Source organism: Streptomyces sp. NPDC001339 (genome assembly GCF_042895955.1).
GTDB lineage: Bacteria > Actinomycetota > Actinomycetes > Streptomycetales > Streptomycetaceae > Streptomyces.
On the sequence record NZ_JBIAWT010000005.1, the window covers coordinates 342017 to 454538 of the forward strand.

The following is a 112522-nucleotide window of genomic DNA, read 5'->3' on the forward strand; positions in this document are numbered from 1 at the left end:
ATGACCGTGACCTCGGTTCCGGCGCCGGCCAGGGCGGCCGCGGCGGCGAGCCCGCCGATGCCGCCGCCCGCGACGACGGCGCTGCGCTGAGGGGACATCTGTGTGCTCCTTGCGGATAGGGGGAGTTGAGGAGTGGAGACCAGGGGCCAGGGATCAGGGATCAGCGCGGGTGATCCGTGCGAGTGATCCGTACGGTGACCGGCGCGGTGCCGCGGTCAGCGGGCCTCGGTGGCGGACAGGCGGCGCCCGTCGTAGGCGCCGAAGGTCTGCGTCGCGGCGTCCCAGACGACGTGTCCGGCGCGCAGCGTGCGCGCGACACGGCCGGTCATGGTCCAGCCCTCGTACGCGGACCAGCCGCACTTGGCCCGTACGTCGTGGGCGGAGAGCATCCAGGTGGCGTCGGGGTCGAAGAGGACCAGGTCTGCGTCGGCGCCCGGCTCCAGGCGTCCCTTGCCCGGCAGGCCGAACAGGTCGGCGGGGCCGCTGCCCAGGTACCGGACGAGGCGGGCGGCGGCCGTGTCCGGGTCCTCCTCGGGCCGGCGGCGCCGCATACCGGTCCACACCGCGACCGCCAGCTCCTGCACGCCGGGCAGGCCGGGCGGGGACGCCTGGACCGTGCGGGTCTTCTCCTCGACGGTGTGCGGGGCGTGGTCGGAGCCGATCGTGGCCGGATGGCCCGCGTACACCGCCTCCCACAGCCGGTCCTGGTCCGCCTGCTGCCGGATGGAGGGCGACAGGCGGGTGCGGGCGCCGAGCCGCCGGGTGTCCTCGTCGGTGAACGACAGGTGGTGGCCGGTGACTTCGAAGGTGACCGGCAGCCCGGCGGCCTGTGCCGCGCACACCAGGTCGGCCTCCTCCGCGCTGGACAGGTGGAGGATATGGGCCCTGGTGCCGTACCGGCGTACCAGCTCGATGACCTTGGCCACCGCGGCGATGCCGCCGCTGCGGGGCCTGCGGGCCTCGTACTCGCGATAGGCGCCGGGTTCGCCCCACCACGCGTCGAGGAGGGAGAACAGCTCGCCGTCCTCGGCGTGCAGGACCAGCTGCACCCCGCCCTCCGCGGCGGCCGCGAACGCCCGCGCCAGCACGGCCGGGTCGCGCACGACGGTGGGCGCGGTGTGGTGCCCGGCCATGAAGAGCTTGGCGCTGGTGGCGACCGAGCGGTCCAGGGAGGCCAGCCGCTCCGGGTTCTGCGGGTCCACACCGATGTGGAAGGCGTGGTCGGCCAGCGAGTGACCCTTGACCAGGTCCGCCTTCTCGGCCATGGCCTGCTCGGTCAGCGTCGGCGGCACGGTGTTGGGCATGTCCATCACCGTGGTGAAACCGCCGGCCACCGCGGCCCGGCTGCCGTGCTCCCAGTCCTCCTTGTGCGTCAGGCCGGGGGTGCGGAAGTGGACGTGGGAGTCGATGAGGCCCGGCAGGACGTAGTGGTCGCCGGCGTCCACGCGGCGCACGGACGGGGCCGCGGTGTCCTCGTCGGTGACGGCGGTGATCCGCCCGCCGGAGACCAGGACGTGGCCCGCGCGGACCCCCTGCGGGGTCACCAGCTTTCGCCCGGACACCACCAACTCCGGCTCGGGCACGGGGGAGTTCAGCTCTGCCATGTCAGGGCCACCAGCTCTCGGGCGAGGTCGTTCGTCGGTCCCATCAGTGCCACCGCGCGGGCGTCGGCCAGCAGCAGGTTCAGCCGCGAGTGCGTCACATAGCCGGCCGAGCCGAGCATGCGGGCCACGCCGAGGCAGATCTCCTCGGCCGCCGTGGACGCGTACAGCTTGCTGTGCAGGGTGGTCATGCCGGGGTCGGACGAGGTGCGGGCGCCGGCCCGCTCGACGACGGCGCGCGCCGACTCCAGGCGGGTCGCCAGGTCCACCAGGCGGTGGCGGACGGTCGGACGGTCGGTCAGGCCGCGCCGCTCGGCGTGGTCGACGGCGAGGTCGAAGGCGGCCTGGGCGGCGCCGACGGCCACCGCGCCCAGCGTGGCGCCCGAGTCGCGGACGCCGGCGATGATCTCCGGCGCCAGGCCCTCGGGGCCCAGCCGGCTCCCGTCGGGCACCACGCACCGCTCCATCGACACGAAGCCGGTGGCCGAGCCGCGCATCCCGGCCAGGTCCAGACTCAGGTCCGGCACCAGGCCCGGGGTGTCGGCGGTGACCAGGAAGAAGGTCTGCCCGGCCGCCCCGTACGCGCGGCGCTCCGCCTCGTCGGGCTGCTCGGTCTGGACGAGGACGAGGTAGAGGTCGGCTATGGAGGCGCCGGTGGTGAAGGACTTGGCGCCGTTCAGCTCCCAGCCGCCGTCCGCGCGGCGGGTGCCGGTGCTGCTGAGGTTCTGCTTCGCCGCGCCCGCGCCGGTCTCGCTCCACGCCGAAGCGGCCAGGTAGGTGCCGTCGGCCAGCAGCGGCAGCAGTTCCGACTTCTGCTGTTCGGTGCCCCACTCGGCGATACGGCTGCTCACCGCGAAGTGCTGGAAGGCGATGATGGCCACCGACGGGTTGACGGTCGCCAGCTCCTCGACGACGCGGTTGACCTCGCGGGCATCGCCGCCCGCGCCGCCGTACCCGGCCGGGACGGCCGTGGCCGTCAGGCCGGACTTGCGGAAGTCGGTGAGGACCTCGTGGTCGGGCTCACCGGTCAGCGCGGTCCGCTCCGCCGACTCGCGCAGCTTCGCCCGCAGTTCCGGGGTGAGCTGAGGCCTCACGCGGAGGTCGCTGATAGTGCCAGGCATTGGGCAATCTCCTCGAATTGCAGATGGGCGAGCGGTTCGAGCACGAAGGAGCCCTGGTGGGTGACGTGTTTGCGCCCGACCCCGACCCAGGCCAGCGAGGGCTGCCCGCCGATCTCGTGTGTGGCGGCGGTGACCGCCGTCCGGCCGCCGGGGGTGGTGATGCCCAGCGGCCCGTCGGTGTGGCCCGCCTCCTCGGCGACGCGCCAGGGAACGGTGCCGGGGATACGGGTCGCGGCTCCCAGACAGACCGCCCCCGTCAGGGCGATCGTCGGGTGCCAGCCGGGCACCGAGATCGCCCGGGCCGCGATGCGGCCGGACGCCTCCGGGAGGATCGCCGCGATCTTGGGGAAGACCCCGTCGGGGGACCAGCCGAGCCGGCCGGTCGCGGCCTCACGGAGCCGCGCCAGCTGCGCGAACAGCTCGTCCCCGGCGGCGAACAGCTCGGTGTGGTCCCGGATCCCCAGGTCCCGGGCGTCGACGAAGGTGTAGGCGTTGCCGGTGGAGACCAGCGAGACGGTACGGGAGACGCCGTCCGCCGCCAGCTCGGTGCACGGCTCCCCGGTCAGCAGGAGCTCCGGCAGCGGTACGCCGACGGGCTGGACGAAGTAGACGGTGAACCGCACCTCGTCGAGGCCGGTCTCCTCCACCTCGCACACCACGCTGTCGCCGTTGTTCAGGACGTTGACCCGCACCCGGCCGCCCGCCGTCGGCGTCGGCAGCATCCCGGCCCGCGCGGCCGAGACGACGGCGGACAGGATCGAGTGCCCGCACGAGCCGCGGAAGTCGAAGCGGTCGGGGCCCTCGGGCAGGGCCTGGACGAACCGGTAGTCGAGGTCGAACAGCGGGTGGGCGGACGGCCGCACCAGCGCGATCTTCAGGACGTGGGAGCCGCCGGCCGCGGACAGGTAGCGCCGCGTCTCGGTCAGTTCCCGGCGCAGTGTCTCCTCGTCCGCCGACAGCCGGCGCGCGTCGAGCACGACCGTCGGGCACGGGCTCCCCGTCGCGTACGCGAGGTGTCCGATCACGCGGCCACCGCCGCGGGTCGGGGCCGGCGCGCCGGCGTGCGGAACAGCTCCCGCCACACCTCGTGCACCAGCAGCGCCCACAGGGTCAGCGACGTGGTGTCGTCGGGCTCGCCGGCCTGTGCGGCGAAGAGCGCGGCGACCGCGGCCGGGTCGAGCTGGCCGCCGTCCTTCAGCCGCGGTGCGGCGAGCATGTCCCGGGCGTACTCCCACAGGCGGGTGCCGGGTGCCAGCATGGCCGTGATGGGCAGGGTGAAGGGCTGCTTGGGGCGGCTGAGCACCGCGTCGGGCACGAGTCCGGCGGCGGCCGCGTACAGCGTCCGCTTCACCTGCCCGCCCTGGATGCGCAGCGCGTCGGGCAGGGCCCGGCCCGGGCCGATGACGCCGCGCTGGCAGAACGGCAGGCGGGTCTCGACGGAACTGGCCATGCTCAGGTGGTCCACCCGGCGCAGGTGGTAGGCGGGCAGCCGGTGGCCGAGCTCGAACGCGCTGATCCGCTCCAGGACCGTGCCCTCGCCCCCGCGCAGCCGCTCCAGGGCGTCGGCGGGGATCGGCGGTACGTCCTCGATGAACGCGCGGTAGGCGTCGGTGTAGAGGGAACGCCGGCGGCGCGCGGGGAGGACACCGAGCGCGTCCAGGTACTCCCCGTACCACGGCCGGCCGGCCTCCGCGGCCTCGGCGGCCGCGCGCATCCGTCCGTATCCGCCGAAGACCTCGTCGGCGGCGTCGCCGGTCAGCGCGACCTTGAAGCCCGCGTCGCGGACGGCGGCGAAGAGCGCGTAGGTGCTCAGGGTGATGGGGTCGGCGTTCGGCTGGCCCAGGTGCCAGACGACGTCCTCCAGCAGGTCGGGGAAGCCGGCCGGGTCGATCTCGACCTGGTGGTGCGTGGTGCCCGCGCGCTCGGCCGCCTCGCGGGCGAAGTGCCGCTCGTCGAAGGGCCAGTCACCGCGGTAGGCGATGTTGAAGGAGTCCACCGGACCGCGCTCGGCGGCCAGGGAGGTCACCAGGCTGGAGTCCAGACCGCCGGAGGTGATCACGGCGACCGGCACATCGGCGACGAGCAGTCGGCCGACCTCCTCGCGCAGCCGCTCGCGCACCAGGGCGCCGGCCTCCTCGGCGCTGGTGAAGCCGTGGTCCTCGGGCTGCTGGGGGCGTTGCACGGTGCGCGGGGTCTCGCCGAGCTCGCACGTCAGGGTGGTGGACGGCGGCAGGACCCGGACGCCGTCGAAGAGCGTCTGCTCGCCGAAGGGCGTCTTGGTGGCCAGGTAGGCGTCCAGCCCGGCGTCCCAGATGCCGTCGGACACACCGCCGAAGCCGAGCAGGGCCGGCAGCTCGGAGGAGAAGTGCAGCGAACGGGCCGCCGCGTCCCAGCGGTAGTACAGCGGCTTCATCCCGATGTGGTCGGTGGCCAGCAGCAGCCGGGGCCGCTCGCCGCGCAGGTCCGCCACGGCGACGGTGTACATACCGTCGAGGTGGTCGACGAAGTCCGCGCCGTACTCGGCGTACAGGGCCGGGATGATGCCGCCGTCACAGCGGTCCGGGAAGGCATGGCCCAGCCCCCGCAGACGGGTGCGGAGTGCGTCGTGGTTGTAGATCTCGCCGTTGAAGACGACCCTGATGCGGCCGCCGTCGAGGTCGTACGGCTGCTGCCCGCCGTCCAGGTCGACGATGGCGAGGCGGTTGTTGCCGATGCCCCAGCCGGCACCCCGGGCCGAACCGCTGGCATCCGGGCCTCCGTGCCGCTGGAGCGCGGAGGCGGTCCGCAGGTCGTGAGGGGAGGCTGTCGCGTTGAAGTAGCCGAAGATACGGCACATATGAGCTATCCGTTCCGGTGACAAACGTGGGCTTCACTCGGCCGACAGCGACAGATAGCGCTCGCCGGTGTCGGGGAAGACGGTGACGATCGTCGAGCCCGCCCAGCGCTCCCGCTGGGCCACGAGGCGCGAGGCGTACGCGGCGGCGCCCGAGGAGACGCCGGCCAGCAGGCCGGTGGCGCGGTTGACCTCGTGGGTGGTGTCGGCGGCGGCCTCGTCCGGGACGGCGACGGCCTCGTCGATCAGGTCCAGGTCCATGATCTCGGAGACGTAGCCGGCGCCGATGCCGGGAATGCCGTGCGGGCCCGGCTCCCCGCCGTTGAGGATCGCGGCACGGGCCGGCTCGACCGCCACCACGTGCACGTCCCGGCGCTCCTTGAGGTAGCGGGCCACGCCGGTGAGCGTGCCGCCGGTGCCCACACCGCACACCAGCACGTCGACCTGCCCGCCGGTGGCCTCCCAGATCTCCGGCCCGGTCGTCTCGTAGTGGGCGCGGGAGTTGGCCGGGTTCTCGTCCTGGTGGGCGAGCCAGGAGCCGGGGGTGCTGCGCTGGAGCTCCTCGGCGAAGCGCCAGGCGGCCGGCAGCCCGTCCTGATGCGGGACGAGGACGACCTCGGCGCCGAACTCCCGCAGGATCTGGCGGCGTTCGGTGGTGGCGTTGTCCGGCATCACGATGATGCAGCGGTGGCCGCGCCGGGCGCTGAGCGCGGCCAGGGAGATGCCGGTGCTGCCGGAGGAGCACTCGATGACCGTGCCGCCCCGTGCGGGCAGCGCCCCGGAGGCCTCCGCCTGGCGCATCATGTACAGCGCCGGGCGGTCCTTGACGTTCAGCAGCGGGTTGAACATCTCCAGCTTGGCCAGCAGCCGGACGGAGTCCGGGACGTGCGGCAGCCGGACCTCCATGAGCGGAGTGTTGCCGACCAGCTCTTCCATCGACCGGACGATCCGGCCGGCGGTGGGGGTGCCGGGGGCGGCGGGGGCAGTCGCAGTATTCAAAGCTCCCACTTTCGTCGAATTCTCTCAGGCGGAGCCGGTCCCGCCCCGTTCTCTCAGGCGGAGACGGCTCCGCCCCGCGCGGCGTCGAGGTGGTCGGCAGCGATCTGCTGGAGGTGGGTGATGTCGCTGGAGACCGTGGCGAAGGTGAAGTTCTCGCCCAGGCGCCGGGCCGCGGCGTCACCGGACAGGCAGTGGATGCCGCAGGCGATGCCCGCGCGCTCGGCCGCCCGGGTCACCCGCCGCAGCGCGTCCTCCAGGTCCTCCGCCACGTCCGGGTCGCCGAAGTAACGGGCCCCCAGGGCCACGGACAGGTCGGCGGGGCCGACATAGACCGCGTCCAGTTCCGGCGTGGCGCAGATCGCCTCCAGGTTCTCCAGCGCCGCGGCCGTCTCGATCATCACGATGCAGGCGACGGCCTCGTCGACCTCGTCCGGCACCGACCCCAGCCGCACCTCGCCGCGGACCGGGCCGCCCAGGCTGCGGGTGCCCTTGGGGTGGTGGCGGCAGGCGCGGGCGGCGACGGCGGCCTCCTCGGCGGTGCCGACCATCGGGACGACCACCCCGCGGGCCCCGGTGTCCAGGGCCATGCCGATGGCGATCGGGTCGACGGAGGGGACGCGCAGGACGCCCGCGGAGCGCTGCCGGGAGTCCACCGCCATCAGCGCCGACTGCCAGCCCGCCTGGTGCAGGATGCCGTGCTGGCCGTCGATGCCGATGTAGTCGTAGCCCAGGCCCGCGATGCGCTCGGTGCCCGTGGGGTTGTCGCAGGCGATCCAGTAGCCGACCATCCGCTCGCGGCGGCGCAGCCGCCCGGCGAACGCGGCGGGGTCCTGGTGCGGTTGGCCCGTTCCGGGTGCGGTGGCGGTCATTCGCCCTCCTCGATGACGTAGCTGGACTTGCCGTCCAGGCCGACCGGCACATCGCCGGTGATGGAGACGCGGTGCAGGACCCGCTTGTGGTGGTCGTAGTCGTCTACGCCGTAGTGCTGGGTGCTGCGGTTGTCGAAGATCAGGACGTCGCCGGGGCGCCAGGTCCAGCGGGCGGTGTTCTCCGGGCGGCGCACATACGCCTGCAGGACGTCGATGAGGGGCCGGGACTCGCGCAGCTCCATGCCGACCAGGCGCTGGGCGAAGCCGCCCAGGAAGAGGCTGGGTTCACCGGATTCGGGGTGGACCCGCACGACGGGGTGCGCGGTCTCGAACCGCTTGGCCAGGAACGCCTTGCGCACCTGCTCGCCGCGCTCGGTGCCCAGGCGGGGCTGCTCGGCGTGGTTGGTGTGCACCGCCCACAGCTTGTCGGCGATCTCCCGCAGTTCGGCCGGGAGGTCCTTGTAGCCGGCGGCGCCGTTGGCGACCAGCGTGTCACCGCCGTACGGGGGCAGGGTGACGCTGCGCAGAGTGGTGCCCAGGGACGGGGCCTGGGTGAAGCTGATGTCGCAGTGCCAGTGGTTGGCGCGCTGGTCCTCGCCGTCGATCGGGATGACCTGCGGGGTGCCGTCGACCGTGCGCATCATCGGGTGGGTCTGCGTCAGCGGCCCGAAGCGGCCGGCGAAGGCCAGCTGGTCCGCGTCGCTGATGTCCTGGTCCCGGAAGAAGAGCACCTTGTACTGGAGAAAGGCCTCGTGGATCTGGGACCACACCGAGTCCGACAGCTCGCTGCTCAGGTCGACGCCGAGCACCTCCGCGCCGATCCTGCCGCCGACCTTGCGTATATCGCAGTTGGACACCGTGCATTCCTTTCATGGCGCACCGCAGCCAAGGCATCGGCGGCCATTCGGAGTTGGGGGGTCGTCTCACCCGCTGGAGGGTTTCGGGAAGGGATCTGTTGTGCGCCGCGGACGCGGACTCCGGGATACGCGTGAATCCGGATCGGGATCGCGATCGGGATACGCGTGAATGCGGGGTACGCGAGCACTGCCTCGCTGGAGTGCGGACCGGCAGGCCGCTCGGCGGAATGGAAGCCAAGCACGGGCGGTTCAGGAGTGGCAAGGAGATCCGGCCACGGCTGCGGCGACTTCACGAACTTGCCATTCCCGTCGGGGTACTTCGTCGAGTCCCCGAAGTCGCTGGCATCCTGGGGCCTGTTGTTGTCCGGGAATCCCCCGGCGTGATTGGCTCCGCGAGTCTGTGCGGAGCCGCTATTCGAAGGGTTGAAGAAATGGCCACGATTGCCCTGCTCTCCGGCAGCCTGCGCGCGGAGTCGTCGAACTCCGCGGTGGTCGCCACGCTGCGGAAGCTCATCGAGGAGGGGGCCGGCGGCCATGAGGCCACCGTCGTGCCGCTGCGCGACTTCCCGCCGTTCGACGAGGACGTGGAGCACGCGGGCCTGCCCGCGGCCCTGGAGGCGGCCCGCGCCCGGGTGTCCGGTGCCGACGCCCTGATCGTCTGCTCCCCCGCCTACAACGGCTACCCCTCGGGCGTGCTGAAGAACGCGCTGGACTGGCTCTCCCGCCCCGGTGGCGACAGCCCGCTGACCGGCCTGCCGACGGCGGTTCTGAGCGCCTCCCCGGGCCAGGCCGGCGGCGCGAACGTACAGCCGCATGTGCGTCAGATACTGGCCAACAGCGGTGCCGCCGCGGTGGAGTGCGACGAGGTCGCCGTGGGCAACGCGATCAGCCTCCGCACGCCCGACGGCCTCATCGAGGACCCCGCCGTCCTGAGCAGGCTGGCGAAGCTGGTCGACACCGTGCTCGCGGCGGTGGCGGCGCGCTGACGCCGGCCCGCTGAACTGCCGCCGCCGCGCCGTCACCGCGCAGACAAGAGGAGTTCCGGTGAGCCCCACCCGTTCGCGGGGTGCGTATCCCACGTTCCGCTACCTTGCGGCGATGTCGGCCGAGGCGGTCGGCGGCGGCATGTACGTCCCGGTGTCCCTGCTCTACTTCCACCGCGTCGCGGGGCTGCCCCTGGGGCAGGTGGGCGCCGGGCTGACCGTCGCGGCGCTGGTGGGGCTGGCCGCCAGCCCGCTCTTCGGGGCGCTCGTCGACCGGGTGGGCGCCCGCACCGTGGTGGCCGTGGGCTTCACCGCCCGCGCCGCGGCGTTCCTCAGTTACCCGTTCGTGCACCAGTGGTGGCAGCTGCTCCTCGGCGCCGTCCTGGCCGCGCTCGGCGACCGCTCGTTCCAGGCCTCCGTCCAGGCGCTGATCTCCGAACTCGCCGAAGGCGCGGAGCGCCAGCGGATGATCGCCACCCAATCGAGCCTGCGCAACGCCGGGTTCGGAGTGGGCGGACTGCTCGCCAGCCTGGCCATGGGGCTGGCGGCGGACTGGGCCTACCACGCCGTCGTCCTCGGCAGCGCCGCCGGACTCGCCCTGGCCGCGGTCCTGGTGGCGACCCTGCGGATGCCCGGCCCCGGGCACCGCGAGCGGTCCGGGCGCGGACGGGCGGCACGGGAGCGTGCGGTCCGGACGAAGGGGGCGGACCGCACGAGCGGGCCGGATCGTACGAGCGGGACGGGCCGGACGGCCGAGGCGCGGCCCGGGGGCTACCGGGCGGTCCTGCGCGACCGCCCCTACCTGGGGCTGACGCTGGCCACCGTCCCCCTGGCGTTCTGCTACTCCTCGCTGAGCGTCGTCCTGCCCGTCTACACCACCCAGGTCCTGGACGTGTCCGCCGCCCTGCCCGGGCTGCTGTTCACGGTGAACACGGTCCTGGTCGCGGTGGCCCAGCTCCCGGTCAACACCCGGATCACCAAGCACCGCCGCACCCGTGTATCGGCCCTGGGCGGAGTCGTCTTCGCCGCGGCCTTCCTCGGGTTCGCGCTGCTGTCGGCGGTGGACGCCGGTGTGCTGCTGGTCTCCGGGCTGCTGCTGACGACGGTTCTGTACACCGGAGGCGAGCTGCTGCACAGCCCCTCCTCCGGTGCCCTGTCCACCGACGCGGCCCCCGACGGCCTGCGCGGCCGCTACCTGGCGGTCTACTACATGTCCTGGTCGGTCGCGAAGGCGGCCGCCCCGGCGCTCTTCACCGCGCTGCTGGCGCTGTCCCCGACCGCCACCTGGCTGCTGCTGGCCGGCGGTGTGCTCCTCGGGAGCCTGGCCCTCGTACGACTGGAGCCGCACCTGCCCCCGCACGCCCTGCGCCCCGCGCCCGCCGACGGCGGCGAGGACGCCGGGCGGGAGCCGGGCACGGACGGCGGCCACGACGCGGGCGACGGGGACCCCACGCATGCCACGGCCACCCGAAGCAGGAGGAGTTGAAGCCATGCCCACCGTCCCCGGACTGCTGCGCACCATGCGCGAGGACCTCGATGTGGTCATCGAGCGGGACCCGTCCATCCGCACCCGCCGCGAGGGCGTCCTGCACCCCGCGCTGCCCGCCCTGTGGGCCCACCGCGTCGCCCACCGCCTGCACCGCCGCGGTCACCGCATGGGCGCGCGGGTCCTCGCCTACGTGGCCCGCCGCCACACCGGCGTGGAGATCCACCCGGGCGCCCGGATCGGCCGCCGGGTCTTCATCGACCACGGCTCGTCGGTCGTCATCGGCGAGACGGCGGTGGTCGGCGACGATGTGACCATCTTCCACCAGGTCACGCTCGGCGCCGTCGGCTGGTGGAACGACAACCACCGCGCCCCGGGCGAGCGGCGGCACCCCGCCGTCGGCAACGGCGTCGTCCTGGGGGCCAACGCGACGGTGCTGGGGCCGGTGACCATCGGCGACGGCGCACTGGTCGGCTCGATGGCCACGGTGACCAGGGACATCCCGCCCGGCGGCCGGGTCTACGCGCCCGCGTCCGTGGTCAAGAGCGTGAACGGCTCCCTCGGGCCGGCCAACGACCCCGTACGGCTGCTGGCCTCGGCCGGCTCGTGGTGATCCCGCCCCGCCGAGCCGCCCCGCGGAGGAGCCTCGCGCCCTCCATCCCACCCGTGCGTCACGCAGGACGCGGACATCTGACAGGAGTTCACTCATGGCTGCTCGTACCGGCGAGTGCCGGATCGCGGACGGTATAGAGGACCTGATCGGCAATACGCCGCTCGTGCGGCTGCACTTGGAGGGCGCCCACCCCAGCGTGCAGGTGCTGGCCAAGCTGGAGACGGCCAACCCCTTCTCCAGCAGCAAGGACCGCTCGGCCCGGCACATGCTGCGGGGCGCGGAGGCACGCGGTGAACTCGCCCCCGGCGGCACGGTCGTGGAGTCCACCTCCGGCAACACCGGTATCGCGCTCGCCGCCCTCGCGGCCGCCCGCGGCTACCGCTGCGTCGTCGTCCTGCCCGACAGCGCGACGCCCGAGCGGATCGGGCTGCTGCGCGCGCTGGGCGCCGAGGTCGTGCAGACGCCCCACGAGGACGGCTTCCAGGGCGCCATCGACCGGGCCGAGGAGATCAACTCCCGTACGCCCGGCTCGTGGTACGCCCGCCAGCATGAGAACGATGACAACGTGCTGGCCCACTACGAGACGACGGGCCCGGAGATCTGGGCCGACACGGCCGGGACGGTGGACGTCCTGGTCGCCGGCGTCGGCACCGGCGGCACCCTCACCGGCGCCGCCCGCTACCTCAAGGAGCACCGCCCCGCTCTGGAGGTGGTGGCCGTCGAACCGGAGTCCTCGCCCGTTCTCTCCCGGGGCTACGGCGGCCTGCACCGCATCCCCGGCCTGAACGGCGGGTTCGTGGCCCCCACCACCGACCGCACACTGATCGATCACGTCTTCACCTGTAGCGACGAGGACGCCGTGGAGGCCGCCAAGTCCCTGGCCGCCCGGCAGGGACTGTTCGTCGGGGTCTCCTCGGGCGCCGCGGTCCACGGTGCCGCCCGGCTGGCCCGCATGCCCCAGTACGCGGGGCGGACGATCGTGACCGTCCTGCCGGATACCGGCGAGCGCTACGTCAGCCTCTGGAACGAGGACATCGCCCCGTGACCGCGCTGATCCTGCACCGTGGCTCCTTCCGCGCCAACCCCTACGAGCGCTGGCTGGAGGACTACGGTTCCGACTTCGTCGTCCTGGCCTCCGCGGAGCAACTGGCCGTCCACGGCGAGGAGCTGCCCGCCGCGCCGCCCTTCATCCACGCCGAGTCGCTGTCCTCCTACGACACCAGCCCGCGCGTGGAGGAGCGGGCCGCCGAGCTGGTCCGGGAGTTCGGGGTGCGCGACATCGTCGCCTGCCAGGAGAACGACCTGGAGCGGGCGGCACGGCTGCGACAGCGCTTCGGTCTGCCGGGGCCGGTCCCCGAGGAGGTGCTGGCCTACCGCGACAAGTGGGAGATGAAACGGGCCGCCGTCCGCGCCGGCCTCCCCGTCGCCGCGCACACGCTGCTGCACACCCCGGAAGACCTCACGGACTTCACCGCGGCCCACGGGCTGCCGGTGGTGGTCAAGCCCCGGCGCGGGGCCGGTTCGATCGACCTGGCCGTCCTGCGGACGGAGGCCGAGCTCACCGGCTGGCTCGACCGGGGGCCCGGGCTCACCGGGCCGGACGGGGAGGCGCTCTGGCTCGCCGAGGCGTACGTCGAGGGCGCCATGTGCCACCTCGACGGCGTGGTGCTGGACGGGCGGATCGTCACGATGTGGCCCTCGCGGTACACCTACGTCCTGGCCGACTACCGGGACCGCTCCGGGCGTATGGACATCGCGCTCGACGCCGCGGACCCGCTGCGGCACCGCCTCACCGACTTCGGTGAGCGGCTGCTGAAGGCGTTCGGCGGGCCCGAGCACTTCGCCTTCCACATCGAGGTCTTCCTCACCCCGGACGGTGAGCTGGTGCTGTGCGAGGCCGCCTGCCGCGCGGGCGGCGCGGGCGTGCGGGATGTGCACCGCGCCATGTTCGGCTTCGACCCGGCCGCGCCGCCGGTCCGCCGTCAGCTCGGGCTGCCCGTCGCGTACGAACCCGGGCAGGAGCCCTCCCGTATCGGCGGACAACTGCTGTTCATGCGGCGCCCGGGTACCGTGCGGCGGCTGCCCGACCCCGCCGGGATGCCGGAGGGCGTGGTCAAGCACCAGTTCTTCGCCCGGCCCGGGGACCGGGTGGAGGAGGCCTGGCACTCCGGTGACTTCCTGGCCGCCTTCGTCGTCGCCGGTGCCGACCGCGCGCAGTGCGAGGCCCGCATCCGCGCGCTGGAGGGGTGGTTCCTGCGGGGCCTCGACATCGTCTGATCCGGCTGGGACCCGGGGAGGGCCGCCCTGGCCCCGGGTCGGGCCGCCCTGGTCCCGGGGCCCGGTCCTCAGGCCGGTTCCGGCCTGGCCATCCCGGAGTGCGCGTACGGCTCCCGGCCCCGGCCACGGGCTCTGGCGGCCAGCAGGCTGTAGCCGTACGCGGCCGAGACCAGCGTCATGTGGTGGTGCCAGCCGGGGTAGGAGCGCCCCTCGAAGTCGCGGAGGCCGAACTCCTCCTGCAGCGTGCGCACGGTGGCCGAGGCGCGGTGATGCAGGCCGGTCAGGGCCAGCAGCGCCTGGGCACGCTCGTGCACCATGTTCGTCACCCACACCGGCTCCTCCGGGCAGCCGGCCGGCACCCGTTCCAGGAATGCCCGGTAGGTGCGCGGGGGCGCGGCGGTCGCCTGCGCGCCCTTCGCATCCGGCAGCCGGACCGGCGCGGAGTGCAGCGGCGGCTGGCGTGGCCGCCCCGCGGCACCGGCCGCCGTACCGCCGCTCTCCCCCAGGCCCAGCAGCCGCTTGACCGGGAGTGGCGCTCCGGCCCGGATCCCCGCCGCGGGCCCGGGCCCCTGAGCGTGCAGGGGGCCGCCCGGGAGGACCGGCAGCGTGGGCGGGACGGCGACGGCGAAGTCGGCCCCGCAACGGCTGAGCCCGTGGAGCAGCGAGCTCACTTCCGGACAGCCGGTCAGGTCCGCGACCACCGGCAGGGGGTTGGCGGTCACCTTGCGGTGGACGGTGCGGACGAGGTCGAGCACCTGGGCGGACAGCGGGAAGTGGCCGATGTTGCACTCCGGTATACGGGCCCGCGCCCGCAGGACGTGGTCGTCGGCCCAGTCGTCCGGTAGCAGCAGCCGCCAGCCCAGCGGCGTCGGTCCGGCGTCGGTGTCCATGAAGATGCCCACCCCGATCTGGCAGTTGAGCGTCCGGCCCGAGGCCGGGTCGAAGCGGCGGTGTACCCCCACGGAGCGGTCCCCCCGCTTGGGTAACACGGCCAGGCCGACCGTCCATGCCCGGGGCGTGGCGCGCCGCAGCACCCACTGCGTCAGGTTCCGCCGGGCCGGGCGCCAGTCCCAGGGGCTGACGTTGATCAACTGGTACAGGGACTGGCAGGCGGTGGGGGAGGAGGACACCGAGGCGGCCAGGCGGCGGACGGTCTTCTTGCCCGGGGTGGACAACAGGCCGTTCACATAGGCGTGGGCCCAACGCCGTTGGTCGGCACGCGGGAGGTAGCCCAGGATCTCCTCCGTGAAGGAGGCGAGAGAGCCGGGGGCACTCTGTGAGAACAGTGAAGACGCTCTATGCGAAACCATCGCGGTTACCCCCTGGGGCCTTTCGGCGCTGCACGCGGCAGGCGAATCCGGCCGCGATCTTGATCATCAGCCTAGAAACATTCCCCGTTGGCGCTGTGCCAGTGTGACGTTTTCAACACGTATTCCCTACGTGGATATCGAGTGCCGATGCTGGGAAACTCGGCTTGAAATCAACGGGCTTGAACCCTGCGATACGACACGGCGTCGCACATGATTATCAAGAGCGCGGAGGTCGAGGCCGTGGTCCTGATTCTTTAAGGCATAGCCCCGACTTCCCATCGGTGGAACGCATTTCTGGTTTTCCGCCACCGGTGCGTGAAAAAGTACGGCGGTTTTCGGACATGACTCGGCCCGCCTTGCTTGCCGGCGAGCAAGGCGGGCCGAGTCAAGTCGTCGGGCTGCTACCCCTCGGCACGGGGCGTGGGGACGAGGACGCCTTCGTCATGGCTTGATCGCTTCGTGTCCGTGGGAGCCGCGGAACCCGTGGGGCCCATAGGGCCTGTGGGTTCCTCGGGTGCCTTGTGAGGAGGTGTGGGGGCCGGCCGACGGCGCCAGTTGAGGACGATCGTGGCCAGGATGCCGGCGAGGAGGCCCCAGAAGGTGGAGCCGATGCCGAAGAGCGTCATTCCCGAGGCGGTGGCCAGGAAGGTGATGACGGAGGCCTCACGGGTGCGCTCGTCCGACAGTGCCGAGCTGAGCGAGCTGCCGATCGTGCCGAGCAGGCCGAGGCCGGCGATGCCCATGACGAGGGCGGTGGGCAGAGTGCTGAGCAACCAGCCCACGACGCCGCCGAAGAGGCCGACCACCAGGTAGAACAGGCCTGCCCAGACACCGGCCAGATAGCGCTTGCGGGGGTCGCGGTGGGCTTCCTCGCCGGTGCAGATCGCGGCCGTGATGGCGGCCAGGTTGAGCCCGAAGCAGCCGAACGGGGCGAGGAGGGCGTTGACGATGCCGGTCCAGGTGAGGAGGGGCGAAATGGGGGTGCGGTAACCGGCGTTGCGCAGGACGGCCACACCGGGGAGGTTCTGCGAGGCCATGGTGACGACGTACAGCGGCAGACCCACGCCCACGAGGACCTGCCAGGAGAACTCGGGGCGTACGAATACGGGTTCGGCGAGGGCCAGGTTCAGGCCGCTGGTGGTGAAGGAGCCCTGGGCCGCGGTGATGGCCACGCCGACGGCCAGGGCGCCGATGACGGCGTACCGGGGGAGCCACCGTTTGGTGAGGAGGTAGACCGCGAACATGGGCAGCACCACGACCAGGCTCTCCTGCATCTTGGTGAACAGCCCCGTGCCGAACTGGACGAGCACCCCGGCCAGCAGCGCCGATGCCAGGGACACCGGGATCCGGTCCATGATGCGTGCGAACCAGCCGGTGACGCCGCTGAGGACGACCAGGACCGCCGAGAAGAGGAAGGCGCCGACAGCCTGTGCCATCGGCACTCCGCTGAGTCCGGTTGCCAGCAGGGCGGCGCCGGGTGTGGACCACGCCGTGATGACCGGTGCCTTGTAACGCAGCGAGAGGCCCAGGCAGGTGACTCCCATACCGATGCCCAGGGCCATCATCCACGAGGTGAGCTGAGCGTGGGTGGCGCCCGCGGCCTGTGCCGCGGCGGCGACGATGGCCACGGAGCTGGTGACGCCGATGAGGACGGCGAGGAATCCCGCGGTGACGGCGGTGGCGGGTGCGGCCGAGCGTATGCGCTGAGTCACGGTCAAGAGATGTCCTTCAGGAGGTGTCCTTGTTCCCCACCGAGTTCCCCACGGAAACCAGCGGGAGTTCGGGTGGCTGGTGCGTCTCCCGCTCACCGCCCCGCCGGGGTGCCGCGGAGACGCCGGCGAGGACGACCAGCAGCCCGGTGAGCGCCAGACTGGCGATGTCGACGCTGCCGCCCCAGAGGGTCTCGGAGAGGTAGGTCGTGACTCCTCCCTCCGGATGGATCCGGAGGGCTTCTCCTGTCGGTGGCTCAGGCCACGTCGGGAAGGACCAGCCCGGCCCTGATAGCAACGTTGAGTGCACCCGCCTGATCAGCGTTGGCGGTGTGCCCGCACTGGGTGCACTCGAACTTCTCTTGGGTGGTGCGGTTCTCCGCGCTCGTGTGCCCGCATGCGGGGCAAGTGCGGGAGGTGTTGCGGGGGTCCACCGGGATCACGACACGAGCGGCGCTTTCAGCCTTCTGCGCGAGGATGCCCAGGAACACCCCCCAACCCGCATCGTGGATACTCTTGTTCAGTCCGGCCTTAGCTGCGGCACCGTTCGGAAGAAACGCGCCCGCGTTCTCGGGATCAGGCTTCGGCTTCGGGGCGCGGACCATGTTCGCGATGCTCAGGCGCTCGTGTGCGATCACGTCGTAGGTGCGGACCATCGCAAGCGCGGTCCGGTGCGCGTGGTCGGTGCGCTGGCGCCGTACCTTGCGGTGCAGCTTTGCGACCTTCTCCACCGCCCGGCGGTGCTTTGCCGAGCGGTTCTCCCGCTTCCGGCGCGGAAACGCCTTGAGCGCCCGTTGCGCCTTCGCGAGAGCTTCGGCGTTACGCCTGCCGTGCTGAGGGTTGGCTATGTGCTCGCCCTCAGACGTGGTGAGGAAGTGGGCTATGCCCATGTCGATGCCGGTCACGGCTCCGGTTGCGGGGAGCGGTTCGGCGGGCACCTCGTCACACGCGAGGATCACGTACCACTGCCGTCCTTCGCGCTTGACGGAAACAGTCTTGACCCGTCCCTTCACCGGTCGGTGCCTGTGCACGCGGACATGCCCGACACCTTGCAGACGGACTCGGGTCACCGGGTCGTGCGGGGTGGAGTCCCACCGGCAGCCGTTCCCGTCCTTGGGGAAGTCCACCGTGTCGAACCAGTTGACACCCCGGAAGCGGGGATACCCCGGCTTCTCCCCAGCCTTCACCCGCCGGAAGAACGCGGCGAACGCCTTGTCCAACCGGCGCAGCGTTGCCTGCTGGGAGCTGAATGACCAGCGTCCTTGACGCTCGGGGTCGAACGCCCGGACGTCCTTGAGCTGTGCGGACTGCTGCCCGTACCGGACCGTGGTCTTGGAGACGTGCCGGTAGGCATCGCGACGTTCCTGCAAGGCCCCGTTGTACAGCGAGCAGTGATCCCGCAGCATCTCGCCCAGCGCCTGGGCCTGACGGACGGTGGGGCGGAGGAGGAACTTATACGCGCGGTGCACGCTCGGCCTCCTCCTTCTGCTTCTTCGCCCAAGGGCGTTCCCACTGGGTATTGACGTACTTCTCGATCGTGTCCGCGCTGACCGCGCCGATGGAGGCGACGAAGAACGAGGACGACCACAGCGTGGGCATCCGCGACTTCAAGTGCGGGAACTCCTCGCGCAGCACGCGGGAGGTGAAGCCCTTGAGCTGGTGCGCCACATATGACGCGGAGGAGCTCGGCTCGTGCTTGACGAACAGGTGCACCTGATCGGGCATCACCTCAAGGGCGGTGATCTCCCAGCCCTTCTCGGCGGCCTTCTGCTCGATCAGCTCACGCAGTCGGACCGCGACCGGACCACCGAGGACCGGGCGGCGGTACTTCGGGCACCACACCACGTGCAATCCCAAGTCGTACACACCGCCGCAGTACCGGCGAACCTTTCTGGTCACGGCCATACAATCACTATACACACGGCACGCATCTAGCTGCGGTCAACAGTGCAGAGTGGTATGACAGTTGAGGTGAGAGCAGCGTCGAGAAGCGATTCCACACCCCGATACACCGGGGCGGCCCCTCGCTAGCTATCCGATGGAGGCGATGTTGCGTACCCGGGTGAGGTGGAGAAACGTGCTCACCGCGGCGGGACCGCCGCCGATGACGGCCACCTTCCTGCTCACCGCGTACCTCCTGCGGTCGAAGCGGTCAGGTCTTTCTTCTCGTCCCTCTTCTCGGGTGCGTTCTTCTCGGGTGCGTCCGGTTCCGTGACGTCGGCGGGGAGTTGCCGTGACGGGTGACAGCCGAGCAGACGGAGCAGGGGGCTGGTCATCACCGTGGTGACCAGGGCCACCAGGGTCAGTACGCCCCGCATGCCGTCGTCGATGAGGCCGGCCTGGTAACCGATCTGGATCACGACCAGCTCCGTCAGGCCCCGGGCGTTCAGCAGCACGCCCAGGATCAGCGCGGGGCGCCGGTCCATGCCCGTCAGCCAGGCGCACAGGCCCGGCCCGGCGATCTTGCCGACGGTGGCGACCAGCAGCAGGCCGGCGCACACCGCCGCCGTGGTGGCGTCCCAACGCAGCTTGGTCAGGTCGGTGGCCAGGCCGAAACCGAAGAAGAAGAACGGCAGCAGCACGGTCTTCGCGATGCCGGTCACGCGGTCGGCGATGGCGGCGCCCTGGCCGCGGACCGGCCAGGCGAGTCCGAACAGCAGGGCCCCGATCAGCTGGTGGATGCCGAGGGCCGCGGTGAGCGTCGAGGAGGCGGCGACCCCGGCGACCAGCAGGACGGTGACGCCGAGGGCGCCCCGCCCGTCCTCCGCGTCCGGAAGCCACTTGGCGAGCCCGCGCCGCAGCGGCCACAGGAAGAACACCGCGGTCAGCGCGGCCCCCAGGCCGTTCACCAGCAGGCCGTTCGCCCCTTGCCCCTGGGCGCAGGTGACGATGGCCGCGACCACCAGCCAGCTCCCGCCGTCCCCGATCGCGGCCACGATCAGGGAGAGCTGGCCCGGCTGGGTACGCGTCAGGCCCAGGTCGGTGAGGATCCGGGCGAGTACGGGGAAGGCCGTGATGCTCATCGCGCAGCCCACGAAGAGGACGAAGGCCAGCTCGTTCCCCGCGGTGCCGGTGAACGCACCGGCCATCGGCAGGGCCACCGCGGTGCCCAGCCCGAAGGGGACGAGCACGGACGCCAGACTCACGAGGACGGTGCGGCTCATGGTGCCCCGCAGCCGCATCCCGGCCAGCTCCTGCCCGACGCCGAACATGAAGAGCGCCAGCCCGAGTTGGGACAGGCCGTCCATCAGGCGTACCGACGGACCGGGGAACAGCCACGCGGTGGCCTCGGGGGCCAGGCTGCCGAGCAGGGAGGGACCCAGGGCGAGACCGGCACAGATCTCCCCTATCACCCGGGGCTGGCCCAGGCGCTGGGCGCATGCCCCGCCCACCATCGCCGCGGCGAGGACGACGGCGGCGGCCAGGAAGAAGTGGCCGGTGGCGTCCAGCCGGTGCCCCGTCCCGGAACCGGGGGCGCCGGCCGGACCGGTTCCCCACACCCACAGGACGGCGCAGCAGATCACGATGGCTGGCAGGATCACCGTCACCCCGGCGGCGGTCCACACGCGTCGGCGGGACACCGGCCGGGCGGAGTCCGCGGTACCGGCCGGCCGTTCGACGGTCAGCTCGTGTGTCATTTCGGTCCGCCCCCGGTCAGTTTCTGTGCCATATCAGTGGGTTTTGCATCAGTGGGCTTCGAAGATCATGTCGCGCAGCAGCTCACTCGCGCCCGCGGCGATGGTGCCCGCCATCGCGTCGCGGTAGAGGCGTGCGGCGGCCGCGTCGTCCAGGTACCCCCTGGCGCCGTGGTACTGGACGCAGGCCTGGGCCGCCGTCACGGCGAGCTCCGTCGCCCTGAGCTTCAGCACCGAGGCGGTACGCGTGTCGAGCCGGCCGCGGCTGTGGAGCCAGGCGGCGTGGTAGGCGTAGGTCCGCAGCAGTTCGAAGTCGCTGTTCAGCTCGGCGACCCTGTGCCGGACCGCCTGGTGGGCGGCGAGCGGTACGTCCTTGATCTGGTGCTCGCGCACGAAGCGGTTCAGCAGGTCCAGGCAGTATCCGACGCCGCCGACGGCGAGCAGGCCGGCGACCAGCCGCTCGAAGTCCAGGCCCTTCATCAGGTGCATCAGGGCGAAGTCGCGGCGGCCGACGAGCCGGTCGGCCGGCACCAGGACGCCGTCGAAGTCGACGCGGCAGACATCGGCGCTGCGCCAGCCCGTCATCGGCTGCGGGGTGTGCGTGACCCCCGGTGCGTCGGCGTCGATGGCCAGCAGGCTGACCCCGCTCAGACCGCGGTCGCCCGTGGTCTCGCGGGTCTTGACCAGGGTGATGTAGAAGCCGGCCCGGGAGCCGTTGGCCACGTAGCACTTCTGGCCGCTGACGCGGTAGCCGTCCTCGCCGAGCACCTCGGCCCGGGTGCTCAGGTGCCGCAGGTCGGTGCCGGCGCCGTCCTCGCTGATGGCGAGCGCGGCGATCCGGTCGCCCTGGGCGACCGCCGGCAGCAGCGTGGTCCGCTGCTGCTCGGTGCCGAACATCCGCAGGTAGGACGTGGCCATATAGGCGTGGACGCCGACGGCGGCCCGCACGCCCGCGTACCCGGTGCGCCCCAGCTCCTCCAGGAGGATCGCGCTGTCCAGGAAGCCGGGCCCGTCGTGGGCGAGCCCGAGCAGTCCGTGCGCACCGAGGGCGCGCCAGCCGTCGTCGCCGATGTGTCCCTGCCGCTCCCAGGAGTCGGCGTGCGGACGTACCGCTTCGGCCAGCTGCTCCTGCACCCGGGTCCGGAAGTCGTCGTGTTCACCGGTGAGATGGGGCAGGGGCGTGCGGCCCCCCGTCGTCGTGCTCATTTGACGGCTACCACCTGGTGCTCGGGGAGAATCGCGGTGATCTTGCCGGGGATCTTGAAGACCGCGTGCGGGGTGCCGGCCGCCGCCCAGGTCTCGTCGAAGTCCAGCAGGTCCTGGTCGACGAGGAGGGTCAGCTCCTCCTTGTGCCCCAGGGGCGGGACACCGCCGATGGAGTACCCCGTGACCCGCTTGACGAAGTCGGCGTCGGCCTTGCCGACCGTGCTGCCGAGCTGCTGGGCGACGGCCTTCTCGTCCACGCGGTTGGTGCCGCTGGCGAGGACCATCACCGGGGCGCCGGTCGCGGTGTCCCGGAAGACCAGCGACTTGACGATCTGCCCCTTCTCGCAGCCCAGCGCACGCGCCGCGTCGTCGGCGGTGCGGGTGGAGTCCGGCAGTTCGACGACGGTCAGGTCGAGGCCGCGTTCCCGCAGCGTCTCCTGGAACTGCCGGGCACGCTTGCTGATGGTCATGGCGTGGTTCCTTCCGTTTCCGTGTGCGCGGTGTCAGAGGGTGGCGAGCAGGGCCTGGCGGTTCACCTTGCCGGTGCCCGAGAGCGGAAGGCTCTCGCGCAGGTGGATGCCGGAAGGGACCATGTAGGCGGGAAGGCTGCGGCTCAGGTGCTGCCGGACCGATTCCGGTGTGCAGTGCTCGGTGGCGGGCACCACGAAGGCCAGCAGCTCCTTGCCGCCGGCCGGATGCGGGGCGACGGTGACATGGCTCTGCTTGACGTCCGGGTGGAGGCCGATGTGGTAGGCGACCTCGCCCAGTTCGATGCGGAAACCGTTGATCTTGACCTGGTCGTCCAGCCGGCCCTGGAAGACGAGGTTCCCGTCCGCCGAGAGATAGGCGCGGTCGCCGGTCCGGTAGAGCCGCTCCTGGACACCGTCGATCTCGTGCTCGACGAACTGGGCCGCCGTGACCTCCGGCATCCCCAGGTAACCCGGGGAGAGTCCGGGGCCGGCCAGCAGGACCTCCCCGGTCTCGCCGGGGCCGCAGAGCCGGCCGTCGTGCACGACGTAGGCGCGGGTGTTCTGGATCGGCCGTCCGATGGGCAGGCTCGACTCCTCCGGCCCGAGGGCGCGCACCGGGTAGTAGGTGGCGAACGTGGTGCACTCGGTCGGCCCGTAGACGCTCACCAGCCGGTCCGGGCCGTACGCGGCGAGGGCCTTGCCGATGTGCGAGAGCGAGTGCGCCTCGCCGCCGGTGAGGATGGTCCGTACGTTCTCCAGCATCTCCGGAGCCTCGTCCACGATCGTGTTGAACAGCGCCGTGGTCAGGAAGACGGTGCTGACCCCATGGGTGTCCACCACGCGCTTGAACTCCGAGAAGCGCACGAACGCGGAGGGGTACAGCACACATGTGCCGCCGGTCAGCAGCGCGCCCCAGATCTCGAAGGTCGCCGCGTCGAAGGAGACCGGCGCGAGCTGGAGGAGCGTCGTGTCCTCGCCCAGCCGTGCGTAACGGGCCCCGAACACCAGGCGGGCGATACCGCGGTGGTGGATCGGCACGCCCTTGGGGCGGCCCGTGGAGCCCGAGGTGAAGTTGATGTACGCGAGGTCGTCGGGCGAGGGGCGGACATCGGGGTCGCCGGGGTCGCCGGTCAGTGCCTCCGTCTCCACCGCCGTCACCCGGCAGTGGGGGAGGCGCTCGGCGAGAGCGCCGCCCGGCCCGGTCAGCACCCGCGCGCACCCGGCGCTCTCCAGCAGGCCGAGCACCCGCTCATCGGGCCAGGACGCGTCGAACGGCAGGTACGCGGCACCGCACTTGACCACCGCGAGCAGGGCGACGACCAGCTCCACCGACCGGCCCAGGCAGACCCCGACCGTCTCTCCCGGGCGCAGGCCGTCCTGGCGCAGCCGGTCGGCGAGGCAGTTCGCCAGGCGGTTCAGCTCGGCGTAACTGACCTGCGTGTCACGGTGGATGAGCGCGGTGGCCTGGGCGCGCCGGGCGGCGCAGCTCTCGAAGAGCTCCTTGACGCTCTGGTCGTCCGGGAACGGCGCCGTGGTGCCGTTGAGTTCCCGGTGCGCTGCGAGCGCCGCTTCGTCGTACGTCAGCATGGTCGGGCGGCCCCCTGCAAGCGTGCGTTGATGATGTCCAGCACCTGCGGGCGGTGCGTCTCCAGGAAGAAATGTCCGCCGGGAATTTCCAGCAGTTCGCCTTCCTGCCGGGTGAACTGCTTCCAGCCGATCATGCTGGCGTAATCGTCGATCGGATCGGTACGCCCGTACATGGCGGTGACGGGGATATCCAGAGGGTTCTCGTGGCGGTCGTGCCAGAGCTCCGCGAGCCGGATCTCGGCGTGGATGCTCGGCAGGAAGAACCGCATCATGACCTTGTTGTCCAGGATTTCCGCGGGAGTTCCGCCCATCTCGCGCAGGGCTTCGACGAATCCGCTCTCGGACATCTCATGCATATAGGGCCGGCGTTGCGGGTGATCCGGGCTCCGGGAACTGGAGAGGAAGAGCCGGCGGGTCATACCGGGGAATTTCTCGGCGGTCAGCTTGGCCAGTTCATACGATAGGCGCGCTCCGAAGCTGTGGCCGAAGAAGGCGTGGGGACCGGCGAGGTGGTCCGCCAGTGCGTCCAGAGTGTCCTGGCACAGGACGTCCCAGTCCTGGTACGGGGTTTCCTTGATGCGGTTTCCCCGGCCGGGCAGCCTGACGGCGAGAAGCTGTACATCGTCACTTAAGCCATCCGACCACGCCCTGAAGAGATCGGGGCTGCCTCCAGCGTAGGGAAAACAGATCAGACTGATACTCGGCCGCTTGACGGCCTGCTTGATGGTGATGACCCACTTGTCGTCGTCAGGCTGCATCGCGTGGACCTAGCCCTGGGCCGGGGTGCCGGCCGAACCCACGTTGGTGAGAATCGACTTCGCGATGTCGCTGATGCGGCTCCGGGCGAACAGGTCGTCCGGCGGGAGCGCGTCCTCGCCGTACTTCTCCTCGGCCTGGGAGATGATCCGCATCGCGGACAGGGAGTTGCCGCCGGCCTCGAAGAAGTCCGCGTCCGTGTTCTCGGCGCGCAGACCGATCTCCTGGCACACGGCGAGCACCCAGCGCTCGACGTCTTCCTGCGTCTCCATCGTGCTCACTGAATTCAGCCCTTCTGGCGGACCGGGAAACGGAACCCGTTCACGGTGCTGTCGACGAAACGGTTGTGGCTGTACGCGTTCTTGCCGGAGGTCAGCACGTTGCCGAACTTGTCCAGGCTGGCCTTGCCGCCGAACTCCTCGAGACCCTCGGAGTACGGGTAGACCTGGACCTGGGTGGGCAGGTAGCGGCCGGCGAAGCCGAGGCGCATCTGGTCGGTGAGGCCGCTGTGCGGGTGCGAGGCGTGCATCAGCGTCGACCAGAAGATGATGAACTGGCCCTGCCGCATGACCTGCGAGACCGCCTTGGACTCGTCGGGCGACCAGTTGGGGTCCTTCTGCAGCTGGCGGTAGTCGTAACCGAAGAAACCGCGCTTGACGCCGTCCTTCTCCACGCTGTTGATGGCGCCCTCGTTGTACTCCATGACCTTCGACTCGTCGTAGTTCATGGAGGTGTGGGTGCCGGGGATGAACTGCAGGCAGCCGTTCTCGATGCTCGCCTCGGTGAACGCGGTCCACACGGTGATGGTGCCGCCGAACTCCGCGTCCTCGGGCCACAGGATCTGCGGGTACTTCGAGCCGGCGACATTGGAGAAGTTGTCGGCCTGGTGCCAGTCGGTGCCCTCGTCGCCCGGGTACTTCGGGAAGAACTCGGAACGCCAGCACATGGTGTCCGGGCCCAGGATGCTGGAAACCCGGTCCACGATCTCCGGGCGGGTGATGTGCTCCGCCAGGAAGTCGACGTCCAGATGCCGGTCGTAGTTGGCCAGGTTGGTGTTGCCGGACACCGCCTTGTCCTGGCTGTAGATGGCCTTCTTGGTGTTCAGCAGCTTGGGACGGAGAGCCTGGAGGTTGGCCTCCATCTCGTCCTTCTCGTACAGATCGAACGGGCCGATGAAGCCGTCCTGGTGGAACTGCTTGAGCTCTACTTCACTGAGGGAGAAATCGGTACGCTGTGTCATTGCTCATCTCTCATAATCTGCGGCCGCCGACGGGCTGCAGGGCATTCATTGATGGCGGTAACTGCGGTACTGCGACTGGCGGCGAGAAGTGCATTTCCCGTTTCCGCGGCTTCAGTTCACCAGGCGAAGATGATCTCCGTCAATAGCCTTGGCGACCGAATGGCAAATTCGTGGCGCGGAGTTGGCGTGTGCCGGGTTGCGCGTAAAAGCCCCGCAAATGAGCGGTGTCAGTGTGCGGTCGGCAGGCCGGTGAGCAGCCTGCCCAGGCGGTTGAGTCCCTCATCGAGAACCTCGGCCGGACGGGCGTAACTGATCCTCAGACCCGCCTCGGAGCCGAAGACCTCGGCGGGCATGACCAGGACGCGCTCCTCGTCCAGCAGCCGCTCCGCGATCTCCTGAGAGGCGGCCGCCGTACGGAGGTTGAACCAGGCGAAGGGCGTGCCGGCCGGGTGCACGAGGCGCACCTGCGCGGCGTGCTCGTCCGCGAACCGGGTCAGCCGGCCGATGCCGCCGTCGACGAACTCGCGGTACCGCCGCACATGCCGGTCACGGTCGTTGAGTACGTCCGCCGCGACGCGTTCCCAGACCCAGGAGTTCGAGACGGTGGTGTACCGCTTGTAGTTGACCATCGCCGCGATGATGTCCGGCGTGCCGATGGCCCATCCGATACGCAGCGCCGGCAGCCCGTACACCTTGGAAAGCCCCGAAACGGACAGTGCCTTGGGGTAGCGGTGGACGATGGACTCGGCGAAGTCCAGCAGGTACTCCTCGTCGTTGACCACGGTCAGGTCGTGCGCGCGGGCGACATCGAGGAGGACCTTCCAGTCCTGTTCGGTGAAGCGGTAACCGGAAGGGTTACCCGGGCTGTTCAGCACCAGCAGCTTCGTCCGCGGAGTGATCAGCCGCGCCAGGGCCTCGGCGTCGAAGGGCTCGCCCGGCGTCAGCGGGAGGACGGACACCTCGCACCCGATGTGCGCGGGCACCTCCCACGACTGCTGCCACCCCGGGCTGGTGGTCACCACATGGTCACCGGCGGACAGCAGGCTGCGGTAGAGCAGGTAGAGGGCTTCCTGCGCGCCATGGGTGATCACCATGCCGTCCTCATCGGACCCGGGCCGCTGGTACAGACGGGCCACGGCCTCCCGGAGCTCCGGCTGACCCTGGTCGATGCTGTAGTCCAGCTCCCATTCGGGGTCGAGCGTGAGGTCGCCCAGGCGCTGGAACTGCACACCGCTCTCGGCGAGGTCGATGTCGTAGCGGCCGCGCGCTTCGGCGAAGAGCCACTGCTGGATGGTGTACGTGGCGATCAAGTCAGTACTCCTGTCAGGAAGTTGAAGGGGGAAGGCGGCAGGGCGGGGAGCGCCGCCGGGGGAGATCCGTCTCCGTGGTGACGTGACCGGACCTCCCGCCGGCGTGTCCGGGGTCAGCCGCGCACCGGCGCGTCCGGGGACGGCGTGTCCGTCGCCTCCGCCGGGGCCTCGGCGCCATCGGCGCCCCCGGCCCCCTCGGCCGCACGCTGCCGTTTGCCGAGGACGGAGTGGCGGATGCCGTAGGCGAAATAGATCACCACGCCGATGACCATCCAGACCAGGAAGCGCAGCCAGGTCAGCACGCTCAGGTTGAACATCAGCCACAGGCAGGCCAGCGAGGCGAGGACGGGGATCAGCGGCACCAGCGGGGTGCGGAAGCCGCGGGGCAGGTTCGGCCGGGTTCTGCGCAGCACGATGACCCCGATGGACACCAGGACGAACGCCGACAGGGTGCCGATGTTCACCATCTCCTCCAGCTTGTCGGCGGGGGAGAGGCCGGCGACCGCGGCCACCACGACGCCCACCAGGACGGTGGCCCGGACGGGCGTGCCCCTGGAGCTGGTCACCGCGAGCTGCCGCGGGATGAGCCCGTCGCGGGACATCGCGAAGAGCACCCGGGTCTGGCCCATCAGCGTCACGATGCTGACGGTCGTCAGGCCGACGAGCGCGCCGATCGAGATGACCGTGGCCGCCCAGTCGACGCCGAGGTCGGCGAACGCGGTGGCCATGGTGGCCTTGGTGCCGTCGGGCTTGGACTTCAGCGCCGTGTACGGACGCATACCCGTGACCACGAGGGAGACCGCGATGTAGAGCACGGTGACGATCGCGAGCGCACCCAGGATCCCCCGGGGCATGTCCCGCTTGGGGTTGCGGGTCTCCTCGGCGGCGGTGGCGACCATGTCGAAGCCGATGAACGCGAAGCACAGCAGGGAACCGGCAGCCAGCACGCCGAAGACTCCGTAGGTGCTGGTCTGGCCGCCGAACACCAGGGAGAAGAGCGACTGGTTGTGTCCGCTGTTCCCGGCGTCGGGGGCGGCGGACGGCGGAATGAAGGGGGAGTAGTTGGCCGGGTCGATATAGGAGATGCCGACCACGATGACCAGCAGCACCACCGCGATCTTGATGGCGGTGATGACCTGGTTGACCCGGGAGGAGAGCTTCGTGCCGAGCGCCAGCATGGTGGTCAGTACGGCGACGAGCAGGACCGCCGGCCAGTCGACCGCCACGCCGCCGATGCTGACGGTCGTGGGCAGGTGGGAGCCGGTGACGAGTTCGACGGACTGCGCGAGATACGTCGACCAGCCCTTGGAGACCACCGCGGCCGCCAGCGCGAACTCCAGGATGAGGTCCCAGCCCAGGATCCACGCGATGGATTCCCCGAAGGCGACATAGGAGAACGTGTAGGCGCTGCCCGCGACCGGAACGGTCGAAGCGAACTCCGCGTAGCACAGGGCGGCCAGCCCGCAGGCCGCGGCGGCGAGCAGATAGGACACCGACACCGCGGGGCCGGCCATGTTGCCGGCGGTACTGGCGGCGAGCGTGAACACGCCGGTCCCGATGACGACCGCGACCCCGAAGACCGTCAGGTCCCAGGCCGTGAGGACTTTGCGTAGCTTGGTCCGCGGTTCGTCAGTATCGGCGATCGACTGCTCGACTGACTTGGTGCGGAAGATGTTGTTGCGCGCCATTGAATTCCATCGGGTGTGGGAGGACTTGCGGAGTTCAGCCGAGAGTCCGGTTGAGGACGAGGAAGATGCCGGTGCCGACGACGATGGCCAGCAGGGGATTCCTCCGCCAGTGGTAGACCGCCGAGGTCGCGGCGATACCCGCGAGAGTCGGCAGCCCGTAAGGGGAGTGGGAGAAGTCCGTGGAGCTTACGGTGTAGAAGACGAGGATGAGCATGACGCCGCCGGGCATGGCCACACCGAAGTAGCGCATGATGTCGGAGTCGGCGACCCGCCGCAGAGCAACGAACAGCAGGCCGCGCAGCGCGAACGTCACACCCGTGATCACCAGAATGGCGCTCAGAATGTAGAGGCCGCCCGTCATGTGCTCAACTCCTCGGGAGCCCTCTTCCGTTGGAGGAGGTACCAGCCGAGCAGCATCGCGACATAGACGGTGAGTGCGACCGCCAGGAAGCTCTTCTCGCCGACGGTGAGCGCGACGAACCCCGCCGCCAGCCCCATCATGGTGGGAGCGGAATCCTTGCGCTTGTAGAAGCAGTCCTGCGCCAGCACCACGAACAGCGCCGTCAGTACGAACGACAGCCCGTCGATGGACGCCGGCAGCCCGAAGGACAGCAGCGCGCCGATGAGACTGCCACCCACCCAGTAGAGATGGCTGAGGAGCTGGATGAACGTCAGGCGGTTCGCGGTCATCTCCTCCCGGGGAATCGTGGCCAGGAGCGAATAGGTCTCGTCGGTCAGGGCGAAGGCGCCGTAGACCCGGCGCCGCCACCCCTTCAGCAGCTGCATGGGAAAGGACAGGGCGTAGAAGACGTGCCGGAAGTTCACCGCCAGCGTCATCACCGCGACCTGGAGCAGCGGAGTTCCCGCCGTAATCATTCCTACGGCGAGGAACTCCATCGACCCGGCGAAGATGAGCGCCGCCGACAAGGGCGCCCAATACCAGTCGAGCCCGCTGTTGACGAGGAGAATTCCGAACGCGGCGCCGAGCGGGGTGTACCCCATCGCCACGGGGACGGTGTCACGCAGTGCCTGCCGGAAGTCGTCGCGCGGTGCCGTCTCGCTCCCTGCCGGGTGGCTCCCGTCCGGTTCGCCCCCGTCCGGCTCGGCTGCGGCGGCCCGGGCGGCGACCTCAGTCATCGACCTTGACGGTTACCACGATCACATCGCGACGCGCCTGGCCCGGGAGCTTCGGGGTGAACGGCGAGACGTAGTGTTTCACCGCCTTGTCGTCCAGGATCAGGGTCTCGCCGGCGTTCATGGCACGGTCGAAAACGATGATCTCCTCACTCGTGGCATCAGCGATCATGGACGTACCGCCATTGACGTTGTCCTGCGCGATCGCGGTGACCGCCACATAGTCGAAACCGTCGTGGTGGAAACCCTCGGGCGCCGGATATCCGGTGTGCGCGTCATCGGCGATGACCCGCATCTGGTGGACACCGATGGTCAGTTCCTCACCGCTGAACATCGTGCGCGTGGCCGGGTCCGCCATCAGCTGTGCGACGAACTCCCGGGCCTCATGCCCCAGCGGCGCGAACCTGCGCTGCATACCACCGGCGTAGTTGTTGATGTCCGAGCTCTGGAAGAAGTCGCCTTCCTCGATCCATAGGATCTCTTCACCCTTGACGCGTCCTTCACCGAAGGACCGGTAGCGGAATACGAAGTCGCCCTTGAGATACGGGTCCGCGCTCAGTCGCTCAAAGCTGTCCAGCAGCGGCTTGGAGATCTTGTCGATGCTGTTGGTGACCGTGTAATACATCAGGTTCCTCCGTGCGCCATCTTGCGTGACAAGGACGGCGGTTGAAGATGAAATCGAAAAGTTGATGCGGAAGAGGTGCGGAGAGGATTGCCCGGTGGAGCGCCGACATCGCCGATCCGTCCAGGAGAGCCCTCACGAGCCAGGGGAGCCCCACACGAGGAAGACGACGCGACCGCGGGTGAGGGGGCGGATTACCGCAACAGGCGATATCGCCCCCAAATGGCGAGCCGAGCCGGCCCTTGGTGGGGGTGTGAAGACCACTGCCGGCTCCGCTGGGAGCCGATGCACGTAAACCACGACACCGTTGTTCGTGAGGTTTACGACGGCCTGCCGATGTCAGGCGAACAGTCGCCCGGGCCGTGCCCCTCGGCCCTCGCGGCAACTGGGAGCTGACACTAACCCCTGAGGGCAAGATCGACAAGTGCCCGTCACGCAGAGTGCGAGGTCAAAGGCGGGTGGCAGGTGGACATCGGGGGTTCTTGCCGCATCGAGACACGGATCACATGAGGAGACTCTTGATCTTGACTTTTCCATTCCGTTTGACTTCCGGGCGGTGGACCCGACTGGCCGGGCGTGTGCCCCGGCGGTCAGCGCATCGTTCATTTGGGGGAACATGATGAGCAGCAACGCAGGCTTATCCAGCGTCCGTTATCCGATCAGGTCTCCGATCAGACATGAATTCCCGTGCGTCGGCGCGGACCCTCCGTGAGGTACACCGACCGCGGCCGCATGCCCCTCAAGCGCCGCATCTGTGCCTGTCGAGGACCGGCCGATGGACTCGGCAACGCGCTCCGCGCGCCACGGAAGTTCCCTCAACACCCTCGCAGCTCCTGCAAGTTCCCGTCTTCCTGGACGTATTGCCCTCACGTCCAGCCCCCGTTCTCTTGACACCCAACTCCGCTTTCCTGACGTACAACTCCGTGTTTTTGACGGAGATTTCATCTGCCCGTAACGCGTAACGCGTAACGCCCTGTCATGCGTAACGCCCCGTAACGCGTAGCGCGCCGTCACACATGACGAGGTGTCACGCTCCGGCGGATGCCGCGGCACAGGCTCTCGCGAGCCTGCGCAGTCCTTCGCCGATCTCCTCCGGCGCGTGCGTGATGAACGACAGCCTGAGCGTGCTCGGGTCCGGCGCCCCCGCGTAGAAGGGCGTGCCCGGGACGTAGGCGACGTCGTGCTCGACCACGGTCTTGAGCAGCTCGGTGGCATCCTGCCCTTCCGGCAGCCGGGCCCAGACGAACATCCCGCCATCCGGGCGGTTCCAGCTGCTGCCCGCCGGTAAGGCGTCCGGCAGGCCGTTCAGCAGAGTGTCCCGGCGCTCCCGGTAGGCGGCCCGCAGGCGCGCCAGATGGGCGTCGAGGTCCGCGTCACGGAAGTAACGGGCCGCGGCGGCCTGGTCGATGGTGGAGGTGTGCAGATCGGCCGATTGCTTGGCGATCACGCAGGCGCGCAGCAGCTCGGCGGGCGCCCGGAGGAATCCGAGGCGCAGACCAGGGGCCATGATCTTGGAGAAGGAGCCGAGCAGGAGGGTGCGGTCGGCCGCGGCCGGCAGCGAGGAGATCCACGGTTCGTGCGCGCCTTCGTAGCGCAGATCGCCGTACGGGTCGTCCTCGGCGATCCAGAAGCCGTGCCGTTCGGCGATCTCCGCCACGGCCCGGCGGCGCTCGGTCGACAGGGTCCGGCCGGTCGGGTTCTGGAACGTCGGTACGAGGTAGAGCAGCTTGGGGCGTTCCCGTACCACGATCTCTTCGAGGGCGGCGGGGGACAGTCCGCCGTCATCGGTCGGCACGGGTACCACGCGGGCGCCCGCGAAGGCGAAGCACTGGAGAGCGGCCAAGTAGCCGGGGTCCTCGACCAGTACGGTGTCGCCGGGGTCCAGCAGCGTCGAGACGACGAGGGTGAGCGCCTGCTGGGAACCCGTGGTCACGAGCAGGCCGTCGGGGCCGGTCGGCAGACCGCGCGCGCTGAGCCGGGCCGCCACCGCCTCCCGTAACTCGGGGTCTCCCTCGGTGGTCGAGTACTGGAGTGCGCGCCCGTGCGCTTCGGCTAACACGCGCTCGTACGCGGCCGTTATCCCGGGCACGTCGAAGAGCTCGGGAGCGGGCAGTCCGCCGGCGAACGAGACAACCTCGGGACGTGCGGTAAGTGCCAGGATCTCGCGCATGGCTGACGGCTCGACAGCTCTGGTACGGGCCGCGGTCGGAGGGAGCGCTGCACGGGTCATGATCGAAAGATTAGAGGGATTCGAATCGTTGTCCAGAGGGTGATCACTATGTGAACACCCCTGGAATCAGCCGGGGATGTGCCAGCTGACGGTGCCGTCCGTGGTGACCAGGAAGGCGAGCAGGAGCAGGTCGGCGACGCCCAGGGCGAGGCCCAGGAGGGCGCGGCCGCGGCGGGTGGTGCCCCGGGCCAGGGCCAGGCCGCCGAGGGCCAGGGCGCAGGGCCCGAGGACGAGGTTGAGGACCAGGGTGCCGACCAGGCCGAGGACGAAGGAGGCCACGGCCATACCGTCGGCGTGGGCGCGGGCGGATGTGGCGGACTCGGCGGATTCGGCCGGTTCGGCCGCGGCGGTCGGTCGGGCTTCGCTGAGCGCGGTCATCGGGAGGTCACCTCGGCCCGGTGGTGGCGTGCGCGGAGTTCGCGGAGGGAGAAGACGAGCAGCCAGCCGGAGATGGCGGCCGCCGCGACGAGGGTGGCGGAGAGGGGGAGGTGTGCCGCGGCGCCCAGCACGATCCCCAGGAGGACGAGGGCTGCGACGAGGAACAGCATGATCTGCCTTTCCCGTTCGGAAGGAGTCTCGCGAAGTTGAGAGGCGAGAGGCGAGAGGCGCTGTGCAGGGATTCGGGGATGCGGAGAATCGAGGATGCAGGGATTCGAGGATGCAGGGATTCGGAGTTTCGGAGGACAGTTGTTCACTCAGTGATGCCAGCATACGGCGTGCCGCGGCTGGAGGTATTCGGAGAACAGTTGTTTACTGGATGATATGAGTCACACCGTTGGGGTCCGGCAGGCCCAGAAGCAGAAGACCCGCCAGGCGCTGCTCGACGCGGCACTCGGCCTGCTGGCGGATCAGAGCCTGAGCAGCCTGGGACTGCGGGAGGTGACGCGGGTGGTGGGTATCGCCCCGACCGCGTTCTACCGGCACTTCCGGGACATGGGCGAGCTGGGCGTCGCGCTCGTCGAGGAGGCGCTGGGCAGCCTGCACGCGATGGTGCGGGCGATCCTCGCCGAGCAGGAGCTGGCCGAGGAGCGGATCGACCGTACGGTCGCGGTCGTGGAGCGGCATGTCCGGCAACACCCCCTGCACATCCGGTTCATGGCCCGCGAGCGGCACGGCGGCGTACGGGCCGTACGGCAGGCCATCGCCGGGGAACTGGACCGGTTCGCGGAGGAGGTGGCGGAGGCCCTCACGTCCCAGCCGGAGTCGGAGGGCTGGCGCGCCGACGAGGTGCAGATGCTGGCGGAGCTGTATGTGGACCGGCTGGTGACCACGGCGGCGGCACTGCTGGACGCCGAGGAGGACGGGGAGCGGGGCGCGGCCCGTCAGGTGGTGCGGACGGCGCGCCGGCAGCTGCGGCTGATCACCATCGGGCAACGGCACTGGCTGGCGGAGGGGCGGGGGTGACCGGCCCCACCCCTTTCAGGGGTGCCAGGTTCAGGCGCATCAGGTGCGGGCCGGGGTCACCCGTATCCGGTAGGTGCCGTCCTGGTTCTCGGTGAGGACCGTGACCGCTGCGCCGCTGGGGTCGGTGTAGGTCTGGCCCGGGCGGAACGTGGCGTCGGTCAGTTCCGAGTGGACGTACTCGTCGCCCGGGTAGCAGCCGCCGCTGTGCGGGGCGGCGTCCACGATGCGGAGCGGGCCGTGGCCGGACCGGACATCGGCGGCGACGCGATAGAGCAGGATGCCGGGTCGGCAGACGGCGGGATCGAGCAGGCCGCGGGTGCGGGCCTCGGCCACCAGGGCGGTGTGCGGTGAGGCCGGAATGACGACGATCTTGGTGCCGCCGGGGCTGGAGACCGGGGTGAGCGTGTGTTCGCCGGGTGTCCCGTGGCGCGGGGCGCAGTGCACCTGGTCGGCGGAGAGCCAGCCGAGCTTCCACTTGTGCCAGCCGAGGAAATCGTTACTGGGACCCCAGTCCTCGTCCATCGGGTCCCAGTGGCCGACGAGGGGCGGGGTGCGGCGGGCGTCGGTGTAGTAGAGGTCGGGCAGGCCGAAACTGTGCGCGTTCTCGTGGTTGAGGACGCGGAAGGCGCTGAGCCCCGCTTGCCGGCTCCATATGAACGACGCATTCCGGAACGGCACCCCGTCGGCGGTCCACAGCCCCATGTCGCCCCCGCTGAAGGTGACCGAGAGGACCGTACTCGTGGCGGGCGGGCCCGCGTTCGGCGTGGCGATGATGTTGATGACGTCGTAGTCGCGGAAGTCGACGATCGGGTCGACGGTGCGGACGACGTCCCGGGACAGCGCGGGGTAGCCGCTCTCCGAGGCCGGGTCGAAGTCGGCGCCGCGCGTGATGCCGTACGCCGCGAGCGGCTGCGGCATGCGGATCCACCGGAACAGCGGTATCGGCCGGTAGCTCAGCCTGCCGTACGAGCTGGTGCGGAAGAAGTCCGTGACGGCCGGGAAGAACTCGGCGAAGCGGGCGCTGGGCGGCATGGTGGCGCGGGCGTCCGGGAAGTCGACGAAGAGCGTCAGCGCCCGTACGAGGCCGGAGGAGCGGGCGAAGCCGTCCGGGGTCCCGGCGGATTCGCCGACGTCATCGGCGACCCCGCGCAGGGCGCAGGGGCCGCTGGGACGGACGCCGGGCGCCGTGGGTATGGCCACGGCGCTGGGGGGTGAGCCCAGGGCTATCGCCGCGGTCGCGGTGGCCGCGGCTGCGGCCAGCACGGCGGAAACCTTGTGCTTCATACCGCTCACCTTGGGGCGCCGGATGGCCGCTCGCGCGCGGGGTTGCATCCACTGGAGTCATGGGGCCACCTGGGACTCGCCTTCTCGGGGGTGTGGCGCAGGTCACGGGCAGTGCGGGAAATAACCGGGGAGGTGTTCCCCGTTTCACCACACGTCCGGCGGAAACGGGGAGCATCTCCCCGGATCACCGATCACTCCGGACTCGTGTATCCACTGACGGCAGGAGGGGAGGGCTATGACCACCGTCGCCGCCTGCGCGCAGGTCGGTAAGGCCGATGACGGGGGCAGGCCGCCCCGCCTGAGGGCCGACGCCCTGCGCAACCGGGAGCGGATCATCGCGGCCGCCCGGGAGACGATGGTCGAGTCCGGCGCCGACGTCCCGCTCGATGAAATCGCTCGACGCGCAGGGGTCGGCAATGCGACGCTTTATCGTCACTTCGCGGATCGCCTGGAGCTGATCCACCACGTCACGCTCTCCGTCATGTCCCGTACCGCAGACCGCGCGGAGCGCGCCCTTGCCGAGGAGTCCGATGCCTTCCAAGCGCTGAGGCGCTTCGCCCACGACGCGGTGGCGGAGCGGATCGGGGCGCTGTGCCCCCTGCTCTCCGACGGCGTCGACCGCGACCACCCGGATCTGGTCGCGGCACGTGAGCGCCTGGAGGGGGCCGTGGAGGCCCTCATGGGCGCCGCGCGCGACAGCGGCCGGCTGCGTACCGACATCGACGTCGGAGACCTGATGGTCGCGATCACCCAGCTCACCCGGCCGCTCCCCGGCTGGGGGGCCGCCCAGGCCGAGCCCGGGGGCGCGTGTCCGGGGTTCGACATGTTCGTGCACCGGCATCTGCAACTGTTCCTGGACGGTCTGCAGACGCCCGCCCGTTCCGAACTGCCCGGTTCCGCCGCGACCTTGGCGGACCTGAGGCGCCGCGCGCGACCGGCGGCCCGTACCCGTCACTGATCCGCACCGTCACTGATCCGCACCCGTCACTGATCCGTACCCGTCACCGAGCGCGGCGCCGCTCCCGCACCTGCTCGTCCGTCCTGATCAGCGCATCCGTCCATCCGCCCATCCGCCCATCCGTCCAGCTGTCCCGAACCACTCGTCCCGTTCTTCGCTCACTTCGCACCACTAGGTGGATCCCCCCATGCCAGAAACGGCCACACACGTCGATCCCCGGCGCTGGAAAGCGCTGATATTCATCGCGCTCGCCCAGCTGATGGTCGTCCTCGACGCGACCATCGTGAACATCGCGCTGCCCTCCGCCCAGGCGGATCTCGGTATCACCGACGCCAACCGGCAGTGGGTGATCACCGCCTACGCGCTGGCCTTCGGAGGTCTGCTGCTCTTCGGCGGCCGGGTCGCCGACCTGTGGGGGCGGAAGCGCACCTTCATCGTCGGACTCGCCGGATTCGCGGTCGCCTCCGCGCTCGGCGGGATCGCGGCCAACGAGGGCATGCTGCTGGGCGCCCGTGCGCTGCAGGGTGTCTTCGGCGCGCTGCTGGCGCCGTCCGCGCTGTCCCTGCTGGCGGTGACGTTCACCGAGGCCAAGGAGCGCGCCAAGGCGTTCGGCATCTTCGGTGCGATCGCCGGCGGTGGCAGCGCGGTGGGCCTGACCCTCGGCGGCCTGCTGACCGAGTACCTGGACTGGCGCTGGACCTTCTTCGTCAACATCCCGTTCGCCGTGGTCGCCGCGACCGGCGCCCTGCTGGTCATCCGCGAGCCCGCGGGGAGCCGTAACCGCTCCCGGCTGGACGTCCCCGGCGTCGTCCTGGCCACGCTCGGCCTGGTGTCGCTGGTGTACGGGTTCACCCGCGCCGAGTCCGACGGCTGGCTGGCCGGTCCGACGCTCGGGCTGTTCGTCGCGGCCGCCGTGCTGCTGCTGGCGTTCGTGCTGGTCGAGTCCAAGGTGAAGGCCCCGCTGCTGCCGCTGCGGGTGGTCGCCGAGCGCAACCGGGCCGGTGTCTACGCCTCGCTGGGTCTGGCCGTGATCGGCATGTTCGGTCTCTTCCTCTTCCTGACGTACTACCTGCAGATCGTGAAGGGCTACACGCCGGTCGAGACCGGCCTGGCGTTCCTCCCGATGGTCGCCGCCATGATCACCGGCTCTACGCAGATCGGCGCCCGGCTGATGACCCGGATCCGGCCGCGGCTGCTGATGGCTCCCGGCTTCGTGATCGCCGCTCTCGGCATGCTGGTGCTGACGCAGATCGACCTGGACACGTCCTACCCCGCACTGATCCTGCCCGGGTTCCTGCTGATGGGCCTCGGTATGGGTACGGCGTTCATGCCGGCCATGTCGCTCGCCACGCACGGCGTCCAGCCGCGCGACGCCGGTGTCGCCTCCGCGATGGTCAACACGTCACAGCAGGTGGGCGGCGCGATCGGTACCGCGCTGCTGAACACCATCGCGGCCAGCGCCACCACGGCGTACGCCACCTCGCACGCGGCCGGCGCGCGCTCGGCGGACCTGCTCAAGCTCCAGTCGATGGTGCACGGCTACACCGCCGCCATCTGGTGGGCGGTCGGCATCCTGCTGCTGGCCGGCGCGATCGCCTTCACCCTCGTCAACACCGGACGCCCGGGCGGCGGTTCGCCGGCGGCCTCGTCGGGGGACGGCGCGGGCACGGCCGAGGGGGCGTCCGAGGGCGACGACGAGGTCCACGTCCCGGTAATGGCGCACTGACCGTCCCGGTGATGGCGCACTGATCTCCAGCCCCCCTGCTCCCCCTCCCGCAGGCGCCGGCCTCTCCCGGTTCCGCTGAGCTGTCAGCGGAGCCAGGGGAGGTCGGCGCCGTGCGGTTGCAGTCCTTCGGTCATCACGCGGCAGATCTCGGCCAGTTGGCCGATCTGCTCAGGGGAGAGGCGATCGAAGATCGCGGCCCGGACGGCGGCGACGTGTCCGGGCGCGGCTTTCTCCAGTACCCGCATCCCCTCGTCCGTGAGGTGGGCGTTCTGCCCCCGCTTGTCGGACGAGCAGCTCTCGCGGCGCACCCAGCCGTTCTTCTCCAGGCGGGCGATCGCGTGCGAGAGCCGGGAGCGGGTGATCTTGGCGTTCTGGGCCAGCTCGGTCATCCGCATCCGGCGTCGTGGCGCGCGGGACAGCTGGACGAGCAGCCCGTAATAGACGTGCGGCATCCCGGCGTCGCGCTGCAGCTGACGGTCGAGGTGATCCTCCAGGAGCGTGGTGGCGTGCAGGTAGCACTGCCAGGCGTATTGCTCCTCGTCGGTGAGCCAGCGCGGCTCGGCTGCGGTTTTGTTGCTCATACCATCCACTCTCTCACCGCTCAGAGAGCTCTTTAACTTTTAAAGACATCGGACAGGGCCGAAACTCGACGTTTACCAGTGTGACGCCGCGCGGTGCCGATGTCGCCGATGCCGAGCCCTTGATATGGGGCCAGACCCTCAGCCGTCTCCCTCGATCAGCTGGACGGCATGGAGGGCCGCCGAGAGGGCACGGGTGCGGGTCTCGCCGTCGCCGGACGACGCCACGTCCAGCGCGGTGTCCGCGAACTTGATCGCATGCTCGTCGCCGTGGGCGACCGCCCGCTCGAAGACCTCCTCAGGGGTGACCGACGAGGCGTTCGGAGCAGGACGACGCGGCATGCCGGCCGCGAAAACGGCGGTGACCGCGGAGGTCGCGGCCCAGGCCGCCGCGAAGGAGCTCGCCCATAGCTCCCGGGGGAGCGCGGGCAGTGTGCGCAGGACCGCGTTCGGTGCGGTGGCGGCGTGCACCAGCATGACGGCGTTCCCGTGGCCGTAGTCGGCGTAGTTGAGGGTGGCGGCCCGTACGAGTGCGGTCAGCCCCTCTCGTGCGGCTTCGGGATCCGCGGGGACGTGCAGCGCCTCCGTGGCACTCAACCAGCCGGGAGTACCCGGAAGTTGCTCGTAACCCTCCAGCGCCGAAACCCGCTGGCGGGCGACGCGGGGGATCGCGGCCAGCGCTTCGGCCGGGGTGGCCTGGCCGACGGGGTGCACGGGGAGGGGCAGGGCCAGGTGACGGGCGGCCCAGTAACCGAGCGCCTGCGCCAACTCCGCGACCCTCGGCCCCTCTTCCTCGCCCCTTTCCCCTTCTTCGTCCAGGATGCCGCGTACCGCATGCCCCAGCCGGATGACGGTGTGGGTGGCGGCGCCGGCGATGCCGGGCAGCAGGCGCGGCCACCATGCGGCCAGGACCTCACGCCAGGGGCGCTCGCCGATCAGCTGGGTGAAGTACGCGGTCCAGTCGGCGACCCGGCCGGGATCCCCCAGCGCCTCCCTCCAGTTGTCGTCCGTGATCCGCGCGCGGGCCCTCGGTGCGTCCTCGAGCTTGTTCTCGTACGAGTCGAGCCAGCGGTGGACGGTACGGGCCTGTCCGTTACGGACCATGGCTTCGACCGCCATCGGCCCGTGATTGGCCAGAAAGCCCTGGAATTCGGGTCCGGAGGCGTGCAGGCGCTGTAAGGCCTCGTCGAGTGTTCCGTGCGTCGTATCCATGCCTCCCGAGGCTAGGTCGCCCTATATCGGCGCGGAACGGGCTTCCGTCCTACGACTGTGGTCCTCCTTCCCACGTTTTTGTCTGCGGCGCCGTACCTTCCGTTTCGCCGTTGCGCCTGCGGCGGGCGTGGGTGTGTCGGGTGCGGGTCCGCTCCTCCGGACTTCGTCCTGCGGAGCGGCCCCTCCCGTGAGTGGGAGGAAAAACGGTGAGTGGGGGTGTACGCGAGTGGTCCACTGCGGGCACGCAAGGGATCACGTACACCCCCACCGGTCTTCTTCCACCCACCCACGGGAGGGGGCGCACCGCAGAACGAAGTTCGGAGGGGCGCACCCGTGACGTACAGCCCCGCGCAGCGGTAACGGCCCGCCGCCAGGCGCCACGGCGCGAAAGCCGAAAGAACAGCCGGCTGCCAGGCCAAACGGCGAGCAACAAGCACGGCGGGAAAGCCAACAACGTGGGAGGTCAGCCAAGCGCAGCGGACCGGTGCGTGCCGTGAGGCTCGCGGATCCGATGTGTACGGAAGACATAGAGGGCGGTGACGAACATGACCGCGCCGAGGGCGAAGCCGAAGCCGGAGGACTTGAGGATGGTCTCCCCGCCGAGGCTGTAGTTCCAGCCCACTGCCGCGCCGAAGAGCGCGCCGTAGGCGATCGCACGGGTCTCCGTGAGCATGGTCTTCTGGAAGTGCGCCACGACGAGCCCCAGGGCGCCGGTGACCACGGCCGCGGCCACCCCGTGGAGGAGGGCGGGGCCGCCCTTCATGCCGGCGGCGTGGGCGCGGAAGATCGTGAAGCAGCCGAAGGCGAGCGCCGCGATGATCGGCAGGGACACGGTCGGCGGGACGCGTCCGGCCATGGCGGCAAGGCGGGAGGTCTGCTCCGGGGGCCGGTCGCCGGTGTCCGGCGTCGCGCCGTGTTCGGTCTCGACGGTGCCGTGTGAGCCGGCGGCCCTGGCGCCGTGCCGGCGGGCGTGCTGGTCCATGGCGGGCTCCTCTCGCTTGCCCTCCCCTCCCCATCCAGGCGACACCCGGGGACCGGGCACGTCAACTGGATCAGCCCAGGTGCTTCTTGCCGGCGGTGTGCGGGGCGCAGCGCGTCTCCGGGGCGCAGCGCATTTCCGGGGCCGAGGGGCGCATCGTCGGCCCGGGGCCCCCGATGCGCAACCAGAAGGCGGTGGGGACCGTCTTCTGGGTGGGAGAGCAACCACGGGCGACGCTGTTCGGCGGTGAAGGGCTCCGTGTCGAAGGTGATGCAGGTCTCGCGGATGTAGTGATTGTAGAGATCCGTAAGGGCCGGCAGGTCCGCTTCGACGCCCGCTCTGACCTGCACTTCCCCGTGCTCGACCGGCATGCGACCCCCTCCGCGAGGCGCAGGGTACTGCATGATCAGAAAAATAACGGAGCCGTGTGGGAATTCTGTCCGGATTCCAGCCGTTGTTTCCATCGGACGGGCCACTCGGCAAGCATCGCAGTGGATGCGGTGGAGGTGCGGTGGACGCACCGGCATCGCAGTCGGTGTGCAGCCGCAGACACACGGCCACCGATGCCGCAACCGGCCCGCCCACCGTCCCGCGACCGACTCATCGCAAAGGGAGCACACGCATGGCAACCCGTGCCGTCGCCCGTCGCCAGGAAAGCACCAGCGATTCTGGCGGGGCCCACAGTGTTCGCGCCGTAGGCGGGGAGATCGCCGACCGCGACCTGGTCGGCATGTACCTCGACGAGATCGCGCGTACGCCCCTGCTCGACGCCGCCAAGGAGGTCGAGCTGTCCCAGACCATCGAGGCGGGCGTCTACGCCCAGCAGATCCTGGACGGCGAGGTCGCCGACGGCAACGCCGCAGGTGCCGGCCGTGAGGAGCTCGAGGCGCTGGCCGCGGAGAGCGCCAAGGCCAAGGACGTCTTCATCCGCTCCAACCTCCGGCTGGTCGTCGCCGTCGCCCGGCGCTATCCGCGCGCCGGTCTGCCCCTGCTGGACCTGATCCAGGAGGGCAACGCCGGTCTGGTGCGTGCCGTGGAGAAGTTCGACTACACCAAGGGCTTCAAGTTCTCCACGTACGCGACGTGGTGGATCCGCCAGGCCATCACCCGCTCCATCGCCGACCAGTCGCGCACGATCCGGCTGCCCGTGCACCTCGTCGAGGAACTGGGCCGGATCCGTCGGGTGCAGCGTGAGTTCAACCGCGAGAACGGCCGCGACCCGGAGCCGGAGGAGGTCGCGAGCGAGCTGGGCTCCACGCCCGCCCGCGTCACCGACGTCCTGGACTGGGCGCGCGACCCGGTGAGCCTCAACATGTCCGTGGACGACGACGGCGACACCCAGTTCGGCGACCTGCTGGAGGACACCTCCGCGGCCTCGCCCGAGCAGTCCGTGCTCACGCTGCTGCGCAGCGAGGAGCTGGAGGACCTGATCGACCGCCTCGACCACCGCACCGCCTCGATCATCAAGGCCCGCTACGGCATCGAGGACGGCCGTGAGCGCACGCTGACCGAGGTCGGCAAGCAGCACGGCCTGACCCGTGAGCGGATCCGGCAGATCGAGAAGCACGCGCTGCTGGAGCTGAAGCGGATGGCGCGCGACACGGGGTTCGACGAGGCCGCCTGAGCCCGTACCCGGCAGGACGAGCCCCGGTGCCGCTTCACTGCCGGCGTCGGGGCTCCGGTGTTCTGTCCGAAGGGTGCTCTGTCCGAAGAGCAAGTAGCGCGCTGCCGCGAGAGCGGATGCGAAAGCGCGAGAGCGGATGCGTAAAGGGCGGTGGCCGGCCCCTCCCGGGAGGGGCCGGCCACCGCCCTGTTGTGTTGCCGTGCCGTCGTGCGGATCAGGCCGCGCTGCCGGCCTTCCAGTCCGCCCACGACAGGTTCCAGCCGTTGAGGCCGTTGTCCGGCTGAACGGTCTTGTCGTGCGAGTTCTTGACTATGACGACGTCGCCGACCAGCGACTCGTCGAAGAACCACTTGCCCGGGGTGTCGCCACCGCCGCCCTTGTTGTCGCGCAGGCCGACACAGCCGTGGCTGGTACCGGCGTTGCCGAAGATCGACGGGTCGCCCCAGTAGTTGCCGTGGATGAAGGTGCCCGAGTTCGACAGCCGCATGGCGTGCGGGACGTCCTTGATGTCGTACTCACCGCCGAAGCCGACCGTCGAGCCGTCCATACGGGTCTGCGTGAACTTCTCCGAGATCACCATCTGGCCGTTGTAGGTCGGGTGCTCGGAGCTGCCGCCGGAGATCGGGATGGACTTGTACGTCTTGCCGTCCCGCTCGACCGTCATCATCTGGGTCTTCATATCGACCGTGGAGACCTGCGAGCGGCCGATGGTGAAGGACACCGTCTTGGACTGCACGCCGGTGACGCCGTCGGCGCCCTTCACCCCGTCCAGGTCGATCTTCATGGTGACCTTGGAGTCGGCCTTCCAGTAGTCCTTCGGCCGGAAGTCCAGGCGCTGGGAGCCGAACCAGTGGCCGACGACCTCCTGACCGCTGCTGGAGGTCACCGTGATGTGGGCCTGGACGTCCTTCTTGTTGGTGATGGCCTTGTCGAAGTTGAAGGACACCGGCATGCCGACGCCGACCTTGGCGCCGCTGTCGGGGGTGTACGTCCCGATGAAGCTGTTGGCCGAGGAGACCGTTGTGAAGGTGACGTTCTCGGTGGCCGCACGTCCCTTGGCGTCCTTGGCGTTCGCCACGATCTTGTACTTGGTGCCGCGCTCCAGCTGGGCGCCGGGCTTCCAGGACGTGCCGTCGGCCGATATGGCGCCTTCCACGGCGGTGCCGGTGTCGGCGACGGTGAGCTTGACATCGGTCAACTTGCCTCCGGTGACTTTCACACCGGTGTCATTGATGCTGGCGTCGGCGGCGCCGTTCTTGGCGGAGACCGTGATCTTGGCGTCCGAGGCGTCCTTCTTGGCCGCGGCGTCCGCACCGGCCTGGCCGTTCTTGCCGTCGTCGGCGCCACCGGCCGACGCGTCGCCACCGCAGGCGGACAGCGCCAGCGCACCCGCCGCGAACAGGGCGGTCACGGTCAGCGTCCGGCGTGCCCGGCGGGCGCGGTGCGGCGCACCCGGAGTCTGCTGCCCGGCCGCCTGGAGGAGCTGGTGTGGGGTGCGGGACCGGGCGGCCACGGAGTTGTCCGGCGTTGTCACGAGCTGCTCCATACGGGGGTGTTGTGTGGTTCGTTGTCTGATTCCGTGCTGGTAAACAGCGCGTGCGGGCAGGTTTGGTTGCGACCGGGGTTGCGTTGTGACGAACGTCACATTCGCGGCGGGAGAGGGTGGTTGGTCGGTCCCGACAGCCAGGTTCCCAGCAGGGCGCCGCCCTCGTCCAGGCGGGGTGGCGGCGAGGGCGGGCGCACCGGTGCTCCGGCGCGGTCGCGATGGCGCGGTGCGGCGCGGCGAGGGTGCCGGTTGTGGGGCCGGGGTGGGGAATTCGCCTGCGGCTGCGGCACAGCCGTGCGGTGTTCGGAGGTGTTCACATCGGAAATGAGGGGAAATGTCATAGGAGATGCGTCACTTCAGGACTTTAGGCCCAGAATCGTCTGTTGCCGGGCCTGAGGTGTGGTGTCTACTGGCTTCAGCCCAGCGCCTCATCCCTCCGGGAGGACCGCATGCTCCCCTCTGTATCGATTCTGCAGCAGATCGGCCTCGGCGTACTTCTCACGGTGGCCGTTGTCTGGGCCGTCGTACTCATCAGACTGCTGCGGTACGGGCGATACGAGACGACCATGCGGCAGGACTGGCGGGAGATGCGGGCCCGCTACGGGGAGCGGGGGCGCGGCCAGGAGGAACTGCCCGCGGTGCCGGAGCTGCTCGGCACGGTGCCACGGCAGACCGGCCCGGCAGGGCCGCCGGCGGAGTGCGTACAGCTGACCGCTGAGGAGCGGGAGGCGTTCGAGGGCCTGGTACGGCAACTGACCAGCCGTAGCTGACCACTGCACCACCGCACACCACCGCACCACCGCACCACTGCACCACCGCAGCACTGCACCGGCGCACCACGACGCGACTGCCGCGCCCCGCACCCCGGCCGCCGCAGAGCGCTCAGCGCATCGGGCCCAGCTTCAGCAGCGCCAGTGCGGCCAGCATCTGTACCGACACCGTCGCCGCGGACTTCCAGGTCGACAGGTGGTGCTGACCCCGTATGAGCAGCACCGCGAGGACGTAACCGAATCCCCAGGTCGTCCAGGTCGCCGCCTGTACGAAGGTGGCGTCCGCCGGCAGCCAGGCGGCGATCGCCAGCCGCGGCAGGTCCGTTACCCAGAAGAGCACGATGAACAGGCTCGCGGTCGGCGCGAAGCGGCCGTTGCCACCGAGCGTGCGGGCTATCGCATGGGTGACCGTACCCAGCGCGAGGCTGGCGGCGAGCACCCCCGCCTCGGCCAGGCCGACGAGTTGCAGCGCCGCGTCATGGTCGACCGCCCACTGGGTGTGGAAGGCATCCGCCGAGACCACGCCGACGCCGCCGCTGATCAAGGACAGCAGCACCGCCGCGCTCCACGCACTGCGGTCCCGCGCCTCGTCCATGACGTCCACCGGCCGGTACCAGAGCCCGAAGATCAGCCGGTGCCACCACAGCCGGCGGCGCGGCGCGGGTCCGCGGGGTGCCCGCCGGACGAGCGTGCGCGGCGGCTGCGACGAAGGCTGCGACGAAGGCTGGGACGGGGAGGGGGACGGGGGTGGTGCGGGCATATGGCTGTTTCTACCACCGGCCACATCGGGGCGTGGCGCGGGCGTCGGACGGGGGAACGCCCACGTCATGTCAGGTCGTACGGGACGGGGGATGCCCGTGTCACGTCGCGTCGGACGGGGGAACGCCCACGTCATGTCAGGTCGTACGGGACGGGGAAGGCCCGTGTCACGTCGCGTCGGACGGGGGAACGCTCACCTCATGTCGCGTCGCGTCGGGTGGTCCGTGGCCGGCCGGGGTGAGACGCTCTGGCGGTGACCGCTCGGACACCGGACCATGACGAGGCGCACGGCGGCGCGCTCGGCAGCCGGCTCAACTGGCTGCGGGCCGCGGTCCTCGGCGCCAACGACGGCATCGTCTCCACCGCAGGCCTGGTCGTCGGAGTCGCCGGTGCGACCGGTGACCGCGGCACCTTGCTGACGGCAGGTCTGGCGGGACTGCTGGCCGGGTCGATGTCGATGGCGGCCGGTGAGTACGTATCGGTCTCCACCCAGCGTGATGCGGAACGGGCCGCGCTGGCCGAGGAGAAGCGGGAGCTGGCCACCGAACCACGGGCCGAACTCGACGAGCTCACCGAGTTGTTGGCGGACAAGGGCCTGGAGCCGCGGCTCGCCCGGGAGGTCGCCGAGCAGCTGACCCGGCATGACGCCCTGCGCGCCCACGCCGAGGTCGAGCTGGGTATCAACCCGGATGAACTCACCCAGCCCTGGCATGCGGCCGGCGCCAGCTTCCTGGCCTTCACGGCCGGCGCGCTGCTGCCGCTGCTGGCGATCGTGCTGCTGCCCGCCGGGCACCGGCTGTGGATCACGGCGGCCGCGGTGCTCGGCGCGCTGGCGCTGTGCGGCTGGACCAGCGCCCGGCTGGGCGCCGCGCCGGAGGGGCCGGCGGTGCTGCGGAACATGGGCGGCGGGGTGCTGGCCATGGCGGTCACGTACGCGGCCGGGTCGGTGCTCGGAGCGGTGGGGGTCTGAGCGACGTCGTTGACGACAGGGCCTAGGACTCGCCGTACAGCTCCCGGTAGGACGGGAAGACGCCGCCCGGTCCGTCCACCGTCTCCGCCGCCAGGGCGGCCCGTACCACGGCGCGGGTCACGACGTCGGCGCCCGCGGCCAGGATGTCGTTCAGGGCGGCGGCCTCCGCGTGCACACCGAATACGGGCTCGGCGACGGCCTCTTCGGGGGCGAGCGGGCGGGTGGCGGTGGACAGCGCGAAGACCGTGTCGCCGTCGGAGAGGAGATGGACCGGCCGTAGGGCGCGGGCGAGGCCGTCATGGGCGGTGCCGGCGAGTTTGCGGGCCTGGGCGCGGGTGAGGGCGGCGTCGGTGGCGACCACCGCGAGGGTGGTGTTGAGGGGCGGGTTCGCGGCGGCGGCCGAGCGGACCAGGGAGGCCTCCCTGGCCTCGGCGAGCCGGCGTACCGCGGCGGCGTGGACGTCCGGGGACGGAAGGGCGACGGGGCGGCCTTCGTACCAGCGGCCGTAGAGGGCGCCGGTGCGAGGGTCGGCGAACGAGCCCGCGGCGTTGACGGCGGCGAGGACGGCGACGGTGGTGCCGTTGGGGAGGACCGTACTCGCGGTGCCGATACCGCCCTTGATGCCGCCGGCCACCGCTCCGGTGCCGGCGCCCGTGTTGCCCTCGGCGACCGGGGCACCGGAGCCGGTGGCTGCCGCCGCCTCGGCCGCGGCACGGCCCAGCGCGGCGTCCGGCCGGGCCCGCCAGTCGCCACCGCGGCCCAGGTCGAAGAGCGCGGCGGCCGGGACGACGGGCACGACCTGCGCGGGGCCGGGGCCCACCCGGAAGCCGCGACCGTGGTCCTCCAGCCAGCCGACGACACCGGACGCGGCATCGAGACCGAAGGCGCTGCCGCCGGTCAGCACCACTGCCTCCACACGCGGGACGAGGTTGCGCGGGTCCAGTGCGTCGGTCTCCCGGGTGCCGGGCCCGCCGCCCCGTATGTCGACGGCCGCGATGGCGCCGCCCTCGGGGGCGAGCACGACGGTGGTACCGGTGAGCGCGCCGTCACCGCTGTGCCGGGCATGGCCGACCCGGAGGCCGGGGACATCGGTCAGCGCGTCCCGGGGCCCCGTCGGGAGCGTCGCCGCCGGCCGGTCAGTGATGGGCCGGTCCCATCACGACGACCGGGTGCAGGCTGGGGTCCAGGGTGCGCAGCAGCTCCCGCATCGCCTTGGGCTTGAGGCTCACACAGCCCTGGGTGGGGCCGTCGTGGTCGACATGCAGCCAGACGCCGCCGCCCTTGGAGTCGCCCAGGGGACGCTGCGGGTCCAGGGGGGAGGTGCCCTGTTCCCGGTTGTAGTTGATGGCGATGACGTAGTCGAACGCGCCGGCCAGCGGCTCGCCCTCCACACCGGTGCCGTCGGCGATGAACCGGTCGTTGCGGTCGTACGGGAGCTTGGTGCCCTCGGGGGCGGACAGCCGGCCGCCGGCGTCGGTGAGGGTGTAGACGCCGATGGGGGAGCGCAGATCGCCGTAGTGGTGGTCGTCGGTCCAGCCGTGGGCGGCGTTGTGCGCCGACCAGGTGGGGCCCGCCTCCCAGGCGCTGGAAGCGTCCTTACGGGTGTACAGGACGACCCGGGACTGGAAGGAGTCCATGTCCTGGCCGGTGACGACGAGCACCTGCCGGGCGTTGGCCGGTATCCGCTTGCGGGTGGCGTCGCTCAGACCGGGGATCGTGCCCTTCGGTGTGGCGTTCGGGGCGGATTTCGCGGCGACGGCGGGATCACGTGGCGTGTCCGGGCCGGAAGCGGTCCTGGACGTGGTGCTCTTGGCGTCGGCCAGGTTTTCGTGATCGTCGCCCGACGCCGGCCACGCCCACAGGGCGGTGCCCACCAGCGTGGAGAGGGCGAGACCTCCCACGGCCTTGCTGCGCCGGGACAGTCTCGTCCGCGTGCGGGAGGACTGAGCGTGGCGGGCCATGGCTGGCGTCTCCTCAGGTACGGACGGTGGTCGGCCCAGGGGCTTCCCGGGGGAGACCCCTGCCAGCGAACTCTCCGGCGCCTGCCGGCGAACTCTCTGGTGCCTGCCAGGGACCTCTCCGGCGCGCGAACTCCCCGGCAGGGCAGTCCTCGGCAGGGAAGTCCCCTGTCATAAAAAGGGCAATCTGCACCCTACCGCGTCTGCGTCGGCGCGCCTCCGGTGGCCGAGGTGAAGCGTGGGGAACAGGAGGACGAAGCTCGGATAAGCAGAGTCCATTGGTAGGCAATTGGCGGGGAATGGGGAGCGGCTCCGGGCGAGGCAGTGCTGGTGACGGGCCTTTTTTAGCCGATGCGGAAGATGGCTGAATCTGATCCGGGATCAGAGCGGCGCCCGTGGCAGTACGGCTGTTCGACACGCCTGTGGGGGATGGTGTGGGGCCGTATGCCGCAGGCGCCGAAGGGGGTTCGGGGCCTCTCGGAGCAGGCATCGAAGGGGGCATCGAAGGGAGCCCGGAGGAGGGCGTCGGGAGACCCTGCCGTAGTCGCTCCGCTACTCCGCCAGCGCGGTGCCCTGACGGGCCGTAAGGGTGACACCGACCGCCACCGCCACCGACGCCGCCAGACCGGCCGACAGGACCGCCCACTGGCCGGCCGCGGTGCACGCCAGGACCAGCACCGACGTCACCGGCAGCACCAGCTGCTGGGCGACCCCCCGCTTCTGGTGGCGGGAGTGGATCAGCCACACCGTGAACAGGAACAGCGCACCCGGCACGGTGACACAGGCCGCCGCCTCGTACACCGTCAGATGCGCCTTGCCGGACGCCTGCTCCACGGCGATCTCGATGCCCGCGCCGATCGCGGCCGCCGAGCCGAACACCAGGTAGTGGCCGTAGCCCCACAGGAACGCCTGACGGTTCGAACGCAGGTGGAGGTGGATGGGCACCGCGAAGTAGATCCAGTACGCGGCGAACACCAGCAGCAGCCCGCCGGCCGCGATCGGCAGCAGGGTGCTCAGCTCGTCGTTGTCGTCCAGCGCCGACTGCACCGCCACGGTGGCCGCCGCGATCGTCTCGCCGAGCACGATGATGGTGAACAGGCCGTAGCGCTCGGCGATGTGATGCGGATGCCACGCCGTCTGCCGCTGCCGTTCGGCCAGCGCCGGTACGGACAGCTCCGCCACCGCCACCACCAGGAACACCCACGGCAGCACGCTCTTGGGCAGGAGCAGCAGACCCAGCCAGCCGACCTGGCACACCGTCACTCCCCAGGCGTAACGCAGCGCGGTACGCCGTTCGGCCCCCTGGCTGCCGTGCGCGGCCCGCAGCCACTGGCTGACCAGCGCCAGCCGCATCACCAGATAGCCGAACCAGACGACGCCGAAGTCGCTGTGCCCGAACGCCCGCGGCACGCCGGCGGCCAGGATCAGCACCCCGGCGATCTGGACCAGCGTCACCACGCGGTAGAGCCAGTCATCGGTGTCGTACGCCGACGCGAACCAGCTGAAGTTCATCCACGCCCACCACACCGCGAAGAAGACCATCAGGTAGCCCGGCACGCCGTGCCCCCAGTGGCCCTCGGCCAGCGCGTGCGCCAGCTGGCGGCCGGCCTGCGCCACCGCCACGACGAAGCACAGGTCGAAGAAGAGCTCCAGCGGGGTGGCGGCGCGGTGCTGCTCGTCGCGCGGGCGGGCCTGCATGAGGACCGGCACGGCAGCTCCTCTCGTCGGCCGGGGCGGCCGGGCGGCCAGGTGTCCGGGCGGTCGATGTTCGGGCGGCCAGGCGTCCGGGTGGCTGGGTGGCCGGGATCAGTAGAGCTCAGTAGAGCGCGGGCGGGTGGCGCCGCGCAGGAGGGGAGCCGGGCGCGGCGTGTCGGGCCGGGCCGCCGGCCGGGTGACCGGGTGGTCGGGCGGTGTGGTCGGGTGGTCGTGCGGTGTGGCCGGGTGGTCGTGGGGCGTGGCCCATGTGGTCCATCGGTGTCCGAGGGCTATTCCGCGACGGCCTCGACGATCGAGGGGCAGGCGGCGGTCGGCAGCACCCGCGTCAGCCGGAACCCGCCCGCCGCCAGCAGCGTCGCGAACTCGTCCGCGGTGCGCTCCCGCCCGTCGACCACCGCCATCATCGCCACGTCCATGGTCTTGCCGAAGTGCGGAGCGTTGCCAGGCGGCAGTACCGACTCGATGACCAGCAGCCGTCTGCCGGCCGCCATCGCCGCCCGGCAGGTCCGCAGGAGGCGCCGGCAGGCGTCATCCGGCCAGTCGTGCAGGACGTGCTTGAGGACGTAGACATCGCCGCCCTCCGGTACGGACGTGAAGAAGTCGCCCTCCTGGGTGCGCCAGCGGCCCTTGAGCTCGTCGCTGTCCAGGAGGTGGTGGGCCAGCGGCGGCGCCTGGTCGAAGAGCACACCGGTCAGCTGCGGGTGGCGGCGCAGGGCGGCGCGCAGCAGTCCGCCGCGGCCGCCGCCGACGTCCACGACCGTGCCGGTCTCGGGGAACGGGTACACGGCCGCCACCGCCTCGTCCGCCGGCGCGGACAGCGACGCCATCCCGTCGTCGAAGAGCCGCCGGGCGGCCGGATCCGTCAGCAGGTGCTCGAAGAGGGGCGCCCCGAAGATCCGCTCGAAGGACGCCCCGTCGTGCCGTACGGCTTCGGGCATCGCGGCCGAGGTCCGCAGGAACAGTTCGTCGGTCATCATCAGTACGGCGGAGTGCAGCGAATCGGGTACGTCGGTACGGAGCGGCTGGGCGGCCGGTGTCAGCTGGTAGGCACCGGTGGTGTCCTCCCGGAAGATGCCGCGGGTGGCCAGGTAGCGCAGCACACGCCGGAGCTGCGGGGCGTGGGTATCGGTGGCGACGGCCAGCTGCTCGACGGTACGCGGGCCCTCGGCGAGGTGGTCGGCGATGCGGTAGTGGGCGGCGGTGCGCAAGGCGGCGGCGAAGACATGCCCCAGCGCCTGGTCCACCAGGTGCGCCGTGATGTCCTGGGGATCGCCGGTCGGACGGTGGGGTGAGGTGGCCAACGTCAGCCTCCGGTCGTGGACTTGGGCCTGCTGCTCCCGGGCGCAGGCGGGTGATCCACGGTTGCAGCCGCGGGCCCCGGTGTCACGATGATTGAGTGGGGCAACCGACAAGTCCGGCCAGTGGGACGGGGGTTACGGGGAGAGCGGCTCCGGCGCCCCGAGGTGGCGCCGGCCTCCCGGAGGGGGCATGTGGCGGGCCCGTGGGGACCCGTGGGGGGCTCTCGATGCCGACGGGTGCTTCATGGTCGAATGCGGAGATGAGCGACAGTGAGAAGAACGGGAACAGGAACAGGAACGGGAACGAGAACGGGACAGCCGACTCGGTAGGCGCGACAGGTATGGCGGGCACGTCAGGTACAGCGGGTACGTCAGGTATAGGGGGTACGAGAAGCGGTACGGCGGGCACGGCGGACGGAGCGGTTCCGGCGGACGTCGCCACCGTCCTCGCCCCGCTCGACGACCACCGCCTCGCCGACCTCGTGACCCTCTACAAGGACCTCCACCGCCACCCCGAACTCGGCTTCCAGGAGACCCGTACCGCCGCCGAGGCCGCCCGCCGGCTGACCGAGTACGGCTACGAGGTCACCACCGGCATCGCCCGCACCGGCGTCGTCGGCGTACTCCGCAACGGCCCGGGCCCGACGGTCCTGCTGCGCGCCGACATGGACGCACTGCCCGTCACCGAGGACTCCGGCCTGGACTACGCCTCCACGGTCCCCGGCCGGATGCACGCCTGCGGTCACGACGTCCATGTCACCTGCCTGCTGGGCGCCGCCGATCTGCTCGCCGCCGCCCGCGACCGCTGGTCCGGCACGCTGATCGCCCTCTTCCAGCCCGCCGAGGAGGGCGGTGGCGGCGCCGCTGCCATGGTCGACGCCGGGCTCTACAGCAAGGGTCTGGTCCCCACGCCCGATGTGGTGCTGGCGCAGCATGTCGCCCCGTTCGGCGCCGGGCTGATCGCGTACTGCCCCGGCGCCTGTATGGCGGCCGCCGACAGCCTGGAGATCACCTTCCACGGCAGCGGGGGCCACGGCTCCCGCCCCGAGACCACCGTCGACCCGATCCTGATGGCGGCGTCCTTCGTGCAGCGGGTGCAGGCCGTCGTGGCCCGTGAGGTCGCCCCCAAGGACCGGGTGGTGGTCACCGTCGGCTCCTTCCACGCCGGGGACACCGCCAATGTCATCCCCGACCGGGCCGTCGTACGGCTCAGCGTCCGTACCTTCGACGAGACGGTACGCACCGCCGTACTGGCCTCGATCGACCGCATCGCCCGCGCCGAGGCCACCGCCTCCGGCGCCGACCGTGCCCCCGAGACGGCGGTCCTCGACTCCTTCCCCGTCACCGTCAACGACGAGGACACCCTGCGGCAGGTCAACGCGGAGTTCACCCGGTTCTTCGGCGAACAGCGCCTGTTCGCGTACGAGCCGGCCACCGGCAGCGAGGACGCCGGCCTCCTGGCGGCCGCCGCCGGAGCGCCCCTCTACTACTGGTGGCTGGGCGGCTGGGAACCCGACGCCTTCCGCACCGCACTCGCCGCCGGCCGCCTGGCCCAGGACATCCCCTCCAACCACTCCCCGCACTTCGCACCGGTGGTCCGGCCGACCCTGACCATGGGAGTCGAGGCCCTGACGGCAGCGGCTCTCAACCAGCTGGTCCGCCCTTGACCGTGCCCTGTGGCCTCGTCCTGGCCTTGTCCTGTGACCGTGCCCTGTGGCCTCGTCCTGGCCTTGTCCTGTGACCGTGCCCTGTGACCGTGCCCTGTGACCTTGTCCTGTGACCGTGCCCTTGGCCGTGCCCTTTGACCTTGACCTTGGGGAAAGCCCCAGCATCGGTCGTGCCGGGCGGTTCTGACGCCCGGCACGAGGAAGGCGGTTGAACGAGTAGTTCAACGAGTGGCCGACTGAGCGGTTGACCGAGTGGCCGACCGAGCGGTTGACCGAGGAGAAGCGGAAAGGGAGGAGGCGGGTCATGACGCGGAGAGCCGAAAGTGCGGAGCTCCTCACCATCGGGGCGTTCGCCCGCGCCTCCCGGCTCTCGCCGAAGGCCCTGCGCCTCTACGACGAACTCGGTCTGCTGCGCCCGGCCCACGTCGACCCGGTCAACGGCTACCGCCACTACGCCCCGGCCCAGTTGGAGCGGGCCCGGCTGGTCGCCTGGCTGCGCCGGCTCGGTATGCCGCTCGCCCGCATCCGTGAGGTGTGCGAGCTGACGCCGTCCGCGGCGGCCGAGGCGGTCGCCGCGTACTGGGCGCAGGTGGAGGCCGATACGGCTGCCCGCCGTGACCTGGCCGCCTTTCTCGTCGACCAGCTTCAGCGGAAGGACGAGGAGACTGCCATGACCGCCACACCCGCCCCCTTGACCCTGCACTACGCGGCCCGGACCGACCGGGGCCTGGTCCGTCCGGCCAACCAGGACGCCGCCCACGCGGGCCGCCGGCTGCTGGCCGTCGCCGACGGTTACGGCCCGGGCGGCGCCCTGGCCGCGGCCGCCGCCATCGACGCGCTCACGCCACTGGAGGAGTCGGACCTCACCTCCGCCGATCCGCTCCTCGCCCTGGAGGAAGCGGCCCGGCGGGCCCACCGCACCGCCTCCTCGGCTTCCTCGGCCCCGTCGGCCCCATCGGCTTCCTCGGACGACGAGGCCACGGGCAGCACCCTCACCGCCCTCCTCCGCTCCGGATCCCGTCTGGCGCTCCTGCACATCGGGGACTCCCGCGCCTACGTTCTCCGCGATTCCGGCCTCTTCCGCATCACCCACGACCACAGCCTCGTCCAGTCCCTCATCGACGAGGGCCGCCTCACCCCCGAGGAGGCCCCCACCCACCCCCAGCGTGCCCTGCTCCTGCGCGCCCTCGACGGCACCACCGACTTCACCCCCGACCTCCAGCTCCTCCAGGCCCGCCCCGGAGAGCGCTACCTCCTGTGCACCGACGGCCTGACGGGTGTCGTCCCGCCCGAGACCCTCCAGGACGTACTGACCACCGCCGTCACCCCCGAGCAGGCCGTGGAGCACCTCATCGCGCTGGCATACGAGGCGGGCGCACCGGACAACGTGACGTGCGTGGTGGCGGACGTCCGCCTGGCCGAGGCGTAGAGGCAGCACGCACGCACTGCCCTCAGCGTCTTCAGACACGCTGAGGGCAGTGGGCGCTGAGGTGTCAGGCCAGCCCCTTGAGCATCCCCTTGAAGTAGAGCTGCGGCAGGCCGTAGCGCTTGAGGAACCACATGTCGGTGCGTTCGCGGGTGGTGTCGATGAAGGGGAAGGAGGGAGTGGGCCGGAGGTCGTAGTCGAATTCGGCGAGGAGCATTTTGTGGCGGGCGGTGACCAGGGGGCAGGAGGTGTAACCGTCGTAGTGGGTGGTGGCGGGGCCGCCGCGCAGCCCGGCGAGGAGGTTGGCGACCACGACCGGGGCCTGTTTGCGGATGGCGGCGCCGGTCTTGGAGGTGGGGAGGTTGGCCACGTCGCCGAGGACGAACACCTCGGGGTGTTCGGGGTGTTGGAGGGTGCGGCGGTCCGTTCGGACGTACCCGTAAGGGGAACCGGGGTCGGCGAGCGGGCCGTTGGCCAGCCACTCGGGAGCGCGCTGCGGCGGTACGGCGTGCAGCAGGTCGTACGGGACCGTCTCGGCCGCACCCGTCGTGTGATCGGTGATCACCGCCTTGCGGGCCGCGCCGTCCAGGCTGGTCATCTCGGAGCTCAGCCGTACCTCGATGCCGTAGCGCCGGGCCGTCTCCTCCAGCGTCCGGGCGAAGACCGGCACCTTGAACAGGGTCGGTTCCGGGATCACCAGGATGACGCGGATCGCGTCCAGGACACCGCGCTTGCGCCAGTGGTCGGCCGCCAGGTAGGCGATCTTCTGTGGGGCGCCGCCGCACTTCACCGGCCCGGACGGCATGGTGAAGACCGCCGTGCCGCGGCGCATCCGGCGGATCAGATCCCAGGTGAGCGGCGCGAGATCGGGCCGGTAGTTGCTGCTCACACCGCCGTGACCGAGCGCGGTGGCCAGGCCCGGCACCCCGTCCCAGTCGAGCTGCAGCCCGGGCGCGAGGACCAGTCGCCCGTAGGACAGGACCCGGCCGGAGGCGGTGGTGACCGTGCGGGCGGTGGGGTCGACGGCGGTGGCACGCTCGCGCAGCCAGCGCACGCCGGGCGGTATGACCTCCGCCTCGGTGCGCAGGGAGGCCCGTAGCGGGGCCTGGCCGCCTCCGACCAGTGTCCACAGCGGCTGGTACCAGTGCGTTTCGGAGGGCTCCAGCAGCGCGATGTCCCGGACGCCGGCCCGCCGTAAACGGGCGGCGACGGTGATGCCCGCGGTGCCGCCGCCGATGATGACGATCTGGTGGTGGGTGGGGGGCATGGGGGATTCCTCCTGGGTGGGTTGGCGGTTGTTCACGGACCGTGGGTTGGTGGTTGTTCACGGACCGGGGGTCAGAGGCGGGGCAGGGCGGTGGCCGCCATGGTGAGGGCGAGGACGGTGAGGAGGGAGGCGAAGGCGGTGGTCAGGGTCCGGGGGCGCAGGCGGGTGGTGAGACGGTTGCCGAGGTGGCTGCCGAGCGCCGCGCAGGCGGCGAAGCCGGCCAGCAGGGGCCAGTCCAGGGCACCGGTCCCGGCCCGAGTGGCCAGCGCGGTGAGGGAGTTGATGATGATGACGAGCAGCGAGGTGCCTATGGCGACCGGCATCTCCAGACCGAGGACGAGGGTGAGGGCCGGTACGACCACAAACCCGCCGCCGACCCCGAAGAAGCCGGTGAGCAGCCCTACGGCGGAGGCGGTGGCGGCTATCCGGAGGGGGCGACGGCCGGGGGACGGGTGGGTTCGGGCCGTCCGCGGGGGATGCCCGGGGGACGGGTGGGTTCGGGCCTCCCGTGGGGGATGCCCGGGCGCGCTCTCGTCCCCGGAGCCGCTGCCGGCCCCGGTCGCCCCCTTCCCCTTCCCCTTCCCCTTCCCCTTCCCCTTCCGGGGCCCGGTGCCGTCCCCGGAGCTGGTACCGGCAGCCGACCGCCGCTCCCGTTCCGTACGTATCAGGAGCATCGCTGCCACCACGAGCATCAGCCCGGCGAACGCCGCCATCAGGACACCGGGCGCCAGTGCCGAGCTGCAACGGGTGCCGAGGTAGCTGCCGGCCGTGCCCAGCGCGCCGAAGGCCGCGCCGGCGGCCCAGCGGACCCGGCCCGCGCGGGCGTGGCCGAGGAGCCCGGTGGCCGCGCCGACCGCGACGACGACCAGTGCGCCCGCGGTCGCCTCGTGCGGCGTCTGGTCCAGCAGATAGACCAGTGCGGGCATCGCCAGCACCGAACCGCCGCCGCCGAGTGCGCCCAGCAGCAGACCGATCAGCAGCCCGCACGGCAGTGCGGTGACGGCTAAGAGGACGGACACGTTACGAGGACGGGATCAGGGCCTGGGCCTGGGCCTGGGCTTGGGCCTGGGCCTGCGTGGATTCCGGGGCCGAGGCGCGTGGCGCGAGGGCGACCGCCCGGCTGTCGTCGGACCACTCCGCGACGAAGGTGAAGCGGTCGCCGCGTACCACCGTCTCGCGCCACTCCACCGGCCGCTCCCCGGCCCGGCCCAGCCGCTCGATGGCGAACGCCGGCTCCCGGTCGGCCAGCCCCAGCAGCCACGCCTGCCGGATGTCCGGCAGGAACGGCTGGATCCGCTCACATCCGCCGGTCACCTTCACCCCGCAGCGCCGCGACAGTTCGCCGTAGAGCGAGGTGTGCCCGAAGTCCGCCGCGAGCAGCGGTTCGGCGATCTCGGCGGGGAGATAGGCGGTGTCGTGGGCGAGCGGTTCGCCGTCCGCGAGCCGTAGCCGCTCCAGTACGACCAGGGGGGCGTCCGGGACCAGCCCCAGGTGCCCCGCCGCCGTCCCGTCGGCGGTCCGCGCCAGCCGCAGTACCTCGCTGCGCTGCTCCACACCCTGGCCTTCCAGTTCGCGGAAGAGGCTGTAGAGCGAACCGAGCGGCTGCTGTATGCGACGGGTGTCCAGGCGGCTGGCGCGGCCGCGTTCGGCGATCACCAGGCCGTCGGCGCGCAGCTTGCGCAGCGCCTCGCGGACGGTGTGCCGACTGACCTCGTACTCGCCGGTGAGCCGGTGCTCGGCCGGGAACTCCTCGGTGAACGCGCCGGCTTCCATCCGGCGGCGCAGATCGTTGAAGAGCTGCGCCCACAGGGGGAGCGGCGAGCGCCGGTCGAGGGGGCGCGGGGCGTGCGCGCCGTCCGGCGGCTCGGTCGTCATGGTGGGTTCCTCCGGTGGGTGCTGTCTCGGTTCTCTCGGGCCCGGTCGGCGGTGGGCCCTTGGAGACCCGGCCGGGCCATGAGGTCCTGAGGCTCCCGAGGTTCCTGAGGGCCTCGAGTCCCCGAGGGCCCCGAGGGCTCCGAGATTCTGCACCCGATGTCCTGATGTGGGATCAAAAAGGGCTATTGAAGGTATTGAAGGTGCATTGGGTGGGCCAACAGAGGGACCCGGCTTGTCGTCCGCCGACCCGGCTCCTTAATGTACGTACATCCGCGCATCCGCACAACGCGTACCTTACGAACCGCGAAGCGGACCCGAAACGCCGCGTTCGGTGCCCGCTGCCCCATCCCTCCCCCGGAGGCCGACCGTGCACTTCGCCCAGTACTACCTCGACTGCCTCTCCCAGGCGTCGTACCTGATCGGCGATCAGACCACCGGACGCGCCGTCCTCGTCGACCCGCGCCGCGACACAGACGACTATCTGCAGGACGCGGAGGCCGCAGGGCTGCGTATCGAGCTCGTCATCGAGACCCACGTCCACGCCGACTTCCTCTCCGGCCACCTCGAAATCGCGCGTGCCACCGGAGCCGCCGTCGCCTTCGGGGAGGCCGCCGAAACCGGCTTCCCCATCAGGCGGTTACGCGATGGCGAGCGCATCTTCCTGGGGGAGGAAGACGGCGAGGGGGGCGGCGCGGGAGTCACCCTCACCGTCCTCGCCACCCCGGGGCACACCATGGAGTCCATCTGCGTGGTCATCCATGAACACCCCGATGACGACGTGCCGTTCGGCGTCCTCACCGGCGACACCCTCTTCGTAGGTGACGTCGGCCGGCCCGACCTGCTCTCCGCGGCCGGGCGCTCCCCGGAGGAGATGGCCGCGCGCCTGCACCGCTCCCTGCACACCAAACTCATGGTTCTCCCGGACGCGACCCGGGTCTTCCCCGCACACGGCGCCGGCTCGGCCTGCGGCCGCAGCCTCTCCACCGAGACCAGTTCCACCATCGGCGACCAGCGCCGCCTCAACTACGCCCTGCAGCCCATGCCGGAGGCCGACTTCGTCCGCCTGGTCACGGCCGGGCAGCCCGCCACACCCGGATACTTCGCCCACGACGCGGCCCTCAACCGGGACGGCCACCCCCTCCTGGATGCCAGGCCCCCGGCCGCCCTCACCCTGGAGGAGGTGCTCGCGGCCCGCGACCAGCAGGGCGCCGTCCTCCTCGACTGCCGGCCGCTGGCCTCCTACACCCACGCCCACCTGGCCGGTTCGCTCCACACGAGCCTGGACACCCGGTTCGCGGAGTACGCCGGCACCGTGGTCGCCCCGGGCACCCCGATCGTGCTGCTCGCCGACCCGGGCACCGAGCGTGAAGCCCGCGTCCGCCTCGCCCGCATCGGATACGACCACGTCATCGGATACCTCGCGGACCCGGTCACAGTGTTGGCCGGCACATCGACACTGGTACGCCGCAGCCGCCGCATTCACCACACCGAACTGCCTGTGGAGGACGGCCAGTTGATCGACGTCCGCAACCCCGCCGAGTACGAGGCGGGCGCCCTGCCCGGCGCCCGCAGCATCCCACTGGCCGTCCTCCCTGACCGCATGGGCGAACTGGACCGCCACCGCCCGGTCGTCCTCTACTGCCGCAGCGGGAACCGCTCCGTGATCGCGGCGGCACTCCTGGAGGCGCACGGGTTCGGGGACGTGTGCGATGTGCTGGGCGGCTATGACGCGAGGGGAGCGGAAGCGGGAGCAGGAGCAGAAGCGGAGTAGGCCCGACGTCGTGCCATGGTGACACCTCCCCTCCGGGCCGGCCTCTTCGCGGCCGGCCCGCCACCCTGTCCAGTCACCTACTTCGTGACCGGCCCGCCACCCTGTCCAGTCACCTACTTCGTGACTGGCCCTCCACTCTGCCCGGTCACCTACTTCGTGACCGGCCCCCACCCCGCCCGGTCACCTACGACGCCACGTCAGAAGCGCCACACGGCGCGTAGACCGCACCAGTTCGGGGAAGGACGGAAGCAAGGGGGCCTTCGAACCCTTAGGGGAAAACCCGCAGGCGACGGCGACGAGCCCTGCCAAGTCACAGCGCACGGCGCCACAGCGAGAGAAGCGCCGGACGCGCGGGCAGAGACCGACACCGACCCCGGGCCCGTACAGCGGACGTTCACAGATCGTTGATCGGCGATCTTCATGCTGGTCCGCATGTTGCGCCGTGTGACCTCAGATCATGTTGCCGATAACGCCCGGCAGGTTCAAGAGCCGGATGCGTCCCGGGTCGCTCTCACCTGGAACGGAGAGCCGGGGCGGCTGGAAGAACTGACGCACGGCATGCTTCTCGACCAGGCCGAACGTGCTGCCGCCGCCCTCGCCCGGCTCGGTGTGCGGGCCGGTGACCGGGTCGCGGTGCACCTCCCACTGGTACCCGAGTCGGTGATCGCCACGCTCGCCTGTGGGCGGTTACATGCGATACGCGCCACTCTGCCGGTGTCGCTCACGGTGCCCGAACTGGTCGCACGGACCCGCGAGTCGGATGCCCGGGTGCTCATCACGGCGGATGCGGCGTTCTGGGACGGGGCCGTACGGCCGGTGAAGGCGGTGCTCGACCATGCGCTGGCGCGGGGTGCGGCCGCGGGGGGCGCACCGAAGCGGTCGGTGCTGGTGGTGAACCGGTGCTCACGGCCGGTGTCCTGGAAGCCGGGGCGCGATCTGTGGTGGCATGAGGCGCTGGCCGACGCGGACGACAGCTGCTGACTTCACCAGGGGGCTCTCGCCCGCTGACTGGCTTCAGCGCGTGGACTCTCACTCGCTAGAGCCGCAAAACGGGTCATAAGCCTCGCTGTCACCTAGCGTGGAATCCGTGTCGCAGCGTTCGGACGCTCCGCCTGTTCCGGCTGTTCCGGATTCCGCCCCGCGGACACCGTGTTGGAGGCAGCCCCGATGGCGTGGGGCCCCCGTTCCATCCGCCGGTGCGGGTGCGCTGTCCGCCGGACCCGGCCGACCAGGAGTTACGGCGCTGCGCGGGCACACGGAACAGGAAGGCGCGGTCCCCATGGCCCCCGAAGAACACGTTCATGCCAGGCATCCCCTGCCCGGCACCGAGCGCAGCCGTCCGCGTCGGCGCGGTCACGGCTCCCAGAGTCCGCCGACCCGGCCTTACGACAATCAGCGCCCGCACCCCATACCCACCCACGACAAAAGCCGCTGATACGGGGGAGGGGACGGCACGGGCATCACGGGCGGCGCGAACGCGGCCGAACACGGGCGGCGTGAGCTGCGACCGAAAGGCACGGGCGGCGTGAACTGTGCCCGAAAGGCACGGGCGGCGTGGGCTGCGGCCGAAAGAGTGCGGCGAGTCTCTGCCGTCGGAGTGCTGTGAGCGCTGTGGGGCTCTGCCGTCCCGGTGCCGGGGCCCTCCGCCCGTACCCTGGAGGCGTGAGCACCACCCGCGAATCCGAGTCGGCCGCCGAGCCCCAGGCGACCTCACCGGCTGTCCCGTCGGCTGCCCAGGCCGTCGAGGACGTCGAAGCCGTTCCGGCCTCCCCGGGGGGCGCTGAGGGCGATGCCGAGGAGGGCGGCAAGGTCGTGGCCCCGGCGCGCCCGGTGTCCGCGTCCGCCGCGCGTCTGATCTTCGACGACCCGCTGAGCCAGCGGTCGTCCGATGACACCGACCGGGGCTGGGGCGAGCGCCCGACCGGCGGTGACAGTGCCGGCGATCTCGCCCGCTTCCTCGACGAAAAGCCGCCCCACCACCTCTGAGCGAGGCGTCGGGGGGGGCTTGTGCCGTCCGCCGGCGCCTCCTACTCGTGCGTCTTCTGGATGCCGATGTTGCCCGTGGCCGACGTGAGCGAGCCGTTGCGCTGGGCGAGCAGTGCGTCGCGGATCTCGGTGAGCAGCTCGATCTCGGTCGGGGGTGGCGGGGTGTTGTCGGTCGGCTTCTTGGCCTCCTGGCGCTGCTTCCACTTGTTCATCGGAAGGATCATGAGGAAGTAGACGACCGCGGCGGTGATCAGGAACGTCAGAGCGGCGCTCAGCACCGAGCCCCAGAGGATGTAGATGCCGTCGGTGTACGCGCCCGTCTTCTTGTCCACGGTGCAGGCGGCGCTGAGGCACGTCTTGTAGTTGTCGAGGTTCTGTGAGCCGAGGGCGCCGACGATCGGGTTGATCACGCCCTTGACCACGGCATTCACGATGTTGGTGAATGCCGCACCGACCACGACCGCGACCGCCAGCTCGATGACGTTGCCGCGCATCAGGAATTCCTTGAATCCCTGAAGGATGCCCTTGCTCTCGCTCACCTGACAGCCTCTTTCCACGCTCACTAGGGACACCGCAACATACGGCAGGGCGGGGCGGGGATGTCCAGCCGCGCGATCCGAACCGGCGATCGCTCGGAGCGTCGGTGCGGAACGTACGGAGACGGAGGGAGTGGGGCCGGTACGTCCCGCGGGTGGGGGAGAGGGGGTCTCGGCGGTACCGGCGTGGTGGGCGCGTCCTCGTTGGCGCGCGCGGGGTGCCCCGCCACCCGCAGCAGTGTCGCCCGGCGTACGGAGAGACGCCAACTTGATCTTGGGGCACGATTACCGCCCTCCGAGCGCCGCCGTCGACGGGCAGCCGGCGGCGGGAGGAGTCCGTACGGCGCCGTACGAGGCGGCGCCGGCCAGCGCTGCGGCGGTCAGGGCGAGTCCGGCGGCCAGTATCCGCCGCCGTGTGGCGCGTGCCCAGCGCAGTCTGCCGCCGCCGGGCCGTACCGGGGCGAAGTGGGGCACTTCACATCGCGGGGGTGTGGGGAGGGGCGGGGAGGCGAGGGCGTTCGGTGGGGTGTGCGGCAGGGGCGTGGACAGGGGTAGGGGAGTGGACATGGGCAGGGGCAGGGGCATGGGTGGTCACCGCCTTGGAGTGGCGTCGGGTGAACTGGCGGTCACCACCGTGCCGTAGTTCGCGTGCGGCCGCTCAGGGCTGTGGACGACCTCGTCGTTGTGGATAACTCGGTCACCCGGGAGGGGCTGCCAGACCGCCCAGAACGGCTGCCAGACCGCCCAGGACGACTGCGGGAGGCGCCCAGGACAGCTACGTGGGAGGCGCCCCCAGGCGGGACGGGCCGGACGGCTGCCGGAGCAGGGCGGCTAAGGGAGTTCGATGCCCAGGTCCCAGCCCGCGTGGGCGTCGGCGCAGAGGCAGTTGCGGTCCGCGTTGTCGGGGAGGGCCGCGACCGTGTCGAAGAGGACCTCGCGCAGCCGGCCGACGTTCTGGGAGAAGACGCTCAGGACTTCCTCGTGGGAGACGCCGTCGCCGGTCTCGGTGCCCGCGTCCAGGTCGGTCACCAGCGTCAACGACGTGTAGCACAGACCCAGTTCGCGTGCCAGGACGGCCTCGGGGTGGCCGGTCATGCCGACCACCGACCAGCCCTGGGCGGCGTGCCAGCGCGATTCGGCGCGGGTCGAGAAGCGGGGGCCCTCGATGACGACGAGGGTGCCGCCGTCGACCGGCTCCCAGTCGCGGCCGCGCGCCGAGGCGAGCGCGGCCTCACGGCCGACCGGGCAGTACGGGTCGGCGAAGGTGACGTGGACGACGTGGGGAATCTCCCCGTTCGGCAGCGGTACGCCGTCGAAGTACGTCTGCGCGCGGGCCTTGGTGCGGTCCACGAGCTGGTCGGGGATCAGCAGCGTGCCGGGGCCGTACTCCGGGCGCAGACCGCCGACCGCGCACGGGCCGAGGACCTGGCGTACGCCGAGCGAGCGCAGGGCCCACAGATTGGCGCGGTAGTTGATGCGGTGCGGCGGGAGGTGGTGCCCACGGCCGTGCCGGGGCAGGAAGGCGACCTGGAGGCCGGCGATCTCGCCGAGGAACAGCGAGTCGCTGGGGGCGCCGTAGGGGGTGTCGACGGTGATCTCGGTCACGTCGTCGAGGAAGGAGTAGAAGCCCGAGCCGCCGATGACACCTATCTGCGCGTCAGCCATGGCGGCCACACTAGCGGGTGACCCACCAGGGCGGGGTCTCCTGTGGACATCTCCTGGATGCCTCTGGACGCCTCCCGCGGGGATCTCCTGGCGCCGGGCTGTCACACGCACCGGGCCCCGCCGTCGGCTGACGGCAGGGCCCGGTGGAGGGTGCGTACGGGGCGCGGCTCAGGCCGCGGAGCTGGTGCTCGTCGTGCTGCTGGAGGACGCCGCGGTCGAGGTGGACGACTTGGCGTCGGAGCTGCTCGACGAGGAGCCGGCGGAGTCCGAGGAGGACGACGAGGCGTTCGACGAGGAGGAGCTCTTCGCGGGGCTGCTGCTGGACGACGAGCCGCGGCTGTCGTTGCGGTAGAAGCCGGAGCCCTTGAAGACGATGCCGACCGCGGAGAACACCTTCTTGAGGCGTCCGTTGCAGCTGGGGCACTCGGTGAGCGCGTCGTCGGTGAACTTCTGCACCGCCTCGAGGCCCTCGCCGCACTCGGTGCACTGGTACTGGTAGGTCGGCACTTGACTTCCTCCTGGCACTCTCACTCGATGAGTGCTAACGACGCTCCATCTTGCAGTATTCCGGCCCGTCAGTCCACCGCGACCGGCGTACGGTGACGGACTCCACGTCCGGTCCACGTCCGGTCCACGTCCGGTCTCCGCTCGGTTGGCGCCCGGTCTGCGCCCAGGCGGAGGTACGGCTCAGCGTCCGGCGGCCCCGGTCAGCTGCTCGCCAGCTGCTGTTCCCGTTCCCGGCTCTCCAGCCCGGTGGCCGGGGCCTCGGCGCCGCCGCCCTGGGAGGCGATCACGGTCGAGGAGTGCGGCACCAGGCGGGCGCGGAGCGTCATCAGGACGACGAAGGCCAGCGCCGTGCCGGCCAGCGGCACCAGGAATCCGGTGCTCGGGCCGAAGCGGTCCGCCAGCTGGCCGGCGAACGTGGACGCGGCCGCCTGGCCGAGCGCGACCGAGCCGGTCAGCCAGGTGAACGCCTCGGTACGGGCGGTGGCCGGCACCAGGGAGTCGACGAGCGTGTAGCCGGTGATCAGCGCGGGCGCGATGCACAGACCGACGAGCAGGCCGACGGCGCCCAGCAGCGGAACGGAGGTGACCGCCCACAGCGGGGTGGTGGCCAGCGCCAGCAGTCCGTAGGCGGTGAGCAGCCGGCGCCGCGGGCCGATCTTCCAGGCGATCGCGCCGCAGGCGATACCGGCGAGCATGTTGCCGCCCGCGAAGATCCCGTAGAGGACGCCGTTGATGCCGGGCTGCCCGATGTCCTGGGTGAGCGCGGTCAGGGAGACCTGCATACCGCCGAAGACGGCGCCGATGCCGAGGAACGCGGCGATCAGGACGCGGACGCCGGGCACGGACAGCGCCGAGACGCGCGGCTTGTCACCGGCCCCGGCCCGGTGCACCGGCGGCTGGCTGCGCTTCTGCGTGGCGAACAGCAGCCCGCCGGCCAGCGTCAGCGCGGCCTCGGCGACCAGACCGGCCGCCGGGTGGACGCCGGTGCACAGCGCGGTGGCCAGTACGGGGCCGACGACGAAGGTGAACTCGTCGGTGACCGACTCGAAGGCGGCGGCCGTGGGCATCAGGGGACTGCCGCCGAGCCGGGCGGCCCAACGGGCCCGCACCATCGGGCCGACCTGAGGAGTCGAGGCGCCCGTAGGGACCGCGACGGCGAACAGTGCCCACAGGGGGGCGTGGGCCAGGGCGAGCGCGATCAGTACCGAGACGCCGACGGCGTGCACCAGTACGCCGGGGAGCAGCACCGCGCGCTGGCCGAAGCGGTCGGCGAGCTTGCCGCACTGCGGGGCGAACAGGGCCATCGAGATACCGGTCGCGGCGGACACCGCGCCCGCGGTGCCGTAGGAGCCGGTGGTGGACTCGACGAGCAGCACGATGCTGATGGTCAGCATCGCGAAGGGCTGCCGGGCCAGGAAGCCGGGCAGCAGGAATGTCCATGCACCAGGGGTGCGGAGCAGTTGTCCGTATCCGGGACGGGATTCCTTGACCGCGGTTGCCACGGCCGGGCCTTTCTGCCGCCTGGTAGCGCACCGCCCGCGAGGTCGTCACGGGTGCGCGCCGAGAGCTGTCCTCTCGCGCAGGACCGAGTGATACCGCGTGGTCCGCACCCCGAGAGGTGGCTGCGTGTGGCAGGGGACCGCGGCCGCCGAGCGGTCGCGCCAGCTCTGCATCAGGCAGAGTTGGTTCAACTTGTTCGCTCTGCATACTACAGGGCGGGCGCAAGCCGGGGCCTGGGATTGGGCAGGGCTTTACGTAAATTCCCTTGGTATCCGTGGAGACCCCGGCCACATTTCCGGCGGCGCCCTCACCGTCCCCCGTGCCGCCCGGCCCGCCGCCCCGGCGCCCCGCCCGCCCCCAGCCAGCCGGCCAGCTTGCCGCCCTGGGAGACCGCCTGCAGCCGTCGCTCGGCCGTGTCGCGCACCGGATCCGTGGCGACGACCAGTAGCTCGTCACCGTGCTGGAGCACCGTCGAGGGGGAGGGCACGAAGCTGGAGCCGTCCCGTACGACGAGGGTGACCGCGGCGCCCTTGGGCATCCGGAGCTCACCGACCTCGACACCGTGCATACGGGAGGCCGGGCCGATGGACGTCGAGAGCAGGTGGCCGCGCAGCCGCTCCAGGGGGGCCGACTCGATGCCCAGGTCGGCGGCCTCCTCACCCTCGCCCAGCCGCAGCCGTCTGGCCAGCCAGGGCAGGGTCGGCGTCTGGACGAAGGTGTAGACGATGACCAGGACGAAGACGATGTTGAAGACCGTCTCGCTGCCGGGGACGTCGTTCACCATCGGGATGGTGGCCAGCACGATCGGGACCGCGCCGCGCAGCCCGGCCCACGACAGCAGGGCCTTCTCCTGCCAGGGCACCCGGAAGGGCAGCAGCGAGACGAGGACGGACACCGGCCGGGCCACGACCGTCAGGATCAGGCCGATGAGCAGCGCCGGAACGACGTCGCCGAGCAGCTTGTGCGGGGTGGCCAGCAGGCCCAGCAGGACGAACATGCCGATCTGGCCGATCCAGCCGAGGCCCTCGGCGAAGCCGCGGGTGGCCGGGGCGTGCGGCAGTTTGGCGTTGCCGAGGATCATCGCGGCCAGGTAGACGGCGAGGAAGCCGGAGCCGTGCGCCAGTGCTCCGGCCGCGTACGCGGAGACCGCGATGGCCATCACGGCGATCGGGTAGAGACCGGAGGCGGGCAGGGCCACATGCCGCATGCCGTACGCGCCGAGCCACCCGATGGCCAGGCCGACGGCGGCGCCGATGGCCAGCTCCAGGGCGATGTCGCCGAGCAGGAGGTACCAGTGTTCGACCGGTCCGGCGGCGGAGAAGGCGACGACGAGGATCACGACGGGGGCGTCGTTGAAGCCGGATTCGGCCTCCAGCACACCCGTCAGGCGGCCCGGCAGGCGCACGCTGCGCAGGACGGAGAAGACGGCCGCGGCGTCCGTGGAGGAGACCACGGCACCGATCAGCAGCGCCTGCCGCCATTCAAGTCCGGCCAGATAGTGCGCTCCGGCCGCGGTGACCCCCACGCTCACCGCGACACCGACCGTCGAGAGCGCCGCCGCCCGGGGCAGCGCCGGTTTGATCTCTTTCCACTTGGTGCCCAGACCGCCTTCGGCGAGGATCACGACCAGCGCGGCATAGCCGAGGACCTGGGTCAGCTCGGCGTTGTCGAAGACGACGCCGCCGAGGCCGTCCTGACCTATGGCGACGCCTATCCCCAGGTAGATGAGCAGGCTGGGGAGCCCGCTGCGCGAGGAGAGCCGTACTGCGGCGACTGCGCTGAGCAGGACGAGCGAGCAGATCAGCAGGAGTTGGTTGAGGTGGTCGACAGTCAGGAGCTGGTCCTTCCTCGCGTGCGGCCGGGCGGTGGGCCGGGAGTGGTCGTTCCGGAGGGGGTCTTTCCTTACCGTATCTAGTTACTGAGACTAACAATTTACCATTGCTTGAAAGTTGGATGTGCTGGCGGTGACTCCGCGTAGGGGTCGGCAAACCCGTGCGCCTATGGTTGCTCCAGCACTCCCACCCTGCCCCTCGAAGGACAGAGATGCCCGCCAACAAGTCCGGACCGGTTCCCAGGAAGAAGGGGCGCCGCGGCCGCCTCGTAGCGATCACCGTCGCGCTGCTCCTCGTGGCGGGCGTCGGCCTGGGCGCGTTCTGGGGAGTCAGCACCGCCCGCGCCTCCTTCCCGCAGACCACCGGCTCGCTGAAGCTCCCGGGCCTGAGCAACCCGGTGGACGTGGTGCGCGACGCCAACGGCATCCCGCAGATCTACGCCGACACCGACGAGGACCTCTTCCGCGCCCAGGGCTACGTCCAGGCCCAGGACCGCTTCTGGGAGATGGACGTCCGGCGCCATATGACCGCGGGCCGGCTCTCGGAGATGTTCGGCAAGAGCCAGATCAAGACGGACTCCTTCCTGCGCACCCTCGGCTGGCACCACGTGGCGCAGCAGGAGTACGACACCAAGCTCTCGCCCAGCACCAAGAAGTACCTCCAGGCCTACTCCGCCGGCGTCAACGCCTACCTCAAGGACCATGAGGGCTCGGAGCTGTCCCTGGAGTACGCGGCGCTGAACCTGGAGAACGACTACAAGCCGGAGCAGTGGACCCCGGTCGACTCGGTGGCCTGGCTCAAGGCGATGGCCTGGGACCTGCGCGGCAACATGCAGGAGGAGATCGACCGTTCCCTGCTGACCAGCCGCTTCACACCGGAGCAGATCGCCCAGCTGTACCCGGCGTACCCGTACAAGCGGAACCGGCCGATCGTCGACGGCGGCACCGTCGACCCGGCCGGCAAGGAGTTCACGCCCAAGAAGCCGGGCGGCGCGACGACGCCCGCGGGCGCCCCCGGCGCGATCGGCGGAGTGCAGGCGCAGCTGTCCGCGCTGTCCAAGACCCTCGACGAGGTCCCTGCGCTGCTCGGCCCCAACGGCAACGGCATCGGCTCCAACTCCTGGGTCGTCTCCGGCGCGCACACCACCACCGGCAAGCCGCTGCTCGCCAACGACCCGCACCTGGCACCGCAGATGCCCTCGCTCTGGTACCAGATGGGCCTGCACTGCCGTACCACCGGCCCCAAGTGCGGTTACGACGTCTCCGGCTTCACCTTCTCCGGTATGCCGGGCGTCGTCATCGGCCACAACAAGAACATCTCCTGGGGCATGACCAACCTCGGTGCCGACGTCACCGACCTCTACCTGGAGAAGCTCAGCGCCAACGGGTACCTCTACGACGGCAGGCAGCGCCCCTTCGTCACCCGCAAGGAGACGATCAAGGTCGCCGGCGGTGAGAGCCGTACGATCACCGTCCGCGCCACCGGGAACGGGCCGATCGTCTCCGACCGCGACCACGCGCTCGGCGACGTCGGCAAGAACGCCCCGGTCGGCAACGCCGCACCGGACCGCGGCGACGGCTACGCGGTCTCGCTGCGCTGGACCGCGCTGGACCCCGGCCGGTCCATGGACGGCGTCTTCGAGCTCAACCGCGCCTCCGACTGGAACGGCTTCCGCAAGGCCGCCGAGCACTTCGAGGTGCCCTCCCAGAACCTGATCTACGCCGACACCAAGGGCGACATCGGCTACCAGGCGCCCGGCCGGATCCCGGTCCGCGGCAAGGGCGACGGCAACTTCGACGGCACCTACCCGGCGCCCGGCTGGGACCCGCGCTACCAGTGGAAGGGCTACATCCCGCAGAAGGCCCTGCCGTACGAGTTCAATCCCGAGCGCGGCTACATCGTCACCGCGAACCAGGCCGTCACCGACGAGAAGTACCCGTACCTGCTCACCAAGGACTGGGGCTACGGCGCCCGCAGCCAGCGGATCAACGACCTGATCCAGTCGAAGATCAAGGACGGCGGCAAGGTCTCCACGGACGATATGCAGACCTTCCAGAAGGACAACAGCAGCGAGATCGCCCGGCTGCTGACGCCCTACCTGATGAAGATCGACATCAAGGACCCGTACGTCCGCGAGGCCCAGAAGCTGCTGGAGGGCTGGGACTTCACCCAGGAGCCCGACTCCGCCGCGGCCGCCTACTTCAACGCCGTCTGGCGCAACACCCTCCAGCTGGCCTTCGGCGACAAGATGCCCAAGGAGCTGCGGGTCAAGGGCGAGTGCCTCACCGTCCGGCCGGCCGACGAGACCGGCCCCGCCGACGAGAACGACAAGTACGTCCGCGAGTGCGGCGAGAGGGCCGGCGACACCGCCCAGCCCGACGGCGGCGACCGCTGGTACGAGGTCGTCCGGAACATCCTCGACGACCCCGGCAACGCCTGGTGGAAGACCGAGGACCGGCCCGGCAGCCCCGGCGACAAGAACCGCGACCAGCTCCTCGCGCGCGCCATGAAGGACGCCCGCTACGAGCTGACCTCCAAGCTGGGCAAGAACATCGACAACTGGAGCTGGGGCCGGCTGCACCAGCTGTTCCTGAACAACCAGACCCTGGGCACGGACGGGCCCGGCATACTGCAGGGCCTGTTCAACCGGGGCCCCTGGAACCTCGGCGGCGGTGAGGCCGCGGTCGACGCCACCGGCTGGAACGCGTCCGGCGGCTACAAGGTCACCTGGGTCCCGTCGATGCGGATGGTCGTCAACCTCGCCGACCTCGACAAGTCCCGCTGGATCAACCTCACCGGCGCGTCCGGGCACGCGTACCACGCCCACTACAGCGACCAGACCGACAAGTGGGCCAAGGGCGAGCTGCTGGGCTGGGCGTTCAGCGAGCAGGCCGTCAAGAAGAGCGGCAAGGACACGCTGACCCTGTCGCCGTAGCGACATAGCGCTGTATCGCTATCGCTGTCGCCGGAGCAGCGCCGCCACAGGCGCCATCGGGCCGGCCGGAGACCTTCCGGCCGGCCCGAGTGCGTTCGTTTTCGGACGTTCTCCTCAGCTGGCCAGCCAGTCGGCCAGCCAGCCAGTCAGTCGGCCAGTCAGTCAGTCGGCCCGCCCTGGAAGCGGTGCACCCCCGACGGCGTCACCGCGGCGTGGACGGGCCGGTCGTGCGGCTCGGCCGGCACCTCCGCCAGCAGCTCCGCGTCGTACAGCAGCACCACCAGCGACGTGGCCGCGCCGCTCCGCTCCAGCCGCTCCAGCACCCGGTCGTACGAGCCGCCGCCGCGCCCCAGCCGCCGCCCGCCGCGGTCCACCGCCAGCCCCGGCAGCAGCACCACATCCGCCGCGGTGACCGCCTCGGGCGTCAGCCGCTCCCCGGCCGGCTCCAGCAGCCCCCAGCCGGCCTGTACGAGCCGGTCGGCGCCTTCGTAGCGCGCCCAGTCCAGATCGTTGTCCGGCAGCAGTACCGGCAGCAGCACCCGCACCCCGGCCGCGCGCAGCCGGTCCAGCAGCGCGCGGGTGGACGGCTCACCGCCGATGGACACATACGCGGCGACCGTCGGGGGAGTGTCCGGGCGCGCGCCCGGGGGAGCGACGTACGGAGCCAGCTCCTCCAGGGCCAGCGCGTGCCGGGCCAGCGCCTCCCCCGCCGCCGCGACGACATCCGGCGGCAACGATCTCCTCACCTCCAGGAGATCCCGCCGCAACCTGCGCTTTCTTTCGTGTGCGATGCTCACTTCGGGCCCTGCTCCCGCTCTGGTTCGATGCCTGTTCCGATGCCTGTTCCGCTGCCTGTTCACGGTCTGACGGAACCCCCATCATCGTTCCGAGAGCGCCGGTTAGGGTGGCGCGCATGACCCCATCGCACGCACGGATCAGCAAGGCTGTCATCCCGGCAGCCGGCCTCGGCACCAGGTTCCTGCCTGCCACCAAGGCCACCCCCAAGGAGATGCTCCCCGTCGTCGACAAGCCCGCCATCCAGTACGTGGTGGAGGAGGCGGCCGCCGCCGGACTCGCCGACGTCCTGATGGTGACCGGCCGCAACAAGCGCCCTCTAGAGGACCACTTCGACCGCAACTACGAGCTCGAAGAGGCCCTGCACCGCAAGGGCGACGATGCCCGCCTCGCCAAGGTGGAGGAGTCCAGCGACCTGGCGACCATCCACTACGTGCGCCAGGGCAACCCCAAGGGCCTGGGTCACGCCATCCTGTGCGCCGCGCCCCATGTGGGCAACCAGCCGTTCGCGGTCCTTCTCGGCGACGACCTGATCGACCCCCGGGACCCTCTCCTCCAGCGCATGATCGAGGTCCAGGAGCAGCACGGCGGTTCCGTCATCGCCCTCATGGAGGTCGACCCGGCGCAGATCCACCTCTACGGCTGCGCGGCCGCCCTGCCCACCGGTGACGACGACGTCGTCGAGGTCTCCGACCTGGTCGAGAAGCCCGACCCGGCCGAGGCCCCCAGCAACCTCGCCATCATCGGCCGCTACATCCTCCACCCGGCCGTCTTCGACGTGCTCCGCAAGACCGAGCCGGGCCGCGGCGGCGAGATCCAGATCACCGACGCCCTCCACACTCTGGCCGCCGACCCCTCCCTGGCCGGCCCGGTGCACGGCGTGGTCTTCAAGGGCCGCCGCTACGACACCGGCGACCGCGGTGATTATCTGCGTGCCATTGTCAGACTGGCATGCGAACGTGAGGACCTGGGCCCGGACTTCCGGGCCTGGCTGCGCAGTTACGTCACCGAGGAGATGTAGACGTTGAACGACGCCACCGGCCGGGCCGGCCACCAGGACCGCGTCTGGTCGGTGGCCGAGCACCTCGACGACATCCTGTCCTCGATCGCCCCCCTGGAGCCGATCGAGCTGCCCCTCCTCGACGCCCAGGGCTGCGCCCTGGCCGAGGAGATCACGGTGACCGTCGCGCTGCCGCCCTTCGACAACAGCTCCATGGACGGCTACGCCGTCCGGGCGGCCGATGTGGCCGCCGCGACCGAGGCCGCGCCCGTCACCCTCACCGTCCTCGGCGATGTCGCGGCCGGCAGCGGCGAGCTGCCCGAGGTCGGCCCCGGCCAGGCCGCCCGGATCATGACCGGCGCCCCCGTCCCGCCCGGCGCCGAGGCCGTCGTCCCCGTCGAATGGACCGACGGCGGTACGGGCCGGGGGCCGGCCGCCGCGATGCGCGCCCACAGCGCCGCGCCCCAGGACGCCGGCGGCCAGGTCCGCGTCCACCGTCCGGCCGCCGCCGGCGCCCACATCCGCACCCGCGGCAGCGACGTCCACGAGGGCGAGCGGGCCCTCACCGCCGGCACGGTCCTCGGCCCCTCCCAGATCGGCCTGCTCGCCGCCCTGGGCCGCGGCGCGGTCCGGGTGCGCCCCCGTCCCCGGGTCGTGGTGATGTCCACCGGCAGCGAACTGGTCCAGCCCGGCGAGGCGTTGGGCCCCGGCCAGATCCACGACTCCAACAGCTTCCAGCTGACCGCCGCCGCCCGCGCCGCCGGCGCCATCGCCTACCGGGTCGGCGCGGTCGCCGATGACGCCGAGACCCTCCGCGCCGCGCTGGAGGACCAGCTCGGCCGGGCCGACGTCCTGGTCACCAGCGGCGGCGTCAGCGTCGGTGCGTACGACGTCGTCAAGGAGACCCTCGCCGCCGAGGGCCGGGTCGCCTTCCGCGCCCTCGCCATGCAGCCCGGCAAGCCCCAGGGCTTCGGCCTCATCGGCCCCGACCGCATCCCGCTGCTCGCGCTGCCCGGCAACCCTGTCAGCTCGTACGTCTCCTTCGAGCTGTTCGTCCGCCCCGTCATCCGCGCGCTGATGGGCCTGCCGGGCGTCCACCGCCCCACCGTCCCGGCCCGTCTCACCGCCGCGATCGCCTCCTCGCCCCAGGGCAAGCGGCAGTTCCTGCGCGGTGCGTACGACCCCGCCGCCGGCACGGTCGCCCCGGTCGGCGGCGCCGGCTCCCACCTGATCACGGCCATGGCACACGCCGACGCCCTGATCGTCGTCCCCGAGGACACCACCGACGTCCCCGCGGGCGGAACCGTCGACGTCCTCCCCCTCGGCGAAACCCCTGGGGTTCCCCCCGGATAGGCCCCGGATAGGCCCCCGGGCAGGCCCCGGACAGGCCCGCGGACCGCGCACCGGTGCACCCGCCGGGTGGCCCGGAGCCGCCGGGGGTACCGTGTCGTCGCACAGGCGGCAGTCTTGACCGGGAGAACGATGAGCAGCGGCCAGCAGCACCTCACCCATCTCGACGCGGCGGGCGCGGCCCGGATGGTCGACGTCTCGGCGAAGGACGTCACCGCCCGAACCGCCCGTGCCCATGGCCGGGTCCTGGTATCGCCGCAGGTCATCGCGTTGCTGCGGGGTGAGGGCCTGCCCAAGGGCGACGCCCTGGCCACCGCCCGGATCGCCGGCATCATGGGCGCCAAGCGCACCCCCGAGCTGATCCCGCTCTGCCATCCGCTCGCCGTCTCCGGCGTGAAGGTGGACCTCTCCCTCACCGACGAGGCCGTCGAGATCACCGCGACGGTCAAGACCACCGACCGCACCGGCGTCGAAATGGAGGCGCTGACCGCGGTCTCGGTCGCCGCCCTCACCGTCGTCGACATGGTCAAGGCCGTCGACAAGGGCGCGGTGATCTCCGACATCCGCGTCGAGGAGAAGACCGGCGGCAAGTCCGGCGACTGGCGGCGGGGATGACGACGGCCGGGGAGCCGCTGAGCGGGGAGCCGCCGACCGGGGGTGCGCTGGCCGCACCGTACAGCGCCCTGGTGGTGACCGCCTCGAACCGTGCGGCGGCGGGCGTCTACGCGGACAAGGGCGGTCCCCTCATCGCCGAAGGCCTGGCCGCGTGCGGTTTCGCGGTCGACGGTCCATGGGTGGTCCCCGACGGCGACCCGGTCGCGCACGCGCTGCGGACCGGCGTCGAGGCCGGGTACGACGCCATCGTCACCACCGGCGGTACGGGCATCTCGCCCACCGACCACACCCCCGAGGCCACCCGCCGCCTCCTGGACTACGAGATCCCCGGCATCGCCGAGGCGATCCGCGCAGAGGGGCTGGCCAAGGTCCCCACCGCCGCCCTCTCCCGCGGCCTGGCCGGCGTCGCCGGTACGACGCTGATCATCAACCTCCCCGGCTCCACAGGCGGCGTACGCGACGGCCTCGCGGTCCTAGGACGGCTGCTGGTCCACGCCGTCGACCAGATCCGCGGCGGCGACCACCCCAGCCCCTCCGGGAGCCCGAGCTGAACGCGCCCTGGCCGGTGGTCCTGACGGACGGTGAGGTCACCCTCCGCCCGATAAAGCTGCGCGACCAGCGGGCCTGGCTCGACGTCAACCGCCGTAACCGCGACTGGCTGCGCCCCTGGGAAGCCACCATCCCGCCGCCCCCGCCCGGCCTCGTCCCGCCGCACCGCCCGACGTACCGCCAGATGGTCCGCCATCTGCGCGCCGAGGCGCAGGCCGGCCGGATGCTCCCCTTCGTCGTCGAATTCCGGGGCCATCTCGCCGGACAACTGACGGTCGCCGGAATCACCTGGGGCTCCATGTGCTCCGGCCATATCGGTTACTGGGTCGACCGGGAAGTCGCCGGCCGCGGTGTCATCCCGACAGCCGTCGCGCTCGCCGTCGACCACTGCTTCCGCACCGTCGGACTCCACCGCATCGAAGTCTGCATTCGGCCGGAAAACACCCCCAGTCGCCGAGTGGTCGAAAAACTGGGCTTCCGCGAAGAAGGTATCCGCCCCCGTTACCTGCACATCGACGGCGCCTGGCGCGACCACGCGGTTTTCGCCCTCACCGCGGAAGAGGTACCCGAGGGTCTGCTCAGCCGCTGGCACCGCGAGAAACCCACCGCTCCGGGCACACCCCACAAATAAAATAAATGTTCGAATACGGCCCCCCAATTGGCCGACCTGGCGGGGATGCGGATCTCTACCATCACAAAAAAGTTCGAGATATCAGCCAGATCGTGCGACACACCGGCCCAATTGGCGGATGGCCCCACGCAAACCCCTCTACCGTGTGAGTTGTGAGAAGCAGCGGCCTCATCTACGCAGTCATCGTCGGGGCCTGGGCCGCCTACTTGGTGCCGATGTGGCTCCGTAGGCAGGACGAGCTCAATGAGGCCCGTCCGACCGAGCGCTTCAGCACCGCCATCCGGCTGCTGTCCGGACGCGCGGCCATGCAGCGACGTTACGACAAGGCGCACGGGGGCTACCCCGCCGACGATGCGAGCGCGGATCTCCCCGCACCGGACCCGGACGCCCCGGCCGACGAGGCCGCCGCCGGGCCCTTCGGCGACCCCGCAGCCGTGGACGGGTCCGCATCGCCGCACGGGTCCGAAGCGCCCACCCGGGTGCAGCCCGCCCCGCCGCGCCCCTCGCTCTCCGAACGCGCCAAGCGCGCCAAGGTCCTCGCCCGCCGCCGGCGCACCATCACGGTCCTCTTCCTCGCCTTCACCGCCGGCGCCGTCGTCGCCGCCGTCGGCGGCCTCCCCTTCCTCTGGGCGCCCGCCCTCCCCGCCCTGCTCCTCACCGCGTACATCATGTATCTGCGCGCCCAGGAGCGCCGCCGCTTCACCTTCACCATGGACCAGCGCAAGGCGGAGGCGGCGGCACAGCGGCTGCGGGAAGGCCGGCACCGTCCCCGCCAGACGGCCGACCAGCCCCCCGCCGACGCCCACCCGGCCGACGCCCGCGCCGACGGGGGCGGTGCCGGCCTTCCCGCAGCCCCCGCCCCGGAACCGCCCCGCGCCGTCGCCCCCTCTCCCGCCGCGGGCCGCCGCGCCGTCGTCGAGGAGACCGACCACGCCGAGTGGGTCGACCAGCAGCGCGAGCGCCCCCGCCCCGCCGCGGGCGGCTGGGAGCCCGTCCCCGTCCCCCTCCCCACCTACGTCACCGCCCCGGTCGCGCCGCGCGCCACCAGCCACGTCGACCTGGACGCCGACGACGCCTGGAGCTCCGCCCGTTCCAGCGCCGCCCCCGACCGCCCCCAGCCCAAGCCCAAGCACCAGTCCGACGCCCCCGCCCGCCGCCCCCGCGGCCGCACCCCCCTCTTCGACCAGTACGAGGACGAGGACCGCCCCCGCGCCGCCAACGAGTGACCCACCCCGCGCCGCCGACGAGCCCGCCGACGAGTGACCTGCCTCGCACCGGCAAACGCCCGGCGCCCCTCCAGCCACCCGCCACCCCCGCTCCGCCCGCCCGCTCCCCTGACCAGCACCGGAAGCGATTTCCGAGCACTGCGACCGGGATGCTAGAGTTTCACTCGTCGCAAGGGCCTGTGGCGCAGCTGGTAGCGCACCTCGTTCGCAACGAGGGGGTCAGGGGTTCGAGTCCCCTCAGGTCCACAGCAGGGCCGTTCGCGGGTTAGCCCGCGAACTGTTCACGAGATCCCGGTCAGACGGTCACCGTCTGACCGGGATCTCGGCGTTAGAGCCTCTAGTTGTGCGAAAGTCGGCCTGCCGGGCCGCTGGGACGCACCCCGGTCCGCGCAGGAACGGACCGGGGTGGAGATGCGGACATGCCGCGGGGACCGCAGGCATGGAGTCGGACTCCCGCGGTCTCGCGACGTGTCGATCTTCAAGGGGGCCCGGTGGTGTCGATCGCCGTGTCACCGTGCCAGTGGCGCATCACTGGTGCGCCTATGGTTCGGCTTGCCGCAAAGCGGCCTTACCGGTACCGGTAAGGCCGCTTTGCACTGTCTGCGGACGCGGTGCGCTGAGGTCAGCTGACTGCCGTCACGACATCACGGGGCGAGCAGCAGGTTGTTGGCGCGCTCCTTGGCGGCCGTGTAGCGCTTGGCCACGTCCTGCCAGTTCACGACCTGCCACATGGCCTCGATGAAGTCGACCTTCTGGTTCCGGTACTGGAGGTAGAAGGCGTGCTCCCAGGCGTCGAAGACCAGGATCGGGACCGAGCCCTGGCCGACGTTGCCCTGGTGGTCGTAGACCTGCTCGACGATGAGGCGGCCGGTGACCGGCTCGTAGGCCAGCACGCCCCAGCCGGAGCCCTGCGTCGTGGCGGAGGCCTTGGACAGCTGGGTCTTGAACTTCGCGAAGGAGCCGAAGGACTCTGCGAGGGCGTCGGCCAGCTCGCCCACGCCGTCCTTCTCCAGCGGCTCGCCGCCGCCGTCCTTCGGACCGGTCATGTTCTGCCAGTAGATGCTGTGCAGGATGTGACCGGAGAGGTGGAACGCGAGGTTCTTCTCCAGACCGTTGATGGCGCCCCAGGCGTCCTTGTCACGGGCCTCGGCCAGCTGCTCGAGAGTGTCGTTGGCGCCCTTCACGTACGCGGCGTGGTGCTTGTCGTGGTGCAGCTCGATGATCTCGGGGCTGATCACCGGCGCCAACGTCGAGTAGTCATAGGGAAGTTCAGGAAGTGTGTAGATGGCCATGCCGAGCCCTCCAACTGCTTACGACATTGGTTGGGGATGACGGGAAAGAGCGAACACGGGGCCTTCGTCAGAAAGGGGGACTGACTGGCTGGCCGGCGCGTCTTCTGCGGAGACGGTCGCTCCGGATGTTTCCACGTGACCCCCTTGGACGGGGGTTAACTGCAAGCAACTTGCAAGAAGACGCTATCAGCGCCGGAACACCCCGAAGTGCGTCCGATTGGGCCTTGAACCAGAAATGTTGATCTCCTGTCAGTCATCTGTAGTTGAAGTGAGCTTCTCTGGGGGTTATGGAGTACACCTCGCAGGCTGACGGATCACGAAAGCACCGCGCCGCCCTGCCAAGAGCAGGGCGGCGCGGTGCGTGCGGTGCGGCCGATGCACATTAAAAACAGGATGGCCTGTCTTTTTTGGATCGAGCCTTGAGCGGTGGCATGGAACATCAGGGGCATGCCTGGTCCTACGCCCCGTCGGAGTAGGCCTGTTCCGTGACCATTACCGCCGTCAGAAGCTGCCACATGCCTTCAGAGCAACCGTCCTCCCACCACTGCGCATCCAGCCGGTCCACGGCTTCGAGGCCGACGAGTACGCACGTGAGCAGGGCCGCCGTCGCCCTGGGGGGAGTGCGGCGCCGAAGAAGGCCGCGGCGGCTCTCCGAGAGCGCCCGACGGCGCAGGATCCGCTGGGTACGGCGGATCAGCGCCCGTGCAGTGTCCCTGTCAGCCAAGAGCAGCCGGGTGCCGGCGCGGACTGTGACATCGGAGCGCAACTTGGTGCGCAGCGCCGTGGCGAGTTCGTCGGCCGCCTCGGCCAGTGGGCCCGGGTGCCGGATCAAGCCCTTTGCCAGTTCGGCCATCTCGGCCTCGGCGGTGGCACGGATGCAGTCGAGGACATCCTGCCGTAAGGGGAAGTGGTGGTTCAGTGCCCCCCGGCTGACCTGTGCTGACTCACACATCTGCCCAAGGCTGGCCTCGGGGCCGTGAATGTCCACCGCCTTGGCGGCCGACTCGAGAATGAGGCGGCGGGTGCGGGCGGCTCGGGGCTGTAGCGGCCTGGTGGTCACGAAGGTTCCTCGACTCCTGGAGTTGGCAGGACCGGCTTGTGGTGTCCGGCCGTGATGTAGGGCCTGTCCTGGCGGAGCGGGGAGTGCCCAGTCTGTCGGTTCACGGGTGGCGTCGGCTGTGGTCGTTGGGGTGCGGGCTCAGGGGCTTGCAGCGTCGCGGCCCCGCTGTCGCTTCCCTCGGACACCCCGAAGTGCGCGGCGTCGGCGCCCGGCCGGCGGCGGATAGCGGAAGTCATAAAGAACAGGTCTGTCTGTTTTCTTCGAGGTTCTTGGGAAGTGGTGGGATGTTGCGCATCTCACCGGCGCCTAATCGTAGTGAATGCAAGGGGGTTGACGGAAGTGGATCTTGCCGCCGCCAGGTGGTCGGAACGCCGTGACGACCGGCCGACACGGCGCCTGATCTGTGGTTATGCACCTCGGAGGGCCCATCGGAACCCGGCTGGCGCAGGTTCGTCTTGCCTTGTCCTGAACGAGGGTGGGGAAGGCCGAGGCCTGGCGTTGTGGGCAGGCGGAGGGATCGTTGACAAACAGGTGGACCTGTTTTGTATGGTGATCAAACTGCCGCCCCTGGAGCAGGGGCCTGGCAGACCGCTGAACATCAGCCATCACGGGGAGATTTAGATGAGTTCCTGTCCCATGGGCCTTCTGGAACAAGAACGGCCATTAGAAGCCGACGAGTCGACCGGAGCATCGGACGTTCCCAGGGGAGCATGGGCGGGGCAGATCGGCTCGCGCACCCAGTGGCGTGTGCTTGTGGTCGAGGACAGCAGCTGCGCCGCAGACAATCTGGTCCGGAGCCTCAACCGCCATGGCCACAGCGCCAGCAGAGCCGACCGCGCAGACCAGGCGCTGGGGGTTTTCCGGCAGGCCGACCTGATACTGATCGACCCCGAACTTCCTGATCTGGACGGCCTCGAGGTGTGCCGGCAGATACGCTCGGTCAGTGATGTGCCCATCATCATCGTCACCGCCAGGGCGACCGAACTCGACCGGGTCCTGGGGCTGCAGGCCGGTGCAGATGACTTCCTGGCCAAGCCCTATGGACTCCGGGAACTGCTGGCCCGTATGGACGCGGTGATGCGCCGGGCGCACCCCAAGCAGCCGACGGCCACCGCCTCGGCAACCATCTCCCACGGCCCGCTGAACATCGACACGCGGACCCGCGAGGTCCACCTCGACGGCCGCCGGGTCGAGACCACCCGCAAGGAGTTCGACCTCCTTCACGTTCTCGCCTCACGGCCCGGTGAGGTCATCCCGCGCCAGCAGGTCGTCCAGGAGGTCTGGGGAGACTCGTGGTCACGCCGCACCATTGACACGCACGTCAGCAGCCTCCGCGGCAAGCTCGGTTCGAGCAACTGGATCATCAACGTCCGCGGGGTCGGCTTCCGGCTCGGCGGGCAGTGACGGCACTCTGCCGCGCCGGAAGCCGGAACACTCCTACGGTGCGCGGCCTGAGAGAAGCCCCGCGCCGAGGGCCCCAGGTGTCATACCTGGGGCCCTCGGCGCGGTGTTTCGGCGCAAGATACCTGCCGGGGCACTAGGTCAGATCTTGGTCCATGCCTCGGCGAGTGTGCCGCGCAGAATCTGCTCGATCTCATCGAACGTCGACTGGTCGGAGATCAGGGGCGGTGAGAGCTGGATGACCGGGTTGCCGCGGTTGTCGGCACGGCAGTAGAGCCCGTTCTCATACAGGGCCTTGGAGAGGAAGCCGTGCAGGATGCGGTCGTTCTCCTCACGGGTGAAAGTCCCCCTGGTGGCCTGGTCCTTGACGAGCTCGATGCCGTAGAAGAAGCCGTTGCCGCGCACATCGCCGACGATCGGCAGGTCGTACAGCTTCTCCAGCGTCTTCCGGAATGCGCCCTCGTTGTCCAGGACGTGCTGGTTGAGGCCGTCGCGTTCGAAGAGGTCGAGGTTGGCGAGCGCAACGGCGGCGGAAACGGGGTGCCCGGCGAAGGTGTAGCCGTGCAGGAAGGTGTTGTCGCCCTTGTAGAAGGGCTCGGCGATGCGGTCCGAGATGATGGCGGCGCCGATGGGTGAGTAGCCGGAGGTCATGCCCTTGGCGCAGGTGATGATGTCCGGTACGTAGCCGAACTTGTCGCAGGCGAACATCGTGCCCAGGCGGCCGAAGGCGCAGATGACCTCGTCGGAGACGAGCAGCACGTCGTAGCGGTCGCAGATTTCGCGCACGCGCTGGAAGTAGCCGGGCGGCGGAGTGATGCAGCCACCGGCGTTCTGTACCGGCTCCAGGAAGACCGCGGCCACGGTGTCCGGGCCCTCGAAGAGGATCTGCTGCTCGATCTGGTCGGCGGCCCAGCGGCCGAAGGCCTCGGGGTCGTCGCCGTGGATCGGGGCGCGGTAGATGTTGGTGTTGGGGACCTTGTGCGCGCCGGGGACCAGCGGCTCGAACGGTGCCTTCATCGCGGGCAGACCCGTGATCGCCAGAGCCCCGTGCGGGGCACCGTGGTAGGCCAGGGTTCGCGAGATCACCTTGTGCTTGGTGGGCTTGCCGACGATCTTGAAGTACTGCTTCGCGAGCTTCCAGGCGGTCTCGACCGCCTCGCCACCACCGGTGGTGAAGAAGACCTTGTTCAGATCGCCGGGGGCGTGATGGGCCAGGCGCTCGGCGAGCTCGACGGCTTTGGGGTGGGCGTACGACCACACTGGGAAGTACGCCAGGTCCTGCGCCTGCTTGTAGGCGGTCTCCGCCAGCTCGGCCCGGCCGTGTCCGGCCTGCACCACGAACAGGCCGGCCAAGCCGTCGACATAACGCTTGCCCTGGTCGTCGTAGATATCGGTCCCCTCGCCGCGCACGATGGTCGGGACGGGAGCGTCGGCGAACGACGACATGCGGGTGTGGTGCAGCCACAGGTGGTCGTACGCGGTGGTGGAGTGCTGCATGGGAAGTCCAATTCGTTGTCGTATGGGGTGTGCCGGCGTCGGCGGCCGCCACCCCGGCCGGGAAGGGGGCCGGCCGGGGCGGCGGCCGTGATCAGAACGCGACCAGAGGTCAGCGGCTCATCACCGTCTGCTCGACGGACGCCGGCAGAGGCGCGAAGCCGCGGAAGGATGTGTCCACCGGTCGTCCCGGCGCGGGCGCCTTCACTCCGTCCCAGCGGGGTACGCCTGCCTCGCCCAGCGCGGTCCAGAGCCGCTGGGCGAACTCGGGCATCAGGGGGTAGCTCAGCTGCGCCAGGACCCGTGCCGCGGTCAGCTCGGCGACCAGCGCGGCGTCCGCCGCGGCGCCCGTGGCACGCTGCTGTCCCGCGCTGAAGTCGAGGGCGCATCGCACCAGTTCGCACAGGGTGCGTGCGGCACGCCGGGGTGAGAACGACTTCGTCGCGTACGCCTGATGGCAGTCGACGGCGATCTGGTGCAGCAGAGTGATGAACCGGTGCTGCGACCCGGTGAGCGGTGCGCTGTGCGGTACTGCGTCGTCCGCCCGCATCGCGACACGGTCGAGCAGACTGCTCAGCCACCCCTGCCAGGTTCCCGCGAGCTCACCGTCGGCCAGCTCGTGGAACCGCTCCCAGCTGAAGGAGGTACGAGCCGTCTCCGGCCGGTCCAGGGCCAGGACGAACCGGGTGATGTCGGAGGGAACCTCCGCCAGCAGGTCGTTGGCCCAGATCGCGTGACGTCGGCTGGTGGAGAACTTGGAGTCGCCCAGCAGGTAGAACTCGTTGGTCACCATGGCCGTCGGCAGTCGGAAACCGGGGTCGTAGGCCATCAGCAGCGCCGGCTGGAGCAGCGCGTGGAAGTAGCCGTTGTCGAAGCCGTAGAACTGGACGATCTCCGTGTCGGGGGCGTTCCACACCGACGGCCAGTCCTGTGGGTCGCGGCCAGTGGCGGCGAGCCCCTCGGCCAGCTCGGCGAAGTAGCCCGGCATCATCTCTGCCCATACGTAGATGCAGTGGTCTTCGAAGCCGGGTACAGGCATCGGGATTCCCCAGTCGGTGGGGTGGCTGACCGGGATGTCGGGCAGCCCGTTCTCGATCATGCTCGTGCACAGCGCCTCGAGCTGCGGGCTGATGGCTGCCTTGTTCAGGAAGTCGCGCAGCCGGTCGGCGTACTCGCTCAAGGGGAACACCAGTCGCTGGACGGGCCGTTCCTCGGGCGTGCCACCGCAGGCGTTGCACACCGGGTTCACCAGATCGACAACGGTGTTGGGCAGCGCGCAGTTCTCGCAGGCGTTGCCATCGCTGCCGCTGCCGCAGTGCGGGCACTTCCCGGTGACGTGCGCCTCGAAGAGGTAGCGCTCGCACGGGTCGCAGAACAGAGCGGGTTCCTCGCGGACGCGAAGGGCGCCGTTGGCATGCAGCTGGGCGAAGAAGTCACGCACGACAGTGCGGTGCAGTTCGGAGTGCTGGGGGCGGACGACGGCGTCGGGCAGGAAGTTTGCGGATGCGAAGATCGAGGCGATTTCGTCGGCGAACCCGTTGGCCATCTCCAGAGGTTGGGCACCCTCCCGGGCCGCCTTGGTGGGCACATAACTCTGGTGGATGTCCGAGCCGGTAACGAACAGCCCGTCACCGCCCAGCAGCCGCACGGCACGGATGTGGATGTCCGCGCCGGAGTAGGGGCCGGACAGATGGCCGAGGTGGAGGTCGCCGTTGGGGGTCGGAGGGGCGGCGGTGACGAGAGTGAAGTTGGTCATGACGGACTCCGGGGTCACAGATCGATGGGGCCGTGGGAGACCGGCCAGTAGACGGACAGGAAGACCAGGCGCTCGGTATCACTGGAGTTCTTGACGGCATGGGTGCTGCCTGCCGGGAGGAGGGCAGTGACCTCGGGGTGGACCGGGGCCTCTTCTCCGTCGACGGTCAGCACACCTCTGCCGGAGAGGAAGACGAACATTTCGTGGTCCTCGTGGGAGTGCGGTTCGGTGGAGCCGCCCGGCTCCACCACGGCTCGCCCGACGCCCCACGGTGCCAGGGCCTCCCCGCCGTCGGGGTAGATCTGCTGGTAGCGGATGCCGTATGCATCCGTCAGCTGCTCTTCTCCGGTCTGCCGGATCAACATGTCAGCTCCTGCGCTGTGAAAGTCAACGTTGGTGTGCGCCGGTCGGCCGAGGGCCCGTGCCTCATACGCCGGCTGCCTGGGGAAGGGCGTCCTGCTCCGGGGACCTGTCGCCGTCGCCGCCGGTGACGCCGAAGGTGGTGAAGGCGGTCCTGGACGGCAGGGCGAAGACCTCGCGGTCCGTCACGGTGTTGACGATGCTCGCCGACCGCCATGCCGCCAGCCCGAGGTCGGGTGCCCCGACGCCGTGCGTGTGCCGCTCCGCGTTCTGGACGAAGACGTCACCGCGGATGGAGCTGTCGAGGACCAGGCGGTACCGGTCGTCCACCAGCGGCCGCCCGGAGCTGTCCCGCACGATGTAGGGGTCCAGGCCCTCCAGGAGACCGTCGGTGGGGCGCTCGCTGTAGCCGGTGGCCAGCACGGCGGCGTCGGTGTGCACCGTCTCGCTGCGCTCCTGCTGGGTGTGCTCCACCGTGAGTTCGATCCGTCCGCCGCGGCCGAGAGCGGCCCGTACGGCGGTCGCGGGCTGGAGCACCGCATCGGGCCATCCCCCGTCGAGGGTCCGCCGGTAGAGCTCGTCGTGGATCTCTCCCAGCGTCACCGCGCTGGTTGCCTTGTACAGCTGCCACTGCTGGGGCACGAGGCGGTCACGGGTCGGCTCCGGCAGGTGGTGGAAGAACCGGGTGTAGTCGGGGGTGAACTGCTCCAGCCCGAGCTTCGAGTACTCCATGGGAGCGAACGCGGGGGAACGGGTGATCCAGCGCAGCCCCTCGTGGCCCGAGGGCCGGTTGCGCAGCAGGTCCAGGAAAATCTCGGCGCCGGACTGGCCCGATCCGATGACCGTGACGTGTGGTGTGGACAGCAGTGCGGCCCGGTGCTTGAGGTAGTCGGCCGAGTGCAGGGCTGTGACGCCCGGGTCGGTCAGCAGCGGGCGTAGGGGGGCGGGCGCGGTCGGCTCGGTCCCGATGCCCAGCGCGAGGTTACGGGCGTAGTAGCGGCCTGCGTTGACGGCCTTGCCTGGTATGTCCTCGTAGGTGTAGTCGACGGCGAACGCGCCCTCGGCCTCGTGCCAACGGACCGCTTCGACGTGGTAGCCGAAGTGGCACTGCGGCAGCTCCTGGCTCACCCACCGGCAGTACGCGTCGTACTCGGCGCGGTCGATCAGGAACTTCTCCGCGAAGTAGAAGGGGAACAGGCGCCGGCAGTGCTGCAGATAGTTCAGGAACGACCACGGGCTGGTGGGGTCTACCAGGCTCACCAGGTCGGCGAGGTAGGGGACCTGCAGTGTGGTGCCCGGGATGAGCATGCCCGGGTGCCAGCGGAACTCCTGGCGCCGCTCCAGGAACGCCGAGGTGAAGGAGCCGACCTTGTCCGACATGGCGGCCAGGGAGAGGTTGAACGGGCCGATGCCCACTCCGAGCAGGTCCAGATGTTCTATCGAAGAGCCTGTGCTCATCGTCTATCTGCCTTTTCCGTATGAGAAAGAGAGCTGCCGGCGGCTGGTGGCCCGGTTCGATGCAGCGGTGCGCACCGCGAAATCCGGCAGGCAGCGGCACGGAGAATCCTGAGGTTCTCCGGCCTGGATCACGTCGCGCCGATCGACGGGGAATTACGGCCCCTACGCGTGACTCGCACTTCGGGTATCCGAATTCGGCGCTGATGTCAGAGCGCTGTCGCCCTGACCCCCTGATGGTCCGTTAGCTTGGCTGAAATGGCGCCGGTAACGCAAGAAACCGTCGGGTGTTTCACGTCACACAACTGATTCAGTGGCCAATGACGCGCGAGATTGACGAGATCGATAGTTTCGGCGAAGAGCCGGCGCGGGTGCGCCGGCCAGAGCGGAGAGGAATTGATGAGCGACCACACACACGGACGGGCGCTGTCCGCCACCGAACGCACCCGTCACCGGCGCCTGCGTGAACAGGGCGGCATCGACCGCGCCGACCTCGATGCCGTCCTGGCCGAAGGATTCCTGTGCCACCTCGGCGTCCGGGTCGACGGCCACCTCAGGGTGCTGCCCACCGTTTACGGCGCCGACGCGGAAACTCTTTACTTCCACGGCTCGGTCGCCAGCCGCAGCCTCGTCCAGGCTCCGGGGACCGAGGTGTGCCTGACGGTCACGCATCTGGACGGACTGGTGCTGGCCCGTTCCGTCTTCGAGCACGGAGTCAACTACCGCAGTGCCATGATCTTCGGCACCCCGCGCCCGGTCACCGACCCCGAGGAGAAGCTCACGGGACTGCGCCTGCTGACCGAGCAGGCCGCGCCCGGGCAGTGGGACTACGCGCGCCGGCCCTCCCGCAAGGAGCTCGCCGCCACCGCGTTGCTCGCGCTGTCCCTGGACGAGGCCTCCGTCAAGATCCGTACCGGCCCGCCGGACGACGGCGACGGCCCCGACGCCGGGCTCCCGGTCTGGGCAGGCGTCCTCCCGATGCGCACCGTCCGGGGCCCCCTGGAAGCCGACCCGCTACTGAGCGAGGGCCACACGCCCCCGCCGCACCTCACCGCCCTCACGACCAAGGGAATATGACCATGCCGTACCTCACCTCCGACCCCGCTCCCGCCAGCTGGACGGTCGGCCCGCCGGAGCCTGCGGATTTCCCCCGCTGGCGAGCGCTCTACCAGGGGTACGCCGACTTCTACGGCACGGATATGCCCGACGAGCGCGCTGAACGCGTGTGGTCCTGGATCCAGGATCCCGGCCACGAGGTCAACTGCCTCGTGGTGCGTGACGCGCACGGCAACCCGGTCGGTCTCGCCCACTACCGCCCCTTCGCCCGGCCGCTCACCGGCACCACCGGTGGCTTCCTGGACGACCTCTTCGTCGATCCGTCGCTGCGCGGCCACGGAGCCGCGGACGCGTTGCTGGCCCGCCTGGGCGAGCTCGCCGCCGAGCGCGGGTGGAGCGTGGTGCGCTGGATCACCAGGGACGACAACTACCGCGCCCGCGCCAAGTACGACCAGGTCTCACAGCGCACGGCCTGGGTCACCTACGACATGGCCCCGGCCGCCGTGTCACCCGATATGACGTTTCTCTGATGTTCCTCTGTGGGTTCGGAAGAGCGGCAAAGAATGCCCAGCAGAATCTGACCGAAGCCTGAGCGCTTGCGGCTTGAACCAGTGACGCGAACCAGGGAGGCTGATAGTGCGCATCCGGTGCGGTGCTTCTCGGTCGGCCCTCCCCCGCCGAGCCGAGAGCCGCACCGGAATCATATTGATCCGCACTGTGCGGATGTCATCCGGTGAAAACCAGGGGTTGATACCGGGTAGTGAGCTTGGTGGACGGCAGTGCAATGTGCCTGTTTCCCGCCCGCCCTATTCGACATCGCGGCCTCGTAGCGCCGCGTGTGCGGCCGGTGAGAGTCCGGCGGCAAGAGACTTCACTCGGATTCAGCAGGCGACCGCTGTCGCACTCGATGGCACCGAATTTCCCGGTGCCACTTCTGGAATCCAAGATTCACGAAACGTCATTTGGTCAGGTGTCGCTCTGCTTTTCGGCAGCAGCGCCGTACCTGCGCCAGGGAGGCCCCGCACCTGCAGGCGGTCTTCGCGGCCATCAAGTGTGTGGCGGCTTCTGACGACACCTGCCCATCGCGCCCGAACTTGCCGAAGACGCCGTATCGGTGGTCATGGCGGGCGTCGCCACCGAGCGGTGGCGCGACGATCACGGCGCCTCACGCTAACGCCTCCTGCCGGACAAAAGGTGCGGAAACCCGCTGTTAGTAGAGACATGACATTCCTCTGAAATCCCCCTGTGGCGGGGGAGGACCGTCAAAGGGAGTGCCGACAGAACCTGACCCACCTCTGAATCCTGTTCCCTTGAATCGCCGTAGCCGACCGGCAAGGCTGAATTCCACGGTCCGGAACGGCTCCCGGTACATGTCCCTCGCGGCGGTACGCCACCGCTTGCAGGCAGAACCGGAGTCAGTGCGCCAGGCTCCTCGGCCAGCGCCGTCGGACCGAGGCCGCGGAGATCAACTCCGTGGGCCGTACGGGCTGTTCAGACGGCCCCCAAGCAGCGTCCCGTCGGCCTCCCCCCGGGGTCGGCGGGACGCTCCCGGCAACGCCGGCCCGTCTGTTCCAACAGCCGCGTGGCATCTTCCGCACGACGACTTTGGGACACACGCGATGGTCGACACACACACCAAGCCGGATACCGGCCGGCTCACCGAGGCCAAGGACGGCCCACCGAGGGGGGAGCGGCCGCAGAAACTCAAACGCACCATCGGCGTCCTCGGCGGCACGTTACTCACACTCTCCTGTGCGACCCCTGCCTCATCCCTGTTCGTGCTCGTGCCGGACCTCTTCTCCAGCATCGGCACTGCCACGGCAGCCACTCTCCTGGTCAGCATCCTGCTCTGCGTCGGAGTGGCCTTCTGCTACGCGGAGCTGGGCACACTCGTTCCCAGCGCCGGCGGCGAATACGCCATGGTCTCCACCCTCACCGGACGCCTCACGGGGTGGCTGGTCTTCGTCATGTCATTGCTCGTCGTCATGATCGTGCCCCCGGTCATGTCCGAGGGGGTGGCGGACTACCTCGAACCCGTGGTGCACATCCCCCGGTCCGTGGCCGGTGCCGCGGTGATGCTGCTCGCCACCCTGGCAGGCCTGCTCGATCTGCGAGCCAACGCCTGGATCACCGGCATCTTCTTCGTCCTCGAAGTCGTCGCGGCGGCAGTCGTTGCCGTCCTCGGCTTCGCGCACACCGAACGCGGCGCCGACAGTCTCCTCCACGGAGTCCTTGACCGGAACGGAAGCCCGCACACGGTCACCCCGATTCTGATGATCTCCGGAATCGCCATCGCGCTGTTCGTCATGCAGGGATTCACCTCCGCCGTCTACCTCTCGGAGGAGATGGACAACCCGCGCCGTAACGTGGCCCGCACCGTGCTCGCCACGCTCGCCATCGGCGCGGTGATCGTCCTGCTTCCCACCATCGGCATCACCCTGGGCGCGCCCAGCCTCCCCATGCTCACCGAAGGCAACTTCGGGGCCATGCTCGCCGTGTGGGGCGGACCCGCCGTCGCCACGTTCGTCAGCCTGTGTGTCGCGCTGGCCATCATCAACGCCAGCATCGTCATGGTCATCCAGAACTCACGCGTTCTGTTCGCCTCCGCTCGTGACCAGGCCTGGCCCACCCCCCTAAACGGTGCACTCGCCCGGCTCAGCAACCTGGGCGCCCCCTGGGTCGCCACCCTGGTCGTAGGAGTGCCCGGTGCGGCGCTGTGCTTCGTCAACCTCGACACCCTCTACGGCGTCACCGGTGTCTCGGTCACGGGCATGTACCTCCTTGTCGCCGTCGCCACCCTCTTCGCACGCCGTGACCGCTACCGCCGGACTCAGGCCTGGCGCATGCCGCTGTGGCCCGTGGTCCCGCTCGTCCTCGTCGTCGCCCTGAGCTACGTCCTGACCCAGCAGCGCAGCGACTACCTGCTGTGGACCGGCGGCATCACCGCACTCGCCGCCCTCTACTGGGCCTGTTACCTGCGGCCCCGCCAGGACACCCGATGGCTGGTGACCATCCCCGACGACACCCCGGATACCCCGGATACCCCGGACACCCCAGACGCCACGGATGTCATGGCTTCCACCGGCCCCCGGTAGCCGGATGGCACCGCCGCCTCTCACCGAACCATCTCCCGCGCCCGCGACAGCGCGTTCAGCACCACCCATCAGAAAAGGATCCGCACACCCCATGGCACGCACCCCCGCGATGCACCTGCTGAAGTCAATGGCAGCCGAACACAAGGCGGCCCGGCGGATGCGCATACCGGCCGATGAACTGCGCGGGCTGCGTGCCGACGCGGCTGCCGGAAGCGGCAGCAGCAGACGCGAACTCCTCAAGCGCGCCGCCGCCACCGGAATCGCCACGGCCGGTTTGGGCCTGGCCGGCACCCCCGCGTACGCCACCGGTCGGCCCGCCCCCACCCGCCGGCCTGACAGCACCGCACGTATCGCCGTCATCGGCGCAGGTATCGCAGGTCTGGTCGCTGCCCTCACGCTCAAGGATGCCGGCGTCGACTGCACCGTCTACGAGGCCAACCCGGACCGTGTGGGCGGCCGCATGTACTCCCAGACCGCACACTGGGCGAACGGCCAGACGTCCGAGATCGGCGGCGAGCTCATCGACACCAGCCACACCAGGATGCGTCGGCTCGTACGACGCTTCGGCCTGAATCTGGAGGACCGAGAGCAGGCAGCCCCCTCCGGGGCCCGCGAAGTCCTGTGGTTCAACGGCACCTACTACCCCCGCACCCAGGCCGACCGGGACTTCCAGCCTGTGTACCGCGCACTGCGCCGCGACGCCGAGGCCGCCGGAGTCGTCACCTGGGAGCACACCACTGAGGCCGGTACCGCGCTGGACAACATGACGGCACGTGAGTGGATCGAGTCCCGGGTGCCCGGCGGCTTCGCCTCACCTCTCGGCCAGTTCCTCGATGTCGCCTACAACACCGAGTACGCCACGGACACCACTGAGCTGTCCGCACTCGCCCTCGTCCAGCAGCTCAGCGAACAGGACGACCCCGCCCACTTCGATATCTTCGGCGCATCGGACGAGGTGTTCCACATCGCCGGCGGAAACGACCGGCTTCCGCAAGCCATCGCTGCCTCCCTGCCCAGCGGCACGGTCAAACTCGGCTGGTCATTGCAAGCCGTACGTGCCAACACCGACGGTACCCAGACCCTCACGTTCACCGAAGGCACCACCACCCGTACCGTCCACGCCGATCACACCATCCTGGCCGTCCCCCTGGGCGTACTCCAGCGCATCGACCTCACCCGGGCCGGCTTCGACGCCCGTATGACGCATCTGCTGCGTGCCGCCCGCATGGGCACCTGCACCAAGCTCAACATGCAGTTCACCAGCCGCCCCTGGCGTGGTACCGGTCCCTGGCCCGGCATCTCCGCCGGGGACTCCTTCACCGGCGATGACGTCCAGCTCACCTGGGAGACCACCCGCACTCACCCGGGCCCCAGCGGAATCCTCCTCCAGTACGGAGGGGGCTCCCTGGCCGAGAACCTCGCCCCGGCAACCCCGTTCTCCACCGAATCCGACCCCTACGTACGCCGACTCGTCCAGCGGACGCTCAAGGGCATCGACGCCTACTACCCCGGCACGCAGGAAGCCTGGAACGGCCGCGCCCAGCTCTCCGCCTGGCACCGTAACCCGTACTCCCACGGCGCTTACACCTACCTGCCCGTCGGCTACATCCACCGCTTCAACGGCTACGAGGCCACTCCCCAGGGCAACATCCGCCTCGCCGGCGAGCATTGCAGCATCGCCCACCTCGGCTTCATGGAAGGCGGCGCCGAAACCGGCGAAGCTGCCGCGGGAGAACTCCTCAAAGCCCTCTGACGGTCCTCAACCGCATTCCGCGCGCTCGGGCGCCCGACGCCGACGACGTCGGGCGCCGGGTCCCTGCCCTGCCCCACGCCCCGGAGGGGCCATTCGCGTCGTATGGCAGCGAAGTACAGCCAACATACGGTGCCGAAGTACAGCGAAGTGCGGCAAGGTCAGTCGGCCACGCCGAGGTCTTCGCGCATGATCCGGCGCATGGCGGTCAGCCGGGGTTCTGCGGCTTTCAGGTCGAGGAGCGCCTGTTCCGCGCTCTCCCCGTCTCTCGCCAGACCGCGATCGATGCGCTTGGCGGTGGCGTCCACCGCGGCCAGGACCGTGTTCACCTCGCGAGATGCGGTGAGCACTGCCTCGGGAACGACCATCTGGGCCTCGGCGTAGCGGTCGCGGTAGTCCCGCCGTGCCTCCTCGACCTGGGCTCGGTCGTCGTCGGTGTAGACCCCGTCCCGCAGGCGATGGAGGGCGTCCTTCAGCATCGTGTGGAAGTGCCGGGAGGCACGGTTCATCGCGGTGTACGCGGAGCGCCGCTCCTCGAAGAGCCGTCTTCTCTCCTCGGCCCGGATCTCGTTCGTCCGCTGGCGCTTTGTCGCCCATGTCGTGACCAATGGCGCCAGGAGTGTGCCGAGCACTCCGACGATGGCAGTGGCCATGGCAGCTGTGGCGGTACTCATACCGGCGACCCTAGAGGCTGCCCGTGGTACCTGGTACCCGTGTTTCCTGGTGCCCATGGTGTGGGCTGGGGGCTCGATATCGTTGGTGGATCGGCGAGTTGGGGGTGGCAGTGGACGGGTTTGTGTCGGTGGTGTTGTCGGCCGTCAGCACGGTGAGTTCGGGGGCTCTTTCGGGGGCCGGCGGGGAGGTGGCGCGGCGGAGTTCGGAGGCCCTGTTCGGGTTTCTGCGGCGGGCGCGGCAGGAGCGTATGCGGGAGGGGGAGGGCGAAGAGGGAGCGGGAGAAGCGGCGGGTCCGGAGGGGGAGGGGAGCGGGCGCGGGATGGAGATCGGGCGGATCGCGTTGCCGGTCAGTGAAGGGGAGCGGCGGGCGGCGGTTGCCCAGCTCTGGGAGGTGGCCGCCAGGTCGCCCGAGTTCGCTCGTGAGGTACTGGCATGGGCGAGAGAAGCCCAGTGGCTGGCACCGCGCGCCGTTCCCGCCGTGGCGCACGGCGCTTCCCGGCCGCAGATGCTGCTGCCGACGAGCAGGACCTTCACCGACCGCGAACCCGTGCTGGACGAGATCACTCGGTTCGTGGACGAGGAGTGCCGGACCGAGGGTGCGCCGGCCGTGGTCTTTCTCAGCGGACCCGGTGGCATCGGCAAGAGCGCTACCGCCACGCACTGCGCGCATCAGCTCAAGGTGCGCTACCCGGACGGCCAGCTCTATGCGAACCTGGCGGGCGCATCCGGGGCGAATGCGGCGCGGCCGACCGATGTGCTGGTCCGGTTCCTGGAGCGGCTCGGGGTCGCGCCGGAGCGGATGCCGGCCGATGAGGAGCGCCAGAGCGGGCTGTACCGCGACTGCCTGGCGGACCGGCGGATGCTCGTCGTGCTGGACAACGCGAGTTCCGAGTCACAGGTCGAGCCGCTGTTGCCGGCCTCGTCGGGCTGTCTGGTCATCGTCACCAGCCGGCTGCGGCTGGGGCGGCTGGCGGCCGAGCGAGGGGCGCTGGCCCGTACGCTCCCGCCGCTCTCCCCGGCGGACTCGGTGCGGCTGCTCACCCGGATTGTGGGGGACGCCCGGGTGGCCGGGCGGGAGGCCGGCGCCCTCGCCGTTGCCGAGCACTGTGCCGGGCTCCCGCTTGCACTCTGCGCCACCGGGAGCCAGCTCGCCGAACGGGAGCACCTGACATGGGAGTTGATGGCAAGGCAGCTGACCGAGTCGGAGTCCGCGTTCGAGTCCGAATCCGGGTCCGCGGCCGACAGGCATGATGTCGACAGACGTCAGAGGGAGGCCGGTTGGGTGCGTGAGCCGGAGGAGCGGGCGCCGAGGGATGTGGTGCGCCGGGTCTATGACGTCAGCTATCAGGGGCTGAGGCCTCCGACTGCCAGGCTCTACCGGCTGGCGTCGGTCTGGGCGTGGCCGAGCCTCACCGTCGGGATGGCGGCCAGGGCCGTCGGCGTCGGGGAGGACGAGGCGCGCGTGCTGCTGGAGGAACTGGCGCGGGTGCATCTGCTCGAAGAGATCGACGAGGAGCGTTACCGCTTCCACGACCTCGTACGCGAACACGCCCGGCAGCTGGCCACGGCCGAGGACCGGCACAGGGACCAGGCGGACGCGGTCCGGCGTATCGTCGGTCGGCTGCTGAGACAGGCGGCGGAGGCCGACTTCCGCGTCATGCCGCAGCGTTGGCGGCTCGGACCCGCGTACCGTGAGCTGAACGGGCCGAGGGATAGCGGGCCGACGGTGGGCGGGTCGACGGGGAGCGGGCCCGAGGACGGCCGGGCCGCGCTGGCGGAGTTGCGGCGGGAGCGTGAGAACCTCGCCGCGGCCGTGCGCGCTGCCGATCACTACGGCTTCGACGCGCTGGTCTGGCAGCTGTGCGAGGCGATGTGGGGGCTGCATCTGCGCCTGGGCTTCCACGAACAGTGGATCGAAACGCACCTGCTGGGGGTCGAGGCCGCGCGGCGGCACGCCGCGGAGTTCGGCGACCCGCGGGCGGAGGGACGGATGCTGGTCCAGCTCGCCTTCGCCTACATGGGGGCGCGCCGGGCCGACGCCGCACGCGAGGCCCTGGAACAGGCCGGGGCGGCCGAGGAACGGGCCCGGCATCACCGCGGCCAGGCCAGTGCCGTGGAAGCCCTCGGGCTGCTGCGGTTGAAGATGTGGGACTGGGACGGGGCCGAGCCGTGTTTCGAGGAAGCGCGGCGGGTTCTGGGTCGTATCGGTCCGGGAGAGGAAGGCGCGGGGGACGTACCGCGTGCACTGGCGCTTCTGGAACACCACATCGGTCGGGCCCAGCGCGGGCAGGGGCGTTACGCGGATGCCGTCCGGCGGCTCCACGGCGCACTCGCCCGATTCCGGGCCCTGGACGGCGGCGACCTCTACAACGAGGGCCGGGTGTATATGAGCCTGGGCGAGACGCACCTGGACGACGGGGAGTACGAGCTGGCCCAGGTCTGTCTCGACCAGGCCATCGCCACGATGGGCAGCGTGGGCGCCGAACTCCAGCACGCCGACGCCGCGGAGCTGCGGGCGCGGTGCGCCGAGGGACTGGGGGACTCCGGCGGTGCGACGGCGGCCCTTCGGACCGCGGCCGAGCTGTACGAGAAGGCCGGGGACCACGTTTCGCTGGCCCGGGTGCGGGACCGTCTCGGGGAGTCGGAGTAGGCGGGACTTCCGACACGACCTAGGGGAGCTGAACGGGGGCTTCGGTCAACGGCTCGACGGTGAGGGGGTGGCGGGCGGTACCGGTCACCACGGTGATGCCGGGTGAGGCCTCGGCGAGTGACTTGCCGCTGCTGAGCCAGGCGTGCAGGGCGGACGCGTAGGCCGCCGGATCGCAGAGATCGGTCCGGCCGGTGTCACTGCTGCCGCCGTGGGCCGGAGCCGCGGTCAGCCGGACCAGCTCACCGCCGCGGGTGCGTACGGTGCAGCGGTCCGGGCCGTCGATGTACGCGGCGAGCCGGCAGTACGGGTGACGGCTCAGGACCTCCGAGGTCCAGACAGCGGGCGGCCCGACTCGGGGGTCCTCCGCGACGGCGTACCGCAGGATCACATCGGCGATGCTCCGCCGGCCGGGCTCCCTGGTGTCCTCGTGCACCGCTATGTGCTGGGAATCGGCGGACCCTTCCTCAGGAGGGAACTCGGCGTCGGCGTAGCGGGTGACCGCGATCTCCGGCGGGTCGCCGCCGAGCAGCCGTGCCAGCACCTGTACGGGCGCGGTGCGTTCGGCGGGCGCGTACGACGGCAGCGGCAGCGGCTCCAGCAGCGCCGGCCGGTCCTCGGGCTCCGGGACGCCGATGAGGCCGTAGAACAGGCGCCGCAGCTGACCGGCCGATTCGCCGGGTGACGAACTGGTCTGGGCCGCCAGGTACGCATAGCGGTCCGGGGCGTGGCTGTTGATGGCCTGGTCGATCTGGCCGCGCAGACTGCCGCGCCGGCGGAGGTGGGGAGCCGTGCGGCCGAGGCCGGCGACGGGCGAATCGGGGTCGAGGGCGTGCTGGGGAAAGGCACCGAGGAGGACGGGCACGCCGAGCGACGCGGCGTAGTAGGTGACGCTGCTGTGGTCGCCGAGGACGCAGTCTGCCGCGATGAGCGCCTGGCGCCAGCTCTCCAGCGGTGGGATCAGCGTCAGGCCGGCTCGTCGGGCCCGGTCCAGCCAGGCGCGGACCTGGCCGGGGCCGTGCCCGTACCAGATGTTGGGGTGGAGCACCGCCACCGTGCGGTACTCGTCGGCGGGCAGCTCACCGGTGAGGCGGGGGAGGAGCCAGGGGAGCAGGTCGTCCTCATTTCCCTCCCCATTCCCCTGCGCGTTGGCCGTCCCCTCCGAGTCCGTCGTTCCGTTCCCGTCGCCGAACAGGGAGCGGGGCGACCAGGTGGAGCTGAGGACGATCAGGCGCTGTTCCGGAGTGACGCCCAGGGCGCGGCGGAAACGCTCACGGTAGGGGAGGGCGTCGAGTATCCGGTCGTAGCAGGGGTCTCCGGCCAGCACGGCGGTCGGCGCGGCTTCGGGGCAGGCGGCCGCGAGCCGTTCGAGCTGTTCGGGGTGGGACAGGACCGTGGCGGTCGCGAGCGGGCGCCCGTCGTGCAGGAGCCACTCCGGCGAGAGCCCGAAGACCGGTCCGGTGTCCGGCCGTCCGGCTGTCCGGGTCTCGCGGTCTGGCTGTCTTGGTGTCCGGTGTCCGGTGTCCGGTGTCCGGTGTCCGGTGTCCGGTGTCCGGTGTTGCGAGCCTTTTATTGTAGCCAACGCCGTGCGAGAGGACGGCCAACTTGCCTTGCAAGAGGTGGAGTTCGCCGCCGTAACTGGCGGATATCGCCAGGTCCACCGGTGTCTCCTTCGCCTGTTCCCACGGGAGCACCGGCAGCCCGGTGGCAGCGAGGAGCTCGGGCACGCCGGCCAGGAACGGTGAGGAGCCGGTGCAGGTGACGAACAGCTGCACACGGAGATCGGAGTCGAACAGCGGCGCCACGTCCAGCAGCCGGGTCGCGGAGGTGACGTTGTGTACGACGAGCAGGACGCGTCGGTAGCCGGCGCGGGTGACCCAGCGCTCCGCATCCGCGCCAACCGGAACTCTGAGCCGCGCCATGTCCGTCACTCCGGTCACTCCGCCTCTCTCCCGCGTCTCCTCGCCGTGAGGGACCTGTGCCACTCGTTGCGCGTGATGCTACCGGGGTGGTGGCCGTGGCAGCCGGGTCCCTGCTTGAAGGGGCGGAGGGGCTGGAAGACTTCGGGTGGCAGATCGGAAGGGTCGCGGGGAAGGGCACCCCTGACGGCAGAGGGTCCCCTGACGGCAGAGGGGCCTGTGACGGCAAAGGCCCCCTGACGGTGCCGGGCTCAGTCGTCGAGGAGGTTGTCCGGTAGGTGCACCCCGTGGTCGGCCAGGTAGGTGAGGGGGTCGATGTCCGAGCCGTACTGGCGTGTGGCGCGGACCTCGAAGTGGAGGTGGGGTCCGGTGGAGCGTCCGGTGGAGCCGCTGTAGCCGAGGCGGGTCCGGGCGTGGACCCGCTGGCCGGGGTGGACGGTGATACGGGAGAGGTGGGCGAAGAGGGTGTAGTGGCCGTCGTTCATCCGGACGGTGACGGCCTTCCCGTAGTCGCCCGACCGATTGGTGTGGACGACGGTGCCGGAACCGACGGACCTGACCCGGACCCCGGGGCGGACGGCGAAGTCGACACCGGTGTGGCGGCCGGCCTGCCAGTCGCCGGGGATGCCGTAGGGCACGCTGATGTGGTAGTGGGTCCAGGCCTTCAGCGGGCGGGTCCAGACATCGTCGGGGGGCCAGGGCTCGGCGGCGGGCGCGTGCGCGTGAGCATGCGGGTGCGCGGGCTCGGCGGCGGGCGCGGCGCGGATCGCCTGAGGCACCGTCAGGATGAGGACCGAGCCGAGGGCCACCGGTGTGGTGACGCGCAGCAGCCGGCTGCGCAGCAGGGTGCGCGGGCGGCTCGGGGTGCTCTTACGGAACGTGGTCATAGTTGCGAGCCCACGCCTTGTGGCGCGCGATCGCATCCCGGGGAGGGGTGGTGGGCCGCCGATCAGGTGGTTGGTCATATTGCGGGGTGCCGATCAGTGGCGGTGGACGTTCGGTGTACCCGGTAGCTGTCGGGGCGTCAGGGGCACGACTGCGCCGATGGTTTACTGCTGCTCCGATGGTTTACTGCGCCGACCGTCTACTGCCGGCTGTTTCCCGCGTCAACTGTTCGGTCGACTGCTTGGACGACCGCACCGGCGCCGTCCTCGGCGGCGCGGCGGCGGGCGGCAGCGGCGGCGTGGTCGCGGCGGGCGGGGGCGCCGGTGACCTGGGCGAGGGCGTGGGCCAGGCGGGCGACCGCGCGGTCCGGGGGCAGCTCCTCGGTCAGCTCTTTGAAGGGGATCGGGGCGGTGGCGACACCCAGGGAGGCCAGTCTGGCGGCCCAGAAGGGCTGGTCGGCGGCGACCGGCACGGGGACCGTCGGGACGCCCGCGCGCAGACCCGCCGCGGCGGTGCCGGCGCCGCAGTGGTGCACCACGGCGGACATGTGCGGGAAGAGCAGGGCGTGCGGGACCTCGCCGATGGTGAGCACGTCGTCCGTCGGGCTGGTGGCAGGGGTGCCGCCGGGTGGACTTGCGGTGAGCCCGGCCCAGCCGGACTGGAGAATGCCGCGGACCTTGGCGCGGCGCAGAGCCTGTACGGCCAGCTCGCTCAGACGCTCACCGTCGCCGTTCGCCGCCATGCTGCCGAAGCCTATGAACACCGGGGGCGGCCCGGAGGTGAGGAAGTCCCGTACGATGGCGGGGAGTTCAGCGTCGGGGGCATGCCAGGGCCACCAGTTTCCGACGACGGCCAGGGGGCTGGGCCAGTCCCCGGGTCGGGGCACCAGGACTTCGCTGAAGCCGTGCAGCACCGGTCGGCCCTCCGCTGCGGCGCGACGGCGGACCGTACGGGGCGTGGCGGGCGGCAGGCCGAGGCGGGTACGCAGGTCGCGGGCCGCGTCCTTGTACAGACGGTCGACGATACGGAGGGAGAGGCGGCCGGCGGCGCGGTTCCCCCAGCGGCCGAGGGAGCGGCCGCCGCTGACGATGGGGGCGAAGTCGCCGGTGGGGGCGTTGGGTACGAGGGGCAGCTCCAGAGCGGGGATGTCCATCGCCTCGGCCAGGTGTCGGCCGAGCGGGGCCGTGGTGGCGGAGAGCAGGAGAAGTTCGGGGCCGGTTCCGGTGCCCTGCGGGGCGGCGGCGTCGGCGATTCCGGCGCCCAGTTCCTTGATGAAGGCGGCGGCCCGGCGCATCAGGTCGCGTTTGCCGGTCGGGGTGCCGTGCCCGGGCGAGTCGGGGTCGGTGTGGCTGGGGCGGCCGGTGGTGCGGTGGGTTCGGGGGTCGGCCGGCAGCCGGCGGAATTCCAGGCCTGCGGCGCGTACGAGCGGCGCATAGGTGTCATGGGTGGCCAGCGCGACCTCGTGGCCTGCCTCGCGGAGGCGGGCGCCGACGCCGGTGTACGGGGCGACGTCGCCGTACGAGCCGGCGGCGGTGATCAGAATCTTTGCCATGGGTTCGTCAATCTCTCGTGAGTCCCTTGTCGGGCCTTCGTGAGTCCCTCGTCGGGCCCTCGCCGGCCGTCAGTTCCTCGTCAGTCCTGGTCGCTCTGCCGCACGGCGTTGGCATGCACAGCCGTGCGCAGATACGGGGCGAGGCCGGGGCGCTGTTCGGTGGGTGGGACGACGAGGGCGAAGGCGCGCGGATCGGCGGCGAAGTCGTCGGCTATCCGGCCGTGCATATCGGTGGGGCACGGGGTGAACCAGCGACTGATGTGCTGCCGGTGCTCCTCGGCGAGGTCCATGGCGTGCTCCCCGTCCGCCGGCGCCTCGGTGTCGAAGGCGGTGAGCAGTCGCCGCCGCCAGTCGGCCGCCTCGGCCATGAGCTTCGCCCAGTCCTCCTTGGAGTGTGCGGCGGCCCGTGCCATCGAACGCTGATGGCCCTCGCTGTGCTGCCACTTCAGGTGGGCCTCGGTGGCGTAGGTGAGGTCGAAGGCGACCTCGCCGAAGACCTCGAACCGCTCCTCGGGCGTCAGCTCCACCCCCGTCTGCTGGACCTCCATCGCCTGCTCGGCGACCTCCACCAGCCGCTGCAGCTTGGTGATCTGGTCGGTGAGCAGGCGGTGCCGGGCACGGAGGTGGTCGAGGGCGTTGGCCTGCGGGTCCTCCAGGATCGTGGCGATCTCGTCGAGGGGGAAGCCGAGTTCCCGGTAGAAGAGGATCTGCTGGAGCCGGGCCAGGTCGGCGTCGCTGTAGAGGCGGTAGCCGGCCGGGCTGCGGTCGCTGGGGCTGAGCAGGCCGGCCTTGTCGTAATGGTGCAGGGTGCGCACCGTGATCCCCGCGAAGCCGGAGACCTGCCCGACCGAGTAGCTCATCGCAGCACCTTTCGTTCTGCCGTCGTGTACGACGAGTTGTGTACGAGGCGTCGTGTACGGCGATCAGGGTGCGGCCTGACGTTAGGTGAGGGTCAAGCGGGCCGCAGAGTGGCGCGAGGGAAAGGACCTCAGGGAGAGGACCGGGGAGCGGTGTGAGGAAGCGAACCCCACGTCACCCCTCCCCGTACCGCTCCTCCAGCACCGAGTCCACCAGCGCCCGTACGTCCTCGCGGTCCAGCCCCTCCGCCCGGGCGCGCTCCATCCAGGAGCGGAGTTCCGCGCGGAGCAGAGTGTCCGCGGCGGACTCGGGGCGGGCGAGGGTGCGGCTGACGAACGTGCCGAGGCCGGGGCGTGGTTCGACCAGGCCCTCGCGCTCCAGTTCGCGGTAGGCCTTCAGGGTCGTATTGGGGTTGACCTTGGTGGTGGCGGCGACCTGCGCGGCGGTCGGCAGACGGTCGCCCTCCACCAGGGTGCCCAACCGCAGCGCCTGTTTGACCTGTTGGACTATCTGGAGGTAGGTGGCGACGCCGCTACGACGGTCGATCCGGAATTCGACGACGCTCACCACCTCTCTGCTGATTCCGCCGTTACGGCTCTGCCCGCCATAACAGCTCTCACCGCTCTGTCCGTTTCCGGCCGGGACGGGCGGCTCGACCGATTGATGATCGGGCCGCCCGTGCCGGGTGTCAAAGCGTCGCCCGGAGGCTGCCGCGGCTCGCCGTTCAGATCGGCCGCCTCTGGGCCCGCCACACCACGAACGCCAGCACCACGGCGGTCAGTGCCAGCAGAATGCCCGCGCCGAGCCACTGCATTCCGGGCATCTGCCCGTAGCCGAAGTACTGGGTCGTGTGGTTGACGATGCCGAGCTTGGCCCGGCAGGCCTCGGTGTCCCCGTTGCTGCACGTGCCGATTCCGTAGAGCTTGCCACCCGCGGTGGATACCCACTCGTCCATCCGTACGGAACTCAGCGGCAGGTCGGGGCCGCTGGCGTCGTACGGATAGCTGAGGCTGCGCAGCGTGCCGAGGTGGTTGCGCACCTTCTCGGCCCAGATCACGGTGAAGACGAAGCCGAGAAGGGCGGTGGCTGCCATCGCCGGCACCACCCGCTTGATCAGCATGCCGATGGCGATCCCGCACGTGGTGAGGAAGAGAGCCTTGGCGACCGGGACGGGGCCGGTGCTGTCGAAGGCGCCGCCCTCCAGCCAGTTGCCGTTCATCGCCAGGTTGTGGGCCGGTGTCCAGAGCCAGGTGAAGGCCGCCGACAGCAGGGCGGTGCACACCGCGATGGCCGCCAGTGGCAGGCCCAGCGTGGCCGCGAGCCAGCGGCTCCGGCTCACCGACTGGGTGCAGACCAGCCTGATCGTGCCGTGCTCCTGCTCGCTCGCGACCAGCGGTGCGCCGAGGAAGACGCCCGCGATGAGGGGCAGGAACCCCAGCAATGAGGCGCTCTGGCGGAACAGCTCCCCGAAGTGGTTGCGGAAGTCGTTGAGCAGCTGCTCGTCCGCCGGGTGCGAGGCGGCCTGGGTGCCGGCCGAGGAGCCCTTGGTGTGCAGGAAGTCCATCAGGCCGATGCGCTGGTACGCGAAGATCGCGCAGCCCGCGACGGTGGCCAGCAGGAGGAGCCGCAGGAACGTGCGGTGCCGGCGCCAGACCAGCCAGGGCAGGCCGCGCAGCAGCGCACGGGACGGGGTGGCGGTGGCCGTGGCATCGGCCGTGGTCGCGATGCCGGTCGTCGCGCCGGTCGTCATGCCGTCACCTCCCCGGCGCCGCCGGTACGCGCACCGTCATGGGCCGCATCCGGAATATGGGCGTCGTTCGCTATCAGGCCGGGCGCTCCGGGTGTCCGCAGATAGGCCAACAGGACTTCCTCCATGCTCGGTACCAGAGCTTCCCAGCTGTCGGGGAGCGGTCCGCCGGGACGGATCAGGGCGCTGAACTGCCGCCCGGTGACCCGGGATTCGATAAGGGTGTGCTGCTGCCGCAGCTCTTCGGGCACGCCGTTGCCGTTGCCGTCGGCCAGCCCGGTCACCAGCGTGTGCGCGGGCACCAGATCCTCGGTCCGGCCTGCCATCCGCAGCCGCCCCTCGGCCAGTACGGCGAGGTAGTCACACATCTCCTCCAGCTCGGAGAGCACGTGGGACGACATCAGGACGGTCGTGCCGTGCTCGGCCGCCTCGGCCATCAGCAGCCCGGACAGCTCGTGCCGGGCGAGCGGGTCGAGATCGGACATCGGCTCGTCGAGCAGCAGCAGATCGGGGCGCTTGCCGAAGGCGAGGGCGAACGCGACACGGGTGCGCTGGCCGCCGGACAGGGTGCCCACCCGGGCGGCGAGCGGCACGTTTCCGGACCGCACGATCCGCTCGGCCAGCGCCTGGTCCCAGCGCGGGTTCAGCTCGCGGCCCAGCCTCAGGGTGTCGGCGACGGTGAAGCGCGGGTAGAGCGGCTTGTCCTGGGCGAGGAAGGCGACCCGCTCCAGGACGGCCGGGTCGCTGACCGGGACGCCGAACAGCTTCAGCGTCCCGGTGGTCGGCTGCACCAGCCGCGTCGCGGTGCCGAGGAACGTGCTCTTGCCCGCGCCGTTCGGGCCGACGAGTGCGCAGATATGGCCGGCGGGGAGTCGGAAGGAGCAGTCCCGCAGCGCCCAGCCGCGTCGGTACCGCTTCCCCAGCCCTTCGGCCTCGATGGCCCACGGGCTCGTGCTCGGGTCGTCGCTCACCCGGATCCCCCCTTAGATGCTGTGCTTATCGATGACATATTTAGCTAGTTCATTAGTGGAATGAGTATGGGGAGCGGCCAGGGGGCCTGTCAAAAAACAAGGGATCGTGGACTGAGCCCCGGCAGGCTCAGCCCCTGCGCGCTCAGCCGTCAGTAGGCCCGATCAGCGACTTCACCAGGCACCGACTGGTCTCGTACCCCCGGTAGAGACCGAACTTCTCCGACTTCTCCACCAGTGCATAGCCACTGGACGCATAGAGCTCCAGCGCCTCGGGCTGCTTGCTGCCCGTCTCCAGCACCATCCGGGAGCGGCCCGCGGCCCGTGCATCCGCCTCCAGTGCGGCCAGGATCCGCCGCGCCAGCCCCCGCCCCCGGGCCTCCGGCAGCACGAACATCCGCTTTATCTCGGCGTCCCCGGCCGCGTACCCCTCGGCGGTGTCCTCCTGGGCCCGCCAGCCCCCGGTGGCCAGCGCCCGCCCGTCCTCGTACGCGATCAGATACGTACCGTTCGGTGGCGCGAACATCTCCGGATCCAGCGGCGTCATATCGCCGTCGCCGCCGTAGCGGCGGGCGTACTCCTGCTGGACGAGGCCGTCGAGCCGGACCGCGTCGGGGTGGTCGTACCGGACCGGCCGTATCGTGATCTTGCCGGGCCGAGTCTCCATTCCGCTCTCCACTCCGCTCTCCATTCCGCGAAGGGTACGGGAATCGCACGGGGGTGCGAGCGTTGGCCGGAACGGACGAGAAGGCGATCACCTGCCCGCCATGGGTATCGTGCCCGGATGCTCACTGTGACCAGCGTGAATGTGAACGGGCTGCGCGCCGCGGCCAAGAAGGGCTTCGTCCCGTGGCTGGCGGAGACCGCGGCCGATGTGCTGTGCCTCCAGGAGGTACGGGCCGAGAGCGCCCAGCTTCCGGAGGAGGTGCGGGAGCCCGCGGGCTGGTACACCGTGCACGCCCCGGCAGCGGCCAAGGGCCGGGCCGGCGTCTCCCTCTACACCCGCCGTGAGCCGGACCGCGTCCAGATCGGCTTCGGCTCGTCGGAATTCGACACCAGCGGCCGCTACGTCGAAGCGGACCTGCCCGGCGTGACCGTGGCCAGCCTCTACCTTCCCTCCGGCGAGGTGGGCACCGAGCGCCAGGACGAGAAGGAACGCTTCATGGCGGAGTTCCTCCCGTACCTCGTCGGCCTCCGCGAGCGCGCTGCGGCGGACGGCCGCCAGGTCCTGGTCTGTGGCGACTGGAACATCGCCCACCAGGAGGCCGACCTCAAGAACTGGAAGGCCAACCAGAAGAAGTCCGGCTTCCTCCCCGAGGAACGCGCCTGGCTCACCGAGGTCCTCAGCGAAACCCACGGTGGCTACGTCGACGTCGTCCGCACCCTCCACCCCGACACCGAGGGCCCCTACTCCTGGTGGTCGTACCGCGGCCGCGCCTTCGACAACGACGCGGGCTGGCGCATCGACTACCAGATGGCCACGCCGGGCCTGGCGCAGCGCGCGGTGAAGGCGTACGTGGAGCGGGCGGCCAGCTATGACCAGCGGTGGAGCGATCACGCGCCGGTGACGGTGGCGTACGACCTGTAGCCAGGGCGGGGCGGTAGCCCAGGGCGCCCGCGTGCCACCGGGCGGCCGTGGCGGATCTGTTCCGCTCTGCCGAACCGCCGCCTGCCGGGGTCGGCCGGCCGGACAAGGAGGCACTGTTCCTGGAGGCCCGGAAGCTGGCTGGCCCAGCCGCGAACCCGGACGACGTACTCAGGGTGGCTGCCTACCTGGCCGCCTGATACAACCGGCCCCCTTCACCACGGTGGTGAAGGGGGCCGTTCTGGTCTTCGTAGACGCGTGCCGGGATAGATCAGCCGTGGGTCTTGGCGAACTGGACAAGACCGGTGTACGCCTCGCGGGTCAGCATGAGGCGCGGGCCGTGCGGGTCCTTGCTGTCTCGGACGGGGACGACGCCAGGGACATTGGTGGCGACCTCAACGCAGGAACCACCGTTGCCACCGCTGTAGGAGGACTTGATCCAGTTGAGGGGTTCGGTCGTCACGGGATTGCCTTTCGTGCCTGCTCGATCATGGCAACGGAATCCGCTTGGGAGAGCGCTTCAGTCTGTAGCTGATGGTATGCCCTCACCAGCGGCACCACGGAGGCGAGTTCGCGGTCTAGGTGGCCTTGAGTCTGCGACTCAACGTAGGAAACCACAGACCGGTCCGCCAGTGTAAGCAGGTGCACCAGCCGGCGGAACGGCTGTCGCTCCCCCATGGTGAACGGGGCCACCTGCAACGACGTATTCGGCTGCTCGGCGAACGCGATCAGGCGGGCCAACTGGCGCTCCATGACCGCGGGCCCTCCGACTGGCCTACGGATGCAGCTCTCATCCAGTACCACAATCACCAAAGGGGCCTGAGGGCGGACAAGAGCTGTTTGCCGCTCTATCAAAAAGTCCACCCGCTCGGCTGCCTGCTCAGCAGTGAGATCCCCTCTCTGTACGTTGACGGCCTCTAGAGCTTCCGCATACTCCCGTATCTGAAGCGGGCCTGGGATTACGCCCATTTCAAAGAGTCGGATCTCTGCGGCCTGACTCTCGTGCCTGACGTACTCCGGGAACCCCTCCAACAGGCTGCCGTTCTTGATCTCGCGCCACTCACGCTCGAACAAGTCAGCCGTCCCCAGTGCCTTGTCAGCGCCTATCGCAAACCGTTGGGTTGGTGGCCTCCGCGCAGTTTCGACGGCAGAAACATGCGCACCGGTGCATCCGATACGCTCACCCAACTCATCCTGCGTCCAGCCGCGTTCGTCCCGTAACCTGCGCAAACGCTCCCCGAAGCGGGCACCGGGTGACGCTTCGGGGTCCAACTCCTTGCGGTTCACCATGGTCAACCTCAACTCAGCAATCAGGTTTCCCTAGTTGATGGGTACTCCGACTGTAGGCCACGCTGAGGCTCCCCGGTAGCGGAAGCGCTACGGAGAGGAGTGGCTATGCAACCCACGAGCCCTGAACGCCAGCGCACGATGCCCCCGCCCGTGCACCTGAGCCAGCCCAAACCCGCCCAGAAGCCCCCGGCAGAGTGCGACGTATGCCGATCGCTGGTGCACGAACGGCAGCTGGCCGAAGCGCGCGGGGACTGGTTCAAGGTCGCTGACCTCAACACGGAGCTGAGCAACCACCCGCACGCGAAGCGGAGTACGCGGTGATCGCCCCGTGGGTGCCGTCAGCGGGCGTGCTGGTCAAGGACGCGCTTAGCGGCCGGGTCGGCAAAGCAGCGGGGTGGGACGCCGGCACGGTAACCCTGACTTCGCTGGACGGCGAGGAGACGTGGGAGACCGACGAATACAGGGCTCCGAACGAGCTTGACCGTCTTCGCGCCCGCGTGGCTGGCCGGAGGCGTCGAGCATGAGCGGCTACCAGGAACGCCCCGTTGAGCTTCCCTGGCCGTACAGTCCTCGGGACCTCGACCCGGAGCCCGTAAAGAGCTGCGGACGGTGCGCAGCGCTGGCCGAGGAGCGCTCCAAGCATCGTGATCAGGCGGAGTACGGACTGGCCGTGATCGCCGGTATGAAGATCGCGGAGCACGTGCGGGGCGGCTCCCACAACGACACCCCCGAGACTCCCGACTAGCCCTGAGGCCGGGCCCGCTCCCCGTGGAGGGACTCCCCACACACGTCAAAAACGCCCTGGGACCACACACCACGCAACTCGTCGTAGACCGGCGGGGCTCCACCGTTTGGGACGTGCAAACCCCCGAGAGCCGCTACGCGGTCAAGCTCGGCTATCCGACCGAAGTTCACAAGTGGACAGCCCTGGCACCTGCTCGTGAAGCTACCATTCTGCGGCAGCTCATCTCTCCTGAGCGCGTGCTCCTCGGCGAATGGGCCGAAGGCACCTGGAGCGCCCAGCCCTGGCGCGACGGAACCTCTCTCTTCGACCTATGGCAGCCGGGCCGGCATTCCACCGACCCCAAGGAACCAAACCTGAACGATGCCCTCGCGTGTGCTACTGCTCTGGCTCACCTTCACGAGAGGGGATGGGTACACGGCGACGTGCAACCCAATCACTTCATCCTCGGGTCCAACGGAGCCTTTCTTATCGATCTGGGCCTGGCCCAGGGCGGCGCAGTGCCCGCGGCCTACGACTTCCAGTACCGCGGCTGCCTTGTCCACTACGAAGCGCCAGAGATCTCGCAAGGCATCCTGACCACCGGCACGGCTGTGCCCACGAAAGAGGCCGACGTGTACGCGCTGGGGGCCTCATGGTTCATCTCCGCCACCGGCTGGAGACACGTGTCCTACCCGGACGACGCCGACCGGAAAGACCAGCGCCAGGCCATCGTGGACAAGCCTCACCGGCCGATCAACGTACCGGGCCCGCTGGGGAGACTCATCGCGCAGATGATGAACCGCTACCCAGCCGACCGGCCGACCGCAACAGAGGTATGCGCAGAGATCCACAACGCCCTCTAACCGGCAGACAGTGCAGACAGTGAGGTCTCCGCACTGCGCCCCATCTCGTGGGCGGGGCCCCTCACGCCTATCCGCTCACGGCCCCTCGACATCCCTCCGGCTGGACACCGCAGCCCGCGCGATCACCGACAAAGACAGCTCCCGCTCCTCGTTCACCACCAGCCAGCCCTTATCAAGAAGGGACTGGAGAAGAGGACGAACCTCTTCACCCAGCTCCTCCGCCAGGTCGTCATCCGTGGGGGAGCGGCCGGCCCGGAGCGCGGCGGCCACACGGAATGCGACCGCTTCCTCCTCAGCGGTGATGTTGAAGTCCATGATGCGAAGGTATCCGCGCCCCTGGTCTGCGGCACCCTCAAGCCAAGAAGGAAATAGGGCCGCAGCTGAGCGAACCTCTGTAGATCATTTTGCGCGGGATGTGCACCTTGGGTAAAGATGGCGAATCTTTGGCTCACCCTTGGGGAGGAATAGACTTATGCGTCTCGGATGTGGCGTTGCTGGCGTTGTTGTGGCTGTTGTCGTCAGCGCGCTCGTGGTGATGGGCTTGGCAATGGGGCTGGGCCTGCTTGTTTTTGCCGGCGCCGAATGAAGAACCCCACGAACAGCTTGGCGAATGGAGCGTATTGGCGTGGGTGAGCAGATATCTTTTTAAGGGTGTTCGAGGTGCTGAACCTTGAAGACCTTTGCTTCGGCGATCTTCAATTTGTCGTTGCCGGAGCCTATGGTCTTCGCCGCGGTCACCCTGGCTGTCTCGGTCTCGCCCGGATCCAGGCGATCGATGACGGCTCCGCCCTTGTCCACGCGCTTGCCGCTGGCATCGAGGAAATCGACACTCACGGTGTAGGACAAGGTCATGGATGAGTGGTTGGTGACGGTGAGCAGGGTGCCGACGGAGGAGTGCTCACCGATCTCGATCTTGCCGACTTTCACGCCCCTCCTGGCCTCCTCGGACTTCTCGCGGGTCTCCTGAGCCGCAGCCCTGTCCCGTTCGTGCTCCTTGAGGGACCTGAAGCTATTACTGAAGCCACACGCCGTGCCGGCAACACAGACGATGATGAAGAAGATGATGGAACGGGCAGCCATGGTGCGGAATCGGCGAAAGGGCCTGGGCACCTTCGGATCCCACAATGCGTCCCGCAGTGAAGTCCGTTCGCTCATCGGGGGCGGTTCTCCTTCATCGGCCGCTCCCCTCTGCGGGAACGGGTCATAAAGCCTCTGTTAACAGAGTGTGAGATCAATGTGTTACTTCTTCGCCAGCGAAGGTCACCAGTTGCCAGGACGTAAGTCCCGAAAGGCAAGGGCATTGGTCTCACATAGAGCTCGCAACACGATCATCTACGGGTCGAGGCCCCTCGGGTCGTTGTGGAAGAGATCTTCTGGCAGTGACCAGTCCGTATCCGGGTCGGTGAGCGCTTCTGTGCCTTCGACAGCGCTACTGGCCACGTGCCGGTGGAGCGATCACGCGCCGGTGACGGTCGCCTTCGACCTGTAGCCAGGGACACTGAAGGCACCCCTCTGACTCCCGCACGACGCGGCCCCGTTCGCCCGCCGTAGGGCAGCGGGGTCCGGCTATGCCTCTGCCTCCCCTTCCTCCCGCATGTCCGCCTGCTCTCCGTTCCGGTCCCGTAAGCGGCCCTCCAGTTCTGCACGGACCCGGCGGTCCATGGCCATCGAGAGCTCGGCTTCGACCACGCCCTTGGCGTGGGGGCGGAGGCTTTCGATGGTGTGGGCTATGCGCTGTAGGTCTTCGGGGGTGGGAGTGGGTGTGGGTGTGGGAGTGGGGGTGTGTGCCAGGTCGTGGGGGAGGAGGTGGGTGTGGATGAGGGTGGTGAAGATGTCGGCGAGGGCGTCGGCGTGCGCGCGGATCTTGCGGCCGGCCTCCAGGACGGCGGTCAGGGGTATGCCCTTGTTGACGAGTTCGGTGGAGGCGTCCAGGAGGCGGCGGCTGATGTGGACGAACTCGTCGCCGTCGGTGGCGAGATAGCCGATGTCGAAGGACGTGCTGAGGTTTTCCGGGGTGATGTCCCGGCTGAAGTGGTCGGCGAGCTGTTCCGGGGTGAGGCGGACGGGGGTCTCCTCGGACCAGGGCGGGAGCAAGGGGCTCTGGAGGCCGAGGAGTTCGCCCACATCGCGGCCCGCCTCGAAGGCGGAGAGGAGGTCGGCGATACCGCCGAGGGTGTGGCCGCGTTCCAGGAGGGCGCCTATGGTGCGCAGCCGGGCCAGGTGGTGCTCGTTGTACCAGGCGATCCGGCCCTCACGGCGCGGCGGCGGGATGAGCTTGCGCTCGCGGTAGAAGCGCAGCGTGCGGACCGTGATCCCGGCTTCCTCGGCCAGCTCGGCCATGCGGAGTTCGCGCGTGGGGCGGCTGCCTTCCCGGGGCTGCGCGGGCTCGTCCGTGGAGTGCGCGCCGGGGCGTTCGCCGGAGGTCTCGTTCCGGGGGTGCTCGGGCGTGGAGTGCTCTCTGGAGGTCTCGTTCGCTGCCACGGGTGCACCCTATGCCGGTCGCCCGTTGCCGGGGACAGGACGTCGAGCCGGGGTGACCGGCGGTAACTTTCCGCCTCCCGACCCCTACCACTCGGTACGTGGCTGCCCTACTCTCCCAGTGTGCTCGATTGCGCCAGTGATTGCTGGCGTGGTTGGCGCGGTTGGTCGGGTTGTGGCAACAGGTAATGGGCAGCAGGCAGCAGGCAGCAGGCAGCAGGCAGCAGGCAGCAGGCAGCAGGCAACGGGCGGCAAGAGCGGGCGTCGGACTCGGGAGGCGGCGGATGGCCGGGCGCGAAGGCAGCGAAGGCAGCGAAGGTAGCGGCCGTAGGCATGTGCGGGTGGCGGTGATCGGATCGGGCTTCGGCGGTCTGGGGGCGGCGGTACGGCTGCGCCGGGCGGGGATCACCGATTTCGTGGTCCTGGAACGGGCCGGTTCGGTCGGCGGGACCTGGCGGGACAACAGCTATCCGGGATGCGCGTGTGACGTACCGTCGCATCTGTACTCCTTCTCCTTCGCCCCGAATCCGGAGTGGCCGCGGAACTTCTCCGGGCAGCCCCACATCCGTGCGTACCTGGAGCGGGTCACGGACAATTTCGGGCTGCGTCCACATATCCGGTTCCACTCGGAAGTGCGAAGTCTGCGGTGGAGCGGCGACGAACTGCGGTGGGAAATCGATACGGCGTCCGGCGCGCTGACGGCGGATGTGGTGGTGTCCGCCACCGGGCCGTTGTCGGATCCCAAGATTCCGGACGTTCCGGGGATCGACGGGTTTCCCGGGAAGGTCTTCCATTCGGCGCGCTGGGATCACGAGTACGAGCTACGCGGTAAGCGCGTCGCCGTCATCGGCACGGGGGCCTCGGCGATTCAGATCGTGCCCGCCATTCAGCCGGAGGTGGAGCGGCTCACGCTCTTCCAGCGCACTCCGCCGTGGGTGCTGCCGCGCGCCGACCGCAGAATCACCGCGGCCGAACAGTGGCTGCACAGCAGGGTCCCGGCCACCCGCACCGCCCGCCGCGGGCTGCTGTGGGGCATCAGGGAGATGCAGGTCAACGCTTTCACCAAGCGGCCCAAAGAGCTGGGGATGGTCCAGTTCATGGCGAAGCAGCACATGAGGAAGGCCGTCAAGGATCCGGCTCTCCGGGCCGCGCTGACACCGGACTACCGCATCGGATGCAAGCGCATTCTGCTCTCCAATACGTACTATCCGGCATTGACCCAGCCGAATGTGGACCTCGTACCGGCCGGGCTGAAAGAGGTGCGGGGCAGCACGCTCGTGGGTACGGATGGAAGTACGGCCGAGGTCGATGCGATGGTCTTCGGCACCGGATTCCGGGTGACGGACATGCCGATCGCGGAGCGCGTCATGGGGGCCAATGGGACGACGCTGGCACAGGAGTGGAAGAACGGGATGGCCGCGCTGCGCGGCTCCAGTGCGGCCGGCTTCCCGAATTTCCTGACCATCATCGGGCCCAACACCGGGCTGGGGAACAGCTCGATGATCCTGATGATCGAGTCCCAGCTGAACTACATGGTGGATTTTCTGCGGCAGTTGGACATTCTGGGAGGGAAGATCGCCTTGAACGCGCGGCAGTCCGCGGTGGACGAATGGACACGGAAGATTCAGCGACGGATGGCGCGGACGGTGTGGAGCACCGGCGGCTGTGACAGCTGGTACCTGGATGCGGAGGGGCGGAATACGACCGTCTGGCCGGGCACCACCACGGAGTTCAGGAAGGTGACGCGACGGGTCGACCTCGCGGAGTACGAGGTTCTGCGGCCGGGTGGTGCGACGGCGGGTACGGCGATGGCGATGTCCACCGGCGGTGCACCTGCGGAGGCGACCGCATGAGCAGGATGAGCCACAGCCACAGCCACAGCCACAGCCACAGCCACAGTCGCAGCCGCAGTCGCAGCCACAGCCACCCCGGTCACGTCACCAGCGGTCCGTACGCCCCGCCGGTGCCGCGTACGACGATGACCGTCACCTCCGCCGACGGCGCCCGGATCTACACCGAGATCCACGGCCCCGAGCACGCCCCGGCCGTCGTGCTGGCCCATGGCTGGACCTGCTCGACCGCCTTCTGGGCCCCAGTCGTCCGTGAACTGTCCGACGACCACCGGGTCATCGTCTACGACCAGCGGGGACACGGACGCAGCCCGGCAGTCCGGCCCGCCGGCCACAGCACCCATGCCCTCGCCGACGACCTGATCGCCGTACTGGAGCGGACCCTTGAGCCGCGCGAACGCGCCGTGGTGGGCGGCCACTCCATGGGCGGCATGACGATCATGGCCGCCGTCGAGCGGCCACAGCTGCACGCACGAGCCGCCGCCGTGCTGCTGTGCAGCACCGGACCGGCCGAACTCGCGGAAGAGGCCCTGGTTTTCCCCTTCCGCAGCCCGGCTGCCCGGCGCCACGCGCACTGGCTGCTGCTGCACTCGCGCACACCGCTCGGGCCCGTATCGCCGCTCACCAAGCGCGCACTGAAGTACGCCACGATGGGCGCCGGCTCCACCCCCGAGCAGGTCGAGGCCTGCGCCCGTATCGTGCACGCCTGCCCGACGGGTGTGCGGGCGCACTGGGGCAAGGTGCTGTACGGCCTTGAACTGACCGGCAGGGTGGGCAAGTTGACGATGCCGACTGCCGTCATCGCGGGGACCGAGGACCGGCTGACGCCGCTGGTGCACGCTCGTCGGATGGTCTCCGTGCTCCCCGACTGCCGGGAACTGACCGAACTGCCGGGGCGGGGCCATATGACACCGATCGAGGACCCGGGCACGGTCGCCGGCCGGCTGCGCGTCCTCGTACAGGACCACCTGGAGCAGCAGGACCACCTGGAGCAGCAGGAGACGACAGGAGAGCAGAGGGGGAGGACGGCGTGAGCGGGCGAGGGAACGGAAGAGGGGCCAGGAGTCTGGCCGGGCAGGTCATCGTCGTCACCGGCGCGGCGCGCGGGGTCGGTGCCCTGCTGGCTCGCAAACTGTCGGCGCGCGGTGCGACGCTGGCGCTGGTCGGCCTGGAGCCGGACGAGCTGAAGAAGGTGGCCGCCGCACTCCACGGGCCGGCACACCACTGGCCTGCCGACGTCACCGACCACGCGGCGATGGCCCAGATCGCGGGCGAGGTCAAGGACCGCTTCGGGAAGGTCGATGTGGTCGT

At 70.3% G+C, this 112522-nt stretch carries 106 protein-coding genes, 1 tRNA gene and 1 pseudogene (2 of these 108 cut by a window edge); 38 read left to right on the forward strand and 70 right to left on the reverse strand.

Translation table 11 applies throughout. The features are described 5' to 3' along the window. The 8 genes from ACFY12_RS16875 to ACFY12_RS16910 all read right to left on the reverse strand — a co-directional run. Window positions 1-98, reverse strand: partial view of an FAD-dependent oxidoreductase gene (locus tag ACFY12_RS16875; protein WP_390716535.1) — the start only. The gene continues 1135 nt to the left of window position 1, outside the view; 98 of the gene's 1233 nt are visible here — the first part of the coding sequence; its start codon is at window positions 96-98; the stop codon falls past the left edge of the window. A gap of 117 nt (window positions 99-215) precedes the next feature. Then, the gene (locus tag ACFY12_RS16880) at window positions 216-1604 is read right to left on the reverse strand and encodes a dihydroorotase family protein (protein WP_390716536.1); all 1389 of its coding nucleotides are present in this window, start codon (window positions 1602-1604) and stop codon (window positions 216-218) included. Beyond that, a complete protein-coding gene (locus tag ACFY12_RS16885; protein ID WP_390716537.1) occupies window positions 1592-2722 on the reverse strand; it encodes an acyl-CoA dehydrogenase family protein in 1131 nt (376 codons plus the stop codon). The genes ACFY12_RS16880 and ACFY12_RS16885 overlap by 13 nt, the downstream gene beginning before the upstream one ends. Continuing rightward, a complete protein-coding gene (locus ACFY12_RS16890; protein WP_390716538.1) occupies window positions 2692-3747 on the reverse strand; it encodes a PrpF domain-containing protein in 1056 nt (351 codons plus the stop codon). The genes ACFY12_RS16885 and ACFY12_RS16890 overlap by 31 nt, the downstream gene beginning before the upstream one ends. Further along, window positions 3744-5558: an asparagine synthase (glutamine-hydrolyzing) gene (asnB, locus tag ACFY12_RS16895; RefSeq protein ID WP_390716539.1), complete on the reverse strand. Its 1815-nt coding sequence runs from the start codon at window positions 5556-5558 to the stop codon at window positions 3744-3746. Before asnB ends, ACFY12_RS16890 begins: the two co-directional genes overlap by 4 nt. Window positions 5559-5591: 33 nt before the next feature. Next, window positions 5592-6491 (reverse strand): PLP-dependent cysteine synthase family protein, encoded by a 900-nt coding sequence (locus ACFY12_RS16900; protein WP_390716811.1) that lies wholly within the window; start codon window positions 6489-6491, stop codon window positions 5592-5594. A 116-nt stretch (window positions 6492-6607) separates the two neighbouring features. Beyond that, complete coding sequence (locus tag ACFY12_RS16905) at window positions 6608-7423, reverse strand: HpcH/HpaI aldolase/citrate lyase family protein (protein ID WP_390716540.1); 816 nt, start codon at window positions 7421-7423, stop codon at window positions 6608-6610. Further along, the gene (locus tag ACFY12_RS16910) at window positions 7420-8280 is read right to left on the reverse strand and encodes a TauD/TfdA dioxygenase family protein (protein ID WP_390716541.1); all 861 of its coding nucleotides are present in this window, start codon (window positions 8278-8280) and stop codon (window positions 7420-7422) included. Before ACFY12_RS16910 ends, ACFY12_RS16905 begins: the two co-directional genes overlap by 4 nt. A gap of 431 nt (window positions 8281-8711) precedes the next feature. Between ACFY12_RS16910 and ACFY12_RS16915 the strand changes: the two genes are divergently transcribed. The 5 genes from ACFY12_RS16915 to ACFY12_RS16935 all read left to right on the forward strand — a co-directional run bounded on the left by ACFY12_RS16915 (window position 8712) and on the right by ACFY12_RS16935 (window position 13639). Then, on the forward strand, window positions 8712-9266 hold the full coding sequence (locus ACFY12_RS16915; RefSeq protein ID WP_390716542.1) for an NADPH-dependent FMN reductase: 555 nt from the start codon (window positions 8712-8714) through the stop codon (window positions 9264-9266). A gap of 58 nt (window positions 9267-9324) precedes the next feature. After that, the gene (locus tag ACFY12_RS16920) at window positions 9325-10749 is read left to right on the forward strand and encodes an MFS transporter (protein ID WP_390716543.1); all 1425 of its coding nucleotides are present in this window, start codon (window positions 9325-9327) and stop codon (window positions 10747-10749) included. 4 nt (window positions 10750-10753) lie between these two features. Continuing rightward, window positions 10754-11362, forward strand: a complete 609-nt coding sequence (epsC, locus tag ACFY12_RS16925; protein WP_390716544.1) for a serine O-acetyltransferase EpsC — start codon at window positions 10754-10756, stop codon at window positions 11360-11362. Window positions 11363-11456: 94 nt separating this feature from the next. Beyond that, entirely contained in the window at window positions 11457-12407 is a 951-nt protein-coding gene (locus tag ACFY12_RS16930) for a PLP-dependent cysteine synthase family protein (protein WP_390716545.1), read from the forward strand. Continuing rightward, complete coding sequence (locus ACFY12_RS16935; RefSeq protein ID WP_390716546.1) at window positions 12404-13639, forward strand: NikS protein; 1236 nt, start codon at window positions 12404-12406, stop codon at window positions 13637-13639. The genes ACFY12_RS16930 and ACFY12_RS16935 overlap by 4 nt, the downstream gene beginning before the upstream one ends. Before the next feature lie 68 nt (window positions 13640-13707). On the opposite strand, the gene ACFY12_RS16940 is transcribed toward ACFY12_RS16935, so the two are convergent. The 20 genes from ACFY12_RS16940 to ACFY12_RS17035 form a co-directional block, all read right to left on the reverse strand. Next, window positions 13708-14949 carry an IS701 family transposase gene (locus tag ACFY12_RS16940; RefSeq protein WP_390716547.1) on the reverse strand — a complete coding sequence of 414 codons (1242 nt, stop codon included), beginning with the start codon at window positions 14947-14949 and terminating at the stop codon, window positions 13708-13710. 401 nt (window positions 14950-15350) lie between these two features. Then, window positions 15351-16661, reverse strand: a complete 1311-nt coding sequence (locus ACFY12_RS16945; protein ID WP_390716548.1) for a benzoate/H(+) symporter BenE family transporter — start codon at window positions 16659-16661, stop codon at window positions 15351-15353. A gap of 16 nt (window positions 16662-16677) precedes the next feature. Further along, window positions 16678-16956: a hypothetical protein gene (locus tag ACFY12_RS16950; RefSeq protein WP_390716549.1), complete on the reverse strand. Its 279-nt coding sequence runs from the start codon at window positions 16954-16956 to the stop codon at window positions 16678-16680. Further along, window positions 16916-18127 carry an RNA-guided endonuclease InsQ/TnpB family protein gene (locus ACFY12_RS16955; protein WP_390716550.1) on the reverse strand — a complete coding sequence of 404 codons (1212 nt, stop codon included), beginning with the start codon at window positions 18125-18127 and terminating at the stop codon, window positions 16916-16918. Before ACFY12_RS16955 ends, ACFY12_RS16950 begins: the two co-directional genes overlap by 41 nt. Then, window positions 18111-18563 (reverse strand): IS200/IS605 family transposase, encoded by a 453-nt coding sequence (tnpA, locus tag ACFY12_RS16960; protein WP_390716551.1) that lies wholly within the window; start codon window positions 18561-18563, stop codon window positions 18111-18113. The genes ACFY12_RS16955 and tnpA overlap by 17 nt, the downstream gene beginning before the upstream one ends. A gap of 218 nt (window positions 18564-18781) precedes the next feature. Further along, entirely contained in the window at window positions 18782-20296 is a 1515-nt protein-coding gene (locus ACFY12_RS16965; protein WP_390716552.1) for a cation:proton antiporter, read from the reverse strand. Between the two features lie 48 nt (window positions 20297-20344). Further along, window positions 20345-21499 (reverse strand): acyl-CoA dehydrogenase family protein, encoded by a 1155-nt coding sequence (locus tag ACFY12_RS16970; protein ID WP_390716553.1) that lies wholly within the window; start codon window positions 21497-21499, stop codon window positions 20345-20347. Next, window positions 21496-21969, reverse strand: coding sequence for a YbaK/EbsC family protein (locus ACFY12_RS16975; RefSeq protein WP_390716554.1), 474 nt, complete (start codon window positions 21967-21969; stop codon window positions 21496-21498). Before ACFY12_RS16975 ends, ACFY12_RS16970 begins: the two co-directional genes overlap by 4 nt. Window positions 21970-22002: 33 nt before the next feature. Next, window positions 22003-23556, reverse strand: coding sequence for an amino acid adenylation domain-containing protein (locus ACFY12_RS16980; RefSeq protein ID WP_390716555.1), 1554 nt, complete (start codon window positions 23554-23556; stop codon window positions 22003-22005). Continuing rightward, complete coding sequence (locus ACFY12_RS16985; protein ID WP_390716556.1) at window positions 23550-24314, reverse strand: thioesterase II family protein; 765 nt, start codon at window positions 24312-24314, stop codon at window positions 23550-23552. Before ACFY12_RS16985 ends, ACFY12_RS16980 begins: the two co-directional genes overlap by 7 nt. Window positions 24315-24323: 9 nt before the next feature. Continuing rightward, a complete protein-coding gene (locus ACFY12_RS16990; protein WP_390716557.1) occupies window positions 24324-24584 on the reverse strand; it encodes an acyl carrier protein in 261 nt (86 codons plus the stop codon). A gap of 14 nt (window positions 24585-24598) precedes the next feature. Continuing rightward, window positions 24599-25552 (reverse strand): chlorinating enzyme, encoded by a 954-nt coding sequence (locus ACFY12_RS16995; RefSeq protein WP_390716558.1) that lies wholly within the window; start codon window positions 25550-25552, stop codon window positions 24599-24601. A gap of 227 nt (window positions 25553-25779) precedes the next feature. Beyond that, a complete protein-coding gene (locus ACFY12_RS17000; RefSeq protein WP_390716559.1) occupies window positions 25780-26862 on the reverse strand; it encodes a pyridoxal phosphate-dependent aminotransferase in 1083 nt (360 codons plus the stop codon). Between the two features lie 113 nt (window positions 26863-26975). Further along, window positions 26976-28550 (reverse strand): amino acid permease, encoded by a 1575-nt coding sequence (locus ACFY12_RS17005; RefSeq protein WP_390716560.1) that lies wholly within the window; start codon window positions 28548-28550, stop codon window positions 26976-26978. 34 nt (window positions 28551-28584) lie between these two features. Beyond that, window positions 28585-28911, reverse strand: coding sequence for a branched-chain amino acid transporter permease (locus ACFY12_RS17010; RefSeq protein ID WP_390716561.1), 327 nt, complete (start codon window positions 28909-28911; stop codon window positions 28585-28587). Then, window positions 28908-29687: an AzlC family ABC transporter permease gene (locus ACFY12_RS17015; protein WP_390716562.1), complete on the reverse strand. Its 780-nt coding sequence runs from the start codon at window positions 29685-29687 to the stop codon at window positions 28908-28910. The genes ACFY12_RS17010 and ACFY12_RS17015 overlap by 4 nt, the downstream gene beginning before the upstream one ends. Further along, window positions 29680-30309, reverse strand: a complete 630-nt coding sequence (locus tag ACFY12_RS17020; RefSeq protein ID WP_390716563.1) for a 2OG-Fe dioxygenase family protein — start codon at window positions 30307-30309, stop codon at window positions 29680-29682. The genes ACFY12_RS17015 and ACFY12_RS17020 overlap by 8 nt, the downstream gene beginning before the upstream one ends. 1024 nt (window positions 30310-31333) lie before the next feature. Next, complete coding sequence (locus ACFY12_RS17025) at window positions 31334-32536, reverse strand: PLP-dependent aminotransferase family protein (RefSeq protein WP_390716564.1); 1203 nt, start codon at window positions 32534-32536, stop codon at window positions 31334-31336. A gap of 66 nt (window positions 32537-32602) precedes the next feature. Further along, window positions 32603-32914, reverse strand: a complete 312-nt coding sequence (locus tag ACFY12_RS17030; RefSeq protein WP_390716565.1) for a hypothetical protein — start codon at window positions 32912-32914, stop codon at window positions 32603-32605. After that, a complete protein-coding gene (locus ACFY12_RS17035) occupies window positions 32911-33084 on the reverse strand; it encodes a hypothetical protein (protein WP_390716566.1) in 174 nt (57 codons plus the stop codon). Before ACFY12_RS17035 ends, ACFY12_RS17030 begins: the two co-directional genes overlap by 4 nt. 214 nt (window positions 33085-33298) lie before the next feature. Between ACFY12_RS17035 and ACFY12_RS17040 the strand changes: the two genes are divergently transcribed. Next, window positions 33299-33940 (forward strand): TetR family transcriptional regulator, encoded by a 642-nt coding sequence (locus ACFY12_RS17040; RefSeq protein WP_390716567.1) that lies wholly within the window; start codon window positions 33299-33301, stop codon window positions 33938-33940. Between the two features lie 39 nt (window positions 33941-33979). On the opposite strand, the gene ACFY12_RS17045 is transcribed toward ACFY12_RS17040, so the two are convergent. Beyond that, window positions 33980-35224, reverse strand: a complete 1245-nt coding sequence (locus tag ACFY12_RS17045) for a M6 family metalloprotease domain-containing protein (RefSeq protein WP_390716568.1) — start codon at window positions 35222-35224, stop codon at window positions 33980-33982. 235 nt (window positions 35225-35459) lie between these two features. Between ACFY12_RS17045 and ACFY12_RS17050 the strand changes: the two genes are divergently transcribed. Beyond that, window positions 35460-36182: a TetR/AcrR family transcriptional regulator gene (locus tag ACFY12_RS17050; protein WP_390716569.1), complete on the forward strand. Its 723-nt coding sequence runs from the start codon at window positions 35460-35462 to the stop codon at window positions 36180-36182. Window positions 36183-36369: 187 nt separating this feature from the next. Next, the gene (locus ACFY12_RS17055; RefSeq protein ID WP_390716570.1) at window positions 36370-37908 is read left to right on the forward strand and encodes an MFS transporter; all 1539 of its coding nucleotides are present in this window, start codon (window positions 36370-36372) and stop codon (window positions 37906-37908) included. Window positions 37909-37991: 83 nt separating this feature from the next. Here the strand turns inward: ACFY12_RS17055 and ACFY12_RS17060 are convergent, their stop codons facing one another. From ACFY12_RS17060 to ACFY12_RS17075, 4 genes and pseudogenes are all read right to left on the reverse strand, one after another. Then, window positions 37992-38489: a MarR family winged helix-turn-helix transcriptional regulator gene (locus tag ACFY12_RS17060; RefSeq protein WP_390716571.1), complete on the reverse strand. Its 498-nt coding sequence runs from the start codon at window positions 38487-38489 to the stop codon at window positions 37992-37994. A 138-nt stretch (window positions 38490-38627) separates the two neighbouring features. Then, window positions 38628-39698 carry a questin oxidase family protein gene (locus ACFY12_RS17065; protein WP_390716572.1) on the reverse strand — a complete coding sequence of 357 codons (1071 nt, stop codon included), beginning with the start codon at window positions 39696-39698 and terminating at the stop codon, window positions 38628-38630. Window positions 39699-40161: 463 nt separating this feature from the next. Further along, window positions 40162-40680 carry a hypothetical protein gene (locus tag ACFY12_RS17070; protein ID WP_390716573.1) on the reverse strand — a complete coding sequence of 173 codons (519 nt, stop codon included), beginning with the start codon at window positions 40678-40680 and terminating at the stop codon, window positions 40162-40164. Window positions 40681-40849: 169 nt separating this feature from the next. Further along, window positions 40850-41048: pseudogene (locus ACFY12_RS17075) on the reverse strand (GNAT family N-acetyltransferase); the annotation flags it as partial. A gap of 251 nt (window positions 41049-41299) precedes the next feature. Here ACFY12_RS17075 and ACFY12_RS17080 point away from each other — a divergent pair. After that, on the forward strand, window positions 41300-42301 hold the full coding sequence (locus ACFY12_RS17080) for an RNA polymerase sigma factor RpoD/SigA (protein WP_390716574.1): 1002 nt from the start codon (window positions 41300-41302) through the stop codon (window positions 42299-42301). Between the two features lie 214 nt (window positions 42302-42515). Here ACFY12_RS17080 and ACFY12_RS17085 read toward each other — a convergent pair whose 3' ends face one another. Beyond that, complete coding sequence (locus ACFY12_RS17085) at window positions 42516-43847, reverse strand: Ig-like domain-containing protein (RefSeq protein ID WP_390716575.1); 1332 nt, start codon at window positions 43845-43847, stop codon at window positions 42516-42518. 449 nt (window positions 43848-44296) lie between these two features. Between ACFY12_RS17085 and ACFY12_RS17090 the strand changes: the two genes are divergently transcribed. Next, entirely contained in the window at window positions 44297-44617 is a 321-nt protein-coding gene (locus tag ACFY12_RS17090; protein ID WP_390716576.1) for a hypothetical protein, read from the forward strand. A 112-nt stretch (window positions 44618-44729) separates the two neighbouring features. On the opposite strand, the gene ACFY12_RS17095 is transcribed toward ACFY12_RS17090, so the two are convergent. Further along, window positions 44730-45263 (reverse strand): YIP1 family protein, encoded by a 534-nt coding sequence (locus ACFY12_RS17095; RefSeq protein ID WP_390716812.1) that lies wholly within the window; start codon window positions 45261-45263, stop codon window positions 44730-44732. Between the two features lie 366 nt (window positions 45264-45629). Here ACFY12_RS17095 and ACFY12_RS17100 point away from each other — a divergent pair, with 366 nt between their 5' ends. Further along, window positions 45630-46346: a VIT family protein gene (locus ACFY12_RS17100; protein ID WP_390716577.1), complete on the forward strand. Its 717-nt coding sequence runs from the start codon at window positions 45630-45632 to the stop codon at window positions 46344-46346. 22 nt (window positions 46347-46368) lie between these two features. On the opposite strand, the gene ACFY12_RS17105 is transcribed toward ACFY12_RS17100, so the two are convergent. The 4 genes from ACFY12_RS17105 to ACFY12_RS17120 all read right to left on the reverse strand — a co-directional run bounded on the left by ACFY12_RS17105 (window position 46369) and on the right by ACFY12_RS17120 (window position 51321). Beyond that, window positions 46369-47490 (reverse strand): P1 family peptidase, encoded by a 1122-nt coding sequence (locus ACFY12_RS17105; RefSeq protein ID WP_390716813.1) that lies wholly within the window; start codon window positions 47488-47490, stop codon window positions 46369-46371. Next, window positions 47483-48307, reverse strand: coding sequence for a L,D-transpeptidase family protein (locus ACFY12_RS17110; RefSeq protein WP_390716578.1), 825 nt, complete (start codon window positions 48305-48307; stop codon window positions 47483-47485). The genes ACFY12_RS17105 and ACFY12_RS17110 overlap by 8 nt, the downstream gene beginning before the upstream one ends. 549 nt (window positions 48308-48856) lie before the next feature. Then, complete coding sequence (locus ACFY12_RS17115) at window positions 48857-50014, reverse strand: low temperature requirement protein A (protein WP_390716579.1); 1158 nt, start codon at window positions 50012-50014, stop codon at window positions 48857-48859. A 275-nt stretch (window positions 50015-50289) separates the two neighbouring features. Further along, window positions 50290-51321, reverse strand: coding sequence for a methyltransferase (locus ACFY12_RS17120; protein WP_390716580.1), 1032 nt, complete (start codon window positions 51319-51321; stop codon window positions 50290-50292). 338 nt (window positions 51322-51659) lie between these two features. Here ACFY12_RS17120 and ACFY12_RS17125 point away from each other — a divergent pair, with 338 nt between their 5' ends. Both ACFY12_RS17125 and ACFY12_RS17130 read left to right on the forward strand, forming a co-directional pair. Then, on the forward strand, window positions 51660-52985 hold the full coding sequence (locus ACFY12_RS17125) for an amidohydrolase (RefSeq protein ID WP_390716581.1): 1326 nt from the start codon (window positions 51660-51662) through the stop codon (window positions 52983-52985). Between the two features lie 304 nt (window positions 52986-53289). Next, window positions 53290-54414: a MerR family transcriptional regulator gene (locus tag ACFY12_RS17130; protein WP_390716582.1), complete on the forward strand. Its 1125-nt coding sequence runs from the start codon at window positions 53290-53292 to the stop codon at window positions 54412-54414. Between the two features lie 64 nt (window positions 54415-54478). On the opposite strand, the gene ACFY12_RS17135 is transcribed toward ACFY12_RS17130, so the two are convergent. The 3 genes from ACFY12_RS17135 to ACFY12_RS17145 form a co-directional block, all read right to left on the reverse strand. Then, window positions 54479-55678: an FAD-dependent oxidoreductase gene (locus tag ACFY12_RS17135; RefSeq protein ID WP_390716583.1), complete on the reverse strand. Its 1200-nt coding sequence runs from the start codon at window positions 55676-55678 to the stop codon at window positions 54479-54481. 71 nt (window positions 55679-55749) lie between these two features. Further along, window positions 55750-56697, reverse strand: a complete 948-nt coding sequence (locus ACFY12_RS17140) for a sulfite exporter TauE/SafE family protein (RefSeq protein ID WP_390716584.1) — start codon at window positions 56695-56697, stop codon at window positions 55750-55752. 1 nt (window position 56698) lies between these two features. Continuing rightward, window positions 56699-57553, reverse strand: a complete 855-nt coding sequence (locus tag ACFY12_RS17145) for a GntR family transcriptional regulator (protein ID WP_390716585.1) — start codon at window positions 57551-57553, stop codon at window positions 56699-56701. 367 nt (window positions 57554-57920) lie between these two features. Between ACFY12_RS17145 and ACFY12_RS17150 the strand changes: the two genes are divergently transcribed. The 3 genes from ACFY12_RS17150 to ACFY12_RS17160 all read left to right on the forward strand — a co-directional run bounded on the left by ACFY12_RS17150 (window position 57921) and on the right by ACFY12_RS17160 (window position 61310). After that, a complete protein-coding gene (locus ACFY12_RS17150) occupies window positions 57921-59324 on the forward strand; it encodes a rhodanese-like domain-containing protein (protein WP_390716586.1) in 1404 nt (467 codons plus the stop codon). Window positions 59325-59768: 444 nt separating this feature from the next. Further along, on the forward strand, window positions 59769-60305 hold the full coding sequence (locus ACFY12_RS17155) for an AMP-binding protein (protein ID WP_390716587.1): 537 nt from the start codon (window positions 59769-59771) through the stop codon (window positions 60303-60305). 681 nt (window positions 60306-60986) lie between these two features. Then, window positions 60987-61310, forward strand: coding sequence for a hypothetical protein (locus ACFY12_RS17160; protein ID WP_390716588.1), 324 nt, complete (start codon window positions 60987-60989; stop codon window positions 61308-61310). Window positions 61311-61351: 41 nt separating this feature from the next. Here ACFY12_RS17160 and mscL read toward each other — a convergent pair whose 3' ends face one another. The 6 genes from mscL to ACFY12_RS17190 all read right to left on the reverse strand — a co-directional run bounded on the left by mscL (window position 61352) and on the right by ACFY12_RS17190 (window position 67352). Beyond that, on the reverse strand, window positions 61352-61849 hold the full coding sequence (gene mscL / locus ACFY12_RS17165) for a large conductance mechanosensitive channel protein MscL (protein WP_390716589.1): 498 nt from the start codon (window positions 61847-61849) through the stop codon (window positions 61352-61354). Window positions 61850-62131: 282 nt separating this feature from the next. After that, the gene (locus ACFY12_RS17170; protein ID WP_390716590.1) at window positions 62132-62431 is read right to left on the reverse strand and encodes a hypothetical protein; all 300 of its coding nucleotides are present in this window, start codon (window positions 62429-62431) and stop codon (window positions 62132-62134) included. A 246-nt stretch (window positions 62432-62677) separates the two neighbouring features. Beyond that, complete coding sequence (locus ACFY12_RS17175) at window positions 62678-63511, reverse strand: S-methyl-5'-thioadenosine phosphorylase (RefSeq protein WP_390716591.1); 834 nt, start codon at window positions 63509-63511, stop codon at window positions 62678-62680. A 168-nt stretch (window positions 63512-63679) separates the two neighbouring features. Continuing rightward, window positions 63680-64018 (reverse strand): FmdB family zinc ribbon protein, encoded by a 339-nt coding sequence (locus ACFY12_RS17180; protein WP_390716592.1) that lies wholly within the window; start codon window positions 64016-64018, stop codon window positions 63680-63682. A gap of 200 nt (window positions 64019-64218) precedes the next feature. Beyond that, complete coding sequence (locus tag ACFY12_RS17185; RefSeq protein ID WP_390716593.1) at window positions 64219-65520, reverse strand: MFS transporter; 1302 nt, start codon at window positions 65518-65520, stop codon at window positions 64219-64221. Between the two features lie 305 nt (window positions 65521-65825). Continuing rightward, window positions 65826-67352: a potassium/proton antiporter gene (locus tag ACFY12_RS17190; RefSeq protein WP_390716814.1), complete on the reverse strand. Its 1527-nt coding sequence runs from the start codon at window positions 67350-67352 to the stop codon at window positions 65826-65828. 209 nt (window positions 67353-67561) lie between these two features. Here ACFY12_RS17190 and ACFY12_RS17195 point away from each other — a divergent pair, with 209 nt between their 5' ends. Further along, window positions 67562-70285, forward strand: a complete 2724-nt coding sequence (locus ACFY12_RS17195) for a penicillin acylase family protein (protein ID WP_390716594.1) — start codon at window positions 67562-67564, stop codon at window positions 70283-70285. Between the two features lie 158 nt (window positions 70286-70443). Here ACFY12_RS17195 and ACFY12_RS17200 read toward each other — a convergent pair whose 3' ends face one another. After that, window positions 70444-71019: a 5-formyltetrahydrofolate cyclo-ligase gene (locus ACFY12_RS17200; protein ID WP_390716595.1), complete on the reverse strand. Its 576-nt coding sequence runs from the start codon at window positions 71017-71019 to the stop codon at window positions 70444-70446. Window positions 71020-71198: 179 nt separating this feature from the next. Here ACFY12_RS17200 and galU point away from each other — a divergent pair, with 179 nt between their 5' ends. From galU to ACFY12_RS17235, 7 genes are all read left to right on the forward strand, one after another. Continuing rightward, complete coding sequence (gene galU / locus ACFY12_RS17205) at window positions 71199-72101, forward strand: UTP--glucose-1-phosphate uridylyltransferase GalU (protein ID WP_390716596.1); 903 nt, start codon at window positions 71199-71201, stop codon at window positions 72099-72101. A gap of 3 nt (window positions 72102-72104) precedes the next feature. After that, window positions 72105-73433 carry a gephyrin-like molybdotransferase Glp gene (glp, locus tag ACFY12_RS17210; protein ID WP_390716597.1) on the forward strand — a complete coding sequence of 443 codons (1329 nt, stop codon included), beginning with the start codon at window positions 72105-72107 and terminating at the stop codon, window positions 73431-73433. Between the two features lie 129 nt (window positions 73434-73562). Next, window positions 73563-74045, forward strand: coding sequence for a cyclic pyranopterin monophosphate synthase MoaC (moaC, locus tag ACFY12_RS17215; RefSeq protein ID WP_390716598.1), 483 nt, complete (start codon window positions 73563-73565; stop codon window positions 74043-74045). Continuing rightward, window positions 74042-74596, forward strand: a complete 555-nt coding sequence (locus tag ACFY12_RS17220; RefSeq protein WP_390716599.1) for a molybdenum cofactor biosynthesis protein B — start codon at window positions 74042-74044, stop codon at window positions 74594-74596. The genes moaC and ACFY12_RS17220 overlap by 4 nt, the downstream gene beginning before the upstream one ends. Window positions 74597-74610: 14 nt before the next feature. Next, a complete protein-coding gene (locus tag ACFY12_RS17225; RefSeq protein ID WP_390716600.1) occupies window positions 74611-75225 on the forward strand; it encodes a GNAT family N-acetyltransferase in 615 nt (204 codons plus the stop codon). A 152-nt stretch (window positions 75226-75377) separates the two neighbouring features. Beyond that, window positions 75378-76451: a gephyrin-like molybdotransferase receptor GlpR gene (gene glpR, locus ACFY12_RS17230; RefSeq protein ID WP_390716601.1), complete on the forward strand. Its 1074-nt coding sequence runs from the start codon at window positions 75378-75380 to the stop codon at window positions 76449-76451. Window positions 76452-76624: 173 nt separating this feature from the next. Then, a tRNA-Ala gene (locus tag ACFY12_RS17235) sits at window positions 76625-76697 on the forward strand. Between the two features lie 398 nt (window positions 76698-77095). Here the strand turns inward: ACFY12_RS17235 and ACFY12_RS17240 are convergent. The 3 genes from ACFY12_RS17240 to ACFY12_RS17250 form a co-directional block, all read right to left on the reverse strand. Continuing rightward, the gene (locus ACFY12_RS17240) at window positions 77096-77743 is read right to left on the reverse strand and encodes a superoxide dismutase (RefSeq protein ID WP_390716602.1); all 648 of its coding nucleotides are present in this window, start codon (window positions 77741-77743) and stop codon (window positions 77096-77098) included. Window positions 77744-78057: 314 nt separating this feature from the next. Then, window positions 78058-78192, reverse strand: coding sequence for a hypothetical protein (locus tag ACFY12_RS17245; protein ID WP_390716603.1), 135 nt, complete (start codon window positions 78190-78192; stop codon window positions 78058-78060). Window positions 78193-78200: 8 nt separating this feature from the next. Beyond that, on the reverse strand, window positions 78201-78803 hold the full coding sequence (locus ACFY12_RS17250) for a hypothetical protein (RefSeq protein WP_390716604.1): 603 nt from the start codon (window positions 78801-78803) through the stop codon (window positions 78201-78203). A 621-nt stretch (window positions 78804-79424) separates the two neighbouring features. Between ACFY12_RS17250 and ACFY12_RS17255 the strand changes: the two genes are divergently transcribed. Further along, window positions 79425-80207: a response regulator transcription factor gene (locus ACFY12_RS17255; protein ID WP_390716605.1), complete on the forward strand. Its 783-nt coding sequence runs from the start codon at window positions 79425-79427 to the stop codon at window positions 80205-80207. 138 nt (window positions 80208-80345) lie between these two features. Here the strand turns inward: ACFY12_RS17255 and ACFY12_RS17260 are convergent, their stop codons facing one another. The 4 genes from ACFY12_RS17260 to ACFY12_RS17275 all read right to left on the reverse strand — a co-directional run bounded on the left by ACFY12_RS17260 (window position 80346) and on the right by ACFY12_RS17275 (window position 85272). Then, window positions 80346-81701, reverse strand: a complete 1356-nt coding sequence (locus ACFY12_RS17260) for an aspartate aminotransferase family protein (protein WP_390716606.1) — start codon at window positions 81699-81701, stop codon at window positions 80346-80348. 109 nt (window positions 81702-81810) lie between these two features. Further along, complete coding sequence (locus tag ACFY12_RS17265; RefSeq protein ID WP_390716607.1) at window positions 81811-83454, reverse strand: methionine--tRNA ligase; 1644 nt, start codon at window positions 83452-83454, stop codon at window positions 81811-81813. Window positions 83455-83468: 14 nt separating this feature from the next. Continuing rightward, the gene (locus ACFY12_RS17270) at window positions 83469-83819 is read right to left on the reverse strand and encodes a cupin domain-containing protein (RefSeq protein ID WP_390716608.1); all 351 of its coding nucleotides are present in this window, start codon (window positions 83817-83819) and stop codon (window positions 83469-83471) included. A 61-nt stretch (window positions 83820-83880) separates the two neighbouring features. After that, window positions 83881-85272, reverse strand: a complete 1392-nt coding sequence (locus ACFY12_RS17275; protein WP_390716609.1) for a lysine N(6)-hydroxylase/L-ornithine N(5)-oxygenase family protein — start codon at window positions 85270-85272, stop codon at window positions 83881-83883. Between the two features lie 396 nt (window positions 85273-85668). On the opposite strand from ACFY12_RS17275, the gene ACFY12_RS17280 reads away from it, so the two are divergent. The 4 genes from ACFY12_RS17280 to ACFY12_RS17295 all read left to right on the forward strand — a co-directional run bounded on the left by ACFY12_RS17280 (window position 85669) and on the right by ACFY12_RS17295 (window position 91173). Then, window positions 85669-86346 (forward strand): pyridoxamine 5'-phosphate oxidase family protein, encoded by a 678-nt coding sequence (locus tag ACFY12_RS17280; RefSeq protein ID WP_390716610.1) that lies wholly within the window; start codon window positions 85669-85671, stop codon window positions 86344-86346. 2 nt (window positions 86347-86348) lie between these two features. Then, window positions 86349-86855, forward strand: a complete 507-nt coding sequence (locus ACFY12_RS17285; RefSeq protein ID WP_390716611.1) for a GNAT family N-acetyltransferase — start codon at window positions 86349-86351, stop codon at window positions 86853-86855. 1089 nt (window positions 86856-87944) lie between these two features. Beyond that, complete coding sequence (locus ACFY12_RS17290) at window positions 87945-89420, forward strand: APC family permease (RefSeq protein WP_390716612.1); 1476 nt, start codon at window positions 87945-87947, stop codon at window positions 89418-89420. Window positions 89421-89511: 91 nt separating this feature from the next. Beyond that, window positions 89512-91173 (forward strand): flavin monoamine oxidase family protein, encoded by a 1662-nt coding sequence (locus tag ACFY12_RS17295; RefSeq protein ID WP_390716613.1) that lies wholly within the window; start codon window positions 89512-89514, stop codon window positions 91171-91173. A gap of 158 nt (window positions 91174-91331) precedes the next feature. Here the strand turns inward: ACFY12_RS17295 and ACFY12_RS17300 are convergent, their stop codons facing one another. Continuing rightward, entirely contained in the window at window positions 91332-91844 is a 513-nt protein-coding gene (locus ACFY12_RS17300) for a hypothetical protein (RefSeq protein WP_390716614.1), read from the reverse strand. A 320-nt stretch (window positions 91845-92164) separates the two neighbouring features. On the opposite strand from ACFY12_RS17300, the gene ACFY12_RS17305 reads away from it, so the two are divergent. Further along, window positions 92165-94495, forward strand: a complete 2331-nt coding sequence (locus ACFY12_RS17305; RefSeq protein ID WP_390716615.1) for an NB-ARC domain-containing protein — start codon at window positions 92165-92167, stop codon at window positions 94493-94495. 19 nt (window positions 94496-94514) lie between these two features. On the opposite strand, the gene ACFY12_RS17310 is transcribed toward ACFY12_RS17305, so the two are convergent. The 8 genes from ACFY12_RS17310 to ACFY12_RS17345 all read right to left on the reverse strand — a co-directional run bounded on the left by ACFY12_RS17310 (window position 94515) and on the right by ACFY12_RS17345 (window position 103067). Further along, a complete protein-coding gene (locus tag ACFY12_RS17310; RefSeq protein WP_390716616.1) occupies window positions 94515-96074 on the reverse strand; it encodes a hypothetical protein in 1560 nt (519 codons plus the stop codon). 588 nt (window positions 96075-96662) lie between these two features. Continuing rightward, entirely contained in the window at window positions 96663-97298 is a 636-nt protein-coding gene (locus ACFY12_RS17315) for a M23 family metallopeptidase (protein ID WP_390716617.1), read from the reverse strand. A gap of 197 nt (window positions 97299-97495) precedes the next feature. Next, window positions 97496-98848: a glycosyltransferase gene (locus tag ACFY12_RS17320; protein ID WP_390716618.1), complete on the reverse strand. Its 1353-nt coding sequence runs from the start codon at window positions 98846-98848 to the stop codon at window positions 97496-97498. 80 nt (window positions 98849-98928) lie between these two features. Further along, entirely contained in the window at window positions 98929-99708 is a 780-nt protein-coding gene (locus tag ACFY12_RS17325; RefSeq protein ID WP_390716619.1) for a MerR family transcriptional regulator, read from the reverse strand. A 172-nt stretch (window positions 99709-99880) separates the two neighbouring features. Beyond that, complete coding sequence (locus ACFY12_RS17330; protein ID WP_390716620.1) at window positions 99881-100276, reverse strand: GntR family transcriptional regulator; 396 nt, start codon at window positions 100274-100276, stop codon at window positions 99881-99883. Window positions 100277-100430: 154 nt separating this feature from the next. Beyond that, on the reverse strand, window positions 100431-101456 hold the full coding sequence (locus ACFY12_RS17335) for an ABC transporter permease subunit (RefSeq protein WP_390716621.1): 1026 nt from the start codon (window positions 101454-101456) through the stop codon (window positions 100431-100433). Then, window positions 101453-102430, reverse strand: coding sequence for an ABC transporter ATP-binding protein (locus ACFY12_RS17340; RefSeq protein WP_390716815.1), 978 nt, complete (start codon window positions 102428-102430; stop codon window positions 101453-101455). The genes ACFY12_RS17335 and ACFY12_RS17340 overlap by 4 nt, the downstream gene beginning before the upstream one ends. A 136-nt stretch (window positions 102431-102566) precedes the next feature. Next, window positions 102567-103067 (reverse strand): GNAT family N-acetyltransferase, encoded by a 501-nt coding sequence (locus ACFY12_RS17345; RefSeq protein WP_390716816.1) that lies wholly within the window; start codon window positions 103065-103067, stop codon window positions 102567-102569. 138 nt (window positions 103068-103205) lie between these two features. Here ACFY12_RS17345 and ACFY12_RS17350 point away from each other — a divergent pair, with 138 nt between their 5' ends. Together ACFY12_RS17350 and ACFY12_RS17355 are read left to right on the forward strand one after the other, a co-directional pair. Then, window positions 103206-104009, forward strand: a complete 804-nt coding sequence (locus ACFY12_RS17350) for an exodeoxyribonuclease III (RefSeq protein WP_390716622.1) — start codon at window positions 103206-103208, stop codon at window positions 104007-104009. Window positions 104010-104056: 47 nt separating this feature from the next. Then, window positions 104057-104206 carry a hypothetical protein gene (locus tag ACFY12_RS17355; protein ID WP_390716623.1) on the forward strand — a complete coding sequence of 50 codons (150 nt, stop codon included), beginning with the start codon at window positions 104057-104059 and terminating at the stop codon, window positions 104204-104206. 71 nt (window positions 104207-104277) lie between these two features. On the opposite strand, the gene ACFY12_RS17360 is transcribed toward ACFY12_RS17355, so the two are convergent. Beyond that, the gene (locus ACFY12_RS17360) at window positions 104278-104469 is read right to left on the reverse strand and encodes a DUF397 domain-containing protein (protein ID WP_390716624.1); all 192 of its coding nucleotides are present in this window, start codon (window positions 104467-104469) and stop codon (window positions 104278-104280) included. Then, a complete protein-coding gene (locus ACFY12_RS17365) occupies window positions 104466-105296 on the reverse strand; it encodes a helix-turn-helix transcriptional regulator (protein ID WP_390716625.1) in 831 nt (276 codons plus the stop codon). The genes ACFY12_RS17360 and ACFY12_RS17365 overlap by 4 nt, the downstream gene beginning before the upstream one ends. Window positions 105297-105401: 105 nt before the next feature. Between ACFY12_RS17365 and ACFY12_RS17370 the strand changes: the two genes are divergently transcribed. The 3 genes from ACFY12_RS17370 to ACFY12_RS17380 all read left to right on the forward strand — a co-directional run bounded on the left by ACFY12_RS17370 (window position 105402) and on the right by ACFY12_RS17380 (window position 106883). Next, window positions 105402-105617, forward strand: coding sequence for a hypothetical protein (locus ACFY12_RS17370; protein WP_390716626.1), 216 nt, complete (start codon window positions 105402-105404; stop codon window positions 105615-105617). 199 nt (window positions 105618-105816) lie between these two features. Then, on the forward strand, window positions 105817-106041 hold the full coding sequence (locus ACFY12_RS17375) for a hypothetical protein (protein ID WP_390716627.1): 225 nt from the start codon (window positions 105817-105819) through the stop codon (window positions 106039-106041). A gap of 113 nt (window positions 106042-106154) precedes the next feature. Next, complete coding sequence (locus tag ACFY12_RS17380) at window positions 106155-106883, forward strand: protein kinase (RefSeq protein WP_390716628.1); 729 nt, start codon at window positions 106155-106157, stop codon at window positions 106881-106883. 75 nt (window positions 106884-106958) lie between these two features. On the opposite strand, the gene ACFY12_RS17385 is transcribed toward ACFY12_RS17380, so the two are convergent. The 3 genes from ACFY12_RS17385 to ACFY12_RS17395 all read right to left on the reverse strand — a co-directional run bounded on the left by ACFY12_RS17385 (window position 106959) and on the right by ACFY12_RS17395 (window position 109223). Then, complete coding sequence (locus ACFY12_RS17385) at window positions 106959-107198, reverse strand: hypothetical protein (protein WP_390716629.1); 240 nt, start codon at window positions 107196-107198, stop codon at window positions 106959-106961. A 330-nt stretch (window positions 107199-107528) separates the two neighbouring features. Next, the gene (locus ACFY12_RS17390; protein ID WP_390716630.1) at window positions 107529-108038 is read right to left on the reverse strand and encodes an FxLYD domain-containing protein; all 510 of its coding nucleotides are present in this window, start codon (window positions 108036-108038) and stop codon (window positions 107529-107531) included. Window positions 108039-108449: 411 nt separating this feature from the next. Beyond that, window positions 108450-109223, reverse strand: a complete 774-nt coding sequence (locus ACFY12_RS17395; protein WP_390716817.1) for a MerR family transcriptional regulator — start codon at window positions 109221-109223, stop codon at window positions 108450-108452. A gap of 422 nt (window positions 109224-109645) precedes the next feature. On the opposite strand from ACFY12_RS17395, the gene ACFY12_RS17400 reads away from it, so the two are divergent. The 3 genes from ACFY12_RS17400 to ACFY12_RS17410 all read left to right on the forward strand — a co-directional run. Continuing rightward, the gene (locus ACFY12_RS17400; protein WP_390716631.1) at window positions 109646-111214 is read left to right on the forward strand and encodes a flavin-containing monooxygenase; all 1569 of its coding nucleotides are present in this window, start codon (window positions 109646-109648) and stop codon (window positions 111212-111214) included. Between the two features lie 125 nt (window positions 111215-111339). Next, window positions 111340-112245: an alpha/beta fold hydrolase gene (locus ACFY12_RS17405; RefSeq protein WP_390716818.1), complete on the forward strand. Its 906-nt coding sequence runs from the start codon at window positions 111340-111342 to the stop codon at window positions 112243-112245. Next, a protein-coding gene (locus tag ACFY12_RS17410; protein WP_390716632.1) for an SDR family oxidoreductase crosses the window boundary here: on the forward strand, window positions 112242-112522 show its 5' portion. It continues 652 nt past the right edge of the window; only the first 281 of its 933 coding nucleotides appear in the window; the start codon lies at window positions 112242-112244; the stop codon falls past the right edge of the window. Before ACFY12_RS17405 ends, ACFY12_RS17410 begins: the two co-directional genes overlap by 4 nt.

Excerpts from the sequence above, each read along its gene's own strand:
- ACFY12_RS16940 (WP_390716547.1), bottom strand. The coding sequence starts at position 14,949 with ATGGTTTCGCATAGAGCGTCTTCACTGTTCTCACAGAGTGCCCCCGGC.
- ACFY12_RS17375 (WP_390716627.1), top strand. The coding sequence starts at position 105,817 with ATGAGCGGCTACCAGGAACGCCCCGTTGAGCTTCCCTGGCCGTACAGT.
- ACFY12_RS16880 (WP_390716536.1), bottom strand. The coding sequence starts at position 1,604 with ATGGCAGAGCTGAACTCCCCCGTGCCCGAGCCGGAGTTGGTGGTGTCC.
- ACFY12_RS16990 (WP_390716557.1), bottom strand. The coding sequence starts at position 24,584 with ATGGAGACGCAGGAAGACGTCGAGCGCTGGGTGCTCGCCGTGTGCCAG.
- tnpA (WP_390716551.1), bottom strand. The coding sequence starts at position 18,563 with ATGGCCGTGACCAGAAAGGTTCGCCGGTACTGCGGCGGTGTGTACGAC.
- ACFY12_RS17050 (WP_390716569.1), top strand. The coding sequence starts at position 35,460 with ATGACCACCGTCGCCGCCTGCGCGCAGGTCGGTAAGGCCGATGACGGG.
- ACFY12_RS17110 (WP_390716578.1), bottom strand. The coding sequence starts at position 48,307 with ATGGCCCGCCACGCTCAGTCCTCCCGCACGCGGACGAGACTGTCCCGG.
- ACFY12_RS16915 (WP_390716542.1), top strand. The coding sequence starts at position 8,712 with ATGGCCACGATTGCCCTGCTCTCCGGCAGCCTGCGCGCGGAGTCGTCG.
- ACFY12_RS17255 (WP_390716605.1), top strand. The coding sequence starts at position 79,425 with ATGAGTTCCTGTCCCATGGGCCTTCTGGAACAAGAACGGCCATTAGAA.
- ACFY12_RS17070 (WP_390716573.1), bottom strand. The coding sequence starts at position 40,680 with ATGGACCAGCACGCCCGCCGGCACGGCGCCAGGGCCGCCGGCTCACAC.
- ACFY12_RS17240 (WP_390716602.1), bottom strand. The coding sequence starts at position 77,743 with ATGGCCATCTACACACTTCCTGAACTTCCCTATGACTACTCGACGTTG.
- ACFY12_RS17395 (WP_390716817.1), bottom strand. The coding sequence starts at position 109,223 with ATGGCCGAGCTGGCCGAGGAAGCCGGGATCACGGTCCGCACGCTGCGC.
- ACFY12_RS17020 (WP_390716563.1), bottom strand. The coding sequence starts at position 30,309 with ATGTATTACACGGTCACCAACAGCATCGACAAGATCTCCAAGCCGCTG.
- ACFY12_RS17015 (WP_390716562.1), bottom strand. The coding sequence starts at position 29,687 with ATGACTGAGGTCGCCGCCCGGGCCGCCGCAGCCGAGCCGGACGGGGGC.
- ACFY12_RS17265 (WP_390716607.1), bottom strand. The coding sequence starts at position 83,454 with ATGACCAACTTCACTCTCGTCACCGCCGCCCCTCCGACCCCCAACGGC.
- ACFY12_RS17125 (WP_390716581.1), top strand. The coding sequence starts at position 51,660 with ATGGCGGGCACGTCAGGTACAGCGGGTACGTCAGGTATAGGGGGTACG.
- ACFY12_RS17300 (WP_390716614.1), bottom strand. The coding sequence starts at position 91,844 with ATGAGTACCGCCACAGCTGCCATGGCCACTGCCATCGTCGGAGTGCTC.
- ACFY12_RS17350 (WP_390716622.1), top strand. The coding sequence starts at position 103,206 with ATGCTCACTGTGACCAGCGTGAATGTGAACGGGCTGCGCGCCGCGGCC.
- ACFY12_RS17305 (WP_390716615.1), top strand. The coding sequence starts at position 92,165 with ATGGAGATCGGGCGGATCGCGTTGCCGGTCAGTGAAGGGGAGCGGCGG.
- ACFY12_RS17275 (WP_390716609.1), bottom strand. The coding sequence starts at position 85,272 with ATGAGCACAGGCTCTTCGATAGAACATCTGGACCTGCTCGGAGTGGGC.
- ACFY12_RS16975 (WP_390716554.1), bottom strand. The coding sequence starts at position 21,969 with ATGACCATCAGCAAGCGTGCCCGGCAGTTCCAGGAGACGCTGCGGGAA.
- ACFY12_RS17145 (WP_390716585.1), bottom strand. The coding sequence starts at position 57,553 with ATGACGACCGAGCCGCCGGACGGCGCGCACGCCCCGCGCCCCCTCGAC.
- ACFY12_RS17010 (WP_390716561.1), bottom strand. The coding sequence starts at position 28,911 with ATGACGGGCGGCCTCTACATTCTGAGCGCCATTCTGGTGATCACGGGT.
- ACFY12_RS17285 (WP_390716611.1), top strand. The coding sequence starts at position 86,349 with ATGCCGTACCTCACCTCCGACCCCGCTCCCGCCAGCTGGACGGTCGGC.
- ACFY12_RS17270 (WP_390716608.1), bottom strand. The coding sequence starts at position 83,819 with ATGTTGATCCGGCAGACCGGAGAAGAGCAGCTGACGGATGCATACGGC.
- ACFY12_RS17045 (WP_390716568.1), bottom strand. The coding sequence starts at position 35,224 with ATGAAGCACAAGGTTTCCGCCGTGCTGGCCGCAGCCGCGGCCACCGCG.
- ACFY12_RS17290 (WP_390716612.1), top strand. The coding sequence starts at position 87,945 with ATGGTCGACACACACACCAAGCCGGATACCGGCCGGCTCACCGAGGCC.
- ACFY12_RS17195 (WP_390716594.1), top strand. The coding sequence starts at position 67,562 with ATGCCCGCCAACAAGTCCGGACCGGTTCCCAGGAAGAAGGGGCGCCGC.
- ACFY12_RS16965 (WP_390716552.1), bottom strand. The coding sequence starts at position 20,296 with ATGACACACGAGCTGACCGTCGAACGGCCGGCCGGTACCGCGGACTCC.
- ACFY12_RS16885 (WP_390716537.1), bottom strand. The coding sequence starts at position 2,722 with ATGCCTGGCACTATCAGCGACCTCCGCGTGAGGCCTCAGCTCACCCCG.
- epsC (WP_390716544.1), top strand. The coding sequence starts at position 10,754 with ATGCCCACCGTCCCCGGACTGCTGCGCACCATGCGCGAGGACCTCGAT.
- ACFY12_RS17040 (WP_390716567.1), top strand. The coding sequence starts at position 33,299 with ATGAGTCACACCGTTGGGGTCCGGCAGGCCCAGAAGCAGAAGACCCGC.
- moaC (WP_390716598.1), top strand. The coding sequence starts at position 73,563 with ATGAGCAGCGGCCAGCAGCACCTCACCCATCTCGACGCGGCGGGCGCG.
- asnB (WP_390716539.1), bottom strand. The coding sequence starts at position 5,558 with ATGTGCCGTATCTTCGGCTACTTCAACGCGACAGCCTCCCCTCACGAC.
- ACFY12_RS17055 (WP_390716570.1), top strand. The coding sequence starts at position 36,370 with ATGCCAGAAACGGCCACACACGTCGATCCCCGGCGCTGGAAAGCGCTG.
- ACFY12_RS16980 (WP_390716555.1), bottom strand. The coding sequence starts at position 23,556 with ATGCTGACGTACGACGAAGCGGCGCTCGCAGCGCACCGGGAACTCAAC.
- ACFY12_RS17385 (WP_390716629.1), bottom strand. The coding sequence starts at position 107,198 with ATGGACTTCAACATCACCGCTGAGGAGGAAGCGGTCGCATTCCGTGTG.
- ACFY12_RS17315 (WP_390716617.1), bottom strand. The coding sequence starts at position 97,298 with ATGACCACGTTCCGTAAGAGCACCCCGAGCCGCCCGCGCACCCTGCTG.
- ACFY12_RS17280 (WP_390716610.1), top strand. The coding sequence starts at position 85,669 with ATGAGCGACCACACACACGGACGGGCGCTGTCCGCCACCGAACGCACC.
- ACFY12_RS17065 (WP_390716572.1), bottom strand. The coding sequence starts at position 39,698 with ATGGATACGACGCACGGAACACTCGACGAGGCCTTACAGCGCCTGCAC.
- ACFY12_RS17365 (WP_390716625.1), bottom strand. The coding sequence starts at position 105,296 with ATGGTGAACCGCAAGGAGTTGGACCCCGAAGCGTCACCCGGTGCCCGC.
- ACFY12_RS17060 (WP_390716571.1), bottom strand. The coding sequence starts at position 38,489 with ATGAGCAACAAAACCGCAGCCGAGCCGCGCTGGCTCACCGACGAGGAG.
- ACFY12_RS17370 (WP_390716626.1), top strand. The coding sequence starts at position 105,402 with ATGCAACCCACGAGCCCTGAACGCCAGCGCACGATGCCCCCGCCCGTG.
- ACFY12_RS17175 (WP_390716591.1), bottom strand. The coding sequence starts at position 63,511 with ATGGCTGACGCGCAGATAGGTGTCATCGGCGGCTCGGGCTTCTACTCC.
- ACFY12_RS17260 (WP_390716606.1), bottom strand. The coding sequence starts at position 81,701 with ATGCAGCACTCCACCACCGCGTACGACCACCTGTGGCTGCACCACACC.
- ACFY12_RS17335 (WP_390716621.1), bottom strand. The coding sequence starts at position 101,456 with ATGACGACCGGCGCGACGACCGGCATCGCGACCACGGCCGATGCCACG.
- ACFY12_RS17135 (WP_390716583.1), bottom strand. The coding sequence starts at position 55,678 with ATGCCCCCCACCCACCACCAGATCGTCATCATCGGCGGCGGCACCGCG.
- ACFY12_RS17085 (WP_390716575.1), bottom strand. The coding sequence starts at position 43,847 with ATGGAGCAGCTCGTGACAACGCCGGACAACTCCGTGGCCGCCCGGTCC.
- ACFY12_RS17090 (WP_390716576.1), top strand. The coding sequence starts at position 44,297 with ATGCTCCCCTCTGTATCGATTCTGCAGCAGATCGGCCTCGGCGTACTT.
- ACFY12_RS17220 (WP_390716599.1), top strand. The coding sequence starts at position 74,042 with ATGACGACGGCCGGGGAGCCGCTGAGCGGGGAGCCGCCGACCGGGGGT.
- ACFY12_RS16930 (WP_390716545.1), top strand. The coding sequence starts at position 11,457 with ATGGCTGCTCGTACCGGCGAGTGCCGGATCGCGGACGGTATAGAGGAC.
- ACFY12_RS17400 (WP_390716631.1), top strand. The coding sequence starts at position 109,646 with ATGGCCGGGCGCGAAGGCAGCGAAGGCAGCGAAGGTAGCGGCCGTAGG.
- ACFY12_RS17130 (WP_390716582.1), top strand. The coding sequence starts at position 53,290 with ATGACGCGGAGAGCCGAAAGTGCGGAGCTCCTCACCATCGGGGCGTTC.
- ACFY12_RS17025 (WP_390716564.1), bottom strand. The coding sequence starts at position 32,536 with ATGACCCGTGCAGCGCTCCCTCCGACCGCGGCCCGTACCAGAGCTGTC.
- ACFY12_RS17035 (WP_390716566.1), bottom strand. The coding sequence starts at position 33,084 with ATGCTGTTCCTCGTCGCAGCCCTCGTCCTCCTGGGGATCGTGCTGGGC.
- ACFY12_RS16905 (WP_390716540.1), bottom strand. The coding sequence starts at position 7,423 with ATGACCGCCACCGCACCCGGAACGGGCCAACCGCACCAGGACCCCGCC.
- ACFY12_RS17245 (WP_390716603.1), bottom strand. The coding sequence starts at position 78,192 with ATGCCCCTGATGTTCCATGCCACCGCTCAAGGCTCGATCCAAAAAAGA.
- ACFY12_RS16985 (WP_390716556.1), bottom strand. The coding sequence starts at position 24,314 with ATGCAGCCTGACGACGACAAGTGGGTCATCACCATCAAGCAGGCCGTC.
- ACFY12_RS17170 (WP_390716590.1), bottom strand. The coding sequence starts at position 62,431 with ATGCCCCTGCCCCTGCCCATGTCCACTCCCCTACCCCTGTCCACGCCC.
- ACFY12_RS17320 (WP_390716618.1), bottom strand. The coding sequence starts at position 98,848 with ATGGCAAAGATTCTGATCACCGCCGCCGGCTCGTACGGCGACGTCGCC.
- galU (WP_390716596.1), top strand. The coding sequence starts at position 71,199 with ATGACCCCATCGCACGCACGGATCAGCAAGGCTGTCATCCCGGCAGCC.
- ACFY12_RS16900 (WP_390716811.1), bottom strand. The coding sequence starts at position 6,491 with ATGGAAGAGCTGGTCGGCAACACTCCGCTCATGGAGGTCCGGCTGCCG.
- ACFY12_RS17405 (WP_390716818.1), top strand. The coding sequence starts at position 111,340 with ATGACCGTCACCTCCGCCGACGGCGCCCGGATCTACACCGAGATCCAC.
- ACFY12_RS17005 (WP_390716560.1), bottom strand. The coding sequence starts at position 28,550 with ATGGCGCGCAACAACATCTTCCGCACCAAGTCAGTCGAGCAGTCGATC.
- ACFY12_RS17080 (WP_390716574.1), top strand. The coding sequence starts at position 41,300 with ATGGCAACCCGTGCCGTCGCCCGTCGCCAGGAAAGCACCAGCGATTCT.
- ACFY12_RS17030 (WP_390716565.1), bottom strand. The coding sequence starts at position 32,914 with ATGACCGCGCTCAGCGAAGCCCGACCGACCGCCGCGGCCGAACCGGCC.
- ACFY12_RS17295 (WP_390716613.1), top strand. The coding sequence starts at position 89,512 with ATGGCACGCACCCCCGCGATGCACCTGCTGAAGTCAATGGCAGCCGAA.
- ACFY12_RS16995 (WP_390716558.1), bottom strand. The coding sequence starts at position 25,552 with ATGACACAGCGTACCGATTTCTCCCTCAGTGAAGTAGAGCTCAAGCAG.
- ACFY12_RS16970 (WP_390716553.1), bottom strand. The coding sequence starts at position 21,499 with ATGAGCACGACGACGGGGGGCCGCACGCCCCTGCCCCATCTCACCGGT.
- ACFY12_RS17325 (WP_390716619.1), bottom strand. The coding sequence starts at position 99,708 with ATGAGCTACTCGGTCGGGCAGGTCTCCGGCTTCGCGGGGATCACGGTG.
- ACFY12_RS17390 (WP_390716630.1), bottom strand. The coding sequence starts at position 108,038 with ATGAGCGAACGGACTTCACTGCGGGACGCATTGTGGGATCCGAAGGTG.